The following is a 114,296-nucleotide window of genomic DNA, read 5'->3' as shown; positions in this document are numbered from 1 at the left end:
AGCAGGCCAGCATCACGGGGGCGATGAACATGCCCAGCGAGGCCAGGACGAGCGCGGGCAGGGTGCCCACCAGGGTGCCCAGCAGACCGCCGAGAACGGCTCCGACCGGCATCACGCCCATGACGGCCATGCGGTTGGTCGCGTTCATCCGGCCCTGCAGGGCGTCGGGGGTGATGGCCGAGCGGTAGCTGCGTACGTTGATGCTGTAGACGATGATCATGGCGGCGTCCAGCACGTACATGGCGATCAGCAGCGTCACGGCGGCGGGCACCGGCACCAGCGTGGCGAGCGGTGTCAGCAGCGAGGCGAGACCGGTGAGCGAGGCGGTCAGCACGATCAGCCTGCCCAGGGGGAGCGCCCGGCTCATCGGGGCCGCGATGACGGCGCCGAGCAGTGCGCCGACGCCCGAGGCGGCGAGCACGAGGCCGACCGAGAACGGCGGGATGTCGAGGGTGCGCGTGACGAACACGAGGGAGACGGGCTCCGCGATCGCCATGAAGAAGTTGATGATGAGGGTGGCCAGGATCAGGGTGCGCACCGTGACGTGACCGGTGACGAACTTGATGCCGTCGGCGATGTCCTGCCGTATCGATTGGCTCTGCTCCTGGTCCGCCTCGCCCCCCTCCGCCTCGCCGCCGGCGGGCTTCCGTTCGCCGCGGATCAGCGCGGTGAAGACGGCGGAGAGGCCGAAAAGCACCGTGTTGATGAGCATGGAGGCGGCGCCGGCGAGAAGCTGGAACACCGCGCCGCCCAGCGCACTTCCGGCCACGCTGGCCGAAGAGGCACTCATCTCCAGCTTGCTGTTGCCGTCGATGAGCTCGTCGCGTTTGACGAGGGACGGCAGAATCGCGGAACTTCCGACGTCCGCGACCACGCTGAAGCAACCGACGAGCAACGCGATGACCAACAGGACAGGAACGCTCAGAACGTCAAGCCACGAGGCGGCAGGAAGGCCGAGCAAAAGAAGTGCGCGAGCCGTGTCGCACAGCACGATAATGGCCCGCTTCGGTTTTCTGTCGAGCCAGACACCGGCGAAGAGACTCACAAAGAGATATGGCACGTGGCCCGCCGCCGAAAGCAGACCCATTTCGAATACGGAAGCATCCAGGGAAACCGCGGCGAGGAGCGGGAAAATAACCGCCACCATATTCGCCGCGAACATCGACGATGTCTGGCCGAGCCAGAGGTTCCTGAAGTCCCGGTGCCGCCAAAGACCGGATGGCATGAAGGTACCTGTCCCCAATTTCAGGTGTTACTGGCCGCGTACCAGGTAACCCAATTCGAGCCCTGTCGAGTCGACTTCCGGGGACGTCGTCAGACATTCAACGATGTGCCCGCCCGCTTCCGCGATGAGCTCGTCCCAGAAGGCGCGCGTCTCCAGCCGCTGCTCGGTGATCTGGTGCAGGAAGTAGTACGGGTTGTAGTACGCGTTGCCCAGGCCGTGCCGCAGTACCGCGGGGTCCAGGGGCCGGTGGTCGACCTCGACGACGGCGAGGTGGGCGCCGGGCGTGTGCGTGAGCGCGGTGCGGACCACCTCGACGGTGGCGTCCCGCCCCTTCTGCTCCAGGACCTCCTGCAAGGAGAAGGCCGTGACGAAGCACGGGGTGGGACCGGCCTCCGGCCTGACCTGCGCCATGTAGTCCTCGGCCGTCGCGTTCACGAAACCGACCTGGTCGGACAGGCCGCGCTCGGCGGCCGCGCGGCGGGCGTTGTCGATGCTGCCCGGGTGCGGGTCCACGCCGATACCGGGGCGGCCGCCCTCGCACAGGTCGAGCAGGAACGTGCCGTCGCCGCATCCCAGATCCACCACGGCGCTCGGGGGCTCGGGCAGCCGGTCGATGAGGCGCTTGACCAGCGGAATGGCGTCGTAGCGGCTCATCCCGCAGCTGCCGAGTCCGACCATGGTGCCGTTGCGCGAGGCGAAGCGGGTGCGGTCGGCCATGACCTCGGGCAGTTCCCGCAGGGTGGCGCCGTACCCGCCGATCAGAAGCTCGTACCAGGGGCGGAATTCCAGGAATTCACGGCCCTTGGCGGTGATGGCCGGCGACCCTTCCGAGTCGGTGACCACCCCTTCACCTTCCAGGTAGCGCAACAATCCGGTCAGCCGCTCGGGTGCGAGGGCCAGGTCTTTGGCGAGCTGCTCCACATCCGTCGGGGAGGCTTCACCGAGTTTGCTCAGAAGTCCGCTGGTCATGGCGAACTCAAGACATTGCGCCAGAAAGAAACCCCTGATCGGCTGGATCGCAGTGATCAGGCGCTGCTCGAAATCCTGCTCCATGGTCTCGCTTCGCTCTAGTCGTTACAAGGCACGCACGACAGAGGTCCGGGCAGGCTGAGTTTCCCCATGACATTCCCCCGGAAATCCCCCGAAATAGGGAGAGTGGTCACTCTCCCGCACTCGCTCAAGCGTAGACACTGTAACCGGAATATTCTCAAGGTCACCAGGCTTGACATCATCCACAGGCTTTGCTAGGCCAAATATAGTCGGCTGCGGTCCGACTCGTCTGCCTTATCCCGTCGTCGGATTATGGGCGATTTCGTCGCCTCTGCGGGTGCCGCCGGCACCACCACTGCGAAGGCCCATTCCGGATGGCCTCGGCTCAGTGACATCGAGTTCCCCGGCGACGACCCGCTGCCCAGCGGCGCCCCGCTCACCAGTAACAGCGCGGACTCGATGACCGTCTCCCCCTCCACAACGGCCGATACTGAGCGGTAATGTCGCCCACCGCCGGACAGCACGAGACCGGTGGGCGAGCGCGAAGGGGCCTCATGGCGACGGACATGCCTGCGGACATGCCCGCAGAGACACCTGCGGAGGTGACCGCGGCCGACGAGCGGTGGCGGCGCATGTGGAGCCACCGCGAGCACCTGCTCAAGGTAGCCCGGCGCAGGTCGATGAGCCCGGAGGACGCCGAGGACGCCGTGCACGAGGCGATGCTGCGCGCCGCCGAGCGGCCCGACCTGGACGAGGAGCGGCTCGCGGCCTGGCTGACGACGGTGACGATGCGGCTGTGCGTCGACCGCTACCGGCAGGTGAACCGCGAGGCCGAGGTGCGTACCAGCCCGACGCTCATCGCCCCCGGCCCGGTGCCCGTCGAGGAGGCGGTGTGCGACCGGGCCGAGGCGAAGTGGCTGGCGGTGCGCAGTGGTGAGCTGCCCGCGCGGCAGGCCGAGGCGCTGCGGCTGAAGTCGGAGGACCTGGACGTCGGCCAGGTCGCCGTCCGGATGGGGCTGAGCTACCGGACCGTCGAGTCGCTGCTGGCCCGCGCCCGGCGGACGCTGCGGCAGTCGCTGGCCGCCACGCTCGGGTTCGCGCTGTTCCTGATCGGGTGGGGACGGCCGCGCGGAGTCGGCAGGGCCCAGGCCGTGGCGGTCGCCTCGACGGCGGCGTCCCTTGCGGTGGCGGGGTTCGTGCTGCCGTACGCCCTCGACGGCGGCGGAGGCGGGGGCGGTACGGCGCCTCGCCCCGCGGTCGCCTCGCCGGACGCGGAGACATTGCGGCCGGACGGCGGTGGCGGGGGCCGTACGACTCGGGGGAACGAGCCCACGACAGCGGCAGCCGAACGCGGAGCGGTCGAGTCCGCCGCCGGAGAATCGTTCCTCCCGCTGTCCGTGCCGTCGCTGCCGTCCGTGCCGTCGCTGCCGGAGGTCCCGGGCGTTCCGGATGTTCCGGGGGTCCCGGTGTCACCTCTGCCCGCGCTGTCCGCGCCGGAGGTCCCGCAGGTGCCCGACGTCCCGAAGCCCGACGTCCCCGACCTGCCGGTGGAGCCCTCCGCCGTGCCGACCGACACTGCGGTCCCCGCGGTCCCGGAGGCTCCCGCAGGACCGTCCGCCTCGCTCCCCGGGCCCACGCCGAGCCCGCTTCCGTAGCGACCGGAAACCCGCCCGCAGACCCGCCCGGAAACCCGCCCGAAAAAAATCCGCCATTCGAGCGACGGACGCCCCGCCCCTCCCCGTAGAGCAGATGTCAGAGCTGCTCCATGGGCTGAAGGGTGGACCGGATGGGTGTCGAGATCTGTGTGGAAGGGCTGACCAAGTCCTTCGGCCACCAGGTCATCTGGCAGGACGTCTCGCTGACGCTGCCCGCCGGGGAGGTCTCGGTCATGCTCGGCCCCTCCGGCACGGGCAAGTCGGTGTTCCTCAAGACGCTCGTCGGCCTGCTCAAGCCGGAGCGCGGCTCCATCACGATCCAGGGCCGGGACATCACCAAGCTCCGGGAGCACGACCTGTACGAGGTGCGCAAGCTCTTCGGCGTGCTGTTCCAGGACGGCGCGCTGTTCGGCTCGATGAACCTGTACGACAACATCGCCTTCCCGCTGCGCGAGCACACCCGTAAGTCCGAGAGCGACATCCGGCGCATCGTGCTGGAGAAGATGGACATGGTCGGGCTGATCGGCGCGGAGGGGAAGCTGCCCGGTGAGATCTCCGGCGGGATGCGCAAGCGCGCCGGGCTGGCCCGGGCCCTCGTCCTCGACCCGGAGATCATCCTCTTCGACGAACCCGACTCGGGCCTCGACCCGGTCCGCGTGGCCTACCTCAACCAGCTCATCGTCGACCTCAACGCCCAGATCGACGCGACCTTCCTGATCGTCACGCACGACATCGCCTCGGCGCGCCAGGTGCCGGACAACATCGGGCTGCTGTTCCGCCGCGAGCTGGTGATGTTCGGGCCGCGTGAGGAACTGCTGGCCAGCGACGAGCCCGTCGTACGGCAGTTCCTGAACGGCCGGATGCAGGGCCCGATCGGCATGGCGGAGGAGAAGGACGCGGCGCAGGTCGAGCAGGAACTCGCGCAGATCGACGACAGCGCGCGCGTTCACGAGCCGCCGGCTCCACGCCTGCTGCCGGGTCCGGGCATCTCCCGATCACCCCGCTGGGAGGCCATCGCCCGGCGCGAGGCGGCGTTGCTCCAGAAGGAGGTGGCCGGCGCGTGAGCCTGTCACCGGTGGGAGCGCTGCGGCACTCGGGCAGCCTCTTCGCGATGGCGCTGGACGTCGTCCGGACGATTCCGCGACGGCCCTTCCAGGCGCGGGAGTTCATCCAGCAGACGTGGTTCGTCGCGAGCGTCACCATCCTGCCGACGGCCCTGGTCTCCATCCCGTTCGGGGCGGTCATCGCGCTCCAGATCGGCAGCCTCACCCGGCAGCTGGGCGCCCAGTCCTTCTCCGGGGCCGCCTCCGTGCTCGCCGTGCTGCGCGAGGCCTCACCGATCGTCACCGCGCTGCTGATCGCGGGCGCCGGCGGCACGGCGATCTGCGCCGACCTCGGGGCGCGGAAGATCCGCGACGAGATCGACGCGATGCAGGTGCTGGGCATCGACCCCATCCACCGGCTGGTCGTGCCGCGCGTGCTGGCGTCGATGCTGGTGGCGGTGCTGCTCAACGGCCTGGTGTCGGTGGTCGGCGTGGCGGGCGGCTACTTCTTCAACGTCGTTCTCCAGAACGGCACCCCGGGCGCCTACCTGGCCTCCTTCACCACGCTCGCCCAGCTCTCCGACCTGTGGGCGGCCGAGGTCAAGGCGCTGGTGTTCGGCGCGATCGCCGGGATCGTCGCCTCCTACAAGGGACTGACCGCGAAGGGCGGACCCAAGGGGGTGGGCGACGCCGTGAACCAGTCGGTGGTGATCACCTTCATGTTGCTGTTCGTGACGAACTTCGTGATGACCGCCGTGTACTTCCAAGTCGTTCCCCAGAGGGGCTGAGGCATGGCGCTGTTGAAAGGCCTGGAGGAGCTGGGAGCCCAGCTGTCCTTCTACGGGCGGTCGCTGGCCTGGACCGGCCGTACCGTACGCCGCTACAAGAAGGAGATCCTGCGGCTGCTCGCCGAGGTGAGCTTCGGCCGGGGCGCGCTCGCCGTCGTGGGCGGCACGGTCGGCGTGATCGCCTTCCTGTCGTTCTTCACCGGCACGGAAGTGGGGTTGCAGGGGTACGCCGCGCTCAACCAGCTCGGCACCTCCAACTTCGTGGCGTTCCTCTCGGCGTACTTCAACACCCGTGAGATCGCCCCGCTGGTGGCCGGACTCGCGCTCTCCGCGACCGTCGGCGCCGGGTTCACCGCCCAGCTCGGCGCGATGCGGATCAGCGAGGAGACCGACGCGCTGGAGGTCATGGGCGTGCCCTCGCTGCCGTTCCTCGTGACGACCCGGATGATCGCCGGGTTCGTGGCGGTGATCCCGCTGTACGTGATCGGCCTGCTGTCCTCGTACCTGGCCGCCCGCACCATCACCACCGGCTACTACGGGCAGTCCACGGGCACCTACGACCACTACTTCCAGCAGTACCTGCCCCCGGTGGACGTGCTGTGGTCCTTCGGCAAGGTGCTGGTCTTCGCCGTCCTGATCATCCTGGTGCACTGCTTCTACGGCTACTACGCGAGCGGCGGCCCGGCGGGCGTCGGCGTCGCGGTGGGCCGTGCCGTGCGGACCTCGATCGTGGCGATCAACGTCCTGGACTTCTTCCTGTCGCTGGCGATCTGGGGCGCCAGCACGACCGTACGGATCGCGGGGTGAGCCGCCGTATGAGGGTGCTGAGACTGCGGTTGTACGGCCTCGTCTTCATCGCCGTGCTCGCGCTGCTGCTGTCCCTGTCCGTCGCCGTCTACCGGCAGGTGTTCACGCCGGTCGTGCGGATCACGCTGGAGGCCGACAGCCTCGGCAACCAGCTCGATCCGCGCGCCGACGTCAAGCTGCGCGGGCTGCTGGTCGGCGAGGTGCGCGAGGTGCGGGCCGACGGGACGAAGGCGACGCTCGACATCGCGCTCAAGCCGGAGCACGTCGCCCAGATCCCGTCCGACGTGCACGCGCGCCTGCTGCCCAAGACGCTGTTCGGCGAGAAGTACGTCGACCTGGTCGCACCGCGCGGCTCATCGGGCCGGCCCATCCGCGCCGGTGACGTCATCACCCAGGACCGCACTCGCGTTGGCATCGAGGTCCAGCAGTTGATGAACGACCTGCTGCCCCTGCTGCGGACGGTCCAGCCCGGCAAGCTCAACGCCACGCTCTCCGCGTTCGCCACCGCCCTCGACGGCCGCGGCGACCGGATCGGCGACAACCTCACGCGAGTGGAGGCCTACCTGCGCCGCCTCAATCCCCACCTGCCGTCCCTGAAAGAGGACATCGCACGCTTCGCCGACGTCGCCGAGGTCTACGGCGACGCGGCGCCCGACCTGATGGAGATCCTGCGCAACACCGTCACCACCAGCCGCACGATCGTCGAGGAGAAGGACCGGCTGGCCGCGGCGCTGAAGTCCACGGCCACCGTCGCGGGCACCGCCGAGGACTTCCTCGACGCCAACGGCGACCGGCTGATCACCCTCGGCCGGGTCTCCCGCCCCACGCTGGAGCTGTTCGCCCGCTACTCCCCCCAGTACCCCTGTCTGCTGGCCGGCCTGGTCCGGCAGGAGAAGGCGTCCGAGGAGGCGTTCCGGGGCGGCAAGATGCACATCACGCTGGAGGTCGTACGGCCGCAGGGCGCGTACGAACCGGGTGAGGAACCGCGCTACGGCGAGCGGTCGGGACCGAACTGCCGTGATCTGCCGCATCCTCCGGTGCCGGCGCCCGGCGCCCACCTCGACGACGGTTCCAAGAAGGCGAGTTCGGCTTCGGGCGGTCCGCTCGGCGTCTCCGCCACCCGGGCCGAGCAGCGGGCCGTCGGCTCGCTCGTGGCGCCGGCGCTGGGCGTGCCCGCGGACGAGGTGCCGCCGGTCGCGACGCTGTTGTTCGGGCCGATGGCGCGCGGGACGGCGGTGAGCGTCGCATGAGCACCGCAGGTGCCCGGCAGACCGCCGCTCCGCTGATCAAGTTCAGTCTCTTCGCGCTGGTGACGGTGGTGGCGACGGCCCTGCTCGCCGCCACCATCGTGAACATCTCCTTCACTCCCGAGCACGAGTACCGCGCGGTCTTCAGCGACGTCACCGGCCTGGAGGAGGGCGACGACATCCGGGTGGCCGGAGTGCGGGTCGGCGAGGTCGCGGGCATCCGGATCAAGGACCGGACGCTGGCCGAGGTCACCTTCACGGTCAGCCGGGACCGGCCGCTGCTCACCAGCACGGGCGCCGTCATCCGCTACCGGAACCTGGTCGGTCAGCGCTACGTCGCGCTGACCGAGGGCGCCGGCGACGGCACCCGGCTGCGCCCCGGCGGCACGATCCCGCTCGCGCGCACCCAGCCCGCCCTGGACCTGAACGCACTGCTGAACGGCTTCAAGCCGCTGTTCGCCGCGCTCAGCCCGAAGGACGTCAACCAGCTCGCCACCGAGATCATCAAGACCCTCCAGGGCGAGGGCGGCACCGTCAACAGCCTGCTGACGCACACGGCGTCGCTCACCACGACGCTGGCCGGCCGCGACAAGCTGATCGGCTCGGTGATCGACAACCTCAACACCGTGCTGAAGACGCTCGACAAGCGCGGCGCCCGTTTCTCCGGACTGCTCAAGCAGCTGCGCCGGGTCATCTCGGGCCTGTCCGCCGACCGCAAGCCCATCGGGGAGTCGCTGGTGAGCATCGGCGATCTGACGGAGGCCACCTCGGGTCTGCTGAAGGACGCGCGTCCGCCGCTGAAGGACGACATCGCGGAACTGACCGACCTCACCGGGACGCTGAACGACAACGAGAAGACGGTGGAGGGCGTGCTGAAGAGGCTGCCGAACAAGCTCAACGAGCTGACGGGGACGGCGTCCTACGGCTCGTGGTTCAACTTCTACCTGTGCGACTTCGACGGCCGCATCGTGCTGCCGAAGACGAAGCAGGTGCTCACACCCGAGATGCACGTGGCGAGGGCGAGGTGTGGGGCATGAACCGCAAGCGCCGCCCGGAACCGCTGGTCAAGGTGCGCATCGACCCGCCGAAGCTGCCGAAGGTACGGCTCCTGCCCCGCCGCACGCCGCGTCCGCAGCCGCTGGTCAAGGTCCGTGTCGACCCGCCGAAGCTGCCGAGGATACGGCTCCGGCGCCCCCGTCTCGGCCCCTTCCGCGAGCGCAACCCCGTCGTCATCGGCGCCGTCGGACTCACCGTCCTCGCGCTGCTGACCGTGGCCGCGTTCAACGCCGACCGCCTGCCGGTGATCGGCGACGGCGAGACGTACAGCGCCGCCTTCGCGGAGGCGGGCGGTCTCAAGCCGGGCGACGAGGTGCGGATCGCCGGGGTCAAGGTCGGCAAGGTCGAGGAGGTCGACCTGGACGGCGACCACGTCAAGGTCACCTTCAAGATCAAGGACGAACCGGGGTTCGGCACCGAGACCGGCGCGTCGATCCGGGTCAAGACGATCCTCGGCGCCAAGTACCTCGCCCTGCACCCCAAGGGACGGGGCCGGCTGGAGCCCGGCAGCGAGATACCGCTGGGGCGGACCGTCCCCGCGTACGACGTCGTGCAGGCGTTCAGCGATCTCACCACCACGACGGAGAAGGTCGACACCGAACAGCTGGCCAAGGCGCTGGACACCATCTCGACGACCTTCGAGGACTCACCCTCCGAAGTACGGGCGTCCATCAAGGGCCTGTCGAAGATCTCCCGGACGGTGGCCTCGCGCGACAAGGCCCTCGGGGAGCTCCTCGACCACGCGAACGGCGTGACGGGCGTACTCGCCGACCGGTCGGGCGACTTCACCGCCCTGGTCGAGGACGGCGACAAGCTGTTCAAGGAGATCAACAAGCGGCGGGCGGCGATCCACAAGCTGCTGAAGACCTCCGCCGCGCTCGGCATCCAGCTCTCCGGCCTGGTCCAGGACAACGAGAAGGAGATCGGGCCCGCGCTCAAGGGCCTCAACACCGTGGTGAAGATGCTCGAACGGAACCAAGCCGGCCTGGAGCGGAGCATCAAGCTCCTGGCCCCCTACGTACGGGTCTTCACCAACACGCTCGGCAACGGCCGCTGGTTCGACTCCTACGTCCAGAACCTGGTCGCCGCCCCGGTCGTGCCGCGGACGCGGACGGGAGGCGCGCAGTGAGCAACCGTCGGAAGAAGAGCCTGGCCCTGCTGACCGCCCTGGCCCTGGTCGCCGCGCTCACCTACGTCCTGTGGCCGCGCACCGAACCGGCCCGCGTCACGGCGTACTTCCCCCGCACCGTCGGCATCTACCCCGGCTCGGACGTCCGCGTGCTGGGCGTGCGGATCGGCCAGGTCAGGAAGATCACGCCGGAGGGCGGCCGGGTGCGGGTCGAGCTGGAGTACGACGCTGACCGCAAGGTCCCGGCGGACGCGCAGGCCGCGATCATCAACTCCTCGGTGGTCAGCGACCGTTACGTGCAGCTGCTGCCGGTGTACCGGAGCGGCCCGGTGCTGCGGGACGGGGACGAGATCCCCGAGTCGCGCACGGCCGTACCGGTCGAACTGGACCGCGTCTTCGACAGCCTGCACACCACGGCCGAGGCGCTCGGCCCCGAGGGCGCCAACAAGGACGGCGCCCTGTCACGGCTGCTCGGCGTCAGCGCCGACAACCTCGACGGCCAGGGGAAGAACCTCCACCGGATGGTCGAGGACCTCTCGGAGGCGGTCACGACTCTCTCCGACGGCCGTACGGACCTGTTCGGCACGGTCCGCAACCTCCAGGTGTTCACGGCGGCGCTGGCGGCGGACGACAAGAGCGTGCGGTCGTTCAACAGCAGCCTCGCCAAGGTCGCCGAGCAACTCGCGGGCGAGCGCAAGGACCTGGCGGCGGCGCTGAAACACCTCGGCACGGCCCTCGGTGACGTGTCCGCCTTCGTGAAGAAGAACAAGAAGTCCCTGACCTCGAACGTGGAGGGCCTGAGCAAGGTGACCAAGGTGCTCGTCACGCAACGGGCGGCGCTGGAGGAGCTGCTGGAGGTCGCGCCGACGGGCATGTCGAACCTGAACAACGCCTACAACCCGTCCGCAGGCACCCTCGACACCCGCAACAACCCCGACCACCCGCAGGACCCGGCCTCCCTGCTGTGCTCGATCCTGAAGACGACCGGGGAGAAGTCCGACTGCGGGGACCTGAGGGACCTCTTCGACTCCCTGCCCGAAGTGCCCGAAGTACCCGACGGCACCGCGGCCACCGGCACGGTCGACCGCACCCTCGGCGGAATCCTGGGGGCACGCGCATGAGGCCACTGCGCAAGGGCGGGGCGGTCGCGTGGGCGGCCGTCGGGACGCTGCTGCTGTCCGGCTGCGAGTTCAACGGCTGGTACGACGTCCCGCTCCCCGGCGGAGCCGCCGCCGACGGCCACGCCTACCACGTCACCGTCGAGTTCCGCGACGTCCTCGACCTGGTGCCGCAGTCGGCGGTCAAGGTCGACAACGTCACCGTGGGCGCGGTGGAGAAGGTGGAGCTGGAGGGCTGGCACGCGAGGGTGCGCCTCCGGGTCGCCGACTCGGTGAAGCTGCCCGCCAACGCCGTGGCCGGGCTGCGGCAGACCAGCATGCTCGGCGAGAAGTACGTGGCGCTGGCCGAGCCGCCGGAAGGCACGCCGGTCGGCCGGCTGCGCGACGGTGATGTGATCCCCCTGTCCCGCAGCGGCCGCAACCCGGAGGTCGAGGAGGTGCTGTCCGCGCTGTCCGCCCTGCTCAACGGCGGCGGCGTGGCCCAGCTCAAGACGATCACCACGGAGCTGAACAAGGCCCTGGAAGGCCGGGAGAACCGGGTCAGGTCCCTGCTCGAGGAGCTCGACACCTTCATCGGCGGCCTGGACGACCAGCGCCGGGACATCGTCCGCGCGCTGAAGGCCGTGGACCGGCTGGCCGCACGGCTGGGCAAGGAGAAGACGACGATCGCCGAGGCCGTCGACACGATGCCGCCCGCCCTGAAGGTCCTGGCCGACCAGCGCCGCGACCTGACCAAGATGCTCACCGCCCTGTCGAAGCTGGGCAGGACCGGCACCAAGGTGGTCAACGCCTCGCACGACGACACGGTCGCCAACCTCAAGCGGCTGCGGCCGATCCTGCGACAGCTCAACAAGGCGGGCAGTGACCTGCCCAACTCCCTGGAGCTGCTGACGACGTACCCGTTCCCCCGCAACGTGGTGGACGCCATCAAGGGTGACTACGTCAACCTGCACATCACGGCGGACCTCGACCTGCCCGGGATCTACGGCAACCTGACGGACGAGCCGGGCGGCGGGAACGGCGGGGACACGCGGACACCGGAGCTTCCCGGGGCCCCGGACCTGCCGGACGTACCGGATCTCCCGGACGCACCGGATCTCCCGGACGTGCCGAAGCCCACCGCGCTGCCGAGCGGTCCGAGTCTGCCGTCGCGCCCGTCGGCCCCCTCGGGCGGCGACGACCCGCTGTGCCCGCCGGTGTGCACCGCCGGCTACGGCTCCGGCGGCCACCGCACCGGGGGCGACTGGCCCGAGGGGATCGACCTCGAACTCGCCGAACTGATGCTGAAGGGGGTCCAGCCGTGATCACCCGTACGGTCAAGGCGCAACTGATCGCCTTCGCCGCCCTCACCGCCGTGGGGGTGTCGTACGTCGGCGCCGAGTACACGGGCCTGGTGGACGAGGTCCTGGACCGCGGCTACACCGTGCGGGCCGACTTCGCCGACTCCGGGGGCGTCTTCCCCGGCGCCGAGGTCACCTACCGCGGGGTGCCGGTGGGCAAGGTCGGCGCACTGCGCCTGACCGGCCCGGACGGGGTCTCGGTCGCGCTCGACATCGAGGACGGGGCGCCGCGCATCCCGGCGGACACGCTGGCCGTGGTGGCGAACCGCTCGGCGGTGGGCGAGCAGTACGTCGACCTCCAGCCCCGCACCTCCCGCGGCCCGTACCTGCTGAACGGCAGCACGATCCCGCGCGAGAGCACGCGGGTGCCGCTGTCGACGACGGACATGGTCCTCAGCCTGGACCGCCTGGTGAACTCGGTCGGCAAGGACGACCTGGGCGTCACGGTCGACGAGTTGGGCAAGGCGTTCGCCGGTACCGGCCCGAACCTGAGCCGCCTGGTGGACTCGGGCAACACCCTGGTCGAGTCGGCGTCCGAGGCGCTGCCGGAGACGATCGCCCTGATCGAGGACTCACGCAAGGTCCTCAAGACGCAGGCCGACCAGGGCTCGTCGATCAAGTCGTTCGCGCGTGATCTGGCGGCGCTCTCGGCCCAGTTGAAGGCCAGCGACGGGGACCTGCGCAAGCTGATCGGCAACGCGCGGCCGGCGGCGCAGGAGCTGAACTCGCTGCTGAAGTCGACCGGACCGGAGCTGTCCGTCCTGCTGGCCAACCTGATCAGCGGCGGCCAGGTCACGCTGGCCCGCCTCCCCGGCGTCGAGCAGGCCCTGGTCACCTTCCCGCTGATGGTCGAGGGCAGCTACACGGTCGTCCCGGGCGACGGCACCACCCACTTCGGCCTGGTCCTGAACGCCGACGACCCGCCGGCCTGCACCCAGGGGTACGGCACGGCCCGCCGCGACCCAGCGGACACCAGCATACGCGAGGCGAACACCGGCGCCCGCTGCACGCTCCCGCGCGGCAGCCAGTCGTCGGTACGGGGCGCGCAGAACGCCCCGGGCGCGTCGCCCGCCGGCGGCGGCGCGAACCAGGCGACGTACGTCACCCCGTACGACCCGGAGACCGGTACCACCACCGGCCCGGACGGAAACAACGTCGAGATCGGCTCGACGGGCGGCCAGCAGGCCGTGTTCGGAAAGGAGTCGTGGCAATGGCTGCTCGTTGGCCCCGTGGCCTGAGGCCGGTGCGACCCGGAGTGCTGACGGCGGGACTCGTCGCGGCGACCGTCGTCACCACGGCACTGTCACTCTGGATGGCCTTCGGCCTCTACCAGCAGCGCGAGGCGGACCAGCGGCGCCAGGGCATCCTGGCCGCCGCCCGCCAGTCGGCGCTGAACTTCACCTCACTCGACTACCGGCACTACGACCGCGACAGCGCCAACGTACTGGCGGGCGCGACCGGCGAGTTCAAGAAGCAGTTCACCGCGCAGACGGACCAGCTGACGAAGCTGGTGGCCCAGAACAAGTCCGTGTCGGAGGGCCAGGTCCTGGAGGCGGGCATCGTCCGCTCCGACGAGGACTCGGCCCGGGTACTGGTGGTCGCCGACAGCAAGGTGAGCAACACCGCCGCGCCCGAGGGGGAGGCGCGCACGTACCGGCTCCAGCTCGACCTCGTGCACAGGGACGGCCGCTGGCTGACGTCCGACGTCGAGTTCGTCGGCTGACCCACGGGCCGAACCGCCGACCGACAAGCACCGACGAGGAGTACCACCATGCCGAAGACGACCACCGGCCGCGCCCCCGGCCCCGGCACCCGCCGCACCATGACGGCGGCCGCCCGCGCGGCGGCGAAGCGCGCGGAGCGCGGCCACCGTGAAGCGGGCGCGGCGACGGCCGGCGACGAGGAGTCCCCGCGCCGGGCCGAGCGGCCACGCGCCGGACGCACCGTCCTCGTCGAGGCCCCGAAGGACGGCTGGGACGACCCGCCGGAGCCGTCGCCGGAGTCGTTCGAGGAGGACGCGCCACAGGAGCCGAGCGAGCCCGGCCCCGGCGGCCGTCGGAGGCCGCTCACCTTGCTCCTGGCCGTCCTGCTCGTCGCCGGCCTGGTCGCGCTCGCCGCCCTCGGGTGGCAGTACCGCGACGGCCGCCTGACGGAGACGGCCCGGACCGAGGCGCTCGCGGCCGCGCGAAAGGCGGCCCCGGTCGTCCTGTCGTACGACTACCGCCGCCTGGACAAGGACTTCTCGACGGCCCGCGCCCACCTGACCGGCGACTTCCGCGACGAGTACGGCAAGACCACGAAGACCGTGGTCGCCCCCACGGCCGAGAAGTACCACGGCGTGGTGAAGGCCACGGTCGCCGCCCCCGGCTCCGGCGGCACCCCTGCCGCCTCCGTCGTCTCGGCCTCCCCCGAGAAGGTCGTGGTCCTGCTCTTCGTGAACCAGGTCACCGAGAGCACCCAGGTCTCGGGTGCCCGCGTGGACCAGAACCGGGTGCGGATGACGATGGACCGCACGGACGACGGGTGGAAGGTGAGTGCGGTGGACGCGCTGTGACGAGCGGTTTCCGTCAGCCGCCCGAGTCCACCGCGGACCTCAGCGCCTCGGTGAAGGACCCGGCCCACGCCTCGACCGTCTGGTGGGTGAACAGGTCCGTCGAGTACTCGAACGTGACCGTGATCGAGTCGGCCTCGGGTGCGATCACGACGTAGAGCTCGTTGCGGGCCACGCCCTGGGCGGGGAGGGCGCGGATGGCGGTGGTGACCTCCTGGAGGTTCAGGACCGGGGGCTCTGTGGTGATCACGGTGAACAGGACCGTGGGGAACAGGGAGTCCTTCAGCCCGGGCGAGACGAAGGACACCACGTCCGTCAGGGGGAGTTCCTGGTGGTCGAGGGCCGTGAACAGGGTGGCGCTCAGCTGGGACACCAGATCGGGGAACGTTTCCGCGTCGGACAGCCGGGCCCGTAGCAGTACGGCGTCGCCCAGGATGCCGACGATCTCGGAGCGGTCGCGCTGGACGCGGTTGGCGCTGGACGCCGCCAGGACGATGTCGTCCTGTCCGCCGCAGAGCTCGCCCAGCCACGTGGCGAACGTGGCCGCGAGGACCGTGTAGGCCGTGGTGCCCAGGCGGGTCGCCGTGCCGGTCAGGCGGGCCGGTGTGTCGTCGGTGATGGTCCAGGTGTGCAGGGCGCCCCGGCCGGAGAGCCTGCCCGGGTGCGGGTGGTCGTAGGGGAGGGGCGGGCGTAGCGGGACGGTGTCGAGTTCCGTGCGCCAGAAGTGTTCCAGGGCTGTTCTGCGCTGATCCGGCAGTGCGTGTTCCGATCGGGCGAAGTCCGTGAACTGGGCGAGTTCCAGCGGCAGTTGGGGGTCCGTACCGGATCGTCGCGCGTTGTACAGCTCCTGAAGGTCGCGCCTGATGATGCTCAGGGACCAGCCGTCACACACCGCGTGGTGGAAGACCGTCACCAGGACCCAGTGGTCCTCGGCGAGACGGGCCAGGCGGAAGCGGAAGAGCGGGGGCTGGTCCAGCGTGAACGGGGTGGAGACCTGCTCGCGGCACCAGCGGTCCACGGCCTCTTCCGTGTTCCCGGCACGGAGGTCGGTGATCGGCAGCGGCACGGGTACTTCGGCCAGGATGTCGACCTCGTACCGTCCGTCCGCCCGGCGGACCGGCCTGCCGCGCAGCGCGTGGTGGCGTGCCACCAGTTCCGTGAGGGCCTGGTGCAGGACCCCGGGGTCGAGGGCGCCGCGCAGGTCCATGCGGTGGGCGATGTTGTAGACGCTCGGGTCGGGGAGCGCGTGGTGGCGGCGCCACAGGCGGCGCAGGGTCGAGGGCATCGGCGCGGTGTCCACGACACGGTTGCGTGTCGCGGTGCCCGCGATGCCGCGGATCGTCGGGTCCAGGAAGAAGTCGGCCATCGTGAGATCGACGTCCGCCTCCTCCCGCATGCGGTTCAGCAGCCGGATCGCGCTCAGGGAGTGGCCGCCGAGTTCGAAGAACGAGGTGGTGACCGGGATCGGCCGTGTAGCCAGCTCCTCGCCCCACAGATCGTGCAGCGTCTTCTCCAGCGCCGTCGCCGGACCGGCCTGCGACGGCTCGGCGGACTCGTCCCCCGGATCCGGCAGGGCCGAGCGGTCCAGCTTGCCGGAGGCGTTCACCGGGAGGCGGTCGAGGGTCACCCAGCGGCGGGGCACCAGGTGGTCCGGGAGTTCGGCGGCCAGTGCGGTGCGCAAGGAATGCCAGGACGCCGTCGGTTCGGTGGGCACCACGTACGCGGCCAGCTCCATGTCACCGTGACGGTCCCGGCGTGGCAGGACCGCCGCGTCCCGGACCCCGGGCAGTGCCGTCAACGCCGACTGGACCTCGCCCGGTTCGACGCGGAAGCCGCGGATCTTGACCTGGTCGTCCGCCCGGCCCCGGTACTCCAGCGTGCCGTCCTCGCGCATGCGGCCCAGGTCGCCCGTGCGGTACAGCACCCCGCCCTCGCCGTCGTCGAGGAACGCGGCGGCGGTCTCGGCGGGACGGTTGTGGTAGCCGTGCGCCACCGGTATCCCGCTGACGTGGATCTCGCCGACGGCACCGACCGGGACCTGCCGGCCCGAGCCGTCCAGCACCAGGACGCGCGCTCCCGGCACCGGGCTGCCGATCGGGGGCCACTCCTCGCCGGCCGGGTCGACGCGGTGCGAGGTGACGATGACCGACGTCTCCGTGGGGCCGTACTGGTTGTGGAGAGCGCAGTCGGGGTGCTTCGCGAGGAAGCGGCGGAAGGCGGGGGTGAGCTGGAGTGCCTCGCCCGCCGAGAACAGCTCGCGCAGGGAGGGGAGCTCGGGGGCCGTCTCCATCAGGTACTTCAGGGGCGTACAGGGCATGAACAGGCGCTGCACCCGGTGGTGGCGTACCGCCTGCGCCAGCGCCGCGGGGTCGTGCCGTACGGCGTCGTCGACGAGGACGAGCGCGGCTCCCGAGGCCAGCGTCGTGAAGATCTCCTGCACGCTGACGTCGAACGCCGGTGACGTCCATTGGAGGGTGCGGAGCGCGGGGTGGCGGCGCAGGTGGCCGTGGACCAGGTTCGCCGGGCCGCGGTGGGGTACGACGACGCCCTTCGGGCGGCCGGTAGAGCCCGAGGTGTGGATGCAGTACGCCGGGTCCTCCGGGCCCGACCCGTCCGGCAGGGGTGTGGACGGCAGTGTGTCGTCCGCCTGCTCCATACGCAGGACGGTCGGCTCCGGCGCGAGGCCCGGGTGCCCGGCGAGCGCGGTGCCGGAGGTGACAAGGAGTACGGGTGTGCCGTCGGCGAGCAGCAGCGACAGACGCGGGGTGGGCAGGGACGGGTCGAGGGGGAGGTATGCCGCCCCGCTCTTGAGCACCGCCAGCAGGGCCGTGATCAGGTGCGGGCCCCGTGGCAGGAGTACGGCGACCCGTTCTCCGCGTGCCGCGCCCCTGGTGCGGAGCTGCCGGGCGAGGCGGTTGGCCGCCGCGTCCAACTCCTCGTAGGAGAGGCGTTGTTCCCCGCTGATCAGCGCTACGGCGTCCGGGGTGCGGTGGGCTTGCTGCTCGAACAGGCCGTGCAGGGTGGCCAGGGCCCCTTCGGCGAGGCCAACTTCGCCGGGGCGCTCCACGGGGGACAGGGCCGCGCGGTCCGCGGCCGTGAGCGCGGTGAGGTCCGCCAATGGCGCGCCCGGTGTGTCCAGGGCGCGGCGCAGGACCTGTTCGACGTAGTCCACGAAGCGGCGCACCGTGGCCTCGTCGAAGAGGGCCGTGTCGTACTCGACCATGAAGCGGATGCCGCCCGCGTGATGGGTGAGGTAGACGCTGAGGTCGAACGGGGCGCGGGCGCTCGGCACGTCGAGCAGGGTGGCCGTCAGGCGGGGTGGGTCGAAGGGGGCCTCGCCCTCGTTCTCGTACTCCACCATCACCTGGAACAGCGGATTGCGGCCCGGGTCGCGACGCGGGTTGAGCGCGCCGACCAGTTCGTCGAAGGGCACGCCGCGGTGTTCGTACGCCGACGTGCTGCTCTCCCGGACCCGGTGCAGCAGCGTCGGGAAGTCCGGGTCGCCGGTCAGGTCCAGGCGCAGCGGCACGGTGTCGAGGAACAGGCCCACGTGGTCTTCCGCGCCCGCGGGGCGGGCGGCTACGGCGGTGCCGATCACCACGTCCCGTTGCCCGCTGAAACGGCCCAGGACCGCGCCGATCGCGCTGGTCAGCGTCATGAAGAGGGTGGCGCGGTGCCCGGCGGCGAACTTCCGCAGCCCGTCCGTCAGTTCCTCGTCGAGGGCGTGCGTGAGGCTCGCGCCCGCTCCCGTCCTGACCGGCGGGCGGGGGCGGTCGGTGGGCAGGGTCAGCTCCGGTGCGTCGCCGAGGTGCTGCCGCCAGAAGTCCAAGGACGCGGGGTCTGCCTCGGGTGCCGCCGGCAGTTCGGGCAGGGGCGGCGGCTCCGAGCCCGCGCCGCCGCCCCGCCGGGCGCGGTAGTACGCGGCCAGGTCGCGGGCCAGCACAGCCGTGGAGGAGGAGTCGAAGACGATGTGGTGGGCCAGGAGGAAGAGCAGGTGGCGGTCCGGGGACAGGCGGAGCAGGCGGGCCGCGACCAGAGGGCCCGTGACGAGATCGAGTCCCTGGTCGTCCGCGAGTGCCGACCGCAGGGCCTCCTCCTCGGTCGAACCCGAGTGGTCCTCCACCGGGCAGTCGAGCGGCACACGGTCGCGTATCTCCTGATAGGGGATCCCGTCCCTGTCGCCGAACACCGTGCGCAGCGCCGGGTGCCGGTCCGTCACCCGGTCCAGCGCCCAGCGCAGGGCCGGGACGTCCAGCGGGCCCTCCAGCCGGATCGCCTTGGGCTCGTGGTACATGGCCGTGCCCGGGTGCAGTTGCTCCAGGAACCAGATACGGCGCTGGGCGGAGGTGAGCGGTGCCCGGCTGGGCGCTGAGGGCGCCGGAGGCTTCGTGCCGGGCGTCGTCCGGCGGAGCCGGTCCAGTACCGGCAGCGCCGCCAGCACCTTCTCCTTCGGTACGCCGAAGTCCACGAAGCAGGCGATCTCGTCCGCTCCGGCCTCCCGCAGACGCCGTACGGTCTCCGCCGCCGTGTGCTCGTCGCCGATCAGCGCGCGGGAGTCGCAGTAGCGCTCGTAGGCGCGGCCGAGGAGGAACTCCACGTCCTCCTCGGGGGTGTTCTCCAGGTCCACCTGGAAGCCGAGACTGTTCGTGACCTGGTCGAAGAGGGACAGGGAGGAGCGCAGATACGACAGGAAGGGCCGGTAGGCCTCGGCCCGCGCCCGCTCCGCGTCGTCCTCCAGGTAGGTGTGCACGAGCACCACGACCCGCCCGGCCGCCGGGTCGAGACCGTGCTCGGCACGACAGCGCCGGTACAGCGCGATGTTCTCGGCCAGCTGCTCCACCGTCTGGGTCATCAGGTTGGTGACCACGCCGAGGTCCTCGGCGGCCGCCCGGCGGTAGCTGTCCGGGTTCCCGACGACGGCCACGTACATCGGCGGCCGTTCCTGTACCGGGCGGGGGTGCAGGCGGATCTCCACGGAGGTGCCGTCACCCGCCGTCGTCTTCACCGGCTGCCCCGACCAGAGGTCCCGTACGGTCGCCAGGTGCTCGTACATCACCTCCCGGTGCCGGCCGAAGTGCTGCGGCGCGAGCGCGAAGTCGGTGGCGTGCCAGCCGCTCGCGAAGCACAGGCCCGTCCGGCCGCCGGAGATGTTGTCGACCACCGACCACTCCTCCGCGACCCGGGCCGGATGGTGCAGCGGCAGCACCACGGAACCGGCGTGCAGCCGGACCCGGCTGGTCCGGGCGGCGAGGGCCGCGGCCAGTACGGAGGGGTTGGGGAAGAGCGCGCCGAAGGAGTTGAAGTGCCGCTCGGGGAACCACAGGGCGTGGAAGCCGTGCTGGTCGGCGAAGTCCGCGGCGGCCATGATCAGGCCGTATTTGTCGTGGTCGGTGTCCTGGGGGTAGTCGCCGAAGAAGTAGAGGCTGAAGTCGAAGGTCCCAGGGGGTGAGGGGGACGGGCTGGGGGTGGGGATGGGCGCGGGCTTGGGGACGATGGGTGCGGGGGTCTGGGCGGACGGTGTCGTCGGGGGGCCGGATGCCGCGAGCACGTCCAGTTGGCGGGAGATCATCTCGCCCACCTGCTCGACGAGTTGCTCGGCCAGTCGTAGCTGCTGACCGAACAAGGCGTGCAGCCCTTCCGGTGACTCCGCCGGAGCAGCGGGCGCCGCCGGCTGCTCGACGACCGGTTCCCGGACCACCGGTTTCTGGCTTACCGGTTCCCGGACCACTGATTCCTGGACCACCGGTTCCCGGCCCACCGGCGCGTCCCCCCGCAGTTGCGCGACCCGCTCCGCCAGCCTCCGCGGTGTGTCGGCCGAATCGAACACCTCCCGGACCGGGACGCGGACGCCGTACCGCTGTTCCAGCTCCGTCGTCATCCCCATCAGGGAGAGCGAGTCGGCGCCCAGTTCGAAGAACGAGCTGTCCGGTGTGACGTCGGCGGCGGGGCGGCCGAGTTTGCCGGCCGCCAGTTCCCTGATGACGAGCAGGACTTGGCCGTCCGGCCCGGGCTGCTCAGGAGCCGGCGCCGGCACCTCCGCCCGGAACGGCACCGCACGCCGCCGCAGCGGATGCCCCGGCAGCGGCACCCGGCCCCCGTCCCCGGTCAGTGCCTGCCAGTCCAGGTCCGCGCCCCTGCCGTACAGCGAGCCGAGCGCCGTCAGGAATCCGTGTGCCTGCTCGGCCGCCCCGTCCCCTTCACCCTGCCCGCTCAGCCAGCGGCTGTCGGGTACGCAGTGCCGGCCGAGGCCGGTGAGGGTCCGCCCGGCGCCGATCTCCACGAAGTCCCGGCAGCCCTGCTCGACGGCCCTGTCCATGGCGAGGTCGAAGCGGACCGGCTGCCGGGCCTGACGGCAGAGGTACTCCACGTCGACGGTCCACCCCGCCCGGCGCAGCTCACCGTCGGCCGTGGTCACCAGCGGGGTGTGCGACGGGCGGTACGTCACGCCGCGCGCACGGGTCCTGAACTCGTCCAGGGCGCTGTCGATCCCGGCGGAGTGGAACGCCCGGTCGACCGGCAGCTCACGCCACCGCAGGCCCTCCCGGTCGAGCAGCACCGCCGCCTCCTTCAGGGCCTGCGGCGGGCCCGAGAGCACCTGGGCGTGCGGGCCGTTGACCGCGGCGAGCTCAGCACCGGCGGCCAGGGCGATGCGCCGAGCGGTGGCCTGGCCGGCCCGGACGGCGAGCATGCCCCCGGCCGGGCAGCGGGTCTGCATCAGCCGCCCGCGCCAGGCGGTGAGCCGCAGCCCGTCCTCCAGCGTCAGGGCGCCGGCCGCGTACAGGGCGGCGTACTCGCCGACGCTGTGCCCGAGCAGGAGCGCGGGGCGTATCCCGGCCGCCCGCCAGGCGTCCGCCCATGCCGCCTGATGGGCGAAGAGGGCGGCTTGCGCGGTTTCGGTGGGCCAGATCTCGTCGTCCGCGGGGCGATCGGCGGGGGTGGGGGCGTGGGCGGTCAGCAGCCGCGCGAGCAGGCTGCCGCCGAACTCCCCGGCGTAGACCTCCTCGCACCGGTCGAGCGTGGCCCGCGCGGCCGCGTGCGCGGCGTACAGGCCGTTCGCCATGCCGCGCCGGGCACTGCCCTGTCCCGCGAACGCGAAGGCGACCGGGCCGAGAGGGGAGGGCGTGAGGTGGCGCTGTTCTCCCAGCGCGTGGGCGAGTTCGCCCGCCGTGCGGCCGGCCACGGCGGTGCGTGCCGGGCGGTGCGGTCTGCCGAGGGCCAGGGTGGCGGCCACGTCGGCGGCCGGGAGGCCCGGCCGGGCCGACAGCAGCTCGCGCAGCGCGGCCGTGAGCTCCTCCAGGGCCTCGGGGTCGCGGGCCGACACGGGGACGAGGACGGGCAGTTCGGGGGCGGGACGAGGGCGTGCGGGCGGGGCCTCCTCCAGCACCACATGGGCGTTGGTGCCACCGACGCCGAGCGCGCTGACCCCGGCCCGGCGGGGCACGCCGTCGGGCACCTGCCACGGCCGCAGTTCCGTGGCGAGTGTCAAGGTGGCGTCGAGCAAGGGGAGTTCGGGGTTCGGGCGGGTGAGGTGCGGGGTCGGCACCAGGGTGCGGTCGCGCAGCATGAGGACCGTCTTGATGAGCCCGGCCATTCCGGCGCAGCTGTCGAGATGCCCGATGTTCGGCTTCACCGAGCCGACCACGCAGGGGCCGGAGCGGGCGGGTCCCCCCGTGTCCTCGGCCAGCGCCCGCCGCAACGCCGTCAGCTCCACCGGATCCCCGAGTCGCGTTCCCGTGCCGTGCGCCTCCACGTACGAGATCGTCGCCGCGGGCACCTCCGCCCTGCGCAGGGCCTGACGTACGACCTCGGCCTGTCCCTCGACACCGGGCGCGCTGAAGCCGACCTTGGCTGCGCCGTCGTTGTTGACCGCGGAGCCCAGGACCACCGCGTGCACGGTGTCGCCGTCGGCCAGCGCCCGGTCGAGACGCTTGAGCAGGACGGCGGCCACGCCGTTGCCGCCGACGGTGCCGTCGGCCTCCGCGTCGAAGGCGCGGCAGCGTCCGGTGGGGGACAGGATCGACCCGGGGTGGCTGTGATAGCCGGTCTCCTGGGGCAGGTGCACGGCCGCCGCGCCCGCCAGCGCCAGGTCCGTCTCCCCGGTGAGCAGCGCCTGGACCGCGAGGTGCACCGCGACCAGGGAGGTGGAACAGGCCGTCTGCACACCGATCGCCGGGCCGGTGAGGCCGAGCCGGTAGGCGACGCGGGTGGCGAGGAAGTCCGGCTCCTGGCCGATGGCCGACTGCATGCCGGCGGCCGGGTCCGACGGATCGTACGGTGAGCCGGTCACGGGCTGCTGCTGGTGGTCGTAGAGGTTCATGCCCGACCCGGCGAACACCCCCACCCGGACGCCGGGCGCGGTCGCCGCGTGGCCGCCGTCCTCCAGGGCCTGGTGGCAGCACTCCAGGAACAGCCGGTGCGCGGGATGCGTCAGCCCGGCCTCCTTGGGGCTCATGCCGAAGAAGTCCGCGTCGAACTCCTCGACGCCGTCGAGGATCCCGGCGGCCGGCACGAGGCCGGGCGCGCGGCGCTGCTCCGGCGACAGGCCAGCCGCCGCGAGCTCCCTCTCATCGAAGACCCGGACGCTGTCCACGCCGCCCCGCAGATTGGCCCAGAACTCCTCGACGGAGTTCGCCCCGGGGAAGCGCAGCGACAGCCCGATGACGGCGACGCGGCGCTCGGGGGAGTCCGTGGCAGAGGTGCCCTCGTCGGTCACCGTCCCGGCCCCGGTCCGGGTCGCCGTCCCGGCCGCCGGTCCGCTCGCGAGGTGGGCCGCGAGTGCCGTGGCCGTCGGGTGCTCGAAGAACGCGGTCTGGGCGACCGGCACCCCGAGGCGTTCCGCCAGCCGGTTCCCCAGGCGCACCAGCAGCACGGACGTCAAGCCGAGTTCGTAGAACGGCACGTCCACGTCGGCCGGGCGGCCCAGTACGGCGCTCAGTTCCTCCCGGACGGCCCGGGTCACGGCGTCCGCGTCCGCCCGGGCGGACGGTGCCGGAGCCGGAGCGGCGTCGAAGCCACCGGCGACCAGGCGGCTCTGGAGTTCCGCGCGGCGCACCTTGCCCGCCGGCGTCCGCGGGAACTCGCCCGCCGGGACGGGCAGGACGTACGCGGCGGTGAGCCTGAGGCGGGTGAACAGCGCCGCCTTCACCTCGGCGGCGATCCGCGGGTCCTCGGCGGTGCCGCGGCTGACGAAGAACACGGCGAGGTCCTCCGTGCCCCGCTCCGGGTGCGGGATGCCGCAGGCGGCGACCTCGCCCTGCCGGACGCCGTCGACGGCGGTGGCGGTCTCCTCCACCTCGTGGCAGTAGACGTTGTGGCCGTTGAGGATGATCACGTCCTTGCGGCGGCCCGTGACGACGACCTGGTCGCCGTCGAGGAACGCCAGGTCGCCGGTGTCGAGCCAGTCGCGTCCGGCGGGGTAGGCGGCGGCGTCCGCCTCGGGGTCGTTCACGTAGCCGGGGGTGAGCCGCGCGGCCGAGTGGACCTGGAGCCTGCCGATGCGGCCCGGAGGGGCGAGGTCGCCGCGGTCGTCGACGACGCGCAGGGTGACGCCGTGCGCGGGTGAGCCGCAGGCGACGAAGGTGACGCACTCGGCGTCCGGGGTGTCCTCACCGGCCCGGACCAGATCGCCGCCGAGGCTGTTCTTGAGCAGGCGGTGCACGGTGCCCGGCCGGTCCAGCCGGCCGTAGGTGACGGCCGTGACCGTCTCGGCCATGCCCCACACCGGGGCGATGTGCTCCTCGCGCACCCCGTACGGGGCCGTCGCGTCGAGGAAGCGGCGCAGCACCGGCAGCACGACCCGCTCGCCCCCGCACACCAGCGACTTGAGACCGCTCAGATCCCAGGGGCGGTCGGCCCGCTCGGCGAGCGCGTCCGCGACCAGCCGGTAGGCGAACGTCGGTGCCCAGCCGTGCTGCGCCCGGTGCTCGTGGAGGAGGTCCAGCCAGCGCAGCGGATCGGCGAGCACCCGCTCGGTGGGCGCGTGGACGTTGGTGCAGCCGGTGAAGACCGCGAGCAGGTGGTAGAGCAGGAAGGCGCCGCTGTGGTCGACGGGCAGCCAGTTCACCATCGTGTCGTCCGGGCGGACGTCGAGGATCCGCCTGCTGCTCGCCGCGAAGTCCGCGAGCCCGGCGTGCGTCAGCCGGGCGGCCTTCGGGACGCCGGTGCTGCCGGAGGAGAGTATCAGCAGGGCCGTGTCGGAGGGGTCCGGCTCGACGAGGTCGTCGTGGCCGTCCGCGGGCGGTGCGTCCAGGCAGGCGGCGGCGAGGGCGACGCGCGGTGCGGGCGTGGCGTGGGCGAGGGCCGCCGCGCCGGGGGCGTCGGTCAGGACCAGCGGCCGGCCGAGCAACGCGCAGGCCTGCCGTAAGCGTTCGAAGGCCGGGGAGCCCGGCGCGGGGTGCTCGGCGATGGCCACGGGTAGGGCACCGCCGAGGACACACGCCCAGAAGGCGGGGAAGAACTCGGCCAGCGGCAGCCCGCACAGCACCACCGTGTCGCCGCGCCGCAGCCCGTGCGCCCGCAGGCCGGTGAGCATACGGCGTGCCGCGTCCAGCAGTTCGGGATACGACCGTGAGCTCGTCGTGCCGTCGGCGGCGACGGTGACGACGGCTCCGCCGGGAGCGGACCGGGCGGCGCCCAGCAACGCCCGCACGGCGTCGACCGGATCACCCTCCGTGCGTTCGAGCTCAGGACCCCGGCAACTGGCTTGCCCCCGTGGACGTTCCATGCGCGTGCTCTCCCTTTTCTTCGCCGGACGGCGGGTGATGTGAGTGGTCCTCGCCTGTGGACGTGTGGTTCTCGCCGACGGATGGGTGGTCCTCCCCGGCGGACGGGCGGCTCTCGCCGTTGGGCGGGCGGCCGTCGTCGGCGTGCGAGTAGGAGTGCGAGTCGCCGCCGGCCTGGCCCGGCCCGCCCGTCCCGCGCCGATCCCCCGTGAACAGCAGCAGCGCCAGCGCCCCGCACACCGCCGCCCCATGGAAGGCGCCCACGACGGCCAGTGCGGGCAGCGCCTCCAGGGCGGCAGCCGCGGCCATCGTGCCGAGGGCGAATCCGGACTGCTCGGCGGTGGCGGACAGGCCGAACAGGCGGCCGCGCTGCCGGTCGGGGGCCGCCTGGAGGCGCGAGGTGTAGACGATCTCGGTCCAGCCGTCCGCGAACCCCGCCGCCACCGCCGCCGCCATCAGGGCCGGGGCGGGCAGCCCGGTGAACGCCGCCACGAAACAGAACGACATCGCGCAGGTGCCCACCGCGAACGCGCGCTCGCCCCAGGACGCCCCGTGCGACCGGCGTTTGAGGACCTGGTGGGCGAGCAGGGTGCCCACGGCCCACGCCGACCAGAACCGGGTCATGAACACCGCCGGATCGGACGGCTCGGCCGCGTGCGCCGCCAGCGGCAGCGCGACGTTGTGCGAAGCGGACGCCAGCGCGTCGAGCCCCCGCAGCGCGATCATGCCGAGCAGCGCTCCGGCGAGGCCCGCCACACGCAGCCGCGGCCGCTTGCCACTCGCCGGGGAGGACCCGGCGTCGGCCCGCTCCTCCCCGGACTCGTCACACGGTTCGCCGTCCGTGCGCGGCCGGAGCACCAGTACGGCCGCGGCCGACACCGCGAAGCTCGCGGCGTTCACGGCGAAGGCGACACCGAAACCGCCGAGGGCGATGACCGGCGCGGCCGACGCGAAGCCCAGCACCGTGGCGACGGAACGGGCCGTGACCAGCACGCCGTTCGCCCGGGCGCGGTCGTCCTGCCCGACCATGACGGGCACCGCGCTGCGCAGGGCGACGTTGAAGAAGGTGTTGCCCGCGCCCAGCACGACCACCGCCCCGAGCAGCACCCACAGCGGCGTGTCCGACGCCCAGAGCGCGAGCAGGACCATGGCGAGGGTCTGGGCGAGGTCCGTGACCACCATGACGGTCCGGCGCGTGAACCTGGCGGTCAGCGCCCCGGCGGCGAGGCCCGCCGTGACACCGGACAGCAGCCGTACGGCCATCACGACGCCCACGCCCAGGGCGGTGCCCGTGACCTCGTACGAGAACAGGCTCAGCGCGATGAGATTCAGATAGGTCCCGTACGCCGACACGGCATGCGCGACCACCACGGCACGAAACCGCCACTCCACCCCCGTCACCGGACTCCTCAACCTGGATGGGCCAGGGTCGGCCGCTCGGTGCTTTTCACCGCAGCGTAACCCGACGGGGAAAGGTGAACGGGCTGTTGTGCGTTATCCGATGATCAGTGCGATGGACGCGGCACGTCCGCTCGTGCCGGCAGCTCCGCGGACCGTCGTGTCACCCGCTCCAGATGCCGGGCGAGGACCTCCCGCGCCTCCGGCGTCAGGGTCCGCAGTGCCACCAGTGCCGTGATGACGACATCGCACAGCTCCGCCTGCACGTCGTCCCAGGTGTGCGTCACGCCCTTGCGCGGGTTCTGGCCGGTCGCGCCGATCACCGCCTCGGCGACCTCCCCGACCTCCTCGGACAGCTTCAGGACGCGCAGCAGCACACCCTCGCGGCCCTCGATCGGACGGTGGGAGTCGAGCCACTCCCACAGGGTGTCGACGGTGGCCCACAGGTCGGGCGGGGGCGGGGCCTGAGGCGTGTGATCGTTCATGGGGCGGCAGCCTGCCACGAGGGTCTGACAGTGAGGCGCCCCCGACGGCTACTCCATGAACTCCTCTTCGAACAGCGGGTCCTGCTCGCCCTCCTTCGCCTTCCGCAGCCGCCGGGCACGCGCCCCCACGACCAGTGCCGTCCCCGCCGCCGTCGCAGCGAACGCCGCCGGAATCATCCAGCCCCGGTTCACCGCGTGCCCGAGCGCGTGGTCCAGGGAGAGCCTTCCCGGGCCGGTGACGGCCAGGCCGGCGGCCGTGAGGCCCAGCGTCGCCGCGTACTCGTAGCCGCCGCCCTGGTTGAAGAAGCCGTTCGGCGTGTGCACCGCGGCCGCTCCGGCCATCGCGCCGGCCGCCGCGGCCCCGGCGGCCGGTGTGGCGAGGCCCAGGGCCAGCAGCGCGCCGCCACCGGTTTCGGCGAGGCCGGCCGCCGTCGCGCTCGTCTTGCCGGGAACGTAGCCGACGGACTCCATGAACTGGCCGGTCCCCTCGATGCCGTGCCCGCCGAACCAGCCGAACAGCTTCTGCGTGCCGTGCGCGGCCAGCACACCGCCCGTCCCCAGCCGAAGCAGCAGCAGGCCCAGATCACGTCGGTCGTAACGCCTCACGTCGTCTCCCGGAGCAGACAGCAGGAACAGGGGAACACTCCCCGTCGCGTTTCCACGGTCGCACCCCTGACACCCCCCGGACCCGCCCGGGACGCCGTTCGGGTGGCACGGGTGGCGTGGCGGGGCGGCCGGTACGAGGCTGACCGGCATGACGATTCAGACGACGCGCCTCAGCGATCCGGCCGTTCGCGCCTTCGTGACCGCCGTGAACAACCACGACCGCGAGGCCTTCATGGCGCTCCTCGCACCCGGCGCGACCATGGCCGACGACGGCTCCGACCGGGACCTCGCCGACTGGGTGGACCGGGAGATCTTCTCCTCCCACGGCCACCTGGAGGTCGACAACGAGTCCAACGGCGGCCGCGCCCTCATCGCCCGCTACAACAACGACACCTGGGGCGAGATGCGCACCCGGTGGAGCTTCACCGTGGACGACGACGGCCGGATCTCCCGCTTCGAGACCGGACAGGCCTGAAAACCGCACTCCGCCGGGCCTTGCCTTCGCCTGCGCTCCAACTCCTAGCATCCCCGGGCATGGAAACCACACGGACGCTGGGACGCAGCGGCATCGAGGTGAGCGCCCTCGGCTTCGGCTGCTGGGCCATCGGCGGCGAATGGCAGGGGACCGACGGACAGCCGCTCGGCTGGGGCAGGGTCGACGACGAGGAGTCGGTCCGGGCGGTGCGGCGCGCCCTCGACCTGGGCGTCACCTTCTTCGACACCGCCGACACCTACGGCGCCGGACACAGCGAACGCGTGCTCGGCCGGGCCCTCGGCAAGCGCAGGGCCGATGTCGTCGTCGCCACCAAGTGGGGCAACGTGTTCGACGAGGACACCCGGACCCGCACCGGCGGCGACGCCTCCCCGGCCTACTTGCGCCGCGCCCTGACCGCGTCCCTGGACCGGCTCGGCACCGACTACGTCGATCTCTACCAGTTCCATCTCTCCGACGAGGACACCGAGCAGGCCGCCCAGCTCCGGGACGCGTGCGAGGAGCTGGTCCGCGAGGGGCTGATACGGGCCTACGCGTGGAGCACCGACGACCCCGCACGCGCGGCCGTGTTCGCCGAGGGGCCGCACTGCGCCGCCGTCCAGCACACGCTCAACGTGCTCCAGGACGCGCCCGCGATGATCCGGCTGTGCGAGGAGGCGGGCCTGGCGAGCATCAACCGCAGCCCGCTCGCCATGGGGCTGCTCACCGGGAAACGCCGGGCCCGGCAGCCGTTGGAGGCCGGTGACATCCGCAGCAGGCCCCCGGCCTGGCTCCAGGGTTTCGGCGACGGATCCGGCGCCGACCCGGAGTGGCTCGCCCGTATCGACGCCGTCAGGGACGTCCTCACCAGCGAGGGCCGCACGCTCGGCCAGGGCGCCCTGGCCTGGTTGTGGGCGCGCAGCCCGCGCACCATTCCCATCCCGGGCTTCCGGTCGGTCCCCCAGGCCGAGGAGAACGCGGCGGCGCTGGAGAAGGGGGCACTGACCGACGCGCAGCTGACCGAGGTCGACCGGCTGCTCGGGCGGTGATCCCACGCCCCGGCCCGGGTCGCCGGCCCCCTTGACGTAAACGGCAGTCGTTCCACACGCACCGGTGCGTACTCCGCGGTCCCACGCGGGGTCCACCCCCACCCGGTGCCGTGGAACGACTGCCGTCGCCCCCCTGGACATGGCCTACGGAAGCCCTCAGCCGGAGGTTCTCTGCTCCAACTGTGAAGCTTTCGTGTAGGCGAGTTGAGCATAGGCGTCCCACCGGCCGCAATGGTGCGGACGTTCAAATTCCGTTTGTGCAAGTTGACGAGTTGACGAATGTGCGCCCCGGGGTCAGCCGCGCCCGACGTACGGCATCGCCGTGGCCAGTACGGTCGCGAACTGCACATTCGCCTCCAGCGGCAGCTCCGCCATGTGCCGCACCGTGCGGGCCACGTCGGCGACGTCCATCACCGGTTCCGGGGCGGTCTCGCCGTTCGCCTGAAGCGCTCCCGTCTGCATACGGGCCGTCATGTCGGTGGCCGCGTTGCCGATGTCGATCTGCCCGACGGCGATGCGGTACGGCCGCCCGTCCAGCGACAGCGATTTGGTCAGGCCGGTCAGCGCGTGCTTGGTCGCGGTGTAGGCCACCGAGTGCGGGCGCGGCGTGTGCGCGGAGATCGAGCCGTTGTTGATGATCCGCCCGCCCTGCGGCTCCTGCTCCTTCATCTGCCGGTACGCCGCCTGCGCGCACAGGAACGCCCCGTTGAGGTTGGTGTCCACCACGTGCCGCCACGCCTCGTAGGGCAGCTCCTCGACCGGCACGCCGCCGGGCCCGAACGTGCCCGCGTTGTTGAACAGCAGGTCGACCCGCCCGAAGCGCTCGGCGGTGGCGGCGAACAGCGCGGTCACGTCCTCGGGCCGTGAGACGTCCGTCCGTACGGCGAGAGCCGCACCCCCGGGCACCAGGGCCGCCGTCTCCTCCAGCGCCTCGGCGCGCCGCCCCGCCAGCGCCACCGACCAGCCGGAGCGCAGCAGTTCCACGGCGACCGCCCGGCCGATGCCGGAGCCCGCCCCGGTCACCACCGCGATCGCATTCTCCTTGGCATTCATGGGCCCGCAGCGTACGGGAGGGCCCGCCATGCGCTACGTCACGGTCGCCTGGGACGGGAGTCGGCGCGGGCCGACTTCAACACCGTTGCCGTACGTGACCAGGCAGGGGCGCCGGTCACGACGGCCGCGTCCTTCGTGACTCAGGTGGGGGAGCAGGGGCTCAAGCCGGCGTGAGCTCGGCCGTGAGGTCCTCGTCCGGGGTCTCGCCCGGGTAGCGGACGCCGACGCGGTCCCGGATCGCGTCGAGCGTCCGCATCACGGCGAGGGTGCCGTCGAGCGGGACGAGCGGGGACTCGGTCTCACCGGCGCGCAGCGCGCGCATCACCTCGGCCGCCTCGTGACGGAGGCTGTTGCGGGGTCCGTCCGCCGGGTCGGCCGTGAACTCCTCGGGGTCACGGCCGTCCCGGTGCAGCACGAAGCGGTCCGGGAAGAAGAAGCCGTGCGGGATGTCGATACGGCCCTGCGAGCCGGTGACCGAGGCGGAGGTCGCCGTACCGCCGACGATGGAGCAGTGCACCGAGCCAAGAGCGCCGCTCTCCCAGGAGAGCAGCGCTCCCGTCTGGAGATCGACGCCCTCCTCGGAGAGCACCGCTCGCGCCGCGATGTCCGACGGCTCCCCGAGCAGCAGCTGCGCGAACGACACCGGATACACGCCCAGATCGAGCAGCGCGCCCCCGCCCAGCTCCGGGTTCCGCAGCCGGTGCGAGGGCGGGAACGGCCCGGCCAGCCCGAAGTCCGCCTGGACCGTACGAACGTCACCGATCGCGCCGTCGTCGACCAGCGACTTCAGCCGCCGCACCATCGGGTTGCAGTACATCCACATCGCCTCCATCAGGAAGCGCCCGTGCTCCCGCGCCAGCGCGACGAGTTCCGCCGCCTCGCGCACGTTCAGCGTGAACGGCTTCTCGCACAGCACGTTCCGCCCGGCCGCCAGACACAAACCGGCGGCGGTCCGGTGGGCCGTGTGCGGCGTGGCGACGTAGACGACATCGATGTCCTCGTCCCGGGCGAGCGCGTCCCAGTCGCCGTACGCCCGCGGGATCCCGAACCGCTCCGCGAACGTCTTCGCCGACGCCTCCGACCGGGACGCCACCGCCACGACCTCCGCGTCCGGCAGGTCGATCAGGTCCGCGGTGAACGCCGCCGCGATCCCTCCGGTCGCCAGGATCCCCCACCGCACCGTGTCCGCCGTCATTCCCGCCCCGCCTTCACCTCGTAACCCGAGCAGTACGTACGAGCTGAGAGCATAGGTGGCGATCGACTCGAAGAGGGAGGGACTCATGCCCGAGGGTGGGGCGTCCATACCGAACACCGCGCAGGGGGCCGCAGCCGGGACGGAGCGGCCCGACCTCACACCGCAACGCCGCACCGGGCTCCTGGTCACCTTCCTCCTCGGCAGCCTGACCGCCGTACCCCCGCTGGCGATGGACATGTACCTCCCGGCCCTGCCGGAGGTCACCCGCGCCCTGCACGCTCCCGCCGCGACCGTTCAGCTCACCCTCACCACCTGCCTGGCCGGCATGGCGCTCGGCCAGCTCGTGGTGGGACCGATGAGCGACCGCTGGGGGCGCCGTCGCCCCCTCCTCGCCGGACTCGGCGTCTTCATCGTCGCCACCGTCTTGTGCGCGCTCGCGCCCACCGTCGAACTCCTCGTCGCCTTCCGGCTGGCGCAGGGCCTCGCGGGCGCGGCCGCCATCGTCATCGCCCGGGCCGTCGTCCGCGACCTGTACGACGGCATGGCCATGGCCCGCTTCTTCTCCACCCTCATGCTGATCTCCGGGGTCGCCCCGATCGTGGCGCCGCTGATCGGCGGGCAGGTCCTGCGCGTGACGGACTGGCGGGGCGTGTTCGTCGTCCTCACGGTCATCGGCATCCTGATCGGGGCCCTGGTCTGGACGAGGCTGCCCGAGACCCTGCCGCCCGCGCAGCGCCACAGCGGCGGCGTCGGCGAGGCCCTGCGCTCGATGCGCGGCCTGCTCGCCGACCGTTCCTTCGCCGGCTACACCCTCACCGGCGGCTTCGCCTTCGCCGCCCTCTTCGCCTACATCTCGGCGTCCCCGTTCGTCATCCAGGAGATCTACGGCGCCTCCCCGCAGACGTTCAGCCTGCTGTTCGGCGTCAACTCGGTCGGGCTGGTCCTCGTCGGCCAGATCAACGGCAAGATCCTCGTCGGCCGGGTCAGCCTGGACCGCGTCCTGGGGATCGGCCTGGCGATCGTCACCACCGCCGCGACCGCGCTGCTGCTGATGTCCCTGGGCGTGTTCGGCGAGGTCCCCCTCGCGCCCGTCGCCGTCGCGCTGTTCGTGCTGATGTCCGCCATGGGCATCACCCTGCCCAACACCCAGGCCCTCGCCCTGATGCGCACCAAGCACGCCGCCGGCTCGGCGTCCGCCCTGCTCGGCACGTCGTCGTTCCTCATCGGCGCGATCGCCTCCCCGCTCGTCGGCGTCGCCGGGGAGGACACGGCCGTCCCGATGGCCGTCGTCCAACTGGCCGCCGCCCTGGTGGCACTGGCCTGCTTCGTGGGAATGTGCCGACCCTGGAGGTCGGACGGGAACACGGCCGGGAAGTCGGACGAGAAGACGGACGGCAGGCGCGCGAGCGTGGAGGGAGAGGACAGCTGAGCGCACCAAGACTGCGCGACGGCACGCCGGAACGGGCCGGACTCGACCCCGGGGAACTGCGTCACCTGGTCCGGGAGGTCCACGTCCTCACCACCGGGCAGCGTCCCTGGGCGCCCGGCGCGGTCGTGGTCGTCGGCCGCGGCCCGGTGATCGCGGTCGAGGAGGCGGCGGGCTGGGCCGTCCGCTACGCGGCCTACGACGAGGCCACCGACGCGGGTGTGGAACTGCCGCCCGAGGAGCGGGTCCCGATGACCGTCGGCACCCCCTTCGACCTGGCGTCCCTGACCAAACTGTTCACAGCCGTGGCCGCCGTCCAGCAGATCGAGCGCGGGACCCTGGGCATCGACGCGAAGGTGGGCGCGTACCTGCCCGACTTCACGGCGGCCGCCCGCCACGGCATCACCGTGCGGCAGCTGCTCACCCACACCTCCGGCCTGCGGCCCGAACTCCCGCTGTACGACTGCGCGGACGTGGCCGAGCGGCTGGCCGCGCTCCGGGCGGAGGCGCCGGTCGAGGCACCGGGCACGTACCGCTACTCCGACCTGAACATGCTGCTCCTCCAGCACGTCCTGGAACGCCTCACCGGCCGCACGCTCGACGTCCTCTTCCGCGACGGCATCACCCGGCCGCTGGGCATGACGGCGACGGAGTTCGGGCCGTGCCCCGGGGCGGCGGCGACCGAGGACCAGCGGCGTCCGTGGGCCAAGGCGGACCGGGGGATGCTGCGGGGCGAGGTGCACGACGAGAACGCCTGGGCGCTGGGCGGCGTGGCGGGCCACGCGGGCCTGTTCTCCACCGGCCGGGACCTCGCGGTGTTCTGCCGCACCCTCCTCGCCGGCGGCTCCTACGGCCCCGCCCGCATTCTGGGCCCCGACTTCGTCGACCTCCTCTTCACCCCACCCGGCCTGGGCTTCTCCCTCGACCAGCCGTGGTTCATGGGCGACCTGGCGGGGCGCGGCGCGGCGGGCCACACGGGCTTCACAGGCACGTCCCTCGTCCTCGACCCGGCGACGGACACGTTCCTGATCCTCCTCACCAACGCGGTCCATCCCCGCCGCCGCCGCCCGGACAGCGCGCCGAGGGCGGCGGCGGGGTCGCGGATGGCGCGGGCGGTGCGGGGGATGTGAGAGGGGGAGCGACGGGGTGCGGGGCGCTCAGGCGGGGTCAGTGTCCGTGCGAGCTGCCAAGAGGCCCTTCCAGCGTACTGGCGTACTGCCTGGCCGGGCGCCCTTTCGGGTTCATGGTTCGGCGCTCCGGGGTTCCCCGCCCGGTCGGAGAATCTGGCTCGCGGCCAGTTCGCGGTAGAGGGCGCTGTCGACCAGCAACTCCTCGTGGCGTCCGCCGGCGGCTGTGCGGCCGTCGTGCAGCACGACGATGTGGTCGGCGTGCTGCACGGTGGACAGGCGGTGCGCGATGACCAGCAGGGCGCACTCCTGGGCGACGTCCTTCATGACGGTGGTGAGTGCCGATTCGTTGATCGCGTCGAGGTGGGAGGTGGGCTCGTCCAGCAGGAGTAGCGCGGGGCGGGCCAGCAAGGCGCGGGCGAGAGCGACGCGTTGGCGTTCGCCGCCGGAGAGGGTGCTGCCGCGTTCGCCGATGACGGCGTTCAGGCCCCTCGGCAGCCGGTCGACGACTTCTTCGAGTCGAGCCAGTTCCATGACGCGCCGGATCTCCGCTTCCGTGGCGTCGGGCACGGCGTAGGCGATGTTGTCGCGCAGGGTGCCGTGGACGACGTGGGCGTTCTGGTCGACCACGGCGATGCGGCGGCGGCATGCGTCACGGGTGAGTTCGGCCGCGGGCAGCCCGTCGAAGAGCACGTCGCCCGCGTCCGGCTCGTAGAACCTCGCCGCCAGGGCGAACACCGTGCTCTTGCCGGCTCCGGACCGACCCACCAAGGCGACGTGCTGCCGGCGCGCGACGGAGAACGAAACGCCGCGCAGGACCGGCCGGTCCGGGTCGTAGCCGAAGCGGACGTCGCGCAGGGCGAGGGCGGGCTGTTCGAGGGGGGTGGACGGCCTGGCCGGCGGGGGTGTGTGCGCGTGGACTCTCGGGACCCGCGGTGCGGTGGGCTCGACGGGCAGACGGAGCGCCTCGTCGATGCGCTGGTAGGCGCCCATCCCGCGTTGGATGAGGCCCACGGCACGGAAGACGGAGGACAGCGGCAGGACGAGGTACGAGGCGTACAGCAGGAAGGCGACGAGGTCGCCGAGGGAGCCGGACTGGCCGTTGACGCGCAGGCCGCCGACGACCAGGACGATGAGGAAGGAGCCCTGCACGGCGAGTTCGACGGCGGGGCTCATGACCGAGGCGAGCTTCGCGGTGCGTACCCCCGCGCCGTAGGCCGCCTCGACACGCGCGCCGATGGCCGCCGCCTCGCGCTCCTCGGCGCGGTGCACGCGGAGCATCGGCAGGGCACCGAGGGCGCGTTCCAGGTCGGCGGCGATGGCGCCGATCGCGTTCTGCATGTGTTCGGACGCGCTTCGGATACCCGCCAGCAGCGAGGCGACGACCAGGGCAGCCCCGGCCACGGTGGCAGCGACCAGGAGCAGCAGCAGGGGGTCCAGCCACGCCATGAGGACGATCGCGCCGGCGGCGACAAGGCTTCCTGTCACCAGATCGACAAGGGCCTGGGCCACGACCTCCCGGAGTACGGTGGTGTCGGCCGTCACCCGGGAGATGAGGTCGCCGCCCCGGTGGCGGTCGTATTCCCTCATCTCCAGCCGGAGCAGCCGCCCCACCAGCCCGTGCCGGAGCTGCCGTACGACACCTTCGCCCATCCGTTCCAGAAGGAAGCGCCCCGCGGCTCCCGTCGCCGCTTCGGTGACGAACAGCGCGCCGAGCAGTGCCAGCAGTGGCCAGATGACCTGCCCTCGGCCGCTCGCGTCCACGACCTGCTTGGCGACGAGCGGCTGGGTCAGTCCCAGGGCGGAGCCTACGAGGGTCAGTACGGTGGCGACGGCGATGGCGCTCCGGTGCCCGGCGGTGAGCCGGTACATCGTGGCCACCGCCGCCCGGGTGGACTTGTCACCCTCGGCGACCGGGGCCCGGCCGCCGTTCACAACGGTCGTGCCGGTCATCGGTCCGTCGGTCGTGGCAGCGGGTCGACGGCCACCAGCCGGGCGAAGTAGCCTTCCGGCACACCCTCGCCGACGGGACGGCCTTCCGCCTCGATCCAGGCGTGCGCGGTGAAGGGCGGGACGACACGGACGCCGGTGCACCAGGTCGGCCACGTTCCGCCGAGCCGGCACAGCAGTGCCGCCCCCAGGGAACGCGGCAGGCACCCCTTGGGTCCGGCACAGCGCAGACTGGCGGCGCACATGGCGTCGCGCGCGTTCTGCGCCTGAGCAGTGGTGGCGGGCGCGGCACCGCGCCGCAGGACGCCGAGTACGGTGCGGATGCGGCGGGGCGGCAGGAGGGCAAGGACAACGGCGGGGAGCAGGACGAGGCGGGCGGCCAAACGCCGGGCCAGGGGAACATCGGTGGGCCGTTCCAGCGCGCTGGGCGTCGTCATGAGGCGAGCCCCGAGCTCCGCAGCTGGCCTACGAGCGTCTCGACGTCGCGTAGTGCCTGTGCCTGGTCGATGTCGAACTCCCGGATCAGGGCGGCGGCCGCGTCCGACTCCTCGCCGCCGTCGAGCAGCGTCCGCACCACCAGGGTGGCCGTCGGGTTCAACTCCCAGTAGTCGCCGGCGCGTTCGTCCAGCAGTACCGTGCCGTAGTCGGTCTCGGCCGTGGAGACGTTGTCGCCGAACCGCAGGGGCATGTGGGGGCCTTTCTGACGTGGGGATGTGGTCAGGGGTGGGGGACTCGGGCACGGCCGCGGGCGAGTCCCCGCAGCCACACCTCGGCGGCGATCGTGGAGTAGAGGATGGCGTCGGACAGTCCCGGGGAGGCGGGCCGCCGGGCGAGGCGGCGGAGTTCGGCGCCGTCCACCAGGCCCAGCTCCTCCAGCCGCGAGCCTTCCCACAGGGCCAGCAGGTCGGCGCGGTGTTCGCGCAGCCCGTTGGAGGCGTCCATGGATGCCGTGGCCTTGTTGGCCCGCCGCAGGCAGGCCTCGGGCACGATCCCGCGCATCGCGGCGCTCAGCACTGGCTTGTACCGCCACGGCGTGACGCGCTCGCTCGGGCGTACGGCGAGACACGCCTCGATGACGCGGTCGTCGAGGAAGGGAGAGGCCATCGGCAGGCCGGCGCGGGCCGCCATCCGGTCCCACTGCCGGATGACGCGGGTGCATGCCCGGATCTGCTCCAGGTCGGTGTGCAGACCACGGTCCGGATGCAGCGGCGAGGCCGTCGCCGCGGCCTCGAGCAGCGCCCGGCGGGCCATCCGTTCGGCCTCGGGAGTCACCCAGTCGAACAGGCGCGGCGCCATGCCCCAGCCGAGACCCGTCGCGACGGACGGGGGCAACGGGCCACGCAGGTGGCCGGCGGCGTCGGCGAGCCACTTCCCGTACGGCCGGGCGTCGGCGAGCGCGCGGACCGTGCCGCCGAGCGGCCACTGCCACAGCGCCCGGAACCCACGCAGCTGGCGCAGGGCGAAGAGCGGACGGGTGCGCAGCAGCCGGTGGTAGTACGCCTCGGAGCACCACGCCACGTGGTCGCCGCCGATGCCGGTCAGGTGCAACCGGCTGCCGCGTGCGGCGAGGCCGGGCAGGTGGTGCAGGACCCGGGAGCGGTCCATGACGCCGATGGTGGGCTCGTCGAGCAGGTCGTCGATGCCCAGCAGGTCCTCGTAGACCAGCGGCGAGGCGTCGGCGTCCCAGACCACGTGTTCGACGTCCGGCAGGTGTCCCATCGCCTGTTCGGCCCAGTACAGGTCGGTGTCCGCGGGATCGCGCCCCGGCCACGTGCTGGCCACCACGCGGGCGGTGGAGCGGTCGGCCAGGAAGCAGACGGAGGTGGAGTCGAGGCCGCCGGACAGGTCGCAGCTCACCACACCGCCCTGCCGGGTACGCGCGTCGACGGCCTTCTCCAGCGCCGTCCGGATCTCAGGCGCCGCTGCGGCGAGCGGCCGGACCGGCTCCGGCGGTGTCCACCAACGGGTGTGCCGTACGGTGCGCCCGTCGGCGGCGACGACGACGGCGTCCTGCGGAGGAACGGCGGTGACCGCCCGCCACAGGGAGGTCTCGGACAGGGGATAGGGGGCGGGCCACAGCAGCCTTACGGCCAGTTCCTCGACGTCGGGTTCGAGGCCCAGGGCGGCGGCGAGCGTGTCGGCACGGGTGGCGGCCACCCGTTCGCCGTCGATCTCCGCGTGGAAGACGAGCCGCAGTCCGGAGGCGGTGCCCTGAACCCTGATCTGACCGTCGAGGGCCCCGACGAGGTGGAAACTGCCGGGGAGGGACCGGGCCAGTGCGTCGAGCTCCGCGAGATCGCGCAGTCGTGCGGTCCGGCGCCGCAGTTCGGCTGCGTCGATCGGGCAGCAGCCGACGACGGCGATGGCGGCGTCGCCGGTGTTCGCCGTGACGACCTCGTCGTCGTTCCAGTGGCCGACCAGCCAGGGGCGGCCCGACGCATGCGCGAGGGTCCGGCTTCCGGGGCGGGCGAAGGAGCGGGCCACGGCGGCCGCGTCCGCGCGGTCGGTGAAGACCGCGAAGTGCGCGTCGCCGGGGCCCGTCCCCGCACTCTCGTGCAGTTCAGTCATGACGTAGGGTCAGGGACCGTCGGTCGTCAGTTCTTGCTCAGGATCAGCCGGTCGTTGCCGGAGCGCTGCAGGAACCCCGTCTCCTTCCGGAACGTGCCGAGACGGACGAGCGTCGGCGCCTCATATGCCTTCTTCATGACTACTCCTCACGTGCGGGTTTACCCGACCATCTCCCTGACCGACGCCCGGGGCTCTGCCCGGTGTGCCGTCGGTCTGCCCAGGCTCATCGGGAACCCGGCCAGGAAATGGGCGCAGCACCTAGCTAGGTGCAGAACGTGAGCCCATGGCAAGAGCGTTTACGAAGCTCATATAATGTGCAGAATTCGAAATCCCCTCAGTGTGCGCCCCTCTCTTTGTGATTCTTTTTGTCGCTGCATTGTTTTGCGGCTCGGGTGTGCGCTTATCGGGAGAAACGTTTTGACGGGTGTCCTGGCCGCTGCCTGCCGTTCCTCCCGGACGCGCCTGACGACGACCAGGGGCAGGCGCCGCCGGGCGCACTCGTCACTCCTGGACGTGCGCCGCTTCCCCGGAGCCGGCCGTCGGCGGTGCGCCACAGCTCGACCAGCTGACGGTCGACGGCCGGTGCACCTTCGCCACCACCCCACCGGCTGGAGCCGACGCCTCCCCTGGGATGGAGCCAGCGCAACACACTGAACCGGGAACACCCCAGGCGGGTCGGCACTGCTCACCACCCCGGGCGGCCCACCACCCCGGCCGGCCCACCACGCCGGGGTGGACCAGCCCGCCCCAGCCCGCCCCGGAGTGCCCGCTCCTGGACAGCTGTGAGCTCGACGCGGGAACCTGGCTTCCAGCGTCATGCCGACCGCGCCACGCGCACAGTCCCACCGGTCCGGACGGGTGAGTCCCCGGGCTCGGGGCCTCGTAGAATCGCCGGGTGAACGCCCCCGCACCTCCGGCCGAAACCCTCCGCGCCGCCCTCGCCGGTCTGCTAGACGGGCTGCCGCCCCGGCAGGCCGCGCAGGCGGTGGAGCGGCTGATCGCCAGCTACCGGGGGGCGACCCCGACCGACGCTCCCATCCTCCGCGACCGGGCCGATGTCGCCGCCTACGCCGCTTACCGCATGCCCGCGACCTTCGAGGCGGTCCGTTCCGCGCTGGAGGCGTTCGCGGAGGCCGTGCCCGCGTGGGTGCCCGGATCGCACACCGACGTCGGAGGCGGGACCGGCGCCGCCGCCTGGGCCGTGAGCGCGACCTGGGGCGGGAAGCGGCCCGTCACCGTGCTCGACTGGGCCGAGCCCGCGCTCGCGCTCGGCCGGGAGATCGCCGCGGCCGACCCGGCCCTGCGGGACGTACGGTGGCAGCGCTCTCGGATCGGAGCGGCGCTCACCCTGGAGAGCACCGATCTCGTCACCGTCTCGTACGTCCTCAACGAGCTGACCGCCCCCGACCGCACCGCCCTCGTCGACGCCGCCGCGACCGCGGCCCAGGCCGTGGTGATCGTCGAGCCCGGCACCCCCGACGGCTACGCCCGCGTCATCGAGGCCCGCGACCGGCTGATCGGTGCCGGCTTCCACGTCGCCGCCCCCTGCCCGCACAGCGCCGCCTGCCCCATCGCCCCGGGCACGGACTGGTGCCACTTCTCCGCCCGGGTCAGCCGTTCCTCCCTGCACCGCCAGGTCAAGGGCGGCTCCCTCCCCTACGAGGACGAGAAGTTCAGCTACGTCGCCGCCGCCCGCTTCCCCGTCACCCCGGCACCCTCCCGTGTCGTGCGGCGCCCGCAGATCCGCAAGGGCCAGGTCCTCCTCGACCTGTGCCAGACCGAACCGTCCCTGCACCGCACGACCGTCACCAAACGCCACGGCGATCTTTACAAGGCGGCACGGGACGCGGACTGGGGCGACTCCTGGCCACCGGCACCATGATCGGGACTCCTGTCAGGTACGCATAAGATCAACTCCGCGCCTTCGGGCGTGAGCAATGCGCACCACAGAAACGGGAGGAACCTTTGAAGAAGCTTCTGATCGCCCCGGTGGCGGCCCTGGCCCTGGCCGGTTTCGTGCCGAGTGCCTCCGGCACGGCGACCGTGCGGAGCGACGACATGACCACCGTCGCGGCCACGGCGAAGTGCAAGAGCCTCACGGCACTTTCGAACGTCAACGTGCGCAAGTCGGCCAGCACCAAGTCGACCATCCTGCGCCTCTGGTACAAGGGCACCAAGGGCTGTGACATCAAGGGTGTCGACGGCGGCTCGTACAAGAACGCCTGCGGGATCAAGAGCTACCACTACTGGCGCAAGGTCAACTACCACGGCACCGTGGGCTACGTGCCCAACGTCTGCGTGAAGTACTCCTGACCGACCCAGCGGAACAACGCCTCCTCCGCCGACGCCCGGTCGGCGGGGGACAGGTTCGCGATCTCGATGTTGTGGTTGCCTCCCGGGACCCACAGGACCCCGGAGTCGCGGCCGCCGGGGTCGAAGTACTCGGCCACGGAAGGGTCCTGGGTGCCGTTGACGACCAGCATCCGGCTGCCGCGGCGGCGGACCCAGCGGTCGATGTCCGGCATGGCTGCCGCGTCGAAGGCCATGGGGACGTCCCGCGGGACGAAGGTGCGCGCCTCGATGCCGCCGGAGTGGCGCAGCAGGTCCGCGACATGGTCGGTGGGGACGTTGCCGTACCCCAGCTGCGTGCCGATCTGGTACCAGTAGGGGATGTACCGCCGCGCCGCCGTGTCGGCGTAGAGAGGCAGCCCCGCCGTGTCGTCGAGCCAGGTGTACAGCTCGTCGGCCGTCGCCTCCGGGCCGGGGATCGTGTCGACGTCGGCCGCGCTGCCCCGCTGCCAGAACATGAACAGCACGCGCAGCACGGCGACTTCGAAGGCCTGGTCGGCGCTGCCGATGATGCGGAAGGTGTCGTTGGCGGCGGCCGCCCAGGCCTCGTAACGGGCGACCATCTCGGCCCGTCTGAGCAGCAGTCGCCGCTGTGCGGACTTGACGGCCTCGCGACCCGCGGGGGTGCCGACCGTCTCCAGGAAGCGCAGGTACGCGGAGTCGTCGCGGTCGTCGACGTTGTTCGGAGCCGAGTAGACCACCGTGCCGTCCACGTCCTGGGGGTGGAAGCGGCGGTGGTAGACCGTCGCCATGCCGCCCTTGCTGCTGCCGGTGGAGAGCCATGCACCGGGGTAGAGCCGGCGGAAGAGGCGGACGACGCGGTGGTGGTCGTCGGCGGCCTGGCGGATCGTGAGGTGGGCGTAGTCGGTCCCCGCCGGGCGTGACGTGCCGAAGTAGCGGTGTTCCACCTGGAGTTGGCTGGCGCCGAGCAGGATCGTCGGTTCGCTCCGCCAGGGCGAGAGGACCGCGTGGTAGCCCGTGGTGGTGAGGACCATGGGACGGTCGGCGGCGGTGTGCAGCAGGGTGAGGCGCTGCTCGAAGGTGCCGGCCGCGGGGTTCCTGTGGTCGACCGGCTGGCGCAGGCCCAGGACGAAGTGCCGGTAGCCCGGTCCGGCGTCCTGCCGCTCCTCGATCAGCCGCAGCCCGGGCAGTGCCCGCAGCGCGTCCGCGATGTCGCCGGTGCCGGGACGGGCCGCTCCGGCCGCCGCCCGGGCGGGCGGGGCCGTCGTCGCGGCGAGACCCGCCGCCGAGACGGCCGTCGCAGTGAGCAGTCGTCGTCTCGTCCACACGCGCATCGTGAGTCCTCCCGGGTGTCCGTCGGCCGCGGTGTCACGACCGCGTTCAGTACATCCGCCGGACGTCCCGGGAGGATCCCGCGCGCGAGGGGACCGCCTCCCCCGGGCGGGGGAGGCTCACGACGACTTGCCGGCCGCACCGCCTTCCTGCTGTTGCTGCCGCTTCTCCTGGAGCTTGCGCAGCAGCTCCCGTTTCTGGGCCTGCGGGTCGAGGCCGCCGCCGATCCGGCCGCCCCGGCCGCCGCCGCGCAGCGCCTCGCGGCCGAGCTTCTGGCGCGATCCGCCGACGCCCAGCAGGTTTCCGGCTCCACTTCGGGTCATGTCTGGATCCTTCCCTGGTCCCTCTCCGCGACGAGACGGTTCGTCTCGTTCGTGTTGCTCCACTGTCCGCGAGACGCTCCGTCTTGTCAACCTGTTAAATTCGATCCATGCCCGTACAGAAGTCCGCCCCGCCCGCCCCCGCCAAGTCCGCCCCCGACTCCACCCGGCGCAGTGAGAAGTCCCGCCGCGCCATCTACGACGCCGCCCTCTCGCTCGTCGTGGAGGCCGGCTATCCGAAGACCACCATCGAGGGCATCGCCGCCCGTGCCGGCGTCGGCAAGCAGACGATCTACCGCTGGTGGTCGTCGAAGGCGGACGTGCTGATGGAGGCCTTCCTCGACCTGGGCGAGCAGTCCCTGCGGGAAGCGGGACCGGAGCCGTACGCCTTCCCCGACACCGGCGACGTCGCCGCCGACGTCAAGGGCGTCCTGCGCGCCACCGTCGACCAGTTGCGCGACCCGAGGTTCGAGGCACCGTCCCGCGCGCTGGCCGCCGAGGGCGTCGTCAACGAGCAGCTCGGGCGCGAGCTGGTCGCCAAGCTGATGCAGCCCTCACTCGACCTGTACATGGAACGGCTGCGCGCCGCACAGGACGCCGGGCAGGTGCGGGCCGACATCGACCCGCGCATCGCCCTGGAGTTCTTCATCTCCCCGCTCGCCCAGCGCTGGCTCCAGCACACCGGCCCGATCTCCTACGAGTACACCGACACCCTCGTCGACTACGCCCTTCACGGCCTCGCGCCCCGCTGAGCGCCCCGCTGAGCGGCCCGCGCGAGACGCCCCGGCGCGTCCGTGATCACCCCGTCACAGCCCAGCGCCAGCACCCGGTCCCGCTGTGCGTCCGTCACGACGGTGTGCGCCCACACCCGCCGGATCCCCGAGCGCACCGCCCGCACGAGGTCCGCGTCCCGCGCCCGGTGGTCCACGTCCAGCAGGTCCACGTACGACCGCCAGCGCTCCGGGCGGTCCGTGCGCAGCTGTCGCGCCGAGCGCCACAACTGGGCGAGCAGGCCCAGGCGATGGGCGCGCCGGGCCACCTCCGGGTCGTTGGAGTTCACGAACACCGAGCGGGTCAGGCCGCGGGCCCGGATCAGCCCGGCCAGCCGGTCGAGGCTGCGCGGGTCCTTCGCCTCCAGCATCAGCACGATCCGCCCGCCGAAACGATCCAGCACCTCCGCGACCGTCGGCGGCCGTTCCGACCGCCAGCTGCCGGGCAGGGCGTCCTTCGGGCGCAGCCGGACGCCCTGCCACTCCCGGGCGTCGAGGCCGCGCACCTCGCCGCCCAGGTACGTGGTGCGGTTCAGGGTCCTGTCGTGGAACACCACGGGCGTCCCGTCGCGCAGCGACCGCGTGTCGAAGTCCAGCACCTGCGCCGTACCGCGCTCGTAGGCGGCCATCAGCCCCGTCATGCTGTTCTCGGGGACCTCGCGGGCGCCGCCGCGGTGGGCGACGTACGCGATCCGGGGGAGCGCCGCCACGGTCAGGGGGCCGCTGCCCCACTCCAGCGGGCGGGTCTGTCCCGCCGGTGGACGGATGTCCGCCGGCAGGGCCGGGGCGACGCCGGCCGATCCCGTGAGGGTCAGCGAGACCACCGAAACCGCGGAGGCGAGGCCCGTCAGCGCGATCCTTGTGACCATGGCGACCACGGTAGGGCGCCATGTCATGGCAAAGCGGGCAATGACACCAGATCACGGTGCGGAGTACGCCTCGCCCCACGGGCATATGCCTCGCCCCACCGGTACATGTCTCGGCCCTCCTGCCCCGGATGTGGGCACTGGCCCCCCGGCGCGCGGGAAGATGGGACCATGAGGCATGCTGTTCCGCACGACAGCGAGGCGAGGGGATAGATGAGCGCGGAGTACGGCGGCAGGACCGGCCTACAGGGCAAACTCACCCAGTGGCTGCGCGCCGGGCGCCGGCCGAAGGAGACCGCCGGTGACGGCGGCCGTGAGGACCTGCTGCTCGCCGCCGCCGGCGCCGGACTGCCGCTCGCGCCCGCCGCGCACCCGGCCGGCTACCGCTGCTCCTGCGACCGCGTCGGCTGTCCCACCCCGGCCCGGCATCCGGTGTCCTTCGCCTGGCAGACGCAGTCGACCACCGACCGCGCCCAGATCGAACGCTGGGCCCGCCATCAGCCGCAGGCCAACTTCATCACCGCGACCGGCATGGTGCACGACGTCCTGGACGTGCCCCTGGATGCCGGTCGCAGTGCGTTGGAGCGGCTGCTCGCCGCCGGCGTCGAGGTCGGGCCCGTCGCCGAGAGCGACGACGGCCGCATGCTGTTCTTCACCCTCACCCGCGGGACGCCCGAGGAGGAGGACGAGTGGTGGCCGTGCGAACTGGACTGCCACCCCGAGACGATGGACGAGCACCCCGGGCTGCGGTGGCACTGCCGCGGCTCCTACGTCCTCGTCCCGCCGGCGCGGCTGCCCGGTGAGGACCGGACCGTGCACTGGGTGCGCGGGCCGGAGCATCCGCTCCCGGATCCGCTGACCCTGCTGGAGACCCTGACCGAGGCCTGTGCCCGGTACGCCGGTGAGGACGCCGACCAGGCCGGCGCGGCCTGGCCGGTGCGACGGCACTGAGCCGGTCCCGCTCCGCCCCCTACGAGCCTTCCGCCGACGTCATTCCCTGGATCCGGCCGAGGATCGTCACCTGCTGGCTGCCGCTGCCCTTCGGCGGGTCCACCGCCACCTCGTTGGAGACGAACTCCATCAGGAGGGACTGCTTGATCTCGCCGGTCGTCAGCGCGAGAACGTCCTTGTTGGGGACGGGGAACGACGTCCCCGCGTAGGCCGTCTGCTTCTCGTAGTGCCGTGTCGTGAAGAACACCAGCGCGCCGCCGTCCGCCGTGCGCAGGGCGAGGGGCTGGTAGTCGCCGTTCGTCAGCGGTTCGTCGATGTACTGGGTGACCAGGCCCGGCTTCTTGGAGTTCTTCTCGCGCAGGGCGCGCCACTGACTGGTGTGGGAGCCGTCCGCGAAGGTGTCCCCGCCGTTCTTGAGGTAGGCCGTGTAGTCCCGGCTCAGATCGCCGGGATCGGCGGCCAGGCCGGTCGAGTTCACCGGGACGGACTCGGCCCAGCCGTCCGCGTCCTTCTTGAACTCCGGGACCTTGCCCGGGGCGACGAGGGTGAGGTACGCGACCTGGAAGGGGTCGTCCAGGCTGCTGCGGGTGAACACCAGCAGCCAGCGGGCCGTGCCGCCCTTGTTGCCGGCCGCGTCGACGAGGAACCAGCGGGGCCAGCCGGCCTTCTTGGGGATCGTGTACTTCGCGTCCGTCAGCTTCAGGGGCGTGTGGTTCGGGTTGCCGTCCGGGCTGTTCGCCTTCCCGGCCTTCAGGCGTGCCGAGTCGATGTCGGCCAGGGCGCCGGTGGTGTGGTCGGCGTCCAGGGAGGCGTCGTAGGCCTTGTCGGCCTCGTTGTACGCGGTCGTGAACTCCTGGAGGGCCTGGGCGGCTTCGGCGCGGGTCGTGGACGGGAGGATCTCCCGTTCGCCGTGCACCACCACGCATCCGCTCGCCGTCGCCGACAAAGCGGTCACCGAGGCTGCTATGAGGGCGCTCCGGGCGGACCTGCGGAGCGTTCGAGGGTCGCGATCCCTGCTCATCGGGTTCCTTCACCTTCCCCTTTCCGGAGGCGAACCCTACCGGTTGCCTCCGGCGGTCGGGCGGGGGTGGGTGTGCCTGTGCCTCAGCTGCGGGCCCGACAGCGTGCCGTACCGACTGTCCGGCGGAATCGTGCTGGAGATGTCGTTCGTCCTGGCGGTGCGCAGGCGGCGCACGGAGGCGTGAACCGCTGTCGGCCGGGGCGGTCCGTCCCCGAGACCGTCCGCATGGCGCGGGCGCACAGGGAGACGACACCGTCCGGGGCGCCGGTCCTGGACGTCCACGACCGCCCCGGGCCACCGCCGTTGCGCTTCGAGGCGGCCGACGGCGGCCGGCTGCTGCTGCGGCAGGCCGGCCGGTGCTGCTCGGCCGCGTGGACGGCCCGAACGAAGGCGTCTTCCTGCATCGCCTCCCCGGCTACCGCTCACCGCTGCCGCCCGTCCGGGCCGACCTGACCCGGTCGGGGGCGAACGTGCCGCACCAGTACGCGCGCTGGCTGGAAGAGTCCCCGCACGGCCCGCTGCACGACGCACGCCGGCTCCTCGGCCTCCGGCGCGTCTTCCCGCCCTACGTGTGGACCGGCGACTTCATGCGGGGATGACCCGGCTGCCACCTCGACTGGTGCGCGGGCGGCTGGCAGGGAGTCGTGCCCCTCCGTCCTCTCTCGCCGCCGGACGCGCCCCGGGTGAAGGCCTACCGGCGACGGGCACGCGAGGGCACCCTGGCGCCGGTGCTCCTGTCGTTCGTGACCCCCTCGACGGCTGGCTGATCCTCGACGGCCACGACCGGGCCGTCGCCGCGTTGGCGGAGGGCTCGGACCCGGAGTGCGTGATTCTCGAGCGCCTGGTCGACGAGGACGTCCGGCGGCGGCAGTCGCGGACGCTGACCGACGAGCACGAGCGGCGTGCGGCGGCACTGGCCCGTCGCCCCGGGACGGAACACCGGCGGCGCCGCCTGGCCCAGGGCCTCGGCACCGCCTTGGCGGACCTGCCCCGCGAAGCGGCCCGTACCGTCGCCCGGCCCCTTCCCGGCGGTCCGGCCACCTGGGACGACCTGGCCGCCCGGGCGATGTTTGAATGCCCCCGTGACTGACTACGACGTGCTCCGCGTCTTCTGCGGGCCGAACGGTGGATACGGCAACGAACTCGGCGTCGTGCGCGAGGGTTCGGTGCTGCCCGGGCGGAGTGACCGGCAGGAGTTCGCCGCCAAGCTCGGGTTCAGCGAGACCGTGTTCGTCGACGACCCCGAGCGCGGTGTGATCGACATCTACACGCCCACCCTGCGTCTGCCCTTCGCCGGGCACCCGTGTGTCGGTACGGCCTGGCTGCTCGACGTGCCCGAGCTGGTCACGCCCGCCGGGGTGGCCGGTGCCCGGCAGGACGGGGAGTTCTGCTGGATCGAGGCGCGGGCGGAGTGGGTGCCGCAGCGCACCCTGCGGCAGTACGGCAGCGCCGCCGAGGTCGACGACCTGCCCGTGCCGCCGCCGGGGGAGTGGGTGTACGCCTGGGCGTGGGAGGACGAGCCCGCCGGACGGGTGCGGGCCCGGGCGTTCCCCGGACGAGGTGACGGGATCGACGAGGACGAGGCGACCGGGGCGGCGGCCCTGCTGCTCACCGACCGGCTCGGCCGGGCCCTCAACATCACCCAGGGCGCGGGCTCCCAGATCCTGACCGCGCCCCAGCCGGGCGGATGGACCGAGGTGGGCGGCCGGGTCCGTCTCGAACGCTGACGCTCACGCCGACAGCGGGAACTCCTCGCCCAGCGCCTGGAACACCGCGTTGTTCATCGCGTACGCCCGCTTGCACTCGGACACGATCCGCTGCCGTTCCAGCTCGTCGCCGGGGACCGCGTCCAGCAGCTCCCAGTAATCCCGCTTGAAGGCGGCCGGGTTGGGGATCTCCTCGAACACGTAGAAGCGGACCCCGTCGCCCTTCTTCGGGAAACCCCACGTCCTCTCGGCCGTGTCGCGGATGATCTGCCCGCCGGAGAGGTCACCGAGGTAGCGGGTGTAGTGGTGGGCGACGTAGCCGGCCGGCCAGGTACGGGCGCAGTCGGAGATCCGCCGCGCGTACTCCAGGGTGGCGGGCAGCGCGCTGACGCCCGAACGCCAGCCGGGGCCGCGCAGGTACTCCAGGTCCTGCTCCAGCGAGGCCGTCCGGAACAGCTCCGGGCGCACGAACGGGCCGGCCACCGGGTCCCCGGCCAGGCGCTCGGCGCCGGACTCCAGGGCCCCGTACACGAACCAGAGCTGCTCCGTGTAGCGGGCGAACGCGTCGACCCCCAGTTTGTGCCCCAGCAGGTCGCTCATGAACGTCGAGCCCCTGATCTCCTCGTGCTGCTCGCGGGAAGCGGTGCGAATGAGGGTCGAGAAGGATTCCATGGGCTCATCCTCTGGGTAAGGCTTACCTAAGTCAATGGGTTTGCCGACGCCCTGTCGGTAAAAGCGTACAAGAGAAGGCCCGCCCTGGCAGGGCGGGCTCGGTGATCGGTGAGCAGGGCGAGGATCAGGGCAGCGTGAGGATCTCCGCGCCCGTCTCCGTCACGACCAGCGTGTGCTCGAACTGGGCCGTCCGCTTCCGGTCCTTCGTCACGACCGTCCAGCCGTCGTCCCACATGTCGTACTCGTGCGTCCCGAGCGTCAGCATCGGCTCGATCGTGAACGTCATCCCGGGCTGGATGACCGTCGTCGCGTGCGGACTGTCGTAGTGCGGGATGACCAGGCCCGAGTGGAACGAGCTGTTGATGCCGTGGCCGGTGAAGTCCCGGACCACCCCGTAGCCGAAGCGCTTGGCGTACGACTCGATGACCCGGCCGATGATGTTGATCTGCCGGCCCGGCTTGACCGCCTTGATCGCCCGGTCGAGGGACTCCCGGGTCCGTTCCACCAGCAGCCGCGACTCCTCGTCGACGTCACCGACCAGGTAGGTCGCGTTGTTGTCGCCGTGCACACCGCCGATGTACGCCGTCACGTCGAGGTTGACGATGTCGCCGTCGCGCAGGACGGTCGAGTCCGGGATGCCGTGGCAGATGACCTCGTTGACCGAGGTGCACAGCGACTTCGGGAAGCCCCGGTAGCCGAGGGTCGAGGGATAGGCGCCGTGGTCGCACATGTACTCGTGCGCCACCCTGTCCAGCTCGTCCGTGGTCACCCCGGGGGCGATCAGCTTCGCGGCCTCCGCCATCGCCCGGGCGGCGATCCGGCCGGCGGTCCGCATCGCCTCGATCGTCTCGGGCGTCTGCACCTCCGGTCCGGTGTACGGCGTCGGCGCGGGCTTGCCGACGTACTCGGGGCGGCGGATGTTTCCGGGCACGGGACGGGTGGGGGACAGCTCCCCCGGTACGAGCAGCGACTGGCCAGACATGCCAGCGAGTCTAACCAGCGGCCATGGGGGAACATGACGGTGGCGAGAGGAGCTGGTCATGGCCCTGTTCAAGAAGCGGACGGTCGGCAAGCCGGGCGAGTGGTACTACTGCCTGGAGCACAAGAAGGTCGAGGAGGGGCCGGAGTGCCCCAACAAGGACCGGTTCGGACCGTACGCCTCCCGCACGGAAGCCGAACACGCGATGGAGACCGCCCGCACACGCAACCTCCAGTGGGAGAACGACCCCAAGTGGCACGACGCCCCGGCGGGCGGCCGGAACGAGGAGTAGGCGCATCCCCGCGGCTGCGCGCCGGTCGCGCAGCCGCACCACAGGCGGAGCCGGCCCAGGGGGTGTCCCTACCAGCGTGCGGGCGGAGGGGCCGTCAGATGCTCAGCCAGTCTCGCCACCCTGTCCCGGAAGCGGCGGCGGCCGCGTGGCGTCGGTAGGGCGTTCTCCCCGGCCGCCGCGCTGACCAGATGCTGGACGGTGTCCAGGTCCAGCTCCGAGCCGTCGGGGACGGCCAGGGCCTCGTGGGCCATCGCCGGCAGCTCCCCCTCACCGGGACCGAGGGACAGCACCGTCGCCCCGGCGCGCCGGGCGTCGCACACCCGTTCAAGCAGGGGTGCGGCAGGCCCCTCGGGGGACACCACCAGCAGCGTCTCGCCCCGTCTGGCCGCCTCCAGCCGGCCGAGGCCGACCGCCAGATGCGCCGGGTCCGAGGGGCGCGCGTCGTGCCGTACCAGCGTCGGGGCCAGCTCCGGCGTGCCCGACCACGCCGCCTCGTCCACCAGATGCGCCGCCAGGTGCCACGGCTCGTACTCCGGCGTGCCGACGAGCAGCATCCCGCCGCCGTGCGACACCACCGACCCCCGCAGCGCAACGGCGAACCGCCGCGTGGCGCCCAGCCACTCCGTCCCGGCGAGCACTTCCCGCAGCAGCGCGACCCGTACGGCATCCATACGACCGCATCCTGCCCCGACCGGTCACTCGTGATGTGGAATTCACCACGTATTCGCCCGGCTTGGGCAGAGGGACCGGTCATCCGTACCCGCGTCGAACGCCCGGAGGAACCCGCCGATGACCGAGACCAGCGTCCCCTTCCGCGCCGGCCGGGAGGGATACGCCAGCTTCCGCATCCCCGCCGTCGTCGCCACCTTCCCCCACTCTCGGCTCCGCTCGAGCGGGGGCACCCCCATCGGCACCCTGCTCGCCTTCTGCGAGGGCCGTGTCGGCTCCCGGGACGACTTCGGGAACATCGACGTCGTACTCAAACGCTCCACGGACGGCGGCCGCACCTGGGGCCCGCTCCTGGTCGCCGCCAAGAACGGCGACGCCCTCGCCGGCAACCCGGCCCCCGTCGTCCTCGACACCGGCCGCGTGCTCCTGGTGCACGTACGCAACGCCGCCCTCGCCACCGAGGACGCCATCCGGCGCGGCAAGGTGAGCGCGGCCGACGGACGCCGGGTCTGGGTGCAGCACAGCGACGACGACGGCCTCACCTGGTCCACGCCGAGGGAGATCACGCAGCAGGTCAAGAAGCCGCACTGGCGCTGGTACGCCACCACCCCCGGCCACGCCGTCCAGCTGAGCACCGGCCGGATCGTCGTCCCCGCCAACCACTCCCTGCCGCCCACCGGCACGGACAACGGCACGGAGGGCCGGTACAACGGCGGCCACTGCCTGCTCAGCGACGACCGGGGCGCGACCTGGCGGATCGGCTACGTCGACGACGACACCGACGGCTACATCAACGCCAACGAGACCACCGCCGCCGAACTCCCCGACGGCCGCGTGTACTTCAACACCCGCAACGACTCCCCGTCGCCCGGCACCCGCGCCGACGCCCACTCCGCCGACGGCGGCCAGACCCTGGTGAAACCCTTCCGACCCCAGGCGGGCCTGTCCGCTCCCGTGTGCCAGGCGAGCGTCCTCCAACTCCGCGACCCCGACGTCCTGCTCTGCTCCGGGCCCGCCGACCCGGACTTCCGCGCCCTGATGACGATCCGCGCCTCCACCGACGGCGGCACCACCTGGCGCCCGGCCCACACCGTGGACGGACTGCCCGCCGCGTACTCCGACCTCGTGCGCGTCGACACCGACACCGTGGGCCTGCTGTACGAGACCGGCGACTTCGGCGCCTACGAGACGATCACCTTCCGGCGGGTGCCCGTGACGGAGCTGACCTGAGCCTCCCGGGGCGGTGGCACGGTCGTAGAGTCGGGGCCATGACCTCTACCGACAGTGCTGCCACCGACAACGCCCAGAAGGCCCCCGCCAAGGACCCCTGGGACCTGCCCGACGTCTCCGGACTCGTCGTCGGGGTGCTCGGCGGGACCGGGCCGCAGGGCAAGGGTCTCGCCTACCGGCTCGCCAAGGCCGGGCAGAAGGTGATCATCGGCTCGCGGGCGGCCGACCGCGCCCGGGCCGCCGCGGAGGAGCTCGGACACGGCGTCGAGGGCGCCGACAACGCCGAGACCGCGCGCCGCAGCGACATCGTGATCGTCGCCGTGCCGTGGGACGGCCACGGCAAGACCCTCGAATCCCTGCGCGAGGAACTGGCCGGCAAGCTCGTCGTCGACTGCGTCAACCCGCTCGGCTTCGACAAGAAGGGCGCCTACGCGCTCAAGCCCGAGGAGGGCAGCGCCGCCGAGCAGGCCGCCGCCCTGCTGCCGGACTCCCGGGTCACGGCTGCCTTCCACCACTTGTCGGCCGTGCTGCTCCAGGACCCGGAGATCGACGAGATCGACACCGACGTGATGGTGCTCGGCGAGGTCCGTGCCGACGTCGAGATCGTGCAGGCCCTCGCCGGGCGCATCCCCGGCATGCGCGGCATCTTCGCCGGGCGGCTGCGCAACGCCCACCAGGTGGAGTCGCTGGTGGCGAACCTGATCTCCGTGAACCGCCGGTACAAGGCGCACGCGGGGCTCCGCGTCACGGACGTCTGACGGCATGGGGGACACTGGACGGCACCAGCAGTGCCCGCAGTGTCCCCCGACAGGAGTCGACCCGATGCCCCGCCTCGCCCTCTATGCCCTGATCGTCTGCCTCCTCGCCGTGGCCGCGGCCGTGGTGTCCTTCATGGAGGGCAGCTGGCTGGGGATCGTCTGGGTGCTGCTGGCGGGCCTGTCGTCCAACATGTGCTGGTACTACGTGAAGCGCGGCAAGCAGCAGAAGTCCGTCACGGGCTGACCCGTCAGGGAGCGGCCGAGCAGAACTCGTCCGAGCCCTGCCAGAAGCGGTACAGGTTCTGACCGCAGTACGTCTCGAAGTCACTGATCCCGAGCGACTTCAGGAGCGAGTCGACCACGTCGAAGAACACGCCGTTCACCGCGGGCAGCCACAGCAGCGCGAACACGAACAGCAGGCCGAACGGCGCGAACGGCTCCACCTGCCGCCGGATGTTGTACGACAGCCAGGGCTCGATGACGCCGTAGCCGTCCAGCCCCGGGACCGGCAGGAAGTTCAGCAGCGCGGCCGTCACCTGGAGCAGCGCGAGGAAGGCCAGGGCGAACCGGAAGTCGCTCGGCACGCCGTCCAGCGCGTCCAGCCAGAACGGGGCCGTGCAGACGATGGCGAACAGCACGTTCGTCAGCGGGCCGGCGGCCGAGATCAGGCTGTGCTTCCACCGCCCCTGGATCCGCCCCCGCTCGATGAACACCGCCCCGCCGGGCAGCCCGATCCCGCCCATGATCACGAAGATCACCGGCAGGACGATGCTGAGCAGCGCGTGCGTGTACTTCAGCGGGTTCAGCGTGAGGTAGCCCTTCGCGCCGACCGAGATGTCGCCGCTGTGCAGGGCCGTGCGCGCGTGCGCGTACTCGTGCAGACACAGCGAGACGATCCAGGCCGCCGTCACGAAGAGGAACACGGCGACCCCGGGCTGCTGCGCGAACCCGGTCCAGGTCGCCCACCCCGTGACCGCCGTCACGGCCAGAATCCCGACGAAGACGGGACTGATCCGCCGCTCACTGTGGCGGCTGGTGGCGGTGGTCATGGGACTCCCTGCACTCTCGAACACGCGATGGGACGCCCGACGGTACCGGGCGCTGAGGGAAAACGTCTCGCGCGGGGCGGTCGGTTCCGGGGGTGCGGGGGCATCGGCCGGCCCCCTGCCGCCCGCCGCGCCGCCCAACTACGTGACCGGCTCTCGGCATACCGGGGACAATGGTCCCCGTGCGCTACCGCATTCTCGGCACGACGCAGGCGCTCCGCACCGACGGCACGGTCGTTCCGGTGGGCGGGGCGCGGCTGCGTGCGCTGCTGACCGTGCTGGCCCTGCGGGCCGGCCGTACCGTGCCCGTGGGGCTGCTCGTCGACGAGGTGTGGGGCGCTGAGCCGCCCTCCGACGCCCCGGGGGCGCTCCAGGCGCTGGTCGGGCGCTTGCGGCGGGCGCTCGGGGCCGACGCGGTCGCCTCCGCCGAGGGCGGGTACCGGCTCACGGCCGCGCCCGACGACGTCGACCTGCACCGGTTCGAGCGGCTGGCCGGTGAGGGGCTGCGGGCCCTGGCCGACGGCGACCCCGCCAAGGCGGCCGTGGTCCTGGACGACGCGCTCGCCCTGTGGCGCGGACCGGCCCTCGCCGACCTGCCCGACCGCGCCGCCGAGGCGGCCCGCCGGGACACCCGCCGCCTGGACGTGCTGCGCGCTCGCCACGGCGCCGCCCTCGCCCTCGGCCAGGCAGAGCAGTCCCTGCCGGAGCTGACCGCCCTGTGCGACAGCCACCCCCTGGACGAGCCCCTCCAGACCCTGCGCCTGCGCGCACTGCGCGACGCCGGCCGCACGGCGCAGGCGCTGGACGCGTACGAGGACGTGCGGCGGCTGCTCGCCGACCGGCTCGGGGCCGACCCGGGGCCGGAACTGCGCGCCCTGCACGCGGAGTTGCTGAAGCTGGGCGACGACGGCCCCGTGTCCGGGCCCGCCGCGGACGCCCCGGCCGTCGGCAACCTGCGCGCCCGGCTCACCTCCTTCATCGGCCGCGAGAGCGACCTCCAGACCATCCGGCGCGATCTCACCGCGGCCCGCCTGGTGACGCTGCTCGGACCCGGCGGGGCCGGCAAGACACGGCTGTCCCAGGAGGCGGCCGAGACCGTACGGCACGCCATGCCGGGCGGCGTGTGGCTGGCCGAGCTCGCCCCGGTCGACGACCCCGCCGCCGTACCGGAAGCCGTACTCACCGCCCTCGGCGCCCGCGAGACCGTGCTGTACGGCGCCGGCGCCGAAGGCATCCGGGCCGCCGTCGGCGACCGGCTCGACGATCCCGTCGAGCGGCTCGCCGAGCACTGCTCCAGGCCCGGCATGCTGCTGATCCTCGACAACTGCGAGCACGTCGCCGAAGCCGCCGCCCGGCTCGCCGAGGAACTGCTGGAGCGCTGCCCCGGCCTGACCGTCCTCGCCACCAGCCGTGAACCCCTCGGCGTGCCGGGGGAGTTGCTGCGGCCCGTGGAGCCGCTGCCCGAGCCGGTCGCGCTGCGGCTGCTCGCCGACCGGGGCGCGGCGGCCCGGCCCGGCTTCCGGACCGAGGACGACCCCGAGGCGTGCGCGGAGATCTGCCGGCGCCTCGACGGCCTGCCGCTGGCCATCGAACTGGCCGCCGCCCGGCTGCGGATGCTGACGCCCCGCCAGATCGCCGACCGGCTCGACGACCGCTTCCGTCTCCTGACCTCCGGCAGCCGTACCGTCCTGCCCCGCCAGCAGACCCTCAGAGCCGTCGTCGACTGGTCCTGGGACCTGCTCGACGAGGACGAACGTGACGTCCTGCGGCGGCTGTCGGTGTTCGCGGGCGGCTGCGACCTGCCCGCCGCCGAGGCGGTGTGCGGACCGGCCGCCCTGGAGGCGCTCGGCTCCCTCGTCGACCGCTCCCTGGTCGTGGCCACGCCGCCCGGCGAGTCGGGCGACGGCGAGATGCGCTACCGGCTGCTGGAGACCGTCGCCGAGTACGCCGCCGAGCGGCTGGACGAGTCCGGGCAGCGCGACGGCGCCGAGCGCGCCCACCTGACGTACTTCCGCGAACTCGCACGCACCACCGACCCCTTGCTGCGGGGCCCGGGCCAGCTCGCCGCGATCCGCCGGCTGGAGCGGGAGTACGAGAACCTGCGCACCGCCCTGCGCCGTGCCGTCGCCCTGCGCGACGAGCAGGAGGCGCTGTGCCTGACGCTGTCCCTCGTCTGGTACTGGCAGATGCGCGACCTGCGCATCGAGGCCCGCAACTGGTGCCGCGAGGTCATGGCCCTCGGCCCCGACCCCTTCAGCGAGCCCGTTCGCCGCGCCGCCCCCGTCTGGCAGCGCTGCACCGACGCCCCACCCCCGATGACCGGCGAGGTCCTCCAGGAGGCCCGGCGCGGCATCCACCTGGCCCATCTCGCCTGCATGGACACCGAACTGGACGCCTGGCAGAACCCGCGCTCCCGGGAGAAGCTGCGGATCATCTCCCAGACCTACGAGCCCGGCCTCCCGCAGAACTGCCGGCTCCCCGGTCTGCTCTGGTTCTTCGCCGTGATGCTGACCGGCGACATGGAACGGCTGCGCGTCGTCATCGACGCGGCCATCCGCACCTGCCGCGAGACCCCCGGCTTCGACTGGGAGCTGGCCGCCGGTCTCCAGATGCGGGCCAACTTCCTCGCCAACCGCACCGACTGGGCGGGCGACGCCGCCCGCGACGCCGACGAGTCGCTGGAGATCTACCAGCGCCTCGGTGACGCCTGGGGCACAGCCGATGCCCTCTCCGCGCGCGCCGAGGCCCGCGAGCGCAAGGGCGACTACGCGAGGGCCGCCGCCGACTACGAGGCGGCCATCGGACACGCCGAACGGCTCGGAGCCCGCGCCCAGGCGGCCGTCCTCAGCGCCCGGCTGGCCAGCGCGCTGCTGGAGGCGGGCGAGGACGAACGCGGCGAGCGGCTGCTGCGCGAGGTGATCGCCCAGCACGAGGACTCGCACAGCGAGGCCATGCCCGCCGCCCGCCTCTTCCTGGCCGGCTGGCTCGGCATGACGGACCGCGCCGCCGAGGCACGCGAGCAACTGCGGCGGCTGCGCCAGGACTTCCGCATCGCCCACTTCATCGTCTTCGACGCGTTCATCCTCGGCGCGGAGGCCTGGCTGGACGCCACGGAGGGACGGTACGAGGAGTGCCTGGACCGGATCCGCAAGGCGATGGAGCGGGCCGCCGACCCGCTGACCGAGGCCATCGCGCCCCATATGCGCTCGGGCTACCTGATCATCGGTGCGTCGGCCCTGGCAGCACTCGACGGCGGGCGGCGCGCCGTGGACGCGGCCCGCTGCCTGGGCGCCTTCGACGCCCTGCTGCCGTCCGACCACGTCGCCCAGCGGCAGGAGCGCCAGACCCGCGAGTGGGCGGAGCGGCAGGCCCGTGCGCTGCTCGGCGACCAGGCGTACGAGACCGCGTACGCGGAGGGCGGCGGCCTCTCCCTGGAGGAGGCCACCGCCCTGCTCTGACGCGGATCAGGATGCGCCCGGTCAGCTCTTCGTACGGAACTTGTGGATCGCGATGGGCGCCATCACGGCCGTGATCGCCACCGACCAGCCGAGCGTCACCCACAGGTCGTGCGCGACCGGCCCGCCCACCATCAGCCCGCGCGCGGCGTCCGCCAGCGTCGACAGCGGGTTGTAGTCGGTGAACGCCTGCAACCAGCCAGGCATGGACGTGGTCGGCGCGAAGATCGACGAGCCGAACTGGAGCGGGAACAGCACCAGGAAGCCCATCGCCTGCACGGACTGCGCGTTCTTGAGGATCACGCCCAGGGTGAGGAACACCCACATGATCGACGAGGCGAACGCCGTGGACAGGGCCACGGTCGCGAACAGCCCCGGCCAGTTGGTGATCTCGAACCCGACCGAGACGGCCACGATCATCAGCACGGCGGTCGCGAACAGCATCCGCAGCAGTTCCACCGAGATCTTCGCGAACAGCACCGAACCGCGCCCGATCGGCAGGGAGCGGAAGCGGTCCATGACACCGGAGTTGAAGTCCTGGCTGAAGCCGGTGCCGACGCCCTGGGACAGCGTCATGCTCATCATCGCGATCATGCCGGGGATCACGTACTGCACGTACCGGTCCTGCCCGCCGCCCAGCGCCTGCCCGATCGAGCCGCCGAAGACGAACACGAACAGCAGGGTGAAGATGACCGGCATCAGCAGGGCGTCGGCCATCGACTCCGGGTCCTTGCGGATCCACAGCAGGTTGCGGCGGATCAGGGCACCGGTGTGGCGCAGGTGGCCGCGCAGCGAGATGCGGGCGTCCGCCTCGGCGTCGTGGATGGTGACGGCGCTCATACGGCGGCCTCCTGAAGGTCTTCGGCGGGCACGGCGTCCTGCGGGGCACTGGCGCGGTGGCCGGTGAGGGACAGGAACACCTCGTCCAGGCTGGGCAGTTCGGTGGTGATGGAGGAGAGGGTGATGCCGCGCGCGGTGACCGCGCCGACCACGGCGGTCAGCTGCTCGTCGCTGAGGATCGGCACGAGGACGTCACCCCGGTCGGTGTCCACGGTCGTGGTGGCGAGCCCGGTGATCCCCAGCTCGTCCAGCGCGGCGGCGAGGGGCCGCAGGTGCGCCGGATCGGCCGGGCGGATCCGCAGCGCCCGGCCGCCGACCTTCGCCTTCAGCTCCTCGATGGCGCCGCCCGCGATGACCTGGCCGCGGTCGACGACCGTCAGCTCGGAGGCGAGCTGCTCGGCCTCCTCCATGTACTGCGTGGTGAGCAGCACGGTGACTCCGTCGCCGACCATGCGCTTCACCTCGTCCCACACCTCGTTGCGGGTGCGCGGGTCGAGCCCGGTGGTCGGCTCGTCCAGGAAGAGCACGGCCGGCCGCCCGATCATCGACGCGGCCAGGTCCAGCCGCCGCCGCATGCCCCCGGAGTACGTCGCCGCCGGCCGCTTGGCCGCCTCGGTCAGGGAGAAGCGCTCCAGCAACTCGTCGGCCCGGCCGCGGGCGTCCTTGCGGGGCAGGTCGAGCAGCCGCCCGATCATGTACAGGTTCTCCCAGCCGGAGAGCTTCTCGTCCACGGAGGCGTACTGCCCCGTGAGCCCTATCACCCGCCGCAGCTGCCGGGGCTGCCGTACGACGTCGTACCCGGCCACGGTCGCCTGCCCCGAGTCGGATTTCAGCAGGGTGGACAGGATCCGCACCAAGGTGGTCTTCCCGGCCCCGTTCGGCCCGAGCACCCCCATCACGGTGCCCTCCCGCACGTCCAGGTCGACCCCGTCCAGTGCCTTGGTCTCGCCGTAGTGCTTCACCAGCCCCCGCACGGTCACAGCGGCGCCGCCGGTGTTCTTGTCGATTCGCGTCATGGCACAGACGGTGTCAGCTCCCACCGACAAAGCACCGACAGACCGCCGACAGCCCTTGTCGGTGGTCCCGGCAAGGGGACAGCCCGTCGACGGGGGAAGATCGACGGGCTGTCGTGGTACCGCTATGGCTCCAGTGGGGCACCCCTCTGGCTCTAGTGAACGGAGTGCTCCTCCAGCGGGAACGTCCCGCCGACCACGTCCTCCGCGAACGCCTTCGCCGCGTTCCCCATGACCTCACGCAGATTCGCGTACTGCTTGACGAACTTCGGGACGCGACCGCCGGTCAGACCCAGCATGTCCGTCCACACCAGCACCTGCGCGTCCGTCTCGGGACCCGCACCGATCCCCACCGTCGGGATGTGCAGCACCCGCGTCACCTCGGCCGCCAGCTCCGCCGGAACCAGCTCCAGCACCACGGCGAACGCGCCCGCGTCCTGCACGGCCTTGGCGTCCCGCAGCAGCTGCTGGGCCGCCTCCTCGCCCCGCCCCTGGACGCGGTAGCCCATCGAGTTGACGGACTGGGGGGTCAGGCCGATGTGCGCCATGACCGGGATGCCGGATTCGACGAGCAGCCGGATCTGCTCGTGCGACCGCTCGCCCCCCTCCAGCTTCACGGCCTGCACGCCCGCCTCCTTCACCAGCCGGGTCGCCGAGCGCAGCGCCTGCACCGGACCCTCCTGGTAGGAGCCGAAGGGCAGATCGCCGACGATCAGGGCGCGCGAGGTGCCCCGTACGACCGCCGCCGACAGCATGGTCATCTCGTCGAGGGTGACGGGCACGGTCGTCTCGTACCCGAGGTGGCAGTTGCCCGCCGAGTCGCCGACGAGCATGACCGGGATCCCGGCCTCGTCGAAGACGGACGCGGTCATCGCGTCGTAGGCGGTGAGCATGGGCCACTTCTCGCCGCGCTCCTTGGCGACGGCGATGTCCCGCACGGTGATGCGGCGGGTGCCCTTGCCCCCGTACAGCGTCTTGCCGCCGTCGGAGGACTTCTTCTGAGCAGTCTGGGCAGCCGGAAGCTGCGTCATTGCACGGCTCCTAACACGTCATCTCGAGGCGCCCTGACGGCGTCCCCGGACCACGTCCATGGTGGCACCTCGTGTCATCCAGGGCTAGGGGAGCCCCTGTGAGTTCCGCCCCGGTGCCGGAAGCACAGCGCACGTAAGGGCTCGGTAAAAGTAATTCAATACGAGACGGTCTCGTATCGAAATGGCTCTAGGGTCGACGGCATGACTACTCCTGCCGACCGTGCCGCCCCCACCGGCCCTCGCGTACCGGAAGCGGTGCACCGGCGTCGCTGGGCGATCCTCGGCGTGCTGATGCTCAGCCTGCTGATCGTCGTCCTCGACAACTCGATCCTGAACGTCGCCATCAAGACGATCTCCACACCCGCCCCGACCGGCCTGGGGGCCACGCAGAGCGAGCTGGAGTGGGCGATCAACTCCTACACCCTCGTCTTCGCGGGCCTGCTGTTCAGCGCCGGCCTGCTGGGGGACCGGCTGGGCCGCAAGAAGGTGCTGCTCGGCGGGCTGGCGGTGTTCGGCGTCGGCTCCGCGCTCGCCGCCTTCTCCGGCTCCCCGGGCGAGCTCATCGCCTTCCGGGCCGTCATGGGCCTCGGCGCCGCGTTCGTCATGCCGGCCACCCTCGCCGTCCTCATGAACGTCTTCGAGCGCGAGGAGCAGCCGAAGGCCATCGGCATCTGGGCGGGCGGCGTCGGCCTCGCCATCGCCATCGGCCCGATCACCGGCGGTGTGCTCCTCGACCACTTCTGGTGGGGCTCGGTCTTCCTCGTCAACGTGCCGATCGTGCTGCTCGCGCTCGCGCTGATGCTGTGGCTGGTGCCCGACTCCCGCGACCCCAGCCCCGGCCGCCTCGACCCCGTCGGCGTCGTGCTGTCCGTCGTCGGCCTGGTGCTGCTCGTCTACGGCATCATCAAGGGCGGCCAGCTCGCCGACTTCACCGACGCCACGGTGCTGGCGACGATCGGCGCGGGGCTCGCCGTGCTCGTCGCCTTCGTGCTGTTCGAGAAGCGCACCGACCACCCGTCCATCGACGTCACGTACTTCGAGAACAAGGTCTTCTCGGCCGCCGTCGCCGCCATCGCGCTGGTCTTCTTCGCGCTGATGGGCGTGACCTTCTTCTCGGTCTTCTACACGCAGAGCGTGCGCGCCTACTCGCCGCTCCAGACCGGTCTGCTGATGCTGCCGCTGGCAGCCGCCCAGCTCATCTTCGCGCCGCGCGCCCGGCTGCTGGTCGACCGCTTCGGCAACAAGGCCACCACGACCGCCGGAATGCTGGTCATCGCCGCGATGCTGGCCGCCTTCGCCACGCTCGACGCCGACACGCCCATCTGGATCCTGGAAGTGATCTTCTTCCTGATGGGCACCGGCATGGCGCACGTCATGACGCCGGTCAGCGTCGTCATCATGCAGGCCCTGCCCCGCGAGAAGGCCGGCTCGGCCTCCGCGCTCAGCAACACCTTCCGGCAGGTCGGCGGCGCCCTGGGCATCGCCGTCCTGGGCTCGGTGCTGTCCGCGGCCTACCGCACGGGCATCGAGGACAAGCTCGACCGGCTGCCGCCGGCCCTGCGGCACACCGCGGGGGAGTCCATCGAGGCCACCCTCGGCGTCGCCGCGAAGCTGGGCCCGCAGGGCGAGGCCCTGGTCGCCCCGGCCTACGACGCGTTCCTGCACGCGATGCACGTCACCGCCCTGTGGGGAGCGGGGGTCGCGCTGATCGGCGCGGTCGTCGTGGCGCTGTTCCTGCCCGGCAGGCAGCCGGAGCCGCAGCAGGGGGAGGAGGAAAGGGAGTTGTCGGACGCGCGGCCGTAGTCCTCGGACACGCGGTCGTAGACCTCGGACACGCGGTCGTAGCCCCTGCGGGAGAATCATCCTCATCCTGCCCAGGAAAGGACCCAGCGACGTGAGCCTCGCCGAACGGCACCCCCGGCCAGACGGCCCCCCGAGGGGCCGCCCCAGAAGCGAGGCCGTGGAGCGCGCCATCATCGAGGGCGTGATGAGGCTCCTGGAGGAGGGCGTGCCCCTCGCGGAGCTGTCCATCGAGCGGATCGCCCGCACCGCCGGCGTCGGCAAGGCCACCATCTACCGCCGCTGGAGCGGCAAGGAGGAACTCTTCGCCGACGTCCTGCGCGCCACCGAACCCCCCGGGCCGCCGCTCCCCGGCACCTCCACGCGCGACGACCTCGTGGCCCTGCTGGAACAGGCGCGCCGGCGCGGCCTGGCCAAGCGCTCGTCGGCGATCCTGACCAACGTGCACGCCCAGATGAAGAGCAGCCCGAAGATCTGGGCGGCGTACGAGGCCACCGTCCTCGCACCGCGCCGCCGGCTGGGCCTGGAGATCCTGCGCCGGGGACAGGAGAACGGCGAACTGCGTACGGACGTCGACATCGAACTTCTGAGCGACATGTTCATCGGCCCCGTGCTCGTGCGCTCCGTCCTGCGCCCGGACGCCGACCTCCCCGACGACCTCGCCGCCCAGGTCGTCGACACACTCCTCGAAGGCCTACGGCCCGTCAGTTCCGCAGCTCACGGGTCCTAGTGTGCGCGTTTCGTCACAGAGGGCGCTTACTCCGGTCCCGACCGGAACTCGTCCCGCGGGCTCGAACGTCCTCGCCCCCGTACGGCCGTCGAGCGACGGCGGGAACGGAACGGATCATCCCCTAGGGTCGTAGACACGGGGGCGATGGTGTGCACGGCAGGCAGTGAGGCGACGGTATGGCGCAGCAGCAGGCGTACATGACGGAGACGGCAGACGGCGGCTCGGGGCCCGAGCCCCGGGGAGACCGGCTTCGGCGCCTGTTCGACCGGTTCCTCGGCGACTGGCGCGGTGACCGGCAGATCTGGCGGCGCGGGATCGTCGTGGCCGCGTGCGCGGTGCTGCTGGCCGTCGTCATGCTGCTGCACTCGCGGATCCCGAACACGATCGGCAACCTCGGCAGCCTCGTCGAGACGTTCCTGCCCTGGCTCGGCCTCTTCATCCCGGTGCTGCTCCTCGTCGCCGTGGTCCGCAAGTCCGCGACCGCCCTGATCGCGGTGCTGCTGCCGGCCATGGTCTGGCTGAACCTCTTCGGCGGCCAGGTCAGCGACAAGACCGCCACCGGCGGCGACCTCACCGTGGCCACGCACAACGTCAACGCGGACAACCCCGACCCGGCCGGTACCGCCCGTGACGTGGCCGCCTCCGGCGCGGACGTGGTGGCCCTGGAGGAGCTGACGGCGGGCGCGGTCCCGACGTACGAGCGGGCGCTGGACTCGACGTACCCGTACCACTCGGTGCAGGGCACGGTCGGGCTGTGGAGCAAGTACCCGCTGACCGGCGTGGGGGCCGTCGACATCGACCTGGGATGGACGCGGGCCATGCGCGCCACCGTGACCGCCCCGGCCGGGCAGGTCGCCGTCTACGTCGCCCATCTGCCGTCCGTGCGCGTGAAGATGGAGGCCGGCTTCACGGCCCGGCAGCGCGACCGGAGCGCCGACTTCCTGGGCGAGGCCATCGCCCACGAACCGCTGAAGAACGTCGTACTGCTCGGCGACCTGAACGGCACGATGAACGACCGCGCGCTCAACGCCGTCACCTCCCAGATGCGCTCCACGCAGGGCGCCGCCGGCAACGGCTTCGGGTTCAGCTGGCCGGCGTCGTTCCCGATGGCGCGCATCGACCAGATCATGGTCAGGGGCCTGAAGCCGGAGAGCTCGTGGACCCTCCCGCAGACGGCCAGCGACCACCTGCCCGTCGCGGCCCGTGTGAGTGTCACCACAGGAGGCTGAGAAAAACCGCAGCTCAAGGCCTGTCCGGCAGGAGTGGGCAACCGCGGCTTCACTTCCTGGAGGCCTCGCGGAATAGTCGGCCTGCGAGACTTTGTTCCGTACTTGAACATACGAAGTCGTGAAGTACGAACACCGCAAGTCTCGAAAGGCTCCCTCATGCCCCTGGCCCTGCTCGCCCTCGCCGTGGGCGCCTTCGGCATCGGTACGACCGAGTTCGTGATGATGGGGCTGCTGCCCGATGTCGCGGACGACCTGAACATCTCGATACCCAGCGCCGGCCACCTGGTGTCGGCGTACGCGCTGGGCGTCGTCATCGGCGCCCCCCTGCTGGCCGCGGTCACCGCCCGGATGTCCCGCCGTACGGTCCTGATCGGGCTGATGGGGCTGTTCGTCGCGGGCAACGCGCTGTCGGCCCTGGCTCCCGACAACGGCTGGCTGCTGGCGGCCCGCTTCCTGAGCGGTCTGCCGCACGGCGCCTTCTTCGGCGTCGGCGCCGTCGTCGCGACCAACATGGTCGCCCCCGAACGCAAGGCGCGCTCGGTCTCCCTGATGTTCCTCGGCCTGACGGTCGCGAACGTCGTGGGTGTGCCCGTCGCGACCCTCATGGGCCAGCAGCTCGGCTGGCGGGCGACCTTCCTCGGCGTCAGCGCCATCGGCCTGGCGGCGATCGCCGCGCTCGCGTTCCTGATCCCGCACGACCACGAGCACGCCACCGCGAAGGGCCTGCGCGGCGAACTGGCCGCCCTGCGCTCCGTCCCGGTCTGGCTGTCGCTCGGCACGACGGTCGCGGGCTTCGGCGCCCTCTTCGCGGCCTACAGCTACATCACGCCCATGCTCACGGACGCCGCCGGGTACGCCGGAGCCAGCGTGACCCTGCTGCTGGCCCTGTTCGGTGTCGGCGCGACCGCCGGCAACCTGCTGGGCGGCCGCCTGGCCGACCACTCCCTGCGGGGCACGCTGTTCGGCGGCCTGGGCGCCCTGGTGGCAGTACTGGCGCTGTTCCCGCTGCTGATGCGCACGGAACTCACCGCCGCCGTCGCCGTGATCCTGCTCGGCATGGCGGCCTTCGCCACGGGCTCCCCGCTCCAGCTGATGGTCATGGACAAGGCCGCGTCGGCCCCGTCCCTGGCCTCCTCCGCCAACCAGGCCGCCTTCAACCTGGCCAACGCCGGCGGCGCCTGGATCGGCGGCCTCGCCCTGGCCGCGGGCTTCGGCGTCACCTCCCCGGCCCTGGCCGGCGCGGTCCTGGCCGTGCTCGGCCTCGGCGTGGCGTCGCTGGCGTACGCGGTGGACCGGCGCACCGCGCCGGCCGGCGGCCGCGAGCGGGTCGTGGCGAGCCATGTCCCGCAGGAGGCGGAAGCGGTGCGCCGCTGACGAAAGTCTCCGCCGGTGCGCCGGCGCGGTGACTCGGGCGGCAGCCCGCGGGTGTGCACCTGCGGGCTGCCGCCCTTTGTGTAAGGGACCGCTGTGTAAGGGACCGCCCCGTACGGCACCCGAGAGGCGGCGTCGCCTTCCCCGTGGTCAGATGCGACGTGCCGCGACAACCGCCGAACTGGACGGCGTGGTGAGGACTTCGGTGGCGTCCAGGGCCGGGTGGGTGAGGTAGAAGAGGCGGAGCTCGTCCACCTCGCCCTCGAACCGGGGCGGCCAGTCCGCCGACGGGGTGAAGTCGTCCAGGACGAGGATGCCGCCGGGCGCCAGCAGGTCGACGACCCGTTCAGGGGCGTCCCGCTTGCCGCCGCCGTCGCAGAAGAAGACGTCGAACGGGGCGTGCCGCTCCAGCAGGCGCCAGTCGCCGGTCAGCACCCTGACGCGGTCGTCGTCCCCGAAGACGCCCGCCGCTCGCCGGGCCAGCTCCTCGTCCCGCTCCACGGTGACGAGACGCGCACCGGCCCCCAGGCCACTGTGCAGCCAGGCGGTGCCCACCCCCGAGCCGGTGCCGCTCTCGGCGACGACCCCACCGGGCTTGGCGGCGGCGGCCAGCCTGAGCAGCCTGCCCACTTCAGGGATACAGCTCTTCTTGAACCCCGCCTCGGCGGCAAGCCGCTCGGCGACCACCACGCGGTCCGGAACCTCACGCTCTGCCATGATCAGCTCCCTGTCGGTGTCAGGCCGACGCTACCTGAGCCCCCGTCAACGAGCCGACCGGCCAGGGGAGTTGGACGGACCGCCCGTCGAAGTCAGCGGCGCTGCCCGAAGCCCTGCCGGCTCGTCGACGAGTGTCAGACCGACTCCCGCCACCCGTTCGTGATCGGCAGGCGGCGGTCCTTGCCGAAGCCCTTCGCCGAGATCTTCGTCCCCGGCGGGTACTGACGTCGCTTGTACTCGGCCGTGTCGACCATGCGCAGGGTCTTCGTGACCAGCGCCCGGTCGTAGCCGGCCGCGACGATCTCGTCGGCGCCCCGGTCCCGGTCGACGTAGAGCTCCAGGATCGCGTCCAGCACCGGGTAGTCGGGGAGCGAGTCCGTGTCGACCTGGCCCGGGCGGAGTTCCGCGCTCGGGGGCTTGGTGATGGAGTTCTCGGGGATCGGCGGGGTCTGGCCGCGTTCCACGGCGGCCCGGTTGCGCCACTCGGCCAGGCTGAAGATCGACGTCTTGTAGACGTCCTTGATGGGGCCGTAGGCGCCCACCGAGTCGCCGTAGAGCGTGGAGTAGCCGACCGCCAGTTCCGACTTGTTGCCGGGGGCCAGGACGATGTGGCCCTCCTGGTTGGAGATGGCCATGAGCAGCGTGCCGCGCAGGCGCGACTGGAGATTCTCCTCGGCCAGGCCCGACAGGCCCAGGGAGCCCATGTACGCGTCGAACATCGGCTCGATGGCGACGGTGCGGTAGTTCAGGCCGGTGCGGCGGGCCAGTTCCGCCGCGTCGTCCTTGGAGTGGTCCGAGGAGTACTTCGACGGCATCGACACGCCGTACACGTTCTGCGCGCCCACCGCGTCACAGGCGATCGCCGCGACCAGCGACGAGTCGATACCGCCGGACAGACCGATCAGGACCGACTTGAAGCCGTTCTTCGCGACGTACGCCCGCAGGCCCACGACCAGCGCCGAGTAGACCTCCTCGTCGTCGTCCAGGCGGTCCGCGTAGCCACCGGTGAGCTCGGGCTCGTACGGAGCCAGAGGCTTCTCCGACAGCACCACCCGGTCGATGCGCAGGCCGTCGTCGACCACGCCCGTCGGCGCGTCCGCCGACGCCGCAGGCAGCTCCAGGTCCAGGACGACGCAGCCCTCGGAGAACTGCGGCGCCCGCGCCACGACCTCGCCGTCCCTGTCCACGACGATCGAGTCGCCGTCGAACACCAGCTCGTCCTGGCCGCCGATCATGGCGAGGTAGGCCGTGGTGCAGCCGGCCTCCTGGGCCCGCTTGCGGACCAGCTCCAGGCGCGTGTCGTCCTTGTTGCGCTCGTAGGGCGAGGCGTTGATCGAGACCAGCAGGCCCGCCCGCGCCGAGCGGGCCGCGGGGACACGGCCGCCGTCCTGCCAGAGGTCCTCGCAGATGGCCAGGGCCACGTCGACGCCGTGGACGCGCAGGACCGGCATGCTGTCGCCGGGCACGAAGTAGCGGAACTCGTCGAAGACGCCGTAGTTCGGCAGGTGGTGCTTGGCGAAGTTCAGGACCACCTCACCGCCGTACAGCACCGCGCCCGCGTTCTGCGGCGCGCCGGCCGGCTGGCCGTACTTCGGCTGGGCGGTCGCGCAGCGGTCGAGGTAGCCGACGATCACCGGCAGCTCGCCGAAGCCCTCGTCGGCCAGGCGGACGGCAAGGCTCCGCAGCGCCGCCCGGGAGGCCTCCACGAAGGACGGCCTGAGGGCCAGGTCCTCGACGGGATACCCGGTCAGCGCCATCTCGGGAAACGCCACGAGATGGGCTCCCTGCTCGGCGGAGTGCCGGGTCCAGCGGACGATCGACTCGGCGTTCTGGGCGAGGTCGCCGACGCTCGAGTCGATCTGGTTCAGGGCGAGACGTAGTTGAGGCACGGGCCCAGTGTAATCGTCAGAGCGACGCAATGGGGTGGCGTGGGTCACCCCCACACCACCCCGTTCCCCTTGCGGTGGTCGGCTCGCGGAAGTCAGCGGCGCCGGTACGACTCCACGTAACCGCTCGCGGGCGTGCCCACGCCGGTGACGTCGTCGTAGCCCTTCACGGCCGAGAGCGAGCTGTCCTTGCCCAGGCTGCGTACGGACGTGGCCAGGCCGCCCGTGGCGTCGTAGCCGTTCACGAAGTCGACGCGGGCCACGGCCAGGCCGGAACCCGTCGGGTCGTCGGTGACGTCGTGGTAGGCCTTGGAGCCGGCCTCGGCGTAGATCGCCGGGTTGGCGAAGCCGATCGGCGTGCCGCCGCGGGCCTCCTGGGCCAGCGCCTGGATGGCGGCGATGGTCGGCGCGGCGAGCGAGGTGCCGCCGATCCGGTACTCGCTGTACGCCTGCGTCTTCCCGTCGGGCAGGGTCTGCGTCTGGCCGACCAGGAAGCCGGTGTTCGGGTCGGCGATCGCCGCGATGTCCGGGACGACGCGGTTGCCGTACGCGCTGTCGGCCTTCGCCAGCGCGTCCGGTACGACGCCCTGCTGATAGGAGGGCTCCGCCACCATCTCACTGGTGCCGCCGCCCGCGCCGGAGGTGAAGGCGCCGGGGAAGTCCGTCCAGCTCTTGCCGTCGGCCGACAGGTTCGCCTTGTCGGTGCCCCAGCCGGTCTCCCACAGGTACGTGTCGTTCTTGCCGACGGCCAGCGAGGTGCCGCCGACGGCGGTCACCCACGCCGAGTTGGCCGGGGAGTCGACCTGCTTCGTCCCGGAGCTCGCGACCTCGTCGCCGTTGTCGCCGGAGGAGAAGTAGAAGCCGATGCCCTCGACCGCGCCGAGCTGGAAGACCTGGTCGTAGGCGGCCGCGAGGTCGGGCGTCTGCGCCGCTTCGACCTCGCCCCAGGAGTTGGAGACGATGTCGGCCAGGTGGTGGTCGACGACCTTGCCGAGGGCGTCGAGCAGGTCGGCGTCGGAGCAGGACGCGGCACCCACGTAGGTGACGTCCGAGGCCGGCGCGACCGCGTGCACGGCCTCGACGTCCAGGGTCTCCTCGCCGTACCAGCCGGACGCCGAGCAGGCCTTGGTGTCCGTGTACTTCCTGGGCAGCACCTGGTGGAGCCGGCCGGTCTTCCAGGCCGCGTCGCCGTGCTTGCCGGCGTAGGTGGACGCGTCGTAGGCGATCGTCGGCGAGGCGTACGCGTCCGTGATGGCGACCCGGACGCCCTTGCCGGTGCGGGTGCCCGCGCCGTAGGCGGCCCGCAGCTGCTTGCCGGTGTAGCCCTTGATCGCGTACGGGATCTTCGTGCCGTACGCGTCCGGCAGCGTGCTCGCGGTGTTCGAGCCGTAGTACGAGGAGAACGGCCCGGCGTTGCGGAACACGGTGTCCGGCGGCGGCAGTCGGTCGTCGTGCGTGACCATGTGCGGGGCGTTGTCCAGGCCCGTGACGGTCAGCACGGCGTCGGCCAGGCCCGCCGGCACGGAGGCGGTGCTCGCGGGGGCGCGGTAGGTCTTCGAGCCCTTGGCGAAGTCGTGCAGCTGGGCGCCGAACGCCTTTTCGGCGGCGGCCACGTCACCGGTGACGGAGACGTGGTGCGCCGTGACGCCGGTGACTCTCAGGCCGGCGGCCGTCAGCCAGGACTTCACGGCCGCCACCTGGGCCTCGGTCGCGCCGAAGCGGGCCTGCGCCTGCTTTGCCGTCAGGTACTTGCCGTACGAGGCCGACGTCGGGTCGGAGACGGCCTTGGCGTACGCGGCGAGGCCGGCCGCGTCGCGGCCCCGGAGATAGACCCGGGCCGACACCCCGGCGCCGTCGGAGGTGGCGCCCTCGTCGGCCCTGGCCGTGGCCCACGCGGGCTTGGTCCCGGCGAGCAGGTCGCGGAGCGGGTGGTCGGCGGCGTGGGCCGCGGGTATGCCGAGCGCCAGCGCGCCGACGAGCATCGGCAGTGTCGCCGCCATGCTCACTCCGGCGCGCACCTTGGCGCGGTTGGATCTCATGGAACCCCCAGTGCGGTTCGACGCGAGTGGATCACTCGACGGTCGCCACTCTCGCGACGAACCGTTCATGCCAGGGGAATGCGCAGCCCAAGAAGCGCTCTACGGAGGCCAAGAGGAGGCCAAGAGGCCGCACCACAGGGTGATTTGGGGCTTACGCCCTACGAGCGCGGTGCGGCGCCCCGCTCCTTGAGCATGTCCGCCATCAGGCCGATCTCCGACCGCTGCGCGTCCACCATGCCCTGCGCGAGCCGCTTCTCCACGCCGACCGTGCACTTGTCGACACAGCCCTGGGCCATGTGGACGCCGCCCTGGTGATGGTCCGTCATCAGCTGGAGGTACAAGATCTCCGCCTGCTTGCCGCTGAGTTCGCCGAGCCTCTTCAGCTCCGTGTTGGTCGCCATGCCCGGCATCAGCGCGCCGTCCTTGCCGGAGGCCATGTCACCCATGTCCATCCACGTCATCGGCGGCTGGGAGGACACCTTGGGCAGCCCCCACAGGTCGAGCCAGCCGATCATCATGCCGCGCTGGTTGGCCTGGGTCTGCGCGATGTCGTACGCGAGGCGCCGCACCTCCTCGTCCTCGGTGCGGTCGCGCACGATGTACGACATCTCCACGGCCTGCTGGTGGTGCACCGCCATGTCCCGAGCGAACCCGGCGTCCGCGGACTCGGCGGACGGGGTCCGGCCGCCGCCGTCGTCCCCGGCGACGGCGTAGGTGATCGCGCCGGCCGCGACGAGCGCCGTCGCCGCGGCTCCCGCGATCAGACCGACCTGCCTCACTGCGACAGGCCGTTCGTGCAGGCGGCACCCGGCTCGGGCGTCTGCTCGCCCTGGACGAACTTCTCGAAGAACTTGTCGACGTCCGGGTCGCTCGCGCCCGTCACCGTGCGCTGGTGACCCCACGCCGAGAGCATGATCGGGCCCTTCTGGCCGTCCAGCGGGCTCATCAGCGTGTACGGCGTCTTCTTCACCTTCGCCGCGAGCGCGTCGATGTCGGCCTTCTTCGCGTCGGCGTTGTACGTCACCCACACCGCGCCGTGCTCCAGCGAGTGCACGGCGTTGGTGTTGTTGATCTCCTTGGTGTAGACGTCGCCGTTGCAGTTCATCCAGGCCTGGTTGTGGTCACCGCCGACCGGCGGCACGGAGGCGTACTTCACCGCCTTGGTGACGTGGTTGCGGGCCAGCTCGCCTTCCCACTTCTTCACGCCGTCCTTGCCCGTGACGAACTTCCCCTTGGCCGAGGAGTCGCTCGCCGCGGTGTCGCTGCCGCCGTCGGACTGGGACCGCACGAGCACGACACCGCCGGCGACGAGACCGCAGACGATCACGACACTGGCCGTGATGGTGAGGATCCGGTTGCGGCGCTCACGGGCCTGCTCGGCGCGCCGCATCTCCTCTATCCGCGCCTTGCGGTCCGTGTTGCTCTTCTTGGCGGAGCCCATGGGGTGTCCTTCGTGGGGAAAGTGGGACGGTCGGGTGAGCTGATCGTAATGGGGGAGACCGGGCCCCTCGTAGGGCGGCCGCGGGAATGGGCTGAATCGATACGGCACCGACAGGTGACCGACAGCTTCCCCTGACTGTTCGAACCTGTGATCCGGGCTGTTCGCACCCGGGATCCGGATTATTTGAACCTGAGATACCGATTACCTAGGCTGCGAGCATGCGGCTGCTGCGCTCCACCGACCTGGCCCTGCGGGTCCTGATGCGGCTCGCCGTCGCCGACGAGTCGAGTCCGACGACCCGCGACGTCGCCACCGGCATGGACGTGCCGTACACCCACCTGGCGAAGGTCGTCGCCGAGCTCCAGCACATGGGCCTGCTGGCCGCCCGTCGCGGCCGCGGCGGCGGTCTCACGCTCACCGAGCGGGGCCGCACGGCGTCGGTGGGCGCCGTGGTGCGCGCCTTCGAGGGCGACGGCGACGTCGTCGACTGCGAGGGCCCCACGCCCTGCCCCCTGAACTCCGCCTGCCGCCTGCGCGGCGCCCTGCGCCGGGCCCAGGAGGCCTTCTTCGCCTCACTGGACCCGATCACGGTGGCGGACATCGTGGCGGAGCCGACCGGGGCGCTGCTGCTGGGGATCTCGCGGGGCGCTTCTCCCCGTGATACCTAGGCCGCCTGCCCCGCCAGCCACAGGTCCGGCCCGAACACCTCGTAGTGGATGTCGGCCGGTGCCACGCCCTTGCCGATCAGCTGGGCCCGTACCGCCCGCATGAAGGGCAGCGGCCCGCACAGGTACGCGCGCGTGCCCGGCGCGACCGGGACGTCGGCGAGGTCGACCAGGCCGGAGCGGGTGCCCGCCGGGGCGTCCTGCTCGTACCAGAAGTGGACGGACGCGTCGGGCAGCTTGGCGGCGTAGGCCTCGTGGTCGCCGCGCAGGGCGTGGGCGGCGGGTGAGCGGTCGCCGTGCACGACGGTGACCGGGGCGCGGTGCCCCGAGCCGGCGAGGTGGGCCAGCATCGCGGTCATGGGGGTCACGCCGATGCCCGCCGAGGCCAGCAGCAGCGGGGTGCCGGCGCCGGCGTCCAGGACGAGGTCGCCGTACGGCTCGGACAGCTCCAGGACGTCACCCGCCTGCACGCGCGCGTGGAGGTGGTTCGAGACCTCGCCGTCGGGGGCGCCGTCGCCCTGCACGCGCTTCACGCTGATCTGCCGCAGGTCCGGGGCGGGCGCCCCGGAGAGGCTGTACTGCCGTATCTGCCGGGCGCCGTCCGGGAGCGTGACGCGGACGGAGACGTACTGGCCCGCGAGGAAGTCCCGCACCGGACCGCCGTCGGCGGGCCGCAGCCGGAACGTGGCGACGTCGTCGGTCTCGGCGACGCGCTCGACGACCTCCCAGGCCCGCCAGGCGTACCCGCCCCGCTCCTCCCGCAGCCGCGTCTCGACGGCGATGAGGGCGTTCGCCATCAGCCAGTAGACCTCGTCCCAGGCGGCGGCGACCTCGGGGGTGACGGCGTCGCCGAGCACGTCGGCGATGGCGGCGAACAGGTGCTCGTGGACGATGTCGTACTGCTCGGGCGTGACGCCGAGGGAGGCGTGCTTGTGGGCGATGCGGTGCAGCATCGCGTCCGGCCGCTGCTCCGGGTGGTCGAGCAGGTGCGTCGCGAAGGCGGCGATGGATCCGGCGAGCGCCTGCCGCTGGGTGCCGGCGGCCTGGTTGCCCCGGTTGAACAGGTCGTTCAGCAGCTCGGGGTGGGCCGCGAACAGCCCGGCGTAGAAGCGCTCGGTGATCGTGCCGAGGGCCGCGCCGACGGCGGGGAGGGTGGCGCGGACGGTGACGGCGGACTGCTCGGACAGCATCGGGACTCCTCAGGACTCGACTGCCGCGCACAGTATTTAAAGTTGCATCTGAAATGCAAATTAAGTGGGAGGGGAGCGAACCGAACCGGCCGTTACGGATGCCGGGGCGAGCAGGCACTATGGGCGGAAGAGCAGTTCACCCGCCGTACGTGAGGCGTTCGGCCCCGGGCCGCCCGGGCGATCATGGTGCGCAACGCGTACGAAATGGTGGTGTGGTGGGATGCTCAGGTGCCCGACCGCCTCCCGAGCTACGGAAGACAGGCGGCCTGACCAGCAAGGATGGGGAAGCGGAAGATGGACAAGCAGCAGGAGTTCGTGCTCCGGACGTTGGAGGAGCGCGACATCCGGTTCGTACGCCTGTGGTTCACGGACGTGCTGGGCTTCCTCAAGTCCGTCGCCGTGGCCCCGGCCGAACTGGAACAGGCCTTCGACGAGGGCATCGGCTTCGACGGCTCCGCGATCGAGGGCTTCGCCCGGGTCTACGAGTCCGACATGATCGCCAAGCCGGATCCGTCGACCTTCCAGATCCTGCCCTGGCGCGCGGAGGCCCCGGGCACGGCGCGCATGTTCTGCGACATCCTCATGCCGGACGGCTCCCCGTCCTTCGCCGACCCGCGCTACGTGCTCAAGCGCGCCCTGGCCCGCGCCTCCGACCTGGGCTTCACGTTCTACACGCACCCGGAGATCGAGTTCTTCCTGCTGAAGGACCGGCCGCTGGACGGCAGCCGTCCGACGCCCGCCGACAATTCCGGCTACTTCGACCACACCCCGACCAACGTCGGCATGGACTTCCGCCGCCAGGCGATCACCATGCTGGAGTCGATGGGCATCTCGGTCGAGTTCTCCCACCACGAGGGCGCGCCGGGCCAGCAGGAGATCGACCTGCGCTACGCCGACGCGCTCTCCACGGCCGACAACGTCATGACGTTCCGCCTGGTCATGAAGCAGGTGGCGCTGGAGCAGGGCGTCCAGGCGACCTTCATGCCGAAGCCGTTCTCCGAGCACCCCGGCAGCGGCATGCACACCCACCTCTCCCTCTTCGAGGGCGACCGCAACGCCTTCTACGAGTCGGGCTCGGAGTACCAGCTCTCGAAGGTGGGCCGCTCCTTCATCGCGGGTCTGCTGCGGCACGCGGCGGAGATCTCCGCCGTCACCAACCAGTGGGTCAACTCCTACAAGCGCATCTGGGGCGGCGCGGAGCGCACGGCGGGCGCGGGCGGCGAAGCCCCCTCGTACATCTGCTGGGGCCACAACAACCGCTCGGCGCTGGTCCGCGTCCCGATGTACAAGCCCGGCAAGACGGGCTCGGCCCGGGTCGAGGTCCGCTCCCTGGACTCCGGCGCGAACCCGTACCTGTCCTACGCCGTCCTCCTCGCCGCCGGCCTGAAGGGCATCGAGGAGGGCTACGAGCTCCCGCCGGGCGCCGAGGACGACGTCTGGGCCCTCTCCGACGCCGAGCGCCGCGCGATGGGCATCGAGCCGCTCCCCCAGAACCTGGGCGAGGCCCTGACCTTGATGGAACGCAGCGACCTGGTCGCCGAGACGCTCGGCGAGCACGTCTTCGACTTCTTCCTGCGGAACAAGAAGTCGGAGTGGGAGGAGTACCGCTCGGAGGTCACGGCGTTCGAACTGCGGAAGAACCTGCCGGCACTGTAGGCGGTGCCGTCTCCTGGACGGCAAGGGGCAGGGGGCCGGCGGTCGATGGTCGCCGGCCCCCTCGTCCGTTTGAACCGACCCGGTCAGCCCCCCTGCCGCTTCAGGTCCGCCAGCAACTGGTGCAGCGGTTCCGTCGCCCGGCGGCGGTACTCCTGGATCGCCCAGCCGTTGCCGTCCGGGTCCTGGAAGTGCATGAACGTCGCGCCGTCGTCGGGGGCGTACTGGACCGGCTCCGAGACGTCGAGGCCGCGTTCGACGAGCTCCGCGTGGGCGGCCTTGATGTCGGCGACGCACAGTTGCAGGCCCTGGTAGGAGCCGGGGGCCGGGGTGGGGCCGGGGGTCATCTCCCAGATCGAGTCGCCGAGGGCGATCGAGCAGCCGGAACCCGGAGGCGTCAGCTGGACGATCCGCATGCCGGGCATGACCTCCTGGTCGATGTCCACGTGGAAGCCGACCTTGTCCCGGTAGAAGTCCCGGGCACGGTCGATGTCGGTCACCGGCAACGGGATGACTTCGAGTGTGAAGTCCATGGCGTGACTCCTTCGTCAGGCATCGGTGAACCGCCACCTCGTCTGGCTGAACGGCTCACCCTTACCGAAGCCGAATACCGTGCGCGGCGCCACCGCATAGACGGCCGCGTGTCCCGCACCGTGGCGGAAATAGCCATCCCGTACCTCGAAGTGCCAGAAGATGCCGTACTTCGCCTCCCACGCGGCGGCCAGTTCGCGTAGGCGCCCGTCGTCGGTCACGCGCGTCGCCTCGCCCTCGACCACCAGGTCGTAGCCCTTGTTCCAGGTGTTCGTGCCGGTGGTCAGCACGACGTGCGGGTTCTCGGCGAGGTTCCTGGCCTTGCGCTCTTCCGGGCCCGTGCAGAAGTGCAGGGCGCCGTCCGACCAGACCGCGGGCAGCGGGGTGACGTGCGGGCGGCCGTCGGGTCGCACCGTGGTGATCCAGAACAGTTCGGCGGCCGTGAGCCGCGCCTCGGCCTCCTGCCAGTCGGTCGCGGTCGCCGTCTCGTCGCTGTAGCGGCGATCCAGACGGGTCTCGGGGTGCATGGTGGTCATGAGCGTCCTCCCGGCCTGTGGGTTCACAGGTGCAGACCCCGTCCGGGCGCCGAACTCATCGGCGCTTCCCCCGGCCCGTGCGGTTAGGCTCAAGCAGTACGACCTTGATCCGATGAGACTTTCGATGTGACTCCGATGCGAGTCCGAGGCAAGTGCGAGGGAGGCCCGGATGACGGCGGCGCCGGGGCGCAGGAGCAGTACCTTCACGCGGCTGCTGCGGCACGGCTTCACCGACGCCTCCGCCGCCGAGCGGCTCCTGGACAGCGCCGAGCTCGCGCCCCTGCGCGACGACCCGGTGCTGCTGGACGCGCTGGGCGCCACCGCCGACCCCGATCTCGCGCTGCTCGGGCTGGTCCGGCTGCTGGAGGCCCAGCCGGAGCCCGGCGCCCGCCGGGAGCTGCTCGACACGCTGATCTCGTCCAAGCCGCTCCGCGACCGGCTGCTCGGTGTGCTCGGCGCCTCCACCGCCCTCGCCGACCACCTCACCCGGCACCCGGACGACTGGCAGGCGCTCGTCATGTACGAGGCCCACGACCTGCACCCCGGGGTGGAGGAGTTCGAGGCCGGTCTCGCGGAGGCCACCGACGCCGTCTCCCTGCGCGTCGCCTACCGGCGCTGCCTGCTGTCCATCGCCGCCCGGGACGTGTGCGGCACCACCGGTGTCGCCGAGTCCGCGGCCGAGCTCGCCGACCTGGCCACGGCGACCCTGCGCGCCGCCCTCGGCCTCGCCGGGGCCGCCGCGCCGGAGGACGCCGCCCTGTGCCGGCTCGCGGTCATCGCGATGGGCAAGTGCGGCGGCCACGAGCTGAACTACGTCTCGGACGTGGACGTCATCTTCGTCGGGGAGGCCGTCGAGGGCGCCGACGAGACCAAGGCCGTCCGGGCCGCGACCCGGCTCGCCTCGCACATGATGCGGATCTGCTCGGAGACGACCGTCGAGGGGTCCATCTGGCCCGTGGACGCCAATCTCCGGCCCGAGGGCAGGAACGGCCCGCTCGTGCGGACCCTCTCCAGCCACCTCGCCTACTACCAGCGCTGGGCCAAGACCTGGGAGTTCCAGGCGCTGCTCAAGGCCCGCCCGGTGGCCGGAGACCTCCACCTCGGCGCGGAGTACGTCGCCGCCGTCCAGCCGCTGGTGTGGAAGGCCGCCGAGCGCGAGAACTTCGTCCCGGACGTGCAGAAGATGCGCCGCCGGGTCGTGGAGAACATCCCCGTCGCCGAGGTCGACCGCCAGCTGAAGCTGGGCCCGGGCGGCCTCAGGGACGTCGAGTTCGCCGTGCAGCTCCTCCAGCTGGTGCACGGCCGGACCGACACCTCGCTGCGCAGCGGCACCACCCTCGACGCGCTGAAGGCCCTCGCCGCCGGCGGGTACGTCGGCCGGGCCGACGCCGCCCAGCTCGACGAGGCCTACCGCTTCCTGCGCTCCATGGAGCACCGGATCCAGCTGTTCCGGCTGCGCCGCACCCACCTCGTGCCCGAGGACGAGGCCGAGCTGCGCCGCATCGGCCGCTCCCTCGGTCTGCGCACCGACCCGGTCGCCGAGCTGCTGCGCGAGTGGAAGCGGCACGCCACCGTCGTACGGCGTCTGCACGAGAAGCTGTTCTACCGGCCGCTGCTCGACGCGGTCGCCCAACTCGCCACCGGCGAGGCGCGGCTGAGCGCCGAGGCGGCCCGGGAGCGCATGGTCGCCCTCGGCTACGCCGACCCGGCCTCCGCCCTGCGCCACCTGGAGGCACTGGCGTCCGGCGTCACCCGCAAGGCCGCCATCCAGCGCACCCTGCTGCCCGTCATGCTGGGCTGGTTCGCCGACTCGGCCGACCCGGACGCGGGTCTGCTCAACTTCCGCAAGGTGTCGGACGCGCTCGGGAAGACGCCCTGGTACCTGCGGCTGCTGCGGGACGAGGGCGCCGCCGCGCAGAACCTCGCCCGCGTGCTGTCCGCCGGCCGGCTCGCGCCCGACCTGCTGATGCGCGCCCCGGAGGCGGTGGCGCTGCTCGGTGACGGGGACGGCGGCGGCCTCGAGCCGCGCTCCCGGGCCCATCTCGAGCAGGAGATACTCGCCGCGGTGAACCGGGCCGACGGGGCCGCCCAGGCGGTCACGGCCGCGCGCGGCGTGCGCCGCCGCGAGCTGTTCCGTACGGCCGCCGCCGACATCGTCGGCTCCTACGGCACCGAGGAGCAGCCCGTCGAAACCGACCCGGGCGCCCTGGTGGACCGGGTCGGCGGCGCGGTGTCGGACCTGACGGCCGCGACCCTCGCCGGTACGCTCCGCGCGGTCGTGCGGGACGGCTGGGGGGACAGCCTGCCCACCCGGTTCGCGATCATCGGCATGGGGCGGTTCGGCGGCCATGAGCTGGGCTACGGCTCCGACGCGGACGTGCTGTTCGTGCACGAGCCGCGCGACGGCGTCGACGAGCGGGAGGCCGGGCGGGCCGCCAACAAGGTCGTCTCCGAGATGCGCCGGCTGCTCCAGATCCCCAGCGCCGACCCGCCCCTGCTCATCGACGCCGATCTGCGCCCGGAGGGCAAGTCCGGCCCGCTGGTGCGGACCCTCACCTCGTACGCGGCGTACTACCGCAGGTGGTCCCTGACCTGGGAGTCGCACGCGTTGCTGCGGGCCGAACACGTCGCCGGGGACGAGGACCTCGGCCGCCGGTTCATCGAGCTGATCGACCCGCTGCGCTACCCGGCGGACGGGCTCGCCGACGAGGCCGTCCGCGACATCCGGCGGCTGAAGGCCCGCATGGAGTCCGAGCGGCTGCCGCGGGGCGCCGACCCCAAGCTGCACGCCAAGCTGGGCCCGGGCGGTCTGTCCGACGTGGAGTGGACGGTGCAGCTCCTGCAACTGCGGCACGGCGCGACCGAGCCGGGCCTGCGCACCACCCGGACGCGCGAGGCCCTGGCCGCCGCCCGCACGGCCGGCCTGATCACGGACGAGGACGCGGCGGTCCTGGACGAGGCCTGGGTCCTCGCGACCCGCGTCCGCAACGCGGTCATGCTGGTACGCGGCCGGGCCGGCGACACGTTCCCCACGGAGCCCCGTGAACTGGCCGCGGTGGGACGGTACCTGGGCTACGGACCCGGCCATGCCGGCGACATGCTCGACGCGTACCGGCGTACGGCACGCCGGGCCAGATCCGTGGTGGACGAGCTGTTCTACGGTGTGACGGAGCGCTAGTCCGGGCCTGAACCGGCCCGCAGCTCCCGCGCGTGCTTGGCGCTAGTCCGGGCCTGAACCGGCCCGAGCTCCCTCGCGTGCTTGGCGCTAGCCCTGGCCCCGGCCGGCCCGCAGCTCCCGCGCGTGGTTCATGACCCCCGTCAGCCCCACCTCGAACGCCCGGGCCGACGGCACCGACGAGTGGTCCCGGCGGCTGGGCGCCGGACGGGCGGGTCGCGCCTGGCGGCTGCGGGACCTTCGGGACGCGGGTGCGGTGGTGGCCCTCGGTTCGGACTGGCCGATCGCGCACCACGACGCCCGCGCCGTGCTCGCCACGGCCCGCACACCGAGGGGCGCGGCATCCTCCCGGGCCGGGCTGACCGGCCTGGAGGCGCTGGAGGGCTGCGCCAGCCATGCGGCGCTGGCGGCGGGGGAGTCCGACGCGGCCGGGCGCATCGCTCCCAGGTTCCGGGCCGACCTGACGGCGCTGGGTCTGGACCCGGTGGCCGCTCCGGCGGACGAGGTGGCCGAGGCGCCGGTGCGACTGACGGTGACCGGGGGGCACGTGGTGTATCGGGGGAAAGTGAGGTACGGGGAGTCAGGCACGGGGAAGTGAGGCACAGGGAAGTGGAGGCACAGGGAAGTGAGGCACGGGCTCGCCGCCCGGGTCACAGTCTCGCGGGCACCACTTGCGGCAGTGCGTAGGGCAGCCTCCCGTACCAGACCCCGGCCACCGCGAACCCGAAGCTCAGGCAGAGCAGACCACCGACCGCATCCAGCCAGAAATGGTTCGCCGTGGCGACGATGACGAGCAGCGTCAGCGCCGGGTACAGCAGCCCCAGAACCCGCGCCCAGGGGATCGCCGCCAGGGCATAGATGGTGAGGCCGCACCACACGGACCAGCCGACGTGCATCGATGGCATCGCGGCGTACTGGTTGGACATGTGTTTCAGGTCGCCGGAGGCCATCGATCCCCAGGTCTGGTGGACCATGACGGTGTCGATGAAGCCGACGCCGTTCATCAGCCGTGGGGGCGCCAGTGGATACAGGTAGTAACCGACCAGGGCGACGGCGGTCGTCGCGAACAGCACCAGACGGGTCGCCGCGTACCGGCCGGGATGGCGACGGTACAGCCACACGAGCACACCCAGCGTCACCACGAAGTGCAGCGTCGCGTAGTAGTAGTTCATACCGATGATCAGCCAAGTCACGGAGTTCACGGCCTGGTTCACCGACTCCTCGACGGCGATGCCCAGAGCGTGCTCGGCCTGCCAGATCCACTCGGCGTTGCGCAGCGCCTCGGCCTTCTGCTCGGGCACGGCGTTGCGGATGAGCGAGTACGTCCAGTAACTCACCGCGATCAGCAGGATCTCGAACCAGAACCGGGGCCGGCGGGGGGTGCGCAGCCGGGGGAGGGGGCCCCGTCCCGGATCGGCCGCGACCGGGTCCGGAACGGCCGCTTTCCGGCCGTCCAGCGTCGTCACGGTCGAGTCACCCATAGGCACAAAGTCTGCCAGAAAAGCCCTGTTCCCCCGATCATCCTCCGCCCTGGTGCGGGCCGCATGTCCAGGGGCGAAATCCAGCCGCGAATTTCAGGAGCGAGTGCGGTCCCCGGGAGCCGAATCCGTCGAGCCGCGCACCACCAGTTCCGGCATGAACACGAACTCGCTGTGGGGTGCGGGCGTGCCGCCGATCTCCTCCAGCAGCGTGCGGACCGCCGCCTGGCCCATCGCCGGGACCGGCTTGCGGATCGTGGTCAGCGGCGGGTCGGTGAAGGCGATCAGCGGAGAGTCGTCGAAGCCGACCACGGAGATGTCCGTCGGAACCTCCAGGCCGCGCTGCCGCGCCGCCCTGATCGCGCCCAGCGCCATCATGTCGCTGGCGCACACCACGGCCGTGCAGTTCCGCTCGATCAGCGCCGCGGCCGCGGCCTGCCCGCCCTCCAGGGTGTAGAGGGAGTGCTGCACCAGCTCCTTCTCGACGGCCTCGGCGCCCAGGCCCAACTGGTCCTGCATGGTGCGCACGAACCCCTCGATCTTGCGCTGCACGGGCACGAACCGCTTGGGCCCCAGGGCCAGACCGATCCGCGTGTGCCCCAGGGACACCAGGTGCGTCACCGCCAGGTTCATCGCCGCGCGGTCGTCGGGGGAGATGAACGGCGCCTGCACCTTCGGAGAGAAGCCGTCGACCAGCACGTACGGCACGCCCTGCGCGCGCAGCCGGTCGTAGCGCTGCATGTCGGCGGTGGTGTCCGCGTGCAGCCCGGAGACGTAGATGATGCCGGCGACCCCGCGGTCCACGAGCATCTCCGTGAGCTCGTCCTCGGTCGAGCCGCCCGGGGTCTGGGTGGCCAGCACGGGCGTGTAGCCCTGCCGGGTCAGTGCTTGGCCGATGACCTGGGCCAGGGCCGGGAAGATCGGGTTCTCCAGCTCCGGGGTGATCAGGCCGACGAGGCCCTCGCTGCGCTGCCGCAGACGCACGGGGCGTTCGTAGCCCAGCACGTCGAGGGCGGCCAGCACGGACTGGCGGGTGGTGGCGGCGACGCCCGGCTTCCCGTTGAGGACGCGGCTGACGGTCGCTTCGCTCACCCCCGCCTGCGCAGCGATGTCCGCAAGCCGTGTGGTCACAGCACTGGACTGTAGCGGCCGGGGCTCCGCTTGCACACCGGCGGGACGCCTGGTGCGGGCCGGCGGACGGCCCGCTGCGGGTGGCTTGGTCATCGCGGTCCCTCGAAGTCGTGGTCGGCGCCGATCCGCAACGGATGATTCCCCCGGCGGCAACGGATGGCAAGTGCTTGCAGAGTCTTGCACAACTGTCCGACTCCCCGCCGAACAGGCGGAAATCCCGGCCCCACAAGGGTCCGGGAGAGGTCACGGCGGGATAACCATCCGCACCCCTTGCAACTTTTTGCTGCAAGGTCTTTCGCAACTCCTTCAAGCACGGCTAATCTCACCGACGCCCGGCGGCCAACGGTGCAGTCGGCAGCACGAAACGGGCTTTCACCCTCAAGGAGAACTCATGCGGCGTGGCATAGCGGCCACCGCGCTGGTGGCGTCCCTCGCCCTGGCGGCGACGGCGTGCGGCGGGAGCGACAGCGGCGACGAGGCCGACGGCCCGGTCACCATCACCTGGTGGGACACCTCCAACGCCACCAACGAGGCGCCGACGTACAAGGCCCTGGTCAAGGAGTTCGAGGCCGCCAACAAGGACATCAAGGTCAACTACGTCAACGTCCCGTTCGACCAGGCGCAGAACAAGTTCGACACCGCCGCCGGTTCCAAGGGCGCCCCCGACGTGCTGCGCTCCGAGGTCGGCTGGACCCCCGCCTTCGCCAAGAAGGGCTTCTTCGCGCCCCTGGACGGCACCGAGGCCCTCGCCGAGCAGGACAAGTTCCAGCCCAGCCTGATCGAGCAGGCCAAGTACGACGGCAAGACCTACGGCGTCCCCTTCACCACGGACACCCTCGCCCTCGTCTACAACAAGGCCCTGTTCGAGAAGGCCGGCGTCGAGGCCCCCAAGACCTGGGGCGACCTGAAGAAGGCCGCCGCCACCATCAAGGACAAGACCGGCGTCGACGGCTACTGGGGCTCCACCCAGGCCTACTACGCCCAGTCCTTCCTCTATGGCGAGGGCACCGACACCGTCGACGCCGACGCCAAGAAGATCACCGTCACCTCGCCCGAGGCCAAGAAGGCCTACGGCACCTGGCAGGGCCTGTTCAAGGGCAAGGGCCTGCACAAGGCCGACACCACCGCCGACGCCTACGCCCACATCCAGGAGGCGTTCGTCAGCGGCAAGGTCGCCTCGATCGTCCAGGGCCCGTGGGAGATCACCAACTTCTACAAGGGCTCCGCCTTCAAGGACAAGAACAACCTCGGCATCGCCACCGTCCCGGCCGGCTCCACCGGCAAGGCGGGCGCCCCGACCGGCGGCCACAACCTCTCCGTGTACGCGGGCTCGGACAAGGCCCACCAGGAGGCCTCGCTGAAGTTCGTGAAGTTCATGACCTCGGCGAAGGCCCAGGAGACCATCGCGCTGAAGAACTCCACGCTCCCCACGCGCGAGGACGCCTACACCGACAAGGTCAAGGCCGACCCCGGCATCGCCGGCTACCAGGGCGTGCTGTCGTCCGCCCAGCCGCGTCCGGCGCTGCCCGAGTACAGCTCGCTGTGGGGTCCGCTCGACGACGAGCTGATCGAGATCGCGGGCGGCAAGGAGTCCCTGGACAAGGGCCTCGGCGACGCCGAGACCGCCATCGCCAAGCTGGTGCCGGACTTCACCAAGTGACCGCCGGGTGGCCGCCGGGTCCCCGGTCATGGGGGAGGGGATCCGGCGGCCACCGCCCGCGCCCGGGCCCGGGCAACTCCCCTCCGAACTCCTTGAACCTCCAGAAGGTGCCGAACCATGACAGTCGTCATCGACCGAGCGACCGGCAAGCGGCGCGGTGAGCGGGAACCGCGACCCGGGCCGGGCAGCCGGCTGAAGAACGGCTTCCACAAGCACTGGTACGCCTACGCGATGATCGCGCCGGTGGCGGTCGTCCTCGGCGTCCTCGTGCTGTACCCGCTGGCGTACGGCCTGTACCTCACCCTCACCGACGCCACCAGCCTGAACACCGCCCGCACGATCGGCGTCAACGAGATCGACGCCACCTACAAGTTCATCGGCCTGGACAACTACGCCGACATCCTGTGGGGCCCGACGGCGTACGACCGTTTCTGGTCGCACTTCCTGTGGACGGTCTTCTGGACGGCGGCCTGCGTCGCCCTGCACTACGGCATCGGCCTCGGCCTCGCCCTGCTGCTCGACCAGAAGCTGCGCGGGCGCACCCTCTACCGGATGATCCTGGTGCTGCCCTGGGCCGTGCCGACCTTCGTCACCGTGTTCGGCTGGCGGTTCATGCTCGCCGACGGCGGCATCATCAACTCCGGCCTGGACTTCCTGCACCTGCCGACGCCGCTGTGGCTGGAGGACACCTTCTGGCAGCGGTTCGCCGCGATCATGGTCAACACCTGGTGCGGTGTGCCGTTCATGATGGTCTCGCTGCTCGGCGGACTCCAGTCGATCGACGCGAGCCTGTACGAGGCGTCCGAGATGGACGGGGCCAGCGCCTGGCAGCGGTTCCGGTACGTCACCCTGCCCGGCCTGAGGTCCGTCAGCACCACGGTCGTGCTTCTGGGCGTGATCTGGACCTTCAACCAGTTCGCCATCATCTTCCTGCTGTTCGGCAACACCGCCCCGGACGCCCAGATCCTCGTGACCTGGGCCTACCAGCTGGGCTTCGGACAGCAGCCGCGCGACTACGCCCAGTCCGCCGCCTACGGAATCCTGCTCCTGTCCATCCTGATCGTCTTCACCTCCTTCTACCGCCGCTGGCTGAACCGCAACGAGCAGCAGCTCGCGATCTGAGGCAGGAGTCCGAAATGAGTACGACCACCGTCGAGACCTCCGCCGCGGGCACCGGGCGGCGCCCCGCCGACGCACCCCGCAAGGTCCGCCGCCGCGGCGAGCACAGCCGCGCGACCTCCCTCGTCTCGCACGCCATCCTGATCGGCGCGAGCCTGACCGCGCTCTTCCCGATCGCCTGGCTGCTCTTCCTGTCCCTCGGCCCGGACAAGGACGACTACCTCCACCCCGGGCGCATCTGGGGCAAGATGACGTTCGACAACTACGCGTTCGTCCTCAAGGACACCAGCTTCTTCGACTGGCTGACGAGCACACTCGTCGTCGTGCTGGGCACGACCCTCATCGGCGTCGTCGTCGCCGCGTCCACCGGCTACGCCGTCTCCCGCATGCGGTTCCCCGGCTACCGGAAGCTGATGTGGGTGCTGCTCGTCACCCAGATGTTCCCCATCGCGGTACTGATCGTGCCGATGTACCAGATCCTCTCGGATCTCCAGCTCATCGACAGCTACCTTGGTCTCATCCTTGTCAACTGCACCACGATCGTGCCGTACTGCGCCTGGCTGATGAAGGGCTATTTCGACACCATCCCGTTCGAGATCGACGAGGCCGGGCGAGTCGACGGGCTGACCCCCTTCGGCACCTTCGCGCGGCTGATCCTTCCGCTGGCCAAGCCGGGCCTCGCGGTCGCCGCGTTCTACAGCTTCCTCACGGCCTTCGGTGAGGTGGCGTTCGCTTCCACGTTCCTGCTGAGCGACGACAAGTACACGTTCGCCGTCGGTCTCCAGACGTTCGTGAGCGAGCATGACGCGCAGCGGAACCTGATGGCCGCGACGGCTGTGCTGATCGCGATACCGGCTGCCCTGTTCTTCTACCTCGTGCAGAAGAACCTGGTCACCGGGCTTACCGCGGGTGGCACGAAGGGGTGACCCGGTGCCCCTCGGGGCACTGCCGAACCGCTCCTCACAAGCCCGAGGCGGCCGCGGTGCCCATCCGACCCCGCTGTGCCGCGGCCGCCTCGTCACCCACCCACCCCACGCTCACATGACCACACCTCTGTTACGCATCAAGGACGACATGAGCCAGCACTCAGCTGCACCTGCCCCCACCTCCACGTCCGCCGTGGCCGTCGCCAAGCGTCGCGGCTGGTGGCGGGACGCGGTGATCTACCAGGTGTACCCACGCAGCTTCGCCGACAGCAACGGTGACGGCATGGGTGACCTGGAAGGCGTCCGCACCCGTCTGCCGTACCTGCGCGACCTCGGCGTGGACGCCGTGTGGCTCAGCCCCTTCTACGCCTCGCCGCAGGCCGACGCCGGCTACGACGTCGCCGACTACCGGGCCGTCGATCCCATGTTCGGCAACCTCCTGGACGCCGACGCGCTGATCCGCGACGCCCACGAACTGGGCCTGCGGATCATCGTCGACCTCGTGCCCAACCACTCCTCCGACCAGCACGAGTGGTTCAAGCGGGCCGTCGCGGACGGCCCGGGCTCCCCGCTGCGGGACCGCTACCACTTCCGCCCCGGCAAGGGGGAGGACGGGGAGCTGCCGCCCAACGACTGGGAGTCGATCTTCGGCGGCCCGGCCTGGACCCGGGTCACCGAACCCGACGGCACGCCCGGCGAGTGGTACCTGCACCTCTTCGCCCCCGAGCAGCCCGACTTCAACTGGGAGCACCCGGCGGTCGGCGACGAGTTCCGCTCCATCCTGCGCTTCTGGCTGGACATGGGCGTCGACGGCTTCCGGATCGATGTCGCCCACGGCCTGGTGAAGGCGGAAGGGCTGCCCGACCTTGGATCCCATGACCAGGTGAAGCTGCTGGGCAACGATGTCATGCCGTTCTTCGACCAGGAGGGCGTGCACGAGATCTACCGGCAGTGGCGGCTCGTCCTCGACGAGTACGCGGGCGAGCGCATCTTCGTGGCGGAGGCCTGGACGCCGACCATCGAGCGCACCGCCCACTACGTCCGCCCGGACGAGCTGCACCAGGCCTTCAACTTCCAGTACCTCAGCACCCACTGGGACGCGGAGGAGATGCGCGAGGTCATCGACCGCACCCTGGAGGCCATGCGCCCGGTCGGGGCCCCCGCCACCTGGGTGCTGTCCAACCACGACGTGACCCGGCACGCCACCCGCTTCGCCAACCCGCCCGGCCTCGGCACCCAGATCCGCCTGGCCGGCGACCGGGAGCTGGGCCTGCGCAGGGCCCGGGCCGCGACCCTGCTGATGCTCGCGCTGCCCGGCTCGGCCTACATCTACCAGGGCGAGGAGCTGGGCCTTCCGGACGTCGTGGACCTGCCGGACGAGGTGCGCCAGGACCCGGCGTACTTCCGGGGCGCGGGCCAGGACGGCTTCCGCGACGGGTGCCGGGTGCCGATCCCGTGGACCCGGACCGGGTCGTCGTACGGCTTCGGCGACGGTGGCAGCTGGCTGCCGCAGCCGGCGGGCTGGGGCGAGCTGAGCGTCGAGGCGCAGACCGGCGAGCCCGGCTCGACCCTGGAGCTGTACCGGGCCGCGCTCGCCGTGCGCCGCGCGCAGCCCGACCTCGGCGCCGGCTCCTCCGTGGAGTGGCTGCGGGCGCCCGAGGGCGTGCTCGCCTTCCGGCGCGGGGAGTTCGTGTGCGTCGCGAACACCACCGGCGAGTCGGTGGCGATGCCGGCGTACGGCCGGGTGCTGGTCGCGAGCGGGGAGGTCGTCGAGGTCGACGACGAGGCCAAGGTGCCGGCCGACACCACGGTGTGGTGGAGCACGGCGGTCACCGCCTGATTTTCCGTTGAATTGCGCACGGCCCGCTGCCCTTTGGGGCGGCGGGCCTTTAACATCTGCGTCACCGCAAGGTTTCTGAACCTTGCAGCAAGAACCTTCAACGAAGAAGGAAACCCCACATGGCACGCAGACATCTCTCCGCCGCCGCGCTCGCCGCGGCTGCGGTTGTCATGAGCCCGACCAGTGCACAGGCCTCCCCACCTGGCACCAAGGACGTCACCGCAGTGCTCTTCGAGTGGAAGTTCGCTTCCGTCGCCCGCGAGTGCACCCACACCCTCGGCCCCGCCGGATACGGCTACGTCCAGGTCTCCCCGCCCGCCGAGCACATACAGGGCCCGCAGTGGTGGACCTCGTACCAGCCGGTCAGCTACAAGATCGCCGGCCGGCTCGGGGACCGGGCGGCCTTCCGGAACATGGTGAACACCTGCCACGCGGCCGGTGTGAAGGTCGTCGTCGACACGGTGATCAACCACATGTCGGCGGGCGACGGCACCGGCACCGGCGGCTCGCCGTACACCAAGTACGACTACCCCGGCCTGTACTCCCCGTACGACTTCGACGACTGCACCTCCCGGATCGGCAACTACCAGGACCGCTGGAACGTCCAGCACTGCGAACTGGTGGGCCTCGCCGACCTCGACACCGGCGAGAACTACGTCCGCGGCGCCATCGCCGGGTACATGAACGACCTGCTCTCCCTCGGCGTCGACGGCTTCCGCATCGACGCGGCCAAGCACATGGACGCCGCCGATCTCACGAACATCAAGTCCCGGCTGAGCAACCCATCGGCGTACTGGAAGCAGGAGGCCATCTTCGGCGCCGGCGAGGCCGTCCAGCCCACCGAATACACGGGCAACGGCGACGTCCAGGAGTTCCGCTACGGCTACGACCTCAAGCGGGTCTTCGACAACGAGAACCTCGCCTATCTGAGGAACTACGGCGAGGGCTGGGGCTACATGAACAGCTCGGTGGCCGGCGTCTTCGTCGACAACCACGACACCGAGCGCAACGGCTCGACCCTGAACTACAAGGACGGCGCCCGTTACACCCTGGCCAACGTCTTCATGCTGGCCTGGCCCTACGGCGCGCCCGACATCAACTCCGGCTACGAGTTCAGCGACCACGACGCAGGCCCGCCCAACGGCGGCCAGGTCAACGCCTGCTGGCAGGACGGCTGGAAGTGCCAGCACAACTGGCCCGAGATCAAGTCGATGGTCGGCTTCCGCAACGCCACTCGCGGTGAGCCGGTCACCGACTGGTGGGACAACGGCGGCGACGCGATCGCCTTCGGGCGCGGCAGCAAGGGCTTCGTGGCCATCAACCACGAGTCGGGCTCCCTGACCCGGACGTACCAGACCTCGCTGCCGGCGGGGACGTACTGCGACGTGCAGAACAACGCGACCGTGACGGTGAACTCCAGCGGGCAGTTCGCGGCCACGCTGGGCTCGAACACGGCCCTGGCGATCTACGCGGGGAAGCCGAGCTGCTGAAAGTTCTTTCCAATGATTTCAGGACTCTTGCTGTAAGCGTTTCGGCGGCGATACGGTCGCGCGGGGTCGGACCCGTGAGAGCCGCAATCGCAAGGAGTCCACGTCAGTGATACCGAGATGGCCGGCGCCGCCGAGGCGCCGAACCGCCCGTGCCGGACGGGTCGCTGCGGTCACCGCCACCGCGCTGGCCGCAGCACTCGTCCAGCCTCTCGCCGCCGGAGCGGCCACCCCACCGGCGCCCCCGTCCGACGCGAGGCTCGCCGCCGAGCCCGCCCGCCACGACGCCACCCGCGAGCAGTTCTACTTCGTCCTGCCGGACCGCTTCGCCAACGGTGACCCGCGCAACGACAAGGGCGGACTGACCGGTTCACGCCTGTCCACCGGCTACGACCCCACCGACAAGGGCTTCTACCAGGGCGGCGACCTCAAGGGCCTGACCAGGAAGCTCGACTACATCAAGGGCCTCGGCACCACCGCCCTGTGGATGGCCCCGATCTTCAAGAACCAGCCCGTGCAGGGCACCGGCGCGAACGCCTCCGCCGGCTACCACGGGTACTGGATCACCGACTTCACCCAGGTCGACCCGCACTTCGGCACCAACAAGGACCTCGAGACCCTCATCGACAAGGCGCACGCCAAGGGCATGAAGGTCTACTTCGATGTCATCACCAACCACACGGCGGACGTCGTCGACTACGAGGAGAAGTCCTACGACTACCTCTCCAAGGGCGCGTTCCCGTACCTGACGAAGGACGGCATGCCGTTCGACGACGCCGACTACGCGGACGGGCGGCGGGACTTCCCCGCAGTCGGCCGCGACTCCTTCCCGCGCACGCCCGAGGTCACGCGGAACAACAAGGTCCCGTCGTGGCTCAACGACCCGACGATGTACCACAACCGCGGTGACTCCACCTTCGCCGGTGAGAGCTCCGCGCACGGCGACTTCTCCGGCCTCGACGACCTGTGGACCGAGCGTCCCGAGGTCGTCAAGGGGATGGAGAAGATCTACCAGCGCTGGGTACGGGACTTCGATATCGACGGCTTCCGGATCGACACCGTGAAGCACGTCAACATGGAGTTCTGGACGCAGTGGGCCACCGCCCTCGACGCCTACGCGGCCCGGCAGGGCCGCGACGACTTCTTCATGTTCGGCGAGGTCTACTCGGCCGACACGGACGTCACCTCCCCGTACGTCACCCGGGGCCGCCTCGACGCCACGCTGGACTTCCCCTTCCAGGAGGCGGCCCGCCAGTACGCCTCGCAGGGCGGCAGCGCGCAGAGGCTCGCGAGCGTCTTCGGCGACGACTACAAGTACACGACCGGCAAGGCCAACGCGTACGAGCAGGTCACCTTCCTCGGCAACCACGACATGGGCCGGATCGGCCACTTCCTGAAGCAGGACGACCCGAAGGCCACCGACGCGCAGCTGCTGAAGAAGGGCAAGCTCGCCAACGAGCTGATGTTCCTCAGCCGCGGCAACCCCGTCGTCTACTACGGCGACGAGCAGGGCTTCGCCGGAGCGGGCGGCGACAAGGACGCCCGGCAGAGCATGTTCGCCTCCCGCACCGCCGACTACCTCGACGACGACCGGATCGGCACCGACGACACCCACGCCGACGACGCCTACGACACCAGAGCACCGCTCTACCGCCAGATCAGTGCTCTCGCCAAGCTCCGCAAGGCCAACCCCGCCCTGACCGACGGCGTCCAGCAGCAGCGGTACGCGGCCGACGGCCCGGGCGTGTACGCCTTCTCCCGCACCGACGCCAAGAGCGGCATCGAGTACGTCGTCGCCGTCAACAACGCGGAGGAGGCGAAGACGGCGACGTTCGCGACCGGTTCGGCCGGCATGACCTTCCGCGGCCTCTACGGCACCGACGCCGCCCCGAAGAGCGACGGCGACAGGAAGCTCACCGTGACGGTCCCGGCCGGCTCGGCGATCGTCCTGAAGGCGTCCGGCCGGCTCGCGAAGCCCGCCACCGCCCCCGCGATCACCCTGAAGGCCCCTGCGGCCGGCGCCACCGGAACGGCGGAGCTCTCCGCGGACGTCGACGGCGGGCAGCTGAACCGCGTCGTCTTCGCCGCCCAGACCGGAAACGGCAAGTGGCAGGTCCTCGGCTCCGCCGACCACGCCCCGTACAAGGTCACCCAGACCATCGCCGAGGACGTACCCCCCGGCACCGCCCTGCGCTACAAGGCCGTCGTGGTCGACTCGGCCGGCCGCACCGCGAGCGCCCTGGCCGCCTCCACCACCGGCACCCCGCCCGTCGCCCAGCCGCCCACCGCGTCCTCGCGCGACTACGCGATCGTTCACTACAAGCGCGCGGACGGCGACTACGCCGACTGGGGCCTGTACGCCTGGGGCGACCTCGCCGAGGGCGAGGCCACCGAGTGGCCGAAGAGCCACCCCTTCACCGGCCGGGACGCCTACGGGGCCTTCGCCTGGGTCAAGCTCAAGCCCGGCGCCTCGAACGTCGGCTTCCTCGTCATCGACAAGGACGGCACCAAGGACGTCGCCACCGACCGCACGATCGACGTCACCAAGACCGGCGAGGTCTGGATCGAGCAGGGCAAGGAGACCGTCACCACCGAGCGGCCCGCGTACCCGGCGCCCGACAAGAGCAAGGCCGTCCTGCACTACCACCGGGCCGACGGCGCCTACGACGGCTGGGGCCTGCACGTGTGGACCGGCGCCGCGAACCCCACCGACTGGTCGAACCCCCTCGAGCCGGTCAAGACTGATTCCTATGGCGCAGTCTTCGAGGTGCCGCTCACCGAGGGTGCCACCAGCCTCAGCTACATCGTCCACAAGGGCGACGAGAAGGACCTGCCCACCGACCGGTCGCTCGACCTCAAGGCGGCCGGCCACGAGGTGTGGCTGGTGAGCGGCCAGGAGAACCACCTGCTCCCGCAGCCCGCGGGCAGTGCCGTCGCCCTCGACCCGACCACCTCCAAGGCGGTCTGGATCGACCGGAACACCCTGGCCTGGAACGGCTCGGAGGCCGCCGCCTCCACCCAGCTGCAGTACTCCCGCGACGGCTCGATCAAGGTCGAGGACGGTGCACTGACCGGCGACGCCAAGTGGCTGCGCCTGTCGAAGGGGGAGCTGACCGACGCCCAGAAGGCGAAGTTCCCGCACCTGAAGGAGTACGACGCCTGGTCCGTCGACCCCCGTGACCGCGACCGGGTCCGCGAGGCCCTGCGCGGTCAGATCGTCGCCACCCAGCACGCCGCCAACGGGGCCGTCCTCGCGGCGACCGGGGTCCAGATCGCCGGAGTCCTCGACGACCTCTACGACGCGACCGGGGCCGACCTGGGGCCGACGTTCTCCCGGGGCCGCCCCACCCTGGCCGTGTGGGCGCCCACCGCGCAGTCCGTGTCCCTGGAGATCGGCGACGCCACCGTGCCGATGAAGCGCGACGCCGCCACCGGCGTCTGGTCCGTCACCGGCCCGGCGTCCTGGAAGAACAAGCCTTACCGCTACGTCGTGAAGGTCTGGGCGCCCAGCGTCCGCAAGGTCGTCACCAACAAGGTCACCGACCCCTACGCCCTCGCCCTCACCACCGACTCCGAGCGGAGCCTCGCCGTCGACCTGGACGACAAGGCCCTCAAGCCGGCCGGGTGGTCGACCTACACCAAGCCCAAGGCCGTACCGCTGCGGGACGCCCAGATCCAGGAGCTGCACATCCGGGACTTCTCCGTCGAGGACCGCACGGCGAAGCACCCCGGCACCTACCTCGCCTTCACCGACAAGGCGAGCGACGGCTCCAGGCACCTGCGCGAGCTGGCGAAGGCCGGCACCTCGTACGTCCATCTCCTGCCCGCCTTCGACATCGCCACCATCCCGGAGAAGAAGTCCGAGCAGGCGACCGTCGACTGCGACCTCGCCGCCCTCCCGGCCGACTCCGACAAGCAGCAGGAGTGCGTCGGGAAGATCGCCGCGAAGGACGCCTACAACTGGGGCTACGACCCGTACCACTACACGGTCCCCGAGGGTTCCTACGCCACCGACCCGGACGGCACGGCCCGCACGGTCGAGTTCCGCGAGATGGTCAAAGCCCTCAACGACGACGGCCTGCGGGTCGTCATGGACGTCGTCTACAACCACACCGCGGCTAGCGGTCAGGCGCAGACGAGCGTCCTCGACCGGATCGTCCCGGGCTACTACCAGCGGCTCCTCGCCGACGGCTCGGTGGCGAACAGCACCTGCTGTGCCAACACCGCCACCGAGAACGCCATGATGGGCAAGCTGGTCGTCGACTCGATCGTCACCTGGGCCAGGGAGTACAAGGTCGACGGCTTCCGCTTCGATCTCATGGGCCACCACCCGAAGGCCAACATCCTCGCGGTCCGCAAGGCCCTCGACGCGCTCACCCCTCAGAAGGACGGCGTCGACGGAAAGAAGATCATCCTGTACGGGGAGGGCTGGAACTTCGGGGAGGTCGCCGACGACGCCCGGTTCGTCCAGGCCACTCAGAAGAACATGGCCGGCACGGGCATCGCCACCTTCTCCGACCGGGCCCGTGACGCCGTGCGCGGCGGCGGCCCCTTCGACGAGGACCCCGGCGTGCAGGGCTTCGCGTCCGGCCTCTACACCGAACCCAACTCCTCCGAGAACAACGTCAGTCCGGCCGAACAGAAGGCCCGCCTGCTGCACTACCAGGACCTGATCAAGGTCGGACTCTCCGGCAACCTCGCCGGCTACCGGTTCACCGGCACCGGCGGCAAGGAGGTCAAGGGCTCCGAGGTCGACTACAACGGCTCACCCGCCGGGTACGCGGACGCCCCGGGTGACGCCCTCGCCTACGCCGACGCCCACGACAACGAGTCCCTGTTCGACGCGCTCGCCTTCAAGCTCCCTGCCACGACCAGTGCGTCCGACCGGGCCCGTATGCAGGTCCTGGCCATGGCGACGGCCACCCTGTCCCAGGGCCCGGCCCTCTCCCAGGCGGGCACCGACCTGCTCCGCTCCAAGTCCCTGGACCGCAACTCCTACGACAGCGGCGACTGGTTCAACGCCGTCCACTGGAACTGCGCCGACGGCAACGGCTTCGGCCGCGGACTGCCCATGGCGGCCGACAACGCCGGCAAGTGGCCCTATGCCAAGCCCCTGTTGAGCAAGGTGAAGGTCGGCTGCGAGCAGATCGAGGGCGCCTCGGCGGCCTACCGGGACCTGCTGCGGATCCGTGCCACCGAGCAGGACTTCTCCCTCGGCACCGCCGAGCGGGTGCAGTCCCGGCTCTCCTTCCCGCTGTCCGGCAAGGACGAGACACCCGGCGTGATCACCATGCGGCTCGGCGACCTCGTCGTCGTCTTCAACGCCACACCCGAGCGGCGGGAACAGCGCGTCCCCGCACTCACCGGGACCGGCTACCGGCTGCACCCGGTGCAGGCGGCGGGGGCGGACCCTATCGTCAAGTCGTCCTCCTACGCGGCGGAATCCGGCACGTTCGCCGTTCCGGGGCGCACGGTCGCCGTCTTCACCCGGGCCGCCGGATAGCCGCACTACGTTGGGTGGGGCAGGCCGCGACGGACGGTCTGCCCCCACCCACGTACGCCCCGAGGGCTGTCGAGATGTACGCCAACGGCACACAGCGGACCCCAGGCACCACCGTGCTGGTCGTGGACGACGTCGCGGCCAGCCGGTACGCCATGGGCGCGGTGCTGAGCCGGGCCGGCCACCAGGTCGTGCCGGTCGCCAGCGGCGGCGAGGCGCTCGTCGAACTCGACGTCCGGATGCGCGACGGCACCCTGCCCGACGTGGCCCTCGTCGACGTGGGCCTGCCGGACATGAGCGGCTTCGAACTGTGCCGCCGGGTCCGGGCCAGGCCGCCCATGGCCGCGCTGCCCGTCGTGCACTTCTCCGCCGCCGCGACCGCGCCCGGCGACCGGTGCCGGGGACTGGACGCGGGCGGCGACGCCTATCTGACCGTGCCCGCCGAGCCGCAGGAGATCCAGGCCGTCGTACGGGCCGCCGTGCGCGGGGCCCGCCGCAGCACGGGCGCCGAGACCGCCGTCCACCGTCTGACGCTGCTGTCCGAGGCCATCGTCACCGTGCAGGCCGCCCGCTGCCCGCGGGAACTCGCCGCCGCGGCCGCCGAAGGCGCCGCACACCTCACCGACTCGCCCGCCGTGGTGTTCGTGATCGGCCCGGACGGCGAGCCGCACCGGGGCACGGCCCGGTGCCGCCCCGCACCGGCGGACAGCGGCGCGCACCAGGCGGCGGCCCGGCTGGTCACCCGGCTCGCGGAGGGCCGCACGGGCGTCACCAGCACCGTCGTCCCCGCGCCGCTGTGGCCGGCCGGGATGTTCCGGGCGGGCGTCGAGGAGGACGCCCGCCTGACCGTGGCGACCGCCCAGGACGGCAGTACGGCCGTCTGCCTCGCTACGCCCGTACGGCGCGCCGCGATCACCGACCCCGCGGCCGACGGGCTGCTCGCCCGCCTCGCCCAGGCCTGCGCGCTCGCCGCCGAGCCGCTGTTGCTGTACCGGGTGGAGCGGCATGTCGCCCTCACCCTCCAGCACAGCTTCCTGCCCCAGCCGCACAAGCTGCCCCACCTGCCCGGCGTCGACATCGTCGTCCGCTATGTGCCCGCCTCCCGGCAGACCGAGATCGGCGGCGACTTCTACGCCGCCCTGCGCACCGGCGAGGGCGTGCTCACCGCCGTCGGGGACGTCGTCGGGCACTCGCTGGACGCAGCCACCGTCATGGTCGAGATCCGGCACGCGCTGCGCGCCTACTGCGTGGCCGAGAGCGACCCGGTGGTCCTGGCCGGGCGGCTCGACCGGATGCTCCAGCAGTACCACCCCGATGTCACGGCGACCGTCTGCCTGGCCCTGGTCGATCCCGGCAGCGGGCGGGTGCGGATCGCCAACGCCGGGCACATCCCGCCGCTGATCCTGCGCGACGGAGGCGGTGCCGAGTACGTCGACGCGTGCGGTCCGCTGCTCGGGCTGGGCCTGGAACGGCCCGCGCCGACCGAGCGGCACCTGGCCCCCACCGACCGCCTCCTCATGGTCACCGACGGCCTCATCGAGACCCGCGGCACCCCCCTGGAGACCTCCATGGAACAGCTCCGCACGGCCGCCGCCGACGCCCCGGCCGGCCTCGACACCCTCTGCGACGTGCTGCTCGGCTGTTTCGGCCGGGACCGGGAGGACGACATCGCGATGCTGGCGCTGCGGTTAGGGTGAGCCCGATGGCCGCCTAGAACAGGAGTGCTCATGCCGCAGATCACCGTCGACTATTCCGCCGACCTCGCGGACGACTTCGACCGGCCCGGGTTCGCGAAGGCGCTGCACGAGGCAACGGTCGAGATCGCGGCCGCCAAGCCGGCGGCGTGCAAGACCCGGTTCCGCCGGACCGAGGACGTCGTGGTCGGCCCCGAGACCGAGGGGCACGCTCATGTCCACGTCCACATCGCGCTGCTCGCCGGCCGCACCGAGGAGACCAGGGCCCGGCTCACCGAGGCCACCCTGGAGTTGCTGCGCACTCACCTGAAGGCCGCCGAGGGGCGCGTGCTGCACGCCTCCGCCGAGGTCCGCGAACTGGACGCGTCCTACCGGAAGTTCGAGAGCTGAGCGGGCTCAGGTCGCCAGCGCCAGCAGGCGGCCGGCCAGGGTGGCGAACGGGCCGTCGGCCGGCTCCTCCTGGGCGATGCGGCGCAGCAGGGCGGCCATCTCCGCGTCCTGGGCGGCGCTGACGGCGGTGAGCGCGGCGAAGTCGTGGACGAGCTGGACCTCCAGCTCGGCCCGCGGGATGCGCCGGCCGTCCAGCCAGATCAGCGCCGTCGACTCGGCGAGCGAGATCCAGGAACGCACCACCAGTTCCAGCCGCGCGGGCGGGTCGGTCACGCCCAGATGCGAAAGGATCTGGACATACGCGGCCTGCCGTACGGAGTCGATGAGCGCGTTGGTCGTCGAGGAGCCGACCGCCGGACCGCCGCGCATGAGGGCGGAGAAACCGGGGCCGTGCTCGTCGACGAAGTCGAAGAAGCGGCGCATCACACGCAGCAGCCGCGCCCCCAGCGGCCCCTCGTGCGGCTCCACGAACCGGGCCGCGAGATCGTCCGAGGCCCGCTTCAACGCGGCCTCGTACAGGCTGAGTTTGCCGGGAAAGTAGTGGTAGACCAACGGGCGTGAAATGCCCGCGGCCGACGCTATCTCGTCGATGGAGACCTCGTCGGGCGAGCGGCGGCTGAACAGTTCGAGGGCGACGCCGATCAACTGCTGCCGCCGCTCCTCGACTCCCAATCTGCGGCGAACCCCGGTAGTCATGCGAACACCTTACCGATCGAATCCAGCCTCGAACGGATCGGATCGGTCCGGGATCGGTCGGGGATCGGTCGGGGGTGGTCACCCAGGGGCGCCGGGCGGGGGCGTCTCAGCCGCCTCTCAGCGCAGTCCGCCGCTCAGCGCAGCCCGCCGATCGGACGCCCGTCCCGCAGCGTCCCCTTCAGCTCGGCCCGCGCCCCCTGCTCGGCCGGCACGGTCAGCAAACTGGTCTGCGATGCCCCGCCGACCCCGCCCGTCGCCCGGATCGACGCGGTGTCCCGGCTGCCGGCGGCCAGCAGATACCAGCCGCCCGCCTTCGACTGCCACAGCACTCCGGCCAGCACATGCGGCTCGCGCGCCCCGCAGGCGAGAACGTTCTCGGCCTTCGCCGCCACCGCCCCGTACCTCCCGCCCGGCGTGTGGAACTGGGCCAGCACCCGCGCCCCGCCGCCCCGCCAGGTCTCGGCCCGGGTGCACACCCACGCGGCCGAACCGCTCGCGTCCGGCAGCGGCTGCTTGTTGAACGCCCAGGCGTTGACGCTCCGTACGCCCGCGGAGCGCACCGTGCCCAGCGAGCAGGCGAACGGCCGCCAGGTGCGCAGCGCCTCGGCACCGGACGCCTCGCGCGGTGAGCCGGGCCGTCCGGCGGTGAGCCGGGCCGGGACCAGTTCTCCGAGGTCGGTCAGCAGCCGCGTTTTCGTGCCGTCGCCCAGTTGCAGCACGTTCCACGACGTGCACGCGCCGGCCCGCAGAACCGGGCTGGCCAGCGGCGCGGTCACACCATCGGTGAGGGCCAGGTCCATCGCGCCGGAGCCCGGCTTCATCAGGTCCCGCTCGCCCGCCTCCTTCACCCAGGGGGCGGTCAGGTAGCGGACGTTGCCGTCGGCCCGGCCGAGGACCACCGCGCCCGCCTCGGCCCGGCCCGCGCCGTCGACCCGGGCGAAGTCGAGGGCGGCGCCCTGCGTGCCCTCCTTCGGCTCGGCGTACCGGGCGATGCGCAGACCGTCGTGGAGGATCACCACGCGCGCCGCGTCGACCGTCCCCGCGTACAGCAACTGGGGTGGTCCGGCCGGGCCGCCGGACGGGGTGCCGGGCGTCGCGGACACCCGGACCGTCTCGCCCGGGCGGGCCCAGACGGCCAGGGCGCGGCGCAGCAGGGCCGAGTCGCCGGTGAGGTCGCCGCGGGCCGGCCACACCGAGAAGTCGGTGCGCGCCGAGCCCCGCCACGCCACGGGGGAGACCCTGGTCAGCTTCGCCGGGTCCAGGGCGGCCTGGGCGGCCGGATTCCGTGCGTACGGCGGCGCGGCGGCGCCGTCGGGGCCCCAGCCCTCGCCGGGCAGACCCAGCAGCGCCCCGCACACCAGCAGGGCCGCCCCGGCGGCCAGCGCGGCCTTCAGGTGCTGGCGGCGCCGCATCAGGTCGGTGGGGCGGGCCTGGAGCGAGCACGGGTCGAACTCGGGGGAGTCGAGCAGTCCGTACTGCGCGGGGATCCCGTCGGCCTCCAGCAGCGCACCGTCCGCGTCGGCGACCCCCGCGGTCGTGAGCACCTTGCGTACGCCGTCGTCCGTCAGCCGCTCCAGGCCGCGCAGCGCGTAGGCGGCCCGGGCCGGGCCGGACAGGGTGGACAACCGCTGGTCCAGGGCGAGTTCGTCGGCGCCGCCGGACCGCGGGAACAGCTTCAGCCCCCACACCTGCGGCAGCACCGGCGGCAGCTGGGACCGCTTCGGCCAAGCCTTGCGCTTCAGCGGGAGCCCCGCCTCCAGCGCCGTACGCAGCACCTGGAGACGGACCAGGGCGTAGCCCGGATCGCCGTCACGGCCGGTCGACTGGGCCGGGATCACCGGCGCCGGTGTGCGGTTGCGGGGGAGGGCGCGCTGGGTGAGGGCGTGTGCGGTGAGGACGCGCCTGCTGCGGCCCAGGCCCGGCGGCAGCACCAGATAGGCGAGCCGCACGAGCCGCGGATAGTGCTCGACGAGCGCGGCCTCGGCCTGCTCGACATCGACGACCGGGCCGGTGGGGGAAGGGGGCGCGGGGCGCTGGGCGACATCCTGTGACTGCACGTTCAGCAGAACGAGCGAATCGGAGGATGGTCACCTGACCACGGGGGTCATGCCCCCGGCTGCTCCCCGGGCTCCACGAGCAGCCGTGCGTAGTTCGCCATCGACCGCTGGTAGCGCGGCAGGTGCGGGGCCAGGGCGCCGAGGGCCAGCGACAAGGCCTCGCGGTCGCGGCCCAGGTTGGACAGGCACAGCGCGAGCGTGGCGCGCACCGGGTCGTCCAGCTCGTCGGACGGAGCGTCCAGCTCGGGCGTCAGCAGCGCGACGCCCTCCTCGGCCCGGCCGATGTTCCGCAGCGAGCTGGCCATCTGGATCTTCGTCCGGCGGGCCTTGTAGGGGCTGACGTCGGCGAGGCCGAGCTCGAGCGCCTCCCGGTACAGCGGGACCGCCTTGTCCGAGCGGCCCGTGGAGTCCCAGGCGCAGGCCTGCTCGAACGGCCCGAGCGGGCTGCCCTCCGGCAGCTCGGCGACGAGGGCGTCGACGTCGGCGCGGAAGCGGGCCTCGTCCTCCTCGGTTTCGGCGTAGTCGTCGAACCGGTCCCACAGGGCGGCCACGCGATCTTCCCAGTCCTGGTTCACCGGGACAGACTCGCACGGACGTGCCTGAGGTGGCACCCGGATTTGAGCGCTGCGCCCGCCACAGCCGTATCGAAGACGAGAGCCTCTTGCCGGGGCTCCGTGCGGCATGCGTCCGGACCGTGCCGTGACAAGGACCGGAGGAACAGATGAGGGTGACCCGACCGATGCTCGCGCTGAGCGGCGCGGTGGCGATACTGGCGCTGACCGGCTGCGGATCCGGCGGCAAGGGCGAGGCGGCCGCGCCGGAGACGGTGACCGGCAGCCTGGAGCACATCGCGGCCGAGGCCAAGTGCAAGCCGAACATGCAGACCGACGCCGACACCATCCGCCAGGCCCTGTGCAAGAAGGGCAAGGAGAAATACGTCCTCGCGACCTTCGCCACCGACCGCGGACAGCGCGAGTGGCTGAACGGGGCGAAGGACTACGGCGGCTACTACCTCGTCGGCCGCAAGTGGGTCGCCGTCGGCGAGAAGAAGACGGTCACGGCGCTCCAGGGCACCATCGGCGGGACCATGGAGGAAGGCTCCGAGCACATGAATCCCGGTGGCAGTCACAACAGCGGCAAGCACGACAGCGGCAGCGGCCACGGCTGACCGCGCGGGCCGGGCAAGCGAAAGCCGGCGGTGGGAAATCCCACCGCCGGCTTTCACTTACGTGCGGACTACTGGCAGTCCTCGCCGTTGTTGATGCACTCGACCATCTCGTTCATCACGTTCTCGTCGAAGAAGTTGATGAAGTCGTTGTGGTCGGTGATCGCCTTGTGCAGCTGCTCCGGGAAGGAGTCCACCGCGAAGGCGTTCTGAATCTGCCCGTCGTTGATCTGCGGCGCCTGCACGTCGTAGACCAGGCGGACCTGGAGCTGGGGGATGGCCTGGAAGCCGTTCGAGCAGCTGCCGTCCGCCTCCACGAAGTCCACGTGGGTGCGGTGGTTGGCGCTGTCGATGTTCTGGCCGTCCCAGCAGCTCTGGAAGTTGGACGTCCGGACCACGCTGCTGCCCTCGGGGCAGAGCGGGTACTTGTCCGTCACCTGACGGTCCTCGAAGCCGGTGCAGCTCCAGGAGGTGTTGGCGTTGTTGAGGCCGTTGGTGAAGGCCTTGGCGTCACCGGTGATGATGCGCAGGGCCTTCGGCATCGCGACGACGTCGCTGGTGCGGTTGCCGACGAACTTGAGCTGGGCCTCGGCCGGCTCGACGATCTTGCCGACGTTGCCGTCCTGACCGCCACCGGGCTGGCCGGCGTCGATGTCGTCCGAACCGTCCTGGATCCGCAGGACCGGCCAGAAGTACGAGGACTTGTCGCCCTGGTTCTGGCAGGTCGTCTCGGCGTTCGCCAGGTCCTCGTCGCTCGCGAAGGCGTTGTTGCTCTGGTTGCCGACGTAGTCGTGCTGGTGCTGCGCGCCGTTGGAGACGCCGGGCGCCACGATCACGTTGTCCGAGTTGCGGTTCTCGTTCTCGTTGGTGCCGCAGTTCGTGGTGAACGAGCCCGTGGAACCGCCGTCGCCGTTCGCGGCGAGACCGTTCGGCAGGTTGCGGGAGTTGGGCTGGACGTCCTCGATGTTGATGAAGTCGTCGGCCACCGGGCCGTTGTTGGCCTGACCGCCGTTGCCGCCCTGACCCTGGTCCTGGCCGTTGTCACCGCCCTGGTCCTGACCGCCGTCCTGGTTCTGACCGCCGTCCTGGTTCTGGTCCTGGCCGTCCTGGTTCTGGCCGTCGTTGTTCTGACCGTCTCCGGCCTGGCCGTCGTTGGTGTTCGCGTCGGCGGCCATGCCCTTGCATTCCGCCATCTGGGCGAGGTTGTCCGGGGCCTGTCCGCCCACCCGCCGGATGTTGATGCCGATCCGGTCGATGACAGCGGTCCGCTTCGACTTCAGCGGGCCGAGGATGGCGTTGTTGACGAAGCCCGAGTCACCGGCCTGGGCCTGACGCGTGGAGGCGAGCCGGGTGTAGGCCTCGCTGATCTGCTTGTCGAGGTTCGCCAGCTCCTTGTCCACCCCCTGCCGCGCACCCTCCGGCACATCGGTGAGCTGCTGGCCCACGTCCGGGCACTGGATCGTGGCGATCTGTGCGCCCGCGGCCTTCGTCTGGTTCGCCGAGTTCTCCTCATGCGCCGAGGCATAGAAGTTTGCCCAGATCAGCCCGCCCCCACCGAGCGCTAGGGCCGCCGATGCGGCTATGGCCTTGGTGGCCATCGGCGTCCGGCGTTTTCTTGTGTTGCGTCCCATGGAACTCCTCTGACTTCCTTTTTCGGGGGCATCGAGGCGCCCGACAGGAGTGAAGCGGCGCCCTTCCATACGGAGGCCGTCCCAGGGGTGTTCAGATGTCTCGGAAATTGATGCGAGATTCGTGAGGGAGCTGTGTTCTCAACAGCCTCTCGCGCACCGGGAGTTGTTGATCCTCGACAGCGGGTGAAGAGGCAGGTCCGGTTTCACCGGCCGTGGTCGAGATACGCGAGAACCGCCAGCACGCGCCGGTTGTCGTCGTCCGAGACCTCCAGTCCCAGTTTGGCGAAGATGTTCGCGGTGTGCTTGGCGATCGCCCGTTCCGTCACGACCAGCCTGCCCGCGATCGCCGCGTTGGTCCGGCCCTGCGCCATCAGCTCCAGCACCTCCCGCTCCCGGGGAGTCAGCCGGGCCAGCGGCCTGCCGTCGCCCGCCTGCCGCGCCAGCAGCTGCTGGATCACCTGCGGATCCATCGCCGTACCACCGGCGGCGACCCGCCGTACCGCGTCCACGAACTGCTCGGCGTCGAACACCCGGTCCTTCAGCAGGTATCCGACGCCGCCGCTGCCGTCGGCGAGCAGCTCACGCGCGTAGAGCTGCTCCACGTGCTGGGAGAGCACCAGCACCGGCAGCCCGGGCCGTTTCCTGCGGGCGTCCAGGGCGCACTGAAGGCCCTCGTCGGTGTGCGTGGGCGGCAGGCGGACGTCGACCACGGCGACGTCCGGTTCCAGCTCGGCCAGTGCGGCGGCCAGTTCGGGACCGGACTCGACGGCCGCCGCGATCTCGAAGTCGTGCGCCTGGAGCAGCCGGACGAGTCCGTCGCGCAGCAGGAACAGGTCTTCGGCCAGGACTACGCGCAAGGGATCTCCATGGTGACCATGGTGGGACCGCCCGCGGGGCTGCTGACGGCCAGGACGCCGTCGAATGTACCCAGTCGCCGCTCCACCCCGGCCAGTCCGGAACCGGCCCCGATCACCGCACCTCCCTTGCCGTTGTCGGTGACGGTCGCCCGCAGATGGCCGTCCGCGTGGTGCAGGTCGACCCAGATCCGGTCGGCTCCGGAGTGCTTCACGGCGTTGGTGAGCACCTCGCTCACGGCGAAGTACGCGGCGGACTCCACGGGCGCCTCCGCCCGCCCGGGCAGGTCCACGTTCACCTCGGTGGCCACCGGCATTCGCAGCGCCAGCGCCCGTACGGCGTCACCCAGTCCGCGCTCCGCGAGGACCGGCGGATGGATGCCGCGCACCAGCTCGCGCAGCTCGGCCAGCGCCTCGACCGAGGACGTGCGGGCCTGCGCGATCAGCTCCTTGGCCTTGGCCGGGTCCTTGTCGAGGAGCGCCTCGATGGTGCCCAGGTCCATGCCGACCGCCACCAGCCGGGCCTGGGCCCCGTCGTGCAGATCCCGTTCGATGCGCCGCAGTTCGGCGGCGGAGGAGTCGACCGCGTCCCGCCGCGTCTCGGTCAGGACCCGCACCCGCTCGGCCAGTTGGCGCTGGCCCGAGCCCAGAACGGCCTGGGTGAGGCGGAAGTGGACGTCCAGCAGGAGCGGGGTGAGGAAGTGGGCGAAGAGGAGGATGACGAGGCCCAGGGCGGCGGCACCGAGCGCGGACACCTGCCCCGTGACCGGCACGAACCCGTACCAGTACCCGTCGGGGAAGACCCGCCACAGCCCGATCGCGAGCGCGAACCCCTCCAGCGGGTACAGCCACAGCGCGGCCGGCAGCAGCGCGGTGAGGAACCCCGCCGTCATGTCGACCGGCAGCCACATCAGGTCCCGCCAGGTCGCCGGATCGCGCAGCATCCCGAAGGTGCGCGTCCACGGGTTGGCGTCCCTCGGCAGCGGCCGGTACGCCGGAGGTATCCGCACCCCGCCCCACTCCGCCGCGAGCACCCGCCGCCAGTTCGCGAACGCCCGCACCCCCGTCAGCACGTACGGCGTCGTGACGAGCCCGATCCCGATCGGGATGAGCGCCATGGACACCAGGGACAGGGTGAAGCACAGCACCGCCCCCGGCAGGGAGACCAGGGCGACCCCCAGCCCCCGCATCGCGAGCCCGATGCCCCGCCCCTTGGTACGCCCGTTGCCGTTCTTCGTGTCGATGGTCATGGCGTCAGTCTCGCCGAGCGGAGTGCGCGGGTCACTGGGCCGACCACCCCGGTCAGGGGGTGGTGCTACCTACACCCCTTCCGTCTCCGTCGGCCGCGAGCACCCTCGCCTCCACCTCCGGGGCGAGGCCCTTCCTCGTCCGGTCCGGGCGCTGGGGTGCCGTGCCGCCGATGTCCTGGAGCCACCGCCAGGTGTCGGCCACGGTCTCCTCGACGGGCCGGCAGCTCAGAGCCGACCCGACGGCCCGGGAGACGTCCGCGCCGTGCAGCGCGTCGTGCAGGTCGCTGCCCGGCGGCACCCACACCGGCAGCTCGGTCCACGGTTCGATGCCCGCCTTGAGGATCGCGTCGGGTTCGGTCCACCGGAGTTCGGCCGCAGCGCCGGTGACCCGGGCGCAGGCGTCCAGCAACTCGCCCATGGTGGCGTGCCCCTGCGGACTGATCAGGTTGTACGGCCCGCTCAGCTCCCGCTGCGCCGCGTGCAGGATCCACTCGGCCAGGTCACGGACGTCCACGTACTGAAGGGGCAGCTCGCGCGGGCCCGGAGCCAGCACGGGGCCGCCGCGCGCCATGCGACCCAGCCACCAGGGCAGTCGGCCGACGTTCTCGTACGGGCCGAGGATCAGCCCCGCCCGTACGAGCACGGACCGGTCAGCGCCGAAGGCGTCCAGGACGGCCAGTTCGCCGCCCCGCTTGTCCCGCGCGTAGTCGGTCTGGTCGGCGTCGGCCGACGCGCCCTCCACCAGGGGCGCGTCCTCGCCGTATCCCGCGGGCGGGGCCCACGCGTACACCGAGCAGCTCGACACGTACACGTACCGGCGGGCGCGGCCCCGCAGCAGCCGCGCCACCTCCCGCACCGCGCGGGGCGCCGCCGACCAGGTGTCGACGACGACGTCCCACTCGCCCGGGTCCTCGGCGAGGGCGGCCAGACCGCCGGGCGCGGTGCGGTCGCCGAGCAGCGACCGTACGCCGGCCGGCGCCTCGTGCCGCCCCCGGTGGAAGACGGTCACCTCCCAGCCCCGCCCCAGGGCCGCCTCCACGACGGCCCGTCCCACGAACTCCGTCCCACCCAGCATCAGAAGCCTCATGCCTCGGACTCTGCCCGGTGGGGCGAGAGGACGGAACGGTGATCTGCTGTCAGCAGACGGGCCGGCGGGGGAGGGGCCTCAGTGCACCGTCGGCGGCACGTACTTGTAGCCGACCCGCCGCACCGTGCGGATCGTGTCGCGGTGCTCGGCACCCAGCTTGCGGCGCAGGCGGGCGACGTGGACGTCGACCGTACGTCCGTCGCCCACATGCCCGTAGCCCCACACCGTGCCGACCAGCTGGTCGCGGGTGTGGACCCGGCCCGGGTGCGCCACGAGGTGGGCCAGCAGCTCGAACTCCAGGTAGGTGAGGTCGAGCTGACGCCCCGCCACCTCGGCCGTGCGCTGCACGGTGTCGACCCGGATCAGCGGCGCGCCGCCCGGCTCGGGGGCTGCGGGGCCTGCGGGGCTTTCGACGCGGGTGGCCTCCGACCGGTCCGGCACCGCCGCCGGGAACGGCGGCTGCTGGTCGGCCGGGACGAGCACCAGGTAGCCGACCATCGGCGGCTGCCCCGGCAGCGTCGGCAGGGTGTGCTGGGGCGCCGGGAGCCAGGTGGCACCGGGCGGCAGCAGGTCCGCGACCGTCACCACCTCATCCCGGTCGACGGCACGCAGCCGGTGCCGGGGTCCGGTGGCCGAGGGGGAGTTGAAGGGGGCGGCGGGAGACAGGGAACGAGTGGTCGCCATGAGAGGTCAGCTCTTTCGCGCGAGGAGTTCGTCGGAGAGGTCGACGGCCGCGATTCGTGGTCGGGCTCGCCGAGGGACGTACGCGGTTCGCGCTGGCCGAAGGCCGGGGGTGTACGGCTTTAGAGGGCCGGCGCGTTCGTCGCGCGGCAACACACCCGGTCGAAGTCGTGGTCCTGACGGGACGGCCAGAAGGGCTCGAGGTCATGGCGACCCGTCGCGGTGTGCTTCTGGTAGCCGGCCATGGGGCCATTGAAGCAGACGGGGGCCAGGTGCCGGGACCCTCCTCTCACAGCTTGGACATCCGCCGGGAGGGCCTACGGCCCCTCCGACACCTCATCCCACCAGGCGCTTGCGCCACTCCAGGGGCGCGACGTCGATCGCCTTGCCCGGGTCGCCGTCCCAGTCCGCGGACAGCCCGGCCGCGGCCAGCGCCGCCACCACCTCGTGTCCGACGGCCTTCGTGGTCCCCTCGGAACCGTCGAACCCGCCGTAATAGAGCGACAGGCCGTGTCCCTGCGCCGCGCCGCGCGTGCCCTGGTGGTGGAAGAAGACGAACCCCCGCACCCCCGGCCTGCCGTCCGCCTCCGCGCCGATCTCCGTCATGCCGCAGCCGCGGCAGCAGGCGAAGTCCTCACGGGCGACGATGCCGCCGTCCTCCAGGGCCGCGAAGGCCTGCTCCAGCCGGTCCGGACCGGTCGGCCCGGCCCACGTCTCCTGCTCGTCGAGCCGGTCCAGCCACAGCCGCTCGACGATCTCGCGGGCCTGTTCCCGGGAGACGGGAGAGGCGCCCTCGCCGTCCTCCATCAGGTACACCGTCTCCCGGATCATCGCCTCGATGCCCAGATAGCCGTCCCGGAGCATCTCGCGGACGTGCTCCTCGGCCCGCGCGGCGACCTCGGCCGCGAGGGCGGGGGCCTCCTCGGGCAGCCCGAACTCCTCGCGCTCCCAGGTGACTCCGGCGTCCCAGGCGTCCTCCTGCCGCGCCCAGCGCACCATCACCTCGGCGACGAGGCCCGGGTCGGTCACCCGGGCCACCCACATGTGGGGGACGCGGCCCGTGCGGTGCTGGAGGTCGTACGCCCCGTCCCCGTCGCGTGCCGTCTGGATGAAGACCAGCGGCCGGTCCGGTATCCGCTGCACGACGAGGAAGTGGTCGTCGTCCCCGCCGATCCGCTCCACCAGCTCGCGCAGTCGCCGCGCCGGGATCCGCGCGTGCGTCTGCCCGCTCTCCGTCTTCACCTTGATGGCCAGGCCCCCGTCGATCTTCATGCCCCCACGATGACATGGCCCACTGACAACGCGAGGGGCGCCCACCGCGAACGGTGGGCGCCCCTCAGGAGCCTTGCGGGTGGATCAGACCTGGCCGGCCTTCTCCAGCGCCGAGCAGCAGGTGTCGACGAGCAGGCGGGTCACCACGTACGGGTCGACGTTGGCGTTCGGACGGCGGTCCTCGATGTAACCCTTGCCGTCCTTCTCGACCTGCCACGGGATACGGACCGAGGCACCGCGGTTGGAGACGCCGTAGGAGTACTCGTTCCACGGGGCGGTCTCGTGCAGACCCGTCAGGCGGTCGTCGATGCCGGCGCCGTAGTTCTTGACGTGGTCGAGCGGCTTGGAGCCCTCACCGAGCGACTCGGCCGCGGTGATGATCGCGTCGTAGGACTCGCGCATCGCCTTGGTGGAGAAGTTGGTGTGCGCGCCGGCGCCGTTCCAGTCGCCCTTGACCGGCTTCGGGTCGAGCGTGGCGGCGACGTCGAAGTCCTCGGCGGTGCGGTAGAGCAGCCAGCGGGCCACCCACAGCTGGTCGGAGACCTCCAGCGGGGCCAGCGGGCCGACCTGGAACTCCCACTGGCCGGGCATGACCTCGGCGTTGATGCCGGAGATGCCCAGGCCCGCCTTCAGGCAGTTGTCCAGGTGCGCCTCGACGACGTCACGGCCGAAGATCTCGTCGGCGCCGACACCGCAGTAGTAGCCGCCCTGCGGCGCCGGGAAGCCGCCCTTGGGGAAGCCGAGCGGGTAGCCGTCCTTGAAGAAGGTGTACTCCTGCTCGATGCCGAAGATCGGCTCCTGCGCCGCGAACTTCTCCTCGACCTCGGCCAGCGCCGCACGGGTGTTGCTGGCGTGCGGGGTGAGGTCGATGTTGAGGACCTCGCACAGCACCAGGATGTCGTCGCCGCCGCGGATCGGGTCCGGGCAGGTGAAGACCGGCTTGAGGACGCAGTCCGAGGCGTGGCCCTCGGCCTGGTTGGTGGAGGACCCGTCGAAGCCCCAGATCGGCAGCGCGTCGAGACCGGCGGGGGAGCCCGCGATGATCTTGGTCTTGGAACGCAGCTTGGCCGTCGGCTCGGTGCCGTCGATCCAGATGTACTCAGCCTTGAAGGTCACGGGCCACATCCTTCGGGGGTGTGTCTGGGCGCGTATCGCGGGTGCTTGCGGCGCTGCGGCACTGGGGCGCCGCGTCAATGCCCGGCAGCCTGTCAACAGGCGATTTCCCGGCCATTGCTCGAATGTGAACCCCGTGTTACCTGGTGTCGCTGTGCCCTGTCTCACGCTGTGAGGGTGTTTGGCCCCGGGGGATGAGCTGGTCACCGGCTTCCCTCCGTCAAGCCGGTGACCGGCGCCGCGTGTCGCGCGGTGCGCCGGTCCTGCCGTTCCTGGCCGGGAGCGGCAGGACCGTTGACACGTACGAGGAGGCGGCCGAGGGGTGGGCCGCCGCCTCAGTGACTCACTCGTCCTCGTCCGTCCGGCGTCACCCCACCTTCTCGATCACGGCCCGGCGGATCAGGAACTTGCCGGGCTCACGGACCTGTTCGAACGCCGCGTTGTTGAGCAGCACACAGCTGCCGGAGACCGAAGTGACCTCCACCGTCGTGGACTTGTTGTTGTCCAGGTTGGTGACCTTCAGCTTCGTACCGGCCGGGAACTGGTTGCTGGACGCGGCGGGCGCACCGTCCTCGCCGGAGAGCGTGACGGTGGAGCCGTTGCACACCTGCTGCCCGGGGGCCGCGGCGCCACCGCCGGGGTTCTCCGCGGGGGCGGACTGCGCGGGCTGCGAGGGCTGGGCGCCTCCGCCCTGTTGACCGCCCTGCTGGCCGCCCTGCGCGGGCTGCGAGGGCTGCGCGGCCTGGGAGTCCTGAGCCGACTCCCCAACCGCGCACCCCGACGCCTCCTGCTTCCGCTTGATCTCCTCGATGACCGCCTGGCGGTTGGCGATCCTGGCTTCCGACTGGGCGTCGGGGTTGGCCTGCTGGTCGGCGATGAACTTCTCGTTGTTGCCGAGGGCGGTGGCGAGTCCCAGACAGGCCGTCGACTCCGCCGCCGACTTGGGAGCCGGCGGCGTGGCGTTCGACGTGCTCGCCATGACGAAGGCCCCGCCTCCCGCCACGGTCGCCGCGCTCACCAGCAGCGCGATCTTCTTCTTCGTGCCGAGTGTTCTCCTACGCGACATGCGCGCCTCCTGAAAGAGGTAGGGGAGCGTACGTCGCTATGTACGAGATACCGAACGAGGTTACTCAGCGGTTACAGGAGTCACTGAAGTAACGTCCGTCACACAAGAAGGAGATCTTCAGGGGGCCCGCTAACGGGAGAGGGCGTCCTGTACGGCCTCGTCGGTGCGCCCGACCACCGCCGTACCGTCGTCCGCCGTGATGATCGGCCGCTGGATCAGCTTGGGGTGCTCGGCGAGGGCCTTGATCCACCGCTCCCGCGAACTCGCCTCCCGGGGCCAGTCCTTGACGCCGAGATCCTTGGCGGCGGGCTCCTGGGTGCGGGTGATGTCCCAGGGCTCCAGTCCGAGCCGGTCCAGCACACCCCGGATCTCGTCCTCGCTCGGCACGTCCTCCAGGTAGCGGCGGACGGTGTAGTCGGCGCCCCCGGCGTCGAGCAGCTTCACGGCACTGCGGCACTTCGAACAGGCCGGGTTGATCCAGATCTCCATGGCCCCACGGTACGCCTCCGTGACGCCGGGGAGCGTGGCACGAAACCCGTTCTCCACTTGTGTCACGGCACCCCCGAAAGCCCTTGTGGCCAGGGCCTTTTGTCAGTGGTGGGCAGTAGAATAGAAGCAGTGTTCGAGGGTGGCGCCGGGGTCGCCGAGGACCCCGGTGAGCCGCCCTCACCGCGACAGGAGGATGCCTGTGCCCGCTGCCGCACTCAAGCCGAAGCCGCTGCCCACCCAGTCCACCGCGAAGCGCCCCGTCCTGCTCGACCTGCCGTACGTGCCCGTGGAGAAGCGGCCGCTGCCGCCGGGCCGTCCGCGCGAGTGGTACGTCACGCACAACCGTCGCCTCAAGGCGATGCGCCTCGCCATCGCCCTGCTCGACTCCGGCGTCTACATGCCGAACCAGGCCCGCAACGAGACGATCCGCGAAACGGCGGAACTGATCGGCGTCCACCCGCCGTCGGACACGACGTGTCACATGGTGAGGGCGCTCATGCGGTACGCGCGCTGATCTGACCTGACCTGACCTGACCTGACCCGATCCCGAGCGCCGGGTGCCCGTTCTTCAGGGCACCCGGCGTCGGTGTTCTCAAGCTTCCCGGCCCGCCGCCAGCTCCTTCTCCAGCGGCGTCCGGAAGCGGGGTGTGATCCTGGTTGTACCCACCCACCCGCTCAGCCGTTCCGCTTCCTTCTCGATCGCCGTGAGCGCCTCCCGGCCCACCCCCTCCTCGTCGAGGATCCGCCAGACGATCTCCCCGTCGGGCCGCTGGGCCCACCCGCCGACCACGCGGCCGTTCCACCACACCGTCGGCCCGACGTTCCCGCTGCGGTCGAACAGCCGGGGCCGCAGCTCGGGTGCGAGATACCAGTCGCGCTGCTGCCATCCCATCGCCGTCGGGTCGAGGGCGGGCAGCAGTGCGGCCCAGGGCTCGCCGGGCGCGGTCACCTCGTCGACGTCGCCGTCGGTCACGTATCCCGTGCCCTCGTCCAGCGACACCGGCTGCGCCCCGATCGCGGACAGCGCCCGGCGGACGTCCGTCACGCGCCATCCCGTCCACCACTTCAGATCGGCCTCGGTCGCCGGACCGCACGCCGCGAGCCACAGTCCCAACAGGTCCGCCTGCGCCCGCGCCGGGTCCAGTTCGGGGTGCTCGGGCGCCACGGCCCAGCGGAACTGGCTGGACGTCCAGGAGCCGAGCGGCCGGCCGCGTACGACCTTCCCCTCGACGCCCAGCACCTTCAGCAGCCGGGTCGAGACCGTGTGCAGGCCCTCGTAGCTCTTGCCGGCTGCGTACACGAACTGCTCCCGCAGCCGCGGCTCGTCCTGGGCGAGTTCGGCGGCCGTGGCCTGCCCGCGCCGGGCGAGTGCCGCCAGCGCCGCATCCTCGACCTCCTTCAGCCAGGCCGCGTCCGGCGCCCCGGCCGCCGCCATGGCCTTGAGCAGCGCGGCCCGCTCCCGGGCGGCGACCGCCAGGCCGGTCGAGGCGTGCACGACGGCGGTGAGGGCCGTGGGGAACACGAACACCGTGTGCCGCATGCCGTGCATCCGCACCAGGGAACGCTCGTCGTACAGGGCGCGCCCGGTCTCCGCCACCGTCTTCGCGGGATCCGCCAGCCGAGCGCCCACGGCCAGGTACACCGCCGCCGGGTCCGTGCCGTGCAGGGCGACGAGCGAACCGGCGACCTCCTCGGGAGTTCCCGCCCGCGCCTGCCCGGCCAGCCGCTGCCGCAACGCGAGCCGGGCCCGCCGCTCCGCCACCCCGATGTACCGCTGCGCCCTATCGCCCATATCGGCCTCCAGTCGTCACATCGCTCCGGACATCGCTCCGGACATCGCTCCGATCCGACCGCATCATCGCGAACACCACTGACAGTCGGCCGTCACCCGCACCGGCCACCGCCTCTCAGGCGTACCGCTCCAGCAGGCCGGCCACATACGGCTCCAGCCGCCCGGCCAGCACCTCCGGCGTCAGATCGGTCCGGCCCAGCTCCCGCCACGGGCCCGCCAGCTTCGCCGCGTCGGGGGCGTAGGCCAGGGCGTCGAGCAGCCGCCAGTACAGGTGGTCCGGGCCGTCGGCCTGCCGGTGGCCGCCGTGGGCCTCGTAGCGCTCCCGGAAACCGAGGCCGTACTCCGGGCCGTACAGCAGCGCGAGGGCCGTCGAGCAGTGGGCGACGTCCAGGTCGGCGGGGCCCCACGAGGTCTCCACCCAGTCGACGACACCGCTGATCCGCAGCCCGGCCCCCGAGCCGGTGAACAGCACGTTGCCCGGGTGGAAGTCGCGGTGCAGGAAGCAACCCTCGTACGGCGGCGGGTCGTGGCGGATCACGTCCACCGCTCGTTCCCACAACGCACCCTCCCGCGCGTCCACCCGCTCCGGGGACGTCCACGCCTGGTACAGCCGCGGGCGCTCCTCGGGGACGACCCGGTGGATCCGGGAGAGCTGGGCCGCCAGCAGGTCCACCCGCAGGTCAAGGTCGTCCGCCTCGTCCACCCGGACCCGGCCGGGCAGTACGGACATCAGCAGGGACGGATGGTCGCAGTGCTCGGCGGTCGCGTCCACGCCGGTCAGCTCGGGCGCCGGCACGCCCTCCTGCCCGGCCAGCAGCGTGAGCACGTCCGCCTCGCGGGCCAGCAGCCCGGGGGCGTGCCGCCGGAAGAAGGGCTTCACGAAGGTCCGCAGCACCAGCCCGGTGCCGTCGTCGAGGGTGAGCCGCCGCATCTGCGCGCTCCAACCACCGGTCAGAAAAGCCGACTTGTCGACTGTACGGCCCTCCGGCAGTTGCTTGGTCACCCACGCGCGCGTGGCCGTCCAGCCCTGCTCGCCCAGCCCGGTCAGGACAGCCGTGACGAACTCCCGCACGTCGCCGGGGTGGTCGCGGAACCACAGGCCCAACCGGTGCTCCGCCTCGGGGAGTTCCCAGTGGGTGAACTGGGCGCGCCGGGCCAGCGCCTCCGAGACGGCCTCCGTCACGGCGGGCGGGATGACCTCGTCCGTGCCCGGCACCGCCAGCACCGCCCGCCCCTCGTACCCCCGCAGGACGTCGAGCGCGGGCGACTCCCGCCAGCTTCCGGGCCGCCGGATGATCTCGCTGAACCGCCCGTCACCCGCACCGAACGGCACGTCCCACGCCTGAGCCGCGTACACCGCCGGCGCGCACAGCCCCAGTGCAGCCACCCGGTCCCCGTAGTGCCGGACGAGATCGGCCACCGTCTGGCCGCTCATGCTGAAGCCGACGAGGACCAGCGGCCCCTCCACGCGCGCGTGCGCGTCGATGACGGAGACGGCCTGCTCGAAGCGGCGGCGCAGGCTCAGCTCGGGCAGCAGGCCGGTGCTCTCCCCGTGCCCGGAGAAGTCGAAGGCCAGGGCGTGGCAGCCGTGCGCGGCGAACTCCGACAGCAACGGCAGCAGCCGCTCCTTGCTGCCGTTGCCCGCGCCGTGCAGCAGTACGGCGGTCGCCCTGGCCGGCTCACCCGGGCCGGTGCCGCCGGACAGCCCGCTGAGTCGTTCACCGTCGACGGCATGCGTGAAGGGGATCAGCTCACTCATACGGCCATTCATTCACGCGGCCGGGCCTTGCGAGGGGCGATCACACAGGGTGATCACACAGGGCGATCACATGGGTCGATCACAGCCCCGGCGCTCCCCACACCGGGAACCAGCGACCGAGATCCTGCTCGATCGGCAGGTCGCCGGCGATCGCCGCCCGCACCTGGAGCTCCAGCGCGTTGTCCCGCCGCCGGGGTTCTCCCGGCAGGGGCGCGAACGGGTAGAAGGTGCCGCGCTTGTAGAGGTAGACCAGCGCGAGCCGCCGGCCCGACCGGTCCCGGAACCCCGCCAGGGAGCACAGCAGTTGGGGGCCGAACCCGTTGACCTCCATCTGGCTGTTCACGGCGTGCAGATCCGTCACGAGCGGTGCCAGCTGGTCGGGGGCGCGGTGCGAGACCAGCCAGGAGTAGCCGTAGTCGTCCTGCCGCAGTTCCACCGGCGGGCCGTCGCGGTCGCTGTCCGCGTCCAGCAGCGCCCGCACCTCGCGGTGGGTCTGCTCGAAGGCCGCGCCCTCGACCGTGGCGAAGCAGACCGCGCCCTGCCCGGTCGGGGTGAAGCCGGCCGCGGCCTCCAGCGTCACGGCTGCCGACGGCAGCGCGAAGAGCCGGTCGAGATCCGGCGCGACCGGCTTGGTCCGGCCGAGCAGAATGTCCAGCAGCCCCATGCCCCGCTCACACCCCTCCGGGCGCCGCCGCCTCGCCCAGCTCGGCGGAGATCCGGCCCAGCTGGTCGAGCCGCTGCTCCAGGCTCGGATGCGTCGAGAAGAGCCGCGCGACACCGGGCTCGCGGCCCAGCGCCGGCGTGAAGTAGAAGGCGTTGAAGGCCTGGGCCGTGCGCAGGTCCTTCGTCGGGATGCGGGCGATGTCCCCCGACACCTTGGTGAGGGCGGAGGCCAGCGCCGAGGGCCGGCCGGTGAGCAGCGCCGCCGCGCGGTCC

The 114,296-nt window shown here is 71.7% G+C and carries 95 protein-coding genes and 1 pseudogene (2 of these 96 cut by a window edge); 46 read left to right on the top strand and 50 right to left on the bottom strand.

The window, feature by feature from the left end:
- Positions 1 to 1,225, bottom strand: the 5' portion of a protein-coding gene (locus tag ABFX81_RS12060) for an MFS transporter (protein ID WP_086855031.1). The gene continues 86 nt to the left of window position 1, outside the view; only the first 1,225 of its 1,311 coding nucleotides appear in the window; it begins with the start codon at positions 1,223 to 1,225; its stop codon lies off the left edge, out of view.
- A gap of 27 nt (positions 1,226 to 1,252) precedes the next feature.
- Positions 1,253 to 2,278 (bottom strand): 2-ketoarginine methyltransferase, encoded by a 1,026-nt coding sequence (locus ABFX81_RS12055; protein ID WP_086855030.1) that lies wholly within the window; start codon positions 2,276 to 2,278, stop codon positions 1,253 to 1,255.
- Positions 2,279 to 2,769: 491 nt separating this feature from the next.
- On the opposite strand from ABFX81_RS12055, the gene ABFX81_RS12050 reads away from it, so the two are divergent.
- From ABFX81_RS12050 to ABFX81_RS11995, 12 genes are all read left to right on the top strand, one after another.
- Positions 2,770 to 3,870: a sigma-70 family RNA polymerase sigma factor gene (locus ABFX81_RS12050; protein ID WP_346138034.1), complete on the top strand. Its 1,101-nt coding sequence runs from the start codon at positions 2,770 to 2,772 to the stop codon at positions 3,868 to 3,870.
- Between the two features lie 131 nt (positions 3,871 to 4,001).
- Complete coding sequence (locus ABFX81_RS12045; RefSeq protein ID WP_037666998.1) at positions 4,002 to 4,934, top strand: ABC transporter ATP-binding protein; 933 nt, start codon at positions 4,002 to 4,004, stop codon at positions 4,932 to 4,934.
- The gene (locus tag ABFX81_RS12040; protein WP_010036858.1) at positions 4,931 to 5,701 is read left to right on the top strand and encodes an MlaE family ABC transporter permease; all 771 of its coding nucleotides are present in this window, start codon (positions 4,931 to 4,933) and stop codon (positions 5,699 to 5,701) included. The genes ABFX81_RS12045 and ABFX81_RS12040 overlap by 4 nt, the downstream gene beginning before the upstream one ends.
- Before the next feature lie 3 nt (positions 5,702 to 5,704).
- A complete protein-coding gene (locus ABFX81_RS12035; protein WP_086842861.1) occupies positions 5,705 to 6,508 on the top strand; it encodes an MlaE family ABC transporter permease in 804 nt (267 codons plus the stop codon).
- A gap of 8 nt (positions 6,509 to 6,516) precedes the next feature.
- On the top strand, positions 6,517 to 7,758 hold the full coding sequence (locus tag ABFX81_RS12030; RefSeq protein WP_086842860.1) for an MCE family protein: 1,242 nt from the start codon (positions 6,517 to 6,519) through the stop codon (positions 7,756 to 7,758).
- Positions 7,755 to 8,792 (top strand): MCE family protein, encoded by a 1,038-nt coding sequence (locus ABFX81_RS12025; RefSeq protein WP_086842858.1) that lies wholly within the window; start codon positions 7,755 to 7,757, stop codon positions 8,790 to 8,792. Before ABFX81_RS12030 ends, ABFX81_RS12025 begins: the two co-directional genes overlap by 4 nt.
- Complete coding sequence (locus ABFX81_RS12020; RefSeq protein ID WP_346138033.1) at positions 8,789 to 9,940, top strand: MCE family protein; 1,152 nt, start codon at positions 8,789 to 8,791, stop codon at positions 9,938 to 9,940. Before ABFX81_RS12025 ends, ABFX81_RS12020 begins: the two co-directional genes overlap by 4 nt.
- Positions 9,937 to 11,061: an MCE family protein gene (locus ABFX81_RS12015; RefSeq protein ID WP_346138032.1), complete on the top strand. Its 1,125-nt coding sequence runs from the start codon at positions 9,937 to 9,939 to the stop codon at positions 11,059 to 11,061. The genes ABFX81_RS12020 and ABFX81_RS12015 overlap by 4 nt, the downstream gene beginning before the upstream one ends.
- Positions 11,058 to 12,362: an MCE family protein gene (locus ABFX81_RS12010; RefSeq protein ID WP_086842856.1), complete on the top strand. Its 1,305-nt coding sequence runs from the start codon at positions 11,058 to 11,060 to the stop codon at positions 12,360 to 12,362. The genes ABFX81_RS12015 and ABFX81_RS12010 overlap by 4 nt, the downstream gene beginning before the upstream one ends.
- Positions 12,359 to 13,636 carry an MCE family protein gene (locus tag ABFX81_RS12005; protein ID WP_086842854.1) on the top strand — a complete coding sequence of 426 codons (1,278 nt, stop codon included), beginning with the start codon at positions 12,359 to 12,361 and terminating at the stop codon, positions 13,634 to 13,636. Before ABFX81_RS12010 ends, ABFX81_RS12005 begins: the two co-directional genes overlap by 4 nt.
- Positions 13,609 to 14,121 (top strand): hypothetical protein, encoded by a 513-nt coding sequence (locus ABFX81_RS12000; protein ID WP_086842853.1) that lies wholly within the window; start codon positions 13,609 to 13,611, stop codon positions 14,119 to 14,121. Before ABFX81_RS12005 ends, ABFX81_RS12000 begins: the two co-directional genes overlap by 28 nt.
- A gap of 48 nt (positions 14,122 to 14,169) precedes the next feature.
- Positions 14,170 to 14,952: a hypothetical protein gene (locus ABFX81_RS11995; protein ID WP_086842851.1), complete on the top strand. Its 783-nt coding sequence runs from the start codon at positions 14,170 to 14,172 to the stop codon at positions 14,950 to 14,952.
- Positions 14,953 to 14,965: 13 nt separating this feature from the next.
- Here the strand turns inward: ABFX81_RS11995 and ABFX81_RS11990 are convergent, their stop codons facing one another.
- From ABFX81_RS11990 to ABFX81_RS11975, 4 genes are all read right to left on the bottom strand, one after another.
- A complete protein-coding gene (locus tag ABFX81_RS11990; RefSeq protein ID WP_346138031.1) occupies positions 14,966 to 25,672 on the bottom strand; it encodes a non-ribosomal peptide synthetase/type I polyketide synthase in 10,707 nt (3,568 codons plus the stop codon).
- Complete coding sequence (locus tag ABFX81_RS11985) at positions 25,632 to 27,071, bottom strand: MFS transporter (protein WP_086846732.1); 1,440 nt, start codon at positions 27,069 to 27,071, stop codon at positions 25,632 to 25,634. Before ABFX81_RS11985 ends, ABFX81_RS11990 begins: the two co-directional genes overlap by 41 nt.
- 104 nt (positions 27,072 to 27,175) lie before the next feature.
- On the bottom strand, positions 27,176 to 27,553 hold the full coding sequence (locus ABFX81_RS11980; RefSeq protein ID WP_086846747.1) for a nucleoside triphosphate pyrophosphohydrolase family protein: 378 nt from the start codon (positions 27,551 to 27,553) through the stop codon (positions 27,176 to 27,178).
- A gap of 48 nt (positions 27,554 to 27,601) precedes the next feature.
- Positions 27,602 to 28,159 (bottom strand): DoxX family membrane protein, encoded by a 558-nt coding sequence (locus ABFX81_RS11975; protein ID WP_086846734.1) that lies wholly within the window; start codon positions 28,157 to 28,159, stop codon positions 27,602 to 27,604.
- 148 nt (positions 28,160 to 28,307) lie between these two features.
- Between ABFX81_RS11975 and ABFX81_RS11970 the strand changes: the two genes are divergently transcribed.
- A complete protein-coding gene (locus ABFX81_RS11970) occupies positions 28,308 to 28,634 on the top strand; it encodes a hypothetical protein (protein ID WP_086846736.1) in 327 nt (108 codons plus the stop codon).
- 59 nt (positions 28,635 to 28,693) lie between these two features.
- Positions 28,694 to 29,680: an aldo/keto reductase gene (locus ABFX81_RS11965; RefSeq protein WP_086846738.1), complete on the top strand. Its 987-nt coding sequence runs from the start codon at positions 28,694 to 28,696 to the stop codon at positions 29,678 to 29,680.
- A 294-nt stretch (positions 29,681 to 29,974) separates the two neighbouring features.
- Here the strand turns inward: ABFX81_RS11965 and ABFX81_RS11960 are convergent, their stop codons facing one another.
- Positions 29,975 to 30,733 carry an SDR family NAD(P)-dependent oxidoreductase gene (locus ABFX81_RS11960; protein ID WP_086846741.1) on the bottom strand — a complete coding sequence of 253 codons (759 nt, stop codon included), beginning with the start codon at positions 30,731 to 30,733 and terminating at the stop codon, positions 29,975 to 29,977.
- A 160-nt stretch (positions 30,734 to 30,893) separates the two neighbouring features.
- The gene (locus tag ABFX81_RS11955; RefSeq protein WP_086846744.1) at positions 30,894 to 31,928 is read right to left on the bottom strand and encodes a Gfo/Idh/MocA family oxidoreductase; all 1,035 of its coding nucleotides are present in this window, start codon (positions 31,926 to 31,928) and stop codon (positions 30,894 to 30,896) included.
- A gap of 85 nt (positions 31,929 to 32,013) precedes the next feature.
- Here ABFX81_RS11955 and ABFX81_RS11950 point away from each other — a divergent pair, with 85 nt between their 5' ends.
- Both ABFX81_RS11950 and ABFX81_RS11945 read left to right on the top strand, forming a co-directional pair.
- Positions 32,014 to 33,357 carry a Bcr/CflA family efflux MFS transporter gene (locus ABFX81_RS11950; RefSeq protein WP_086846746.1) on the top strand — a complete coding sequence of 448 codons (1,344 nt, stop codon included), beginning with the start codon at positions 32,014 to 32,016 and terminating at the stop codon, positions 33,355 to 33,357.
- Positions 33,354 to 34,484 (top strand): serine hydrolase domain-containing protein, encoded by a 1,131-nt coding sequence (locus tag ABFX81_RS11945; protein ID WP_346138189.1) that lies wholly within the window; start codon positions 33,354 to 33,356, stop codon positions 34,482 to 34,484. The genes ABFX81_RS11950 and ABFX81_RS11945 overlap by 4 nt, the downstream gene beginning before the upstream one ends.
- Positions 34,485 to 34,595: 111 nt before the next feature.
- Here the strand turns inward: ABFX81_RS11945 and ABFX81_RS11940 are convergent, their stop codons facing one another.
- Genes ABFX81_RS11940 through ABFX81_RS11920 form a run of 5 tightly spaced genes read right to left on the bottom strand, consistent with a single transcriptional unit; the run spans position 34,596 to position 39,136 of the window.
- Positions 34,596 to 36,434, bottom strand: a complete 1,839-nt coding sequence (locus ABFX81_RS11940) for an ABC transporter ATP-binding protein (RefSeq protein ID WP_346138030.1) — start codon at positions 36,432 to 36,434, stop codon at positions 34,596 to 34,598.
- Complete coding sequence (locus ABFX81_RS11935; protein WP_346138029.1) at positions 36,431 to 36,868, bottom strand: lasso peptide biosynthesis B2 protein; 438 nt, start codon at positions 36,866 to 36,868, stop codon at positions 36,431 to 36,433. Before ABFX81_RS11935 ends, ABFX81_RS11940 begins: the two co-directional genes overlap by 4 nt.
- Positions 36,865 to 37,119 carry a lasso peptide biosynthesis PqqD family chaperone gene (locus ABFX81_RS11930; RefSeq protein WP_086840722.1) on the bottom strand — a complete coding sequence of 85 codons (255 nt, stop codon included), beginning with the start codon at positions 37,117 to 37,119 and terminating at the stop codon, positions 36,865 to 36,867. Before ABFX81_RS11930 ends, ABFX81_RS11935 begins: the two co-directional genes overlap by 4 nt.
- 29 nt (positions 37,120 to 37,148) lie before the next feature.
- On the bottom strand, positions 37,149 to 38,999 hold the full coding sequence (locus ABFX81_RS11925; protein ID WP_086840720.1) for a lasso peptide isopeptide bond-forming cyclase: 1,851 nt from the start codon (positions 38,997 to 38,999) through the stop codon (positions 37,149 to 37,151).
- Positions 39,000 to 39,025: 26 nt separating this feature from the next.
- Positions 39,026 to 39,136: a keywimysin-related RiPP gene (locus ABFX81_RS11920; protein ID WP_346138028.1), complete on the bottom strand. Its 111-nt coding sequence runs from the start codon at positions 39,134 to 39,136 to the stop codon at positions 39,026 to 39,028.
- 758 nt (positions 39,137 to 39,894) lie between these two features.
- Here ABFX81_RS11920 and ABFX81_RS11915 point away from each other — a divergent pair.
- Both ABFX81_RS11915 and ABFX81_RS11910 read left to right on the top strand, forming a co-directional pair.
- On the top strand, positions 39,895 to 40,881 hold the full coding sequence (locus ABFX81_RS11915) for a small ribosomal subunit Rsm22 family protein (RefSeq protein WP_086855677.1): 987 nt from the start codon (positions 39,895 to 39,897) through the stop codon (positions 40,879 to 40,881).
- Between the two features lie 83 nt (positions 40,882 to 40,964).
- The gene (locus tag ABFX81_RS11910; RefSeq protein ID WP_086855678.1) at positions 40,965 to 41,312 is read left to right on the top strand and encodes an SH3 domain-containing protein; all 348 of its coding nucleotides are present in this window, start codon (positions 40,965 to 40,967) and stop codon (positions 41,310 to 41,312) included.
- Here the strand turns inward: ABFX81_RS11910 and ABFX81_RS11905 are convergent.
- Both ABFX81_RS11905 and ABFX81_RS11900 read right to left on the bottom strand, forming a co-directional pair.
- A complete protein-coding gene (locus ABFX81_RS11905; protein WP_346138027.1) occupies positions 41,279 to 42,643 on the bottom strand; it encodes a S28 family serine protease in 1,365 nt (454 codons plus the stop codon). The genes ABFX81_RS11910 and ABFX81_RS11905 overlap by 34 nt on opposite strands.
- A gap of 117 nt (positions 42,644 to 42,760) precedes the next feature.
- Positions 42,761 to 42,964 (bottom strand): DUF6243 family protein, encoded by a 204-nt coding sequence (locus ABFX81_RS11900; RefSeq protein ID WP_346138026.1) that lies wholly within the window; start codon positions 42,962 to 42,964, stop codon positions 42,761 to 42,763.
- 107 nt (positions 42,965 to 43,071) lie between these two features.
- Here ABFX81_RS11900 and ABFX81_RS11895 point away from each other — a divergent pair, with 107 nt between their 5' ends.
- Entirely contained in the window at positions 43,072 to 43,713 is a 642-nt protein-coding gene (locus tag ABFX81_RS11895) for a TetR/AcrR family transcriptional regulator (protein ID WP_346138025.1), read from the top strand.
- Here the strand turns inward: ABFX81_RS11895 and ABFX81_RS11890 are convergent.
- Complete coding sequence (locus tag ABFX81_RS11890; protein ID WP_346138024.1) at positions 43,692 to 44,600, bottom strand: glycerophosphodiester phosphodiesterase; 909 nt, start codon at positions 44,598 to 44,600, stop codon at positions 43,692 to 43,694. The two genes, ABFX81_RS11895 and ABFX81_RS11890, sit on opposite strands and share 22 nt — an antisense overlap.
- Before the next feature lie 210 nt (positions 44,601 to 44,810).
- On the opposite strand from ABFX81_RS11890, the gene ABFX81_RS11885 reads away from it, so the two are divergent.
- Positions 44,811 to 45,548, top strand: coding sequence for a bifunctional DNA primase/polymerase (locus ABFX81_RS11885; RefSeq protein WP_086848782.1), 738 nt, complete (start codon positions 44,811 to 44,813; stop codon positions 45,546 to 45,548).
- Between the two features lie 19 nt (positions 45,549 to 45,567).
- Here ABFX81_RS11885 and ABFX81_RS11880 read toward each other — a convergent pair whose 3' ends face one another.
- Positions 45,568 to 46,569: an SCO2278 family lipoprotein gene (locus ABFX81_RS11880; RefSeq protein WP_086848780.1), complete on the bottom strand. Its 1,002-nt coding sequence runs from the start codon at positions 46,567 to 46,569 to the stop codon at positions 45,568 to 45,570.
- A 371-nt stretch (positions 46,570 to 46,940) separates the two neighbouring features.
- On the opposite strand from ABFX81_RS11880, the gene ABFX81_RS11875 reads away from it, so the two are divergent.
- From ABFX81_RS11875 to ABFX81_RS11865, 3 genes are all read left to right on the top strand, one after another.
- The gene (locus tag ABFX81_RS11875; RefSeq protein ID WP_346138023.1) at positions 46,941 to 47,168 is read left to right on the top strand and encodes a hypothetical protein; all 228 of its coding nucleotides are present in this window, start codon (positions 46,941 to 46,943) and stop codon (positions 47,166 to 47,168) included.
- 227 nt (positions 47,169 to 47,395) lie between these two features.
- The gene (locus ABFX81_RS11870; RefSeq protein WP_346138022.1) at positions 47,396 to 47,659 is read left to right on the top strand and encodes a hypothetical protein; all 264 of its coding nucleotides are present in this window, start codon (positions 47,396 to 47,398) and stop codon (positions 47,657 to 47,659) included.
- Positions 47,652 to 48,296 carry a PhzF family phenazine biosynthesis protein gene (locus ABFX81_RS11865; protein ID WP_086848778.1) on the top strand — a complete coding sequence of 215 codons (645 nt, stop codon included), beginning with the start codon at positions 47,652 to 47,654 and terminating at the stop codon, positions 48,294 to 48,296. Before ABFX81_RS11870 ends, ABFX81_RS11865 begins: the two co-directional genes overlap by 8 nt.
- Positions 48,297 to 48,299: 3 nt before the next feature.
- Here ABFX81_RS11865 and ABFX81_RS11860 read toward each other — a convergent pair whose 3' ends face one another.
- On the bottom strand, positions 48,300 to 48,947 hold the full coding sequence (locus ABFX81_RS11860; RefSeq protein ID WP_086848776.1) for a biliverdin-producing heme oxygenase: 648 nt from the start codon (positions 48,945 to 48,947) through the stop codon (positions 48,300 to 48,302).
- A gap of 124 nt (positions 48,948 to 49,071) precedes the next feature.
- Entirely contained in the window at positions 49,072 to 49,929 is an 858-nt protein-coding gene (gene map / locus ABFX81_RS11855; protein WP_086848774.1) for a type I methionyl aminopeptidase, read from the bottom strand.
- Between the two features lie 58 nt (positions 49,930 to 49,987).
- Between map and ABFX81_RS11850 the strand changes: the two genes are divergently transcribed.
- Positions 49,988 to 50,218 (top strand): hypothetical protein, encoded by a 231-nt coding sequence (locus ABFX81_RS11850; protein WP_086848772.1) that lies wholly within the window; start codon positions 49,988 to 49,990, stop codon positions 50,216 to 50,218.
- Positions 50,219 to 50,286: 68 nt separating this feature from the next.
- On the opposite strand, the gene ABFX81_RS11845 is transcribed toward ABFX81_RS11850, so the two are convergent.
- A complete protein-coding gene (locus tag ABFX81_RS11845; RefSeq protein WP_346138020.1) occupies positions 50,287 to 50,889 on the bottom strand; it encodes a hypothetical protein in 603 nt (200 codons plus the stop codon).
- 118 nt (positions 50,890 to 51,007) lie between these two features.
- On the opposite strand from ABFX81_RS11845, the gene ABFX81_RS11840 reads away from it, so the two are divergent.
- The 3 genes from ABFX81_RS11840 to ABFX81_RS11830 all read left to right on the top strand — a co-directional run bounded on the left by ABFX81_RS11840 (position 51,008) and on the right by ABFX81_RS11830 (position 53,119).
- Positions 51,008 to 52,117, top strand: coding sequence for an exo-alpha-sialidase (locus ABFX81_RS11840; RefSeq protein WP_086848770.1), 1,110 nt, complete (start codon positions 51,008 to 51,010; stop codon positions 52,115 to 52,117).
- Between the two features lie 38 nt (positions 52,118 to 52,155).
- Positions 52,156 to 52,875, top strand: coding sequence for an NADPH-dependent F420 reductase (gene npdG / locus ABFX81_RS11835; protein WP_030837291.1), 720 nt, complete (start codon positions 52,156 to 52,158; stop codon positions 52,873 to 52,875).
- Between the two features lie 64 nt (positions 52,876 to 52,939).
- Positions 52,940 to 53,119 (top strand): hypothetical protein, encoded by a 180-nt coding sequence (locus ABFX81_RS11830; RefSeq protein WP_059420737.1) that lies wholly within the window; start codon positions 52,940 to 52,942, stop codon positions 53,117 to 53,119.
- Positions 53,120 to 53,123: 4 nt separating this feature from the next.
- On the opposite strand, the gene ABFX81_RS11825 is transcribed toward ABFX81_RS11830, so the two are convergent.
- On the bottom strand, positions 53,124 to 53,924 hold the full coding sequence (locus ABFX81_RS11825) for a zinc metalloprotease (RefSeq protein WP_086848767.1): 801 nt from the start codon (positions 53,922 to 53,924) through the stop codon (positions 53,124 to 53,126).
- A gap of 170 nt (positions 53,925 to 54,094) precedes the next feature.
- Here ABFX81_RS11825 and ABFX81_RS11820 point away from each other — a divergent pair, with 170 nt between their 5' ends.
- On the top strand, positions 54,095 to 57,379 hold the full coding sequence (locus ABFX81_RS11820) for a BTAD domain-containing putative transcriptional regulator (protein WP_086848765.1): 3,285 nt from the start codon (positions 54,095 to 54,097) through the stop codon (positions 57,377 to 57,379).
- Between the two features lie 21 nt (positions 57,380 to 57,400).
- Here ABFX81_RS11820 and ABFX81_RS11815 read toward each other — a convergent pair whose 3' ends face one another.
- From ABFX81_RS11815 to panB, 3 genes are all read right to left on the bottom strand, one after another.
- Positions 57,401 to 58,216, bottom strand: coding sequence for an ABC transporter permease (locus ABFX81_RS11815; protein WP_086848762.1), 816 nt, complete (start codon positions 58,214 to 58,216; stop codon positions 57,401 to 57,403).
- Positions 58,213 to 59,232 (bottom strand): ATP-binding cassette domain-containing protein, encoded by a 1,020-nt coding sequence (locus ABFX81_RS11810; RefSeq protein WP_346138019.1) that lies wholly within the window; start codon positions 59,230 to 59,232, stop codon positions 58,213 to 58,215. The genes ABFX81_RS11815 and ABFX81_RS11810 overlap by 4 nt, the downstream gene beginning before the upstream one ends.
- A 152-nt stretch (positions 59,233 to 59,384) precedes the next feature.
- A complete protein-coding gene (gene panB / locus ABFX81_RS11805) occupies positions 59,385 to 60,260 on the bottom strand; it encodes a 3-methyl-2-oxobutanoate hydroxymethyltransferase (RefSeq protein ID WP_086848760.1) in 876 nt (291 codons plus the stop codon).
- Between the two features lie 201 nt (positions 60,261 to 60,461).
- Between panB and ABFX81_RS11800 the strand changes: the two genes are divergently transcribed.
- From ABFX81_RS11800 to ABFX81_RS11785, 4 genes are all read left to right on the top strand, one after another.
- A complete protein-coding gene (locus ABFX81_RS11800) occupies positions 60,462 to 62,063 on the top strand; it encodes a DHA2 family efflux MFS transporter permease subunit (RefSeq protein ID WP_086848758.1) in 1,602 nt (533 codons plus the stop codon).
- Positions 62,064 to 62,154: 91 nt separating this feature from the next.
- Entirely contained in the window at positions 62,155 to 62,790 is a 636-nt protein-coding gene (locus ABFX81_RS11795; protein ID WP_086848756.1) for a TetR/AcrR family transcriptional regulator C-terminal ligand-binding domain-containing protein, read from the top strand.
- Positions 62,791 to 62,966: 176 nt separating this feature from the next.
- A complete protein-coding gene (locus ABFX81_RS11790; protein WP_086848754.1) occupies positions 62,967 to 64,019 on the top strand; it encodes an endonuclease/exonuclease/phosphatase family protein in 1,053 nt (350 codons plus the stop codon).
- A gap of 156 nt (positions 64,020 to 64,175) precedes the next feature.
- Positions 64,176 to 65,393 carry an MFS transporter gene (locus tag ABFX81_RS11785; RefSeq protein WP_086848753.1) on the top strand — a complete coding sequence of 406 codons (1,218 nt, stop codon included), beginning with the start codon at positions 64,176 to 64,178 and terminating at the stop codon, positions 65,391 to 65,393.
- Positions 65,394 to 65,540: 147 nt separating this feature from the next.
- Here ABFX81_RS11785 and ABFX81_RS11780 read toward each other — a convergent pair whose 3' ends face one another.
- The 5 genes from ABFX81_RS11780 to ABFX81_RS11760 form a co-directional block, all read right to left on the bottom strand.
- The gene (locus ABFX81_RS11780; RefSeq protein ID WP_428837162.1) at positions 65,541 to 66,107 is read right to left on the bottom strand and encodes an O-methyltransferase; all 567 of its coding nucleotides are present in this window, start codon (positions 66,105 to 66,107) and stop codon (positions 65,541 to 65,543) included.
- 134 nt (positions 66,108 to 66,241) lie between these two features.
- Positions 66,242 to 67,996, bottom strand: coding sequence for an NAD+ synthase (locus ABFX81_RS11775; protein WP_086848747.1), 1,755 nt, complete (start codon positions 67,994 to 67,996; stop codon positions 66,242 to 66,244).
- Between the two features lie 92 nt (positions 67,997 to 68,088).
- Positions 68,089 to 70,032 (bottom strand): protease pro-enzyme activation domain-containing protein, encoded by a 1,944-nt coding sequence (locus tag ABFX81_RS11770; protein WP_086848746.1) that lies wholly within the window; start codon positions 70,030 to 70,032, stop codon positions 68,089 to 68,091.
- A gap of 158 nt (positions 70,033 to 70,190) precedes the next feature.
- Positions 70,191 to 70,811: a DUF305 domain-containing protein gene (locus ABFX81_RS11765; protein ID WP_086848744.1), complete on the bottom strand. Its 621-nt coding sequence runs from the start codon at positions 70,809 to 70,811 to the stop codon at positions 70,191 to 70,193.
- Positions 70,808 to 71,473: a DUF3105 domain-containing protein gene (locus ABFX81_RS11760; protein ID WP_086848741.1), complete on the bottom strand. Its 666-nt coding sequence runs from the start codon at positions 71,471 to 71,473 to the stop codon at positions 70,808 to 70,810. Before ABFX81_RS11760 ends, ABFX81_RS11765 begins: the two co-directional genes overlap by 4 nt.
- 218 nt (positions 71,474 to 71,691) lie before the next feature.
- Here ABFX81_RS11760 and ABFX81_RS11755 point away from each other — a divergent pair, with 218 nt between their 5' ends.
- Entirely contained in the window at positions 71,692 to 72,141 is a 450-nt protein-coding gene (locus tag ABFX81_RS11755) for an Rrf2 family transcriptional regulator (RefSeq protein ID WP_086848739.1), read from the top strand.
- On the opposite strand, the gene ABFX81_RS11750 is transcribed toward ABFX81_RS11755, so the two are convergent.
- Positions 72,138 to 73,328, bottom strand: a complete 1,191-nt coding sequence (locus ABFX81_RS11750; protein WP_086848737.1) for a globin domain-containing protein — start codon at positions 73,326 to 73,328, stop codon at positions 72,138 to 72,140. The genes ABFX81_RS11755 and ABFX81_RS11750 overlap by 4 nt on opposite strands.
- Positions 73,329 to 73,622: 294 nt before the next feature.
- Between ABFX81_RS11750 and glnA the strand changes: the two genes are divergently transcribed.
- Entirely contained in the window at positions 73,623 to 74,984 is a 1,362-nt protein-coding gene (gene glnA, locus ABFX81_RS11745) for a type I glutamate--ammonia ligase (RefSeq protein WP_346138018.1), read from the top strand.
- Between the two features lie 83 nt (positions 74,985 to 75,067).
- Here the strand turns inward: glnA and ABFX81_RS11740 are convergent, their stop codons facing one another.
- Positions 75,068 to 75,514 carry a VOC family protein gene (locus tag ABFX81_RS11740; RefSeq protein ID WP_059420767.1) on the bottom strand — a complete coding sequence of 149 codons (447 nt, stop codon included), beginning with the start codon at positions 75,512 to 75,514 and terminating at the stop codon, positions 75,068 to 75,070.
- A 15-nt stretch (positions 75,515 to 75,529) separates the two neighbouring features.
- Positions 75,530 to 76,048 carry a pyridoxamine 5'-phosphate oxidase family protein gene (locus tag ABFX81_RS11735; RefSeq protein ID WP_346138017.1) on the bottom strand — a complete coding sequence of 173 codons (519 nt, stop codon included), beginning with the start codon at positions 76,046 to 76,048 and terminating at the stop codon, positions 75,530 to 75,532.
- Positions 76,049 to 76,217: 169 nt separating this feature from the next.
- On the opposite strand from ABFX81_RS11735, the gene ABFX81_RS11730 reads away from it, so the two are divergent.
- Positions 76,218 to 79,226, top strand: a complete 3,009-nt coding sequence (locus ABFX81_RS11730; RefSeq protein ID WP_086855235.1) for a bifunctional [glutamine synthetase] adenylyltransferase/[glutamine synthetase]-adenylyl-L-tyrosine phosphorylase — start codon at positions 76,218 to 76,220, stop codon at positions 79,224 to 79,226.
- A gap of 148 nt (positions 79,227 to 79,374) precedes the next feature.
- A pseudogene (locus tag ABFX81_RS11725) lies at positions 79,375 to 79,821 on the top strand (amidohydrolase family protein); the annotation flags it as partial.
- 52 nt (positions 79,822 to 79,873) lie between these two features.
- On the opposite strand, the gene ABFX81_RS11720 reads toward ABFX81_RS11725, so the two are convergent.
- Both ABFX81_RS11720 and ABFX81_RS11715 read right to left on the bottom strand, forming a co-directional pair.
- The gene (locus tag ABFX81_RS11720; protein WP_346138016.1) at positions 79,874 to 80,704 is read right to left on the bottom strand and encodes a phosphatase PAP2 family protein; all 831 of its coding nucleotides are present in this window, start codon (positions 80,702 to 80,704) and stop codon (positions 79,874 to 79,876) included.
- Positions 80,705 to 80,797: 93 nt separating this feature from the next.
- Positions 80,798 to 81,832 (bottom strand): LacI family DNA-binding transcriptional regulator, encoded by a 1,035-nt coding sequence (locus ABFX81_RS11715; protein WP_346138015.1) that lies wholly within the window; start codon positions 81,830 to 81,832, stop codon positions 80,798 to 80,800.
- A 391-nt stretch (positions 81,833 to 82,223) separates the two neighbouring features.
- On the opposite strand from ABFX81_RS11715, the gene ABFX81_RS11710 reads away from it, so the two are divergent.
- The 8 genes from ABFX81_RS11710 (at position 82,224) to ABFX81_RS11675 (ending at position 96,448) form a co-directional block, all read left to right on the top strand.
- A complete protein-coding gene (locus tag ABFX81_RS11710) occupies positions 82,224 to 83,492 on the top strand; it encodes an extracellular solute-binding protein (RefSeq protein ID WP_086845307.1) in 1,269 nt (422 codons plus the stop codon).
- Between the two features lie 117 nt (positions 83,493 to 83,609).
- Complete coding sequence (locus ABFX81_RS11705; RefSeq protein ID WP_086845305.1) at positions 83,610 to 84,614, top strand: ABC transporter permease subunit; 1,005 nt, start codon at positions 83,610 to 83,612, stop codon at positions 84,612 to 84,614.
- A gap of 14 nt (positions 84,615 to 84,628) precedes the next feature.
- Positions 84,629 to 85,537 (top strand): ABC transporter permease subunit, encoded by a 909-nt coding sequence (locus tag ABFX81_RS11700; RefSeq protein ID WP_086845302.1) that lies wholly within the window; start codon positions 84,629 to 84,631, stop codon positions 85,535 to 85,537.
- A 148-nt stretch (positions 85,538 to 85,685) separates the two neighbouring features.
- Complete coding sequence (locus tag ABFX81_RS11695) at positions 85,686 to 87,377, top strand: alpha-amylase family glycosyl hydrolase (protein ID WP_086845300.1); 1,692 nt, start codon at positions 85,686 to 85,688, stop codon at positions 87,375 to 87,377.
- A gap of 119 nt (positions 87,378 to 87,496) precedes the next feature.
- On the top strand, positions 87,497 to 88,867 hold the full coding sequence (locus ABFX81_RS11690) for an alpha-amylase family glycosyl hydrolase (protein WP_086845298.1): 1,371 nt from the start codon (positions 87,497 to 87,499) through the stop codon (positions 88,865 to 88,867).
- Positions 88,868 to 88,973: 106 nt separating this feature from the next.
- A complete protein-coding gene (pulA, locus tag ABFX81_RS11685; RefSeq protein ID WP_086845296.1) occupies positions 88,974 to 94,367 on the top strand; it encodes a pullulanase-type alpha-1,6-glucosidase in 5,394 nt (1,797 codons plus the stop codon).
- A 74-nt stretch (positions 94,368 to 94,441) separates the two neighbouring features.
- Entirely contained in the window at positions 94,442 to 96,061 is a 1,620-nt protein-coding gene (locus tag ABFX81_RS11680; RefSeq protein ID WP_086845294.1) for a SpoIIE family protein phosphatase, read from the top strand.
- A gap of 30 nt (positions 96,062 to 96,091) precedes the next feature.
- Positions 96,092 to 96,448 (top strand): 5-carboxymethyl-2-hydroxymuconate Delta-isomerase, encoded by a 357-nt coding sequence (locus ABFX81_RS11675; RefSeq protein WP_086845293.1) that lies wholly within the window; start codon positions 96,092 to 96,094, stop codon positions 96,446 to 96,448.
- A gap of 6 nt (positions 96,449 to 96,454) precedes the next feature.
- On the opposite strand, the gene ABFX81_RS11670 is transcribed toward ABFX81_RS11675, so the two are convergent.
- From ABFX81_RS11670 to ABFX81_RS11660, 3 genes are all read right to left on the bottom strand, one after another.
- Positions 96,455 to 97,144, bottom strand: coding sequence for a TetR/AcrR family transcriptional regulator (locus tag ABFX81_RS11670; RefSeq protein ID WP_086845292.1), 690 nt, complete (start codon positions 97,142 to 97,144; stop codon positions 96,455 to 96,457).
- A gap of 134 nt (positions 97,145 to 97,278) precedes the next feature.
- Positions 97,279 to 99,201, bottom strand: a complete 1,923-nt coding sequence (locus ABFX81_RS11665) for a hypothetical protein (protein ID WP_346138014.1) — start codon at positions 99,199 to 99,201, stop codon at positions 97,279 to 97,281.
- 47 nt (positions 99,202 to 99,248) lie between these two features.
- The gene (locus ABFX81_RS11660) at positions 99,249 to 99,776 is read right to left on the bottom strand and encodes a tetratricopeptide repeat protein (RefSeq protein ID WP_086851016.1); all 528 of its coding nucleotides are present in this window, start codon (positions 99,774 to 99,776) and stop codon (positions 99,249 to 99,251) included.
- Between the two features lie 146 nt (positions 99,777 to 99,922).
- Here ABFX81_RS11660 and ABFX81_RS11655 point away from each other — a divergent pair, with 146 nt between their 5' ends.
- A complete protein-coding gene (locus ABFX81_RS11655) occupies positions 99,923 to 100,369 on the top strand; it encodes a hypothetical protein (protein WP_086851018.1) in 447 nt (148 codons plus the stop codon).
- 68 nt (positions 100,370 to 100,437) lie between these two features.
- Here the strand turns inward: ABFX81_RS11655 and ABFX81_RS11650 are convergent, their stop codons facing one another.
- The 9 genes from ABFX81_RS11650 to ABFX81_RS11610 all read right to left on the bottom strand — a co-directional run bounded on the left by ABFX81_RS11650 (position 100,438) and on the right by ABFX81_RS11610 (position 109,809).
- Complete coding sequence (locus ABFX81_RS11650; RefSeq protein ID WP_086851020.1) at positions 100,438 to 101,997, bottom strand: DUF1996 domain-containing protein; 1,560 nt, start codon at positions 101,995 to 101,997, stop codon at positions 100,438 to 100,440.
- Positions 101,998 to 102,200: 203 nt separating this feature from the next.
- Positions 102,201 to 102,854, bottom strand: a complete 654-nt coding sequence (locus ABFX81_RS11645) for a LuxR C-terminal-related transcriptional regulator (protein ID WP_086851022.1) — start codon at positions 102,852 to 102,854, stop codon at positions 102,201 to 102,203.
- On the bottom strand, positions 102,845 to 104,101 hold the full coding sequence (locus tag ABFX81_RS11640; protein WP_086851024.1) for a sensor domain-containing protein: 1,257 nt from the start codon (positions 104,099 to 104,101) through the stop codon (positions 102,845 to 102,847). The genes ABFX81_RS11645 and ABFX81_RS11640 overlap by 10 nt, the downstream gene beginning before the upstream one ends.
- A gap of 52 nt (positions 104,102 to 104,153) precedes the next feature.
- Positions 104,154 to 105,188 (bottom strand): NAD-dependent epimerase/dehydratase family protein, encoded by a 1,035-nt coding sequence (locus ABFX81_RS11635; protein WP_346138012.1) that lies wholly within the window; start codon positions 105,186 to 105,188, stop codon positions 104,154 to 104,156.
- Positions 105,189 to 105,266: 78 nt separating this feature from the next.
- The gene (locus tag ABFX81_RS11630; protein ID WP_346138011.1) at positions 105,267 to 105,872 is read right to left on the bottom strand and encodes a winged helix-turn-helix domain-containing protein; all 606 of its coding nucleotides are present in this window, start codon (positions 105,870 to 105,872) and stop codon (positions 105,267 to 105,269) included.
- A gap of 333 nt (positions 105,873 to 106,205) precedes the next feature.
- Complete coding sequence (locus ABFX81_RS11625; protein WP_086855198.1) at positions 106,206 to 107,141, bottom strand: DUF6891 domain-containing protein; 936 nt, start codon at positions 107,139 to 107,141, stop codon at positions 106,206 to 106,208.
- 84 nt (positions 107,142 to 107,225) lie between these two features.
- Positions 107,226 to 108,257, bottom strand: coding sequence for a glutamine synthetase (gene glnII / locus ABFX81_RS11620; protein WP_020274437.1), 1,032 nt, complete (start codon positions 108,255 to 108,257; stop codon positions 107,226 to 107,228).
- A 364-nt stretch (positions 108,258 to 108,621) separates the two neighbouring features.
- Positions 108,622 to 109,320 carry an RlpA-like double-psi beta-barrel domain-containing protein gene (locus tag ABFX81_RS11615; RefSeq protein ID WP_086855197.1) on the bottom strand — a complete coding sequence of 233 codons (699 nt, stop codon included), beginning with the start codon at positions 109,318 to 109,320 and terminating at the stop codon, positions 108,622 to 108,624.
- 129 nt (positions 109,321 to 109,449) lie between these two features.
- Positions 109,450 to 109,809: an ArsC/Spx/MgsR family protein gene (locus tag ABFX81_RS11610; protein WP_086855196.1), complete on the bottom strand. Its 360-nt coding sequence runs from the start codon at positions 109,807 to 109,809 to the stop codon at positions 109,450 to 109,452.
- A 199-nt stretch (positions 109,810 to 110,008) separates the two neighbouring features.
- Here ABFX81_RS11610 and ABFX81_RS11605 point away from each other — a divergent pair, with 199 nt between their 5' ends.
- A complete protein-coding gene (locus tag ABFX81_RS11605) occupies positions 110,009 to 110,323 on the top strand; it encodes a hypothetical protein (protein WP_086855195.1) in 315 nt (104 codons plus the stop codon).
- Between the two features lie 78 nt (positions 110,324 to 110,401).
- On the opposite strand, the gene ABFX81_RS11600 is transcribed toward ABFX81_RS11605, so the two are convergent.
- From ABFX81_RS11600 to htpX, 4 genes are all read right to left on the bottom strand, one after another.
- The gene (locus ABFX81_RS11600; protein ID WP_086855194.1) at positions 110,402 to 111,601 is read right to left on the bottom strand and encodes a DNA glycosylase AlkZ-like family protein; all 1,200 of its coding nucleotides are present in this window, start codon (positions 111,599 to 111,601) and stop codon (positions 110,402 to 110,404) included.
- Positions 111,602 to 111,716: 115 nt separating this feature from the next.
- Positions 111,717 to 113,360, bottom strand: coding sequence for an alpha/beta fold hydrolase (locus tag ABFX81_RS11595; RefSeq protein WP_346138010.1), 1,644 nt, complete (start codon positions 113,358 to 113,360; stop codon positions 111,717 to 111,719).
- A gap of 79 nt (positions 113,361 to 113,439) precedes the next feature.
- The gene (gene pspAB, locus ABFX81_RS11590) at positions 113,440 to 114,024 is read right to left on the bottom strand and encodes a PspA-associated protein PspAB (protein WP_086855192.1); all 585 of its coding nucleotides are present in this window, start codon (positions 114,022 to 114,024) and stop codon (positions 113,440 to 113,442) included.
- A 7-nt stretch (positions 114,025 to 114,031) separates the two neighbouring features.
- A protein-coding gene (htpX, locus tag ABFX81_RS11585) for a zinc metalloprotease HtpX (RefSeq protein ID WP_086855199.1) crosses the window boundary here: on the bottom strand, positions 114,032 to 114,296 show its 3' portion. The gene runs 653 nt beyond the window's last position; 265 of the gene's 918 nt are visible here — the last part of the coding sequence; its start codon lies off the right edge, out of view; the stop codon is at positions 114,032 to 114,034.

Source organism: Streptomyces coeruleofuscus, from assembly GCF_039532725.1.
GTDB lineage: Bacteria > Actinomycetota > Actinomycetes > Streptomycetales > Streptomycetaceae > Streptomyces > Streptomyces coeruleofuscus.
The sequence above is the reverse complement of the archived record's forward strand: the minus strand, read 5'-3'. Positions and strand labels throughout refer to the sequence as shown.

Coding starts and splice junctions, on each gene's coding strand:
- ABFX81_RS11625 (WP_086855198.1), bottom strand. CDS start 107,141: ATGAAGATCGACGGGGGCCTGGCCATCAAGGTGAAGACGGAGAGCGGG.
- ABFX81_RS11600 (WP_086855194.1), bottom strand. CDS start 111,601: ATGGGCGATAGGGCGCAGCGGTACATCGGGGTGGCGGAGCGGCGGGCC.
- ABFX81_RS11820 (WP_086848765.1), top strand. CDS start 54,095: ATGGTCCCCGTGCGCTACCGCATTCTCGGCACGACGCAGGCGCTCCGC.
- ABFX81_RS11850 (WP_086848772.1), top strand. CDS start 49,988: ATGGCCCTGTTCAAGAAGCGGACGGTCGGCAAGCCGGGCGAGTGGTAC.
- ABFX81_RS12010 (WP_086842856.1), top strand. CDS start 11,058: ATGAGGCCACTGCGCAAGGGCGGGGCGGTCGCGTGGGCGGCCGTCGGG.
- ABFX81_RS11825 (WP_086848767.1), bottom strand. CDS start 53,924: ATGACCACCGCCACCAGCCGCCACAGTGAGCGGCGGATCAGTCCCGTC.
- ABFX81_RS12025 (WP_086842858.1), top strand. CDS start 7,755: ATGAGCACCGCAGGTGCCCGGCAGACCGCCGCTCCGCTGATCAAGTTC.
- ABFX81_RS11845 (WP_346138020.1), bottom strand. CDS start 50,889: ATGGATGCCGTACGGGTCGCGCTGCTGCGGGAAGTGCTCGCCGGGACG.
- ABFX81_RS11680 (WP_086845294.1), top strand. CDS start 94,442: ATGTACGCCAACGGCACACAGCGGACCCCAGGCACCACCGTGCTGGTC.
- ABFX81_RS11650 (WP_086851020.1), bottom strand. CDS start 101,997: ATGGGACGCAACACAAGAAAACGCCGGACGCCGATGGCCACCAAGGCC.
- ABFX81_RS11860 (WP_086848776.1), bottom strand. CDS start 48,947: ATGGAATCCTTCTCGACCCTCATTCGCACCGCTTCCCGCGAGCAGCAC.
- ABFX81_RS12050 (WP_346138034.1), top strand. CDS start 2,770: ATGGCGACGGACATGCCTGCGGACATGCCCGCAGAGACACCTGCGGAG.
- ABFX81_RS11750 (WP_086848737.1), bottom strand. CDS start 73,328: ATGCTGTCCGAGCAGTCCGCCGTCACCGTCCGCGCCACCCTCCCCGCC.
- ABFX81_RS12020 (WP_346138033.1), top strand. CDS start 8,789: ATGAACCGCAAGCGCCGCCCGGAACCGCTGGTCAAGGTGCGCATCGAC.
- ABFX81_RS11610 (WP_086855196.1), bottom strand. CDS start 109,809: ATGGAGATCTGGATCAACCCGGCCTGTTCGAAGTGCCGCAGTGCCGTG.
- ABFX81_RS12035 (WP_086842861.1), top strand. CDS start 5,705: ATGGCGCTGTTGAAAGGCCTGGAGGAGCTGGGAGCCCAGCTGTCCTTC.
- ABFX81_RS11760 (WP_086848741.1), bottom strand. CDS start 71,473: ATGGGCTCCGCCAAGAAGAGCAACACGGACCGCAAGGCGCGGATAGAG.
- ABFX81_RS11815 (WP_086848762.1), bottom strand. CDS start 58,216: ATGAGCGCCGTCACCATCCACGACGCCGAGGCGGACGCCCGCATCTCG.
- ABFX81_RS11930 (WP_086840722.1), bottom strand. CDS start 37,119: ATGCCCCTGCGGTTCGGCGACAACGTCTCCACGGCCGAGACCGACTAC.
- ABFX81_RS11895 (WP_346138025.1), top strand. CDS start 43,072: ATGCCCGTACAGAAGTCCGCCCCGCCCGCCCCCGCCAAGTCCGCCCCC.
- ABFX81_RS11990 (WP_346138031.1), bottom strand. CDS start 25,672: ATGGAACGTCCACGGGGGCAAGCCAGTTGCCGGGGTCCTGAGCTCGAA.
- ABFX81_RS12045 (WP_037666998.1), top strand. CDS start 4,002: ATGGGTGTCGAGATCTGTGTGGAAGGGCTGACCAAGTCCTTCGGCCAC.
- ABFX81_RS11995 (WP_086842851.1), top strand. CDS start 14,170: ATGCCGAAGACGACCACCGGCCGCGCCCCCGGCCCCGGCACCCGCCGC.
- ABFX81_RS11885 (WP_086848782.1), top strand. CDS start 44,811: ATGAGCGCGGAGTACGGCGGCAGGACCGGCCTACAGGGCAAACTCACC.
- ABFX81_RS11940 (WP_346138030.1), bottom strand. CDS start 36,434: ATGACCGGCACGACCGTTGTGAACGGCGGCCGGGCCCCGGTCGCCGAG.
- ABFX81_RS11640 (WP_086851024.1), bottom strand. CDS start 104,101: ATGACCATCGACACGAAGAACGGCAACGGGCGTACCAAGGGGCGGGGC.
- ABFX81_RS11705 (WP_086845305.1), top strand. CDS start 83,610: ATGACAGTCGTCATCGACCGAGCGACCGGCAAGCGGCGCGGTGAGCGG.
- glnA (WP_346138018.1), top strand. CDS start 73,623: ATGGACAAGCAGCAGGAGTTCGTGCTCCGGACGTTGGAGGAGCGCGAC.
- ABFX81_RS11615 (WP_086855197.1), bottom strand. CDS start 109,320: ATGTCGCGTAGGAGAACACTCGGCACGAAGAAGAAGATCGCGCTGCTG.
- ABFX81_RS11950 (WP_086846746.1), top strand. CDS start 32,014: ATGCCCGAGGGTGGGGCGTCCATACCGAACACCGCGCAGGGGGCCGCA.
- ABFX81_RS11675 (WP_086845293.1), top strand. CDS start 96,092: ATGCCGCAGATCACCGTCGACTATTCCGCCGACCTCGCGGACGACTTC.
- ABFX81_RS11960 (WP_086846741.1), bottom strand. CDS start 30,733: ATGAATGCCAAGGAGAATGCGATCGCGGTGGTGACCGGGGCGGGCTCC.
- ABFX81_RS11800 (WP_086848758.1), top strand. CDS start 60,462: ATGACTACTCCTGCCGACCGTGCCGCCCCCACCGGCCCTCGCGTACCG.
- ABFX81_RS11925 (WP_086840720.1), bottom strand. CDS start 38,999: ATGACTGAACTGCACGAGAGTGCGGGGACGGGCCCCGGCGACGCGCAC.
- ABFX81_RS11670 (WP_086845292.1), bottom strand. CDS start 97,144: ATGACTACCGGGGTTCGCCGCAGATTGGGAGTCGAGGAGCGGCGGCAG.
- ABFX81_RS12055 (WP_086855030.1), bottom strand. CDS start 2,278: ATGGAGCAGGATTTCGAGCAGCGCCTGATCACTGCGATCCAGCCGATC.
- ABFX81_RS11595 (WP_346138010.1), bottom strand. CDS start 113,360: ATGAGTGAGCTGATCCCCTTCACGCATGCCGTCGACGGTGAACGACTC.
- ABFX81_RS11770 (WP_086848746.1), bottom strand. CDS start 70,032: ATGAGATCCAACCGCGCCAAGGTGCGCGCCGGAGTGAGCATGGCGGCG.
- panB (WP_086848760.1), bottom strand. CDS start 60,260: ATGACGCAGCTTCCGGCTGCCCAGACTGCTCAGAAGAAGTCCTCCGAC.
- ABFX81_RS11720 (WP_346138016.1), bottom strand. CDS start 80,704: ATGGGTGACTCGACCGTGACGACGCTGGACGGCCGGAAAGCGGCCGTT.
- ABFX81_RS11735 (WP_346138017.1), bottom strand. CDS start 76,048: ATGACCACCATGCACCCCGAGACCCGTCTGGATCGCCGCTACAGCGAC.
- ABFX81_RS11630 (WP_346138011.1), bottom strand. CDS start 105,872: ATGGCGACCACTCGTTCCCTGTCTCCCGCCGCCCCCTTCAACTCCCCC.
- ABFX81_RS11970 (WP_086846736.1), top strand. CDS start 28,308: ATGACGATTCAGACGACGCGCCTCAGCGATCCGGCCGTTCGCGCCTTC.
- map (WP_086848774.1), bottom strand. CDS start 49,929: ATGTCTGGCCAGTCGCTGCTCGTACCGGGGGAGCTGTCCCCCACCCGT.
- ABFX81_RS11730 (WP_086855235.1), top strand. CDS start 76,218: ATGACGGCGGCGCCGGGGCGCAGGAGCAGTACCTTCACGCGGCTGCTG.
- ABFX81_RS11840 (WP_086848770.1), top strand. CDS start 51,008: ATGACCGAGACCAGCGTCCCCTTCCGCGCCGGCCGGGAGGGATACGCC.
- ABFX81_RS11935 (WP_346138029.1), bottom strand. CDS start 36,868: ATGACGACGCCCAGCGCGCTGGAACGGCCCACCGATGTTCCCCTGGCC.
- ABFX81_RS11880 (WP_086848780.1), bottom strand. CDS start 46,569: ATGAGCAGGGATCGCGACCCTCGAACGCTCCGCAGGTCCGCCCGGAGC.
- ABFX81_RS11955 (WP_086846744.1), bottom strand. CDS start 31,928: ATGACGGCGGACACGGTGCGGTGGGGGATCCTGGCGACCGGAGGGATC.
- ABFX81_RS11905 (WP_346138027.1), bottom strand. CDS start 42,643: ATGCGCGTGTGGACGAGACGACGACTGCTCACTGCGACGGCCGTCTCG.
- ABFX81_RS11810 (WP_346138019.1), bottom strand. CDS start 59,232: ATGACGCGAATCGACAAGAACACCGGCGGCGCCGCTGTGACCGTGCGG.
- ABFX81_RS11710 (WP_086845307.1), top strand. CDS start 82,224: ATGCGGCGTGGCATAGCGGCCACCGCGCTGGTGGCGTCCCTCGCCCTG.
- ABFX81_RS11890 (WP_346138024.1), bottom strand. CDS start 44,600: ATGGTCACAAGGATCGCGCTGACGGGCCTCGCCTCCGCGGTTTCGGTG.
- ABFX81_RS11980 (WP_086846747.1), bottom strand. CDS start 27,553: ATGAACGATCACACGCCTCAGGCCCCGCCCCCGCCCGACCTGTGGGCC.
- ABFX81_RS11740 (WP_059420767.1), bottom strand. CDS start 75,514: ATGGACTTCACACTCGAAGTCATCCCGTTGCCGGTGACCGACATCGAC.
- ABFX81_RS11830 (WP_059420737.1), top strand. CDS start 52,940: ATGCCCCGCCTCGCCCTCTATGCCCTGATCGTCTGCCTCCTCGCCGTG.
- ABFX81_RS12030 (WP_086842860.1), top strand. CDS start 6,517: ATGAGGGTGCTGAGACTGCGGTTGTACGGCCTCGTCTTCATCGCCGTG.
- ABFX81_RS11780 (WP_428837162.1), bottom strand. CDS start 66,107: ATGGCAGAGCGTGAGGTTCCGGACCGCGTGGTGGTCGCCGAGCGGCTT.
- ABFX81_RS11695 (WP_086845300.1), top strand. CDS start 85,686: ATGAGCCAGCACTCAGCTGCACCTGCCCCCACCTCCACGTCCGCCGTG.
- pspAB (WP_086855192.1), bottom strand. CDS start 114,024: ATGGGGCTGCTGGACATTCTGCTCGGCCGGACCAAGCCGGTCGCGCCG.
- ABFX81_RS11920 (WP_346138028.1), bottom strand. CDS start 39,136: ATGAAGAAGGCATATGAGGCGCCGACGCTCGTCCGTCTCGGCACGTTC.
- ABFX81_RS11965 (WP_086846738.1), top strand. CDS start 28,694: ATGGAAACCACACGGACGCTGGGACGCAGCGGCATCGAGGTGAGCGCC.
- ABFX81_RS11655 (WP_086851018.1), top strand. CDS start 99,923: ATGAGGGTGACCCGACCGATGCTCGCGCTGAGCGGCGCGGTGGCGATA.
- ABFX81_RS11785 (WP_086848753.1), top strand. CDS start 64,176: ATGCCCCTGGCCCTGCTCGCCCTCGCCGTGGGCGCCTTCGGCATCGGT.
- ABFX81_RS11790 (WP_086848754.1), top strand. CDS start 62,967: ATGGCGCAGCAGCAGGCGTACATGACGGAGACGGCAGACGGCGGCTCG.
- ABFX81_RS11690 (WP_086845298.1), top strand. CDS start 87,497: ATGGCACGCAGACATCTCTCCGCCGCCGCGCTCGCCGCGGCTGCGGTT.
- npdG (WP_030837291.1), top strand. CDS start 52,156: ATGACCTCTACCGACAGTGCTGCCACCGACAACGCCCAGAAGGCCCCC.
- ABFX81_RS11700 (WP_086845302.1), top strand. CDS start 84,629: ATGAGTACGACCACCGTCGAGACCTCCGCCGCGGGCACCGGGCGGCGC.
- ABFX81_RS11900 (WP_346138026.1), bottom strand. CDS start 42,964: ATGACCCGAAGTGGAGCCGGAAACCTGCTGGGCGTCGGCGGATCGCGC.
- ABFX81_RS11755 (WP_086848739.1), top strand. CDS start 71,692: ATGCGGCTGCTGCGCTCCACCGACCTGGCCCTGCGGGTCCTGATGCGG.
- ABFX81_RS11635 (WP_346138012.1), bottom strand. CDS start 105,188: ATGAGGCTTCTGATGCTGGGTGGGACGGAGTTCGTGGGACGGGCCGTC.
- ABFX81_RS12000 (WP_086842853.1), top strand. CDS start 13,609: ATGGCTGCTCGTTGGCCCCGTGGCCTGAGGCCGGTGCGACCCGGAGTG.